At 39.4% G+C, this 105,866-nt stretch carries 96 protein-coding genes (1 of these 96 only partly in view); 53 read left to right on the top strand and 43 right to left on the bottom strand.

Annotated features, from left to right (window positions below; genetic code table 11):
• The first annotated feature begins 238 nt into the window (after positions 1-238).
• The 4 genes from ACLI1A_RS16530 to ACLI1A_RS16515 all read left to right on the top strand — a co-directional run bounded on the left by ACLI1A_RS16530 (position 239) and on the right by ACLI1A_RS16515 (position 2,959).
• Positions 239-508 (top strand): hypothetical protein, encoded by a 270-nt coding sequence (locus ACLI1A_RS16530; protein ID WP_411409790.1) that lies wholly within the window; start codon positions 239-241, stop codon positions 506-508.
• A gap of 107 nt (positions 509-615) precedes the next feature.
• Complete coding sequence (locus ACLI1A_RS16525) at positions 616-897, top strand: hypothetical protein (protein ID WP_411409789.1); 282 nt, start codon at positions 616-618, stop codon at positions 895-897.
• A gap of 50 nt (positions 898-947) precedes the next feature.
• Positions 948-1,361, top strand: a complete 414-nt coding sequence (gene ruvX, locus ACLI1A_RS16520; RefSeq protein ID WP_411409788.1) for a Holliday junction resolvase RuvX — start codon at positions 948-950, stop codon at positions 1,359-1,361.
• Positions 1,362-1,471: 110 nt separating this feature from the next.
• Positions 1,472-2,959, top strand: coding sequence for a malate:quinone oxidoreductase (locus ACLI1A_RS16515; protein WP_411409787.1), 1,488 nt, complete (start codon positions 1,472-1,474; stop codon positions 2,957-2,959).
• 63 nt (positions 2,960-3,022) lie between these two features.
• On the opposite strand, the gene ACLI1A_RS16510 is transcribed toward ACLI1A_RS16515, so the two are convergent.
• Entirely contained in the window at positions 3,023-5,269 is a 2,247-nt protein-coding gene (locus tag ACLI1A_RS16510; protein WP_411409786.1) for an FUSC family membrane protein, read from the bottom strand.
• A 143-nt stretch (positions 5,270-5,412) separates the two neighbouring features.
• Between ACLI1A_RS16510 and def the strand changes: the two genes are divergently transcribed.
• The 5 genes from def to ACLI1A_RS16485 all read left to right on the top strand — a co-directional run bounded on the left by def (position 5,413) and on the right by ACLI1A_RS16485 (position 9,019).
• Entirely contained in the window at positions 5,413-6,000 is a 588-nt protein-coding gene (gene def / locus ACLI1A_RS16505) for a peptide deformylase (protein WP_411409785.1), read from the top strand.
• 71 nt (positions 6,001-6,071) lie between these two features.
• Positions 6,072-6,512: a DUF5606 domain-containing protein gene (locus ACLI1A_RS16500; RefSeq protein WP_411409784.1), complete on the top strand. Its 441-nt coding sequence runs from the start codon at positions 6,072-6,074 to the stop codon at positions 6,510-6,512.
• A 96-nt stretch (positions 6,513-6,608) separates the two neighbouring features.
• Positions 6,609-7,055 (top strand): hypothetical protein, encoded by a 447-nt coding sequence (locus tag ACLI1A_RS16495; protein ID WP_411409783.1) that lies wholly within the window; start codon positions 6,609-6,611, stop codon positions 7,053-7,055.
• Between the two features lie 59 nt (positions 7,056-7,114).
• Positions 7,115-7,888 (top strand): nucleoside triphosphate pyrophosphohydrolase, encoded by a 774-nt coding sequence (gene mazG / locus ACLI1A_RS16490; RefSeq protein ID WP_411409782.1) that lies wholly within the window; start codon positions 7,115-7,117, stop codon positions 7,886-7,888.
• A 6-nt stretch (positions 7,889-7,894) separates the two neighbouring features.
• On the top strand, positions 7,895-9,019 hold the full coding sequence (locus ACLI1A_RS16485) for a hypothetical protein (RefSeq protein ID WP_411409781.1): 1,125 nt from the start codon (positions 7,895-7,897) through the stop codon (positions 9,017-9,019).
• Positions 9,020-9,317: 298 nt separating this feature from the next.
• On the opposite strand, the gene ACLI1A_RS16480 is transcribed toward ACLI1A_RS16485, so the two are convergent.
• Positions 9,318-11,126, bottom strand: a complete 1,809-nt coding sequence (locus tag ACLI1A_RS16480; protein WP_411409780.1) for a mechanosensitive ion channel family protein — start codon at positions 11,124-11,126, stop codon at positions 9,318-9,320.
• Between the two features lie 131 nt (positions 11,127-11,257).
• Here ACLI1A_RS16480 and ACLI1A_RS16475 point away from each other — a divergent pair, with 131 nt between their 5' ends.
• Positions 11,258-13,342, top strand: a complete 2,085-nt coding sequence (locus tag ACLI1A_RS16475; protein ID WP_411409779.1) for a M1 family metallopeptidase — start codon at positions 11,258-11,260, stop codon at positions 13,340-13,342.
• Here ACLI1A_RS16475 and ACLI1A_RS16470 read toward each other — a convergent pair whose 3' ends face one another.
• A complete protein-coding gene (locus ACLI1A_RS16470) occupies positions 13,343-14,038 on the bottom strand; it encodes a hypothetical protein (protein WP_411409778.1) in 696 nt (231 codons plus the stop codon).
• Between the two features lie 138 nt (positions 14,039-14,176).
• On the opposite strand from ACLI1A_RS16470, the gene ACLI1A_RS16465 reads away from it, so the two are divergent.
• The 3 genes from ACLI1A_RS16465 to ACLI1A_RS16455 all read left to right on the top strand — a co-directional run bounded on the left by ACLI1A_RS16465 (position 14,177) and on the right by ACLI1A_RS16455 (position 17,958).
• Positions 14,177-15,070 (top strand): aldo/keto reductase, encoded by an 894-nt coding sequence (locus ACLI1A_RS16465; protein ID WP_411409777.1) that lies wholly within the window; start codon positions 14,177-14,179, stop codon positions 15,068-15,070.
• A 206-nt stretch (positions 15,071-15,276) separates the two neighbouring features.
• Positions 15,277-16,836 (top strand): DEAD/DEAH box helicase, encoded by a 1,560-nt coding sequence (locus ACLI1A_RS16460; RefSeq protein ID WP_411409776.1) that lies wholly within the window; start codon positions 15,277-15,279, stop codon positions 16,834-16,836.
• Positions 16,837-16,938: 102 nt separating this feature from the next.
• Positions 16,939-17,958: a hypothetical protein gene (locus ACLI1A_RS16455; protein WP_411409775.1), complete on the top strand. Its 1,020-nt coding sequence runs from the start codon at positions 16,939-16,941 to the stop codon at positions 17,956-17,958.
• A 33-nt stretch (positions 17,959-17,991) separates the two neighbouring features.
• Here the strand turns inward: ACLI1A_RS16455 and purE are convergent, their stop codons facing one another.
• Together purE and ACLI1A_RS16445 are read right to left on the bottom strand one after the other, a co-directional pair.
• Positions 17,992-18,474 carry a 5-(carboxyamino)imidazole ribonucleotide mutase gene (gene purE, locus ACLI1A_RS16450; RefSeq protein ID WP_411409774.1) on the bottom strand — a complete coding sequence of 161 codons (483 nt, stop codon included), beginning with the start codon at positions 18,472-18,474 and terminating at the stop codon, positions 17,992-17,994.
• A gap of 105 nt (positions 18,475-18,579) precedes the next feature.
• The gene (locus ACLI1A_RS16445; protein ID WP_411409773.1) at positions 18,580-19,734 is read right to left on the bottom strand and encodes a 5-(carboxyamino)imidazole ribonucleotide synthase; all 1,155 of its coding nucleotides are present in this window, start codon (positions 19,732-19,734) and stop codon (positions 18,580-18,582) included.
• A 165-nt stretch (positions 19,735-19,899) separates the two neighbouring features.
• On the opposite strand from ACLI1A_RS16445, the gene ACLI1A_RS16440 reads away from it, so the two are divergent.
• Entirely contained in the window at positions 19,900-21,363 is a 1,464-nt protein-coding gene (locus ACLI1A_RS16440) for a glycoside hydrolase family 130 protein (protein ID WP_411409772.1), read from the top strand.
• 86 nt (positions 21,364-21,449) lie between these two features.
• Positions 21,450-22,742 carry an MFS transporter gene (locus ACLI1A_RS16435; RefSeq protein WP_411409771.1) on the top strand — a complete coding sequence of 431 codons (1,293 nt, stop codon included), beginning with the start codon at positions 21,450-21,452 and terminating at the stop codon, positions 22,740-22,742.
• Positions 22,743-22,760: 18 nt separating this feature from the next.
• On the opposite strand, the gene ACLI1A_RS16430 is transcribed toward ACLI1A_RS16435, so the two are convergent.
• Positions 22,761-24,395 carry a carboxylesterase/lipase family protein gene (locus ACLI1A_RS16430; RefSeq protein ID WP_411409770.1) on the bottom strand — a complete coding sequence of 545 codons (1,635 nt, stop codon included), beginning with the start codon at positions 24,393-24,395 and terminating at the stop codon, positions 22,761-22,763.
• Positions 24,396-24,456: 61 nt separating this feature from the next.
• The gene (locus ACLI1A_RS16425; RefSeq protein WP_411409769.1) at positions 24,457-24,915 is read right to left on the bottom strand and encodes an Lrp/AsnC family transcriptional regulator; all 459 of its coding nucleotides are present in this window, start codon (positions 24,913-24,915) and stop codon (positions 24,457-24,459) included.
• 161 nt (positions 24,916-25,076) lie between these two features.
• Between ACLI1A_RS16425 and ACLI1A_RS16420 the strand changes: the two genes are divergently transcribed.
• Positions 25,077-26,306 (top strand): aminotransferase class I/II-fold pyridoxal phosphate-dependent enzyme, encoded by a 1,230-nt coding sequence (locus ACLI1A_RS16420; RefSeq protein ID WP_411409768.1) that lies wholly within the window; start codon positions 25,077-25,079, stop codon positions 26,304-26,306.
• Positions 26,307-26,377: 71 nt separating this feature from the next.
• Here the strand turns inward: ACLI1A_RS16420 and ACLI1A_RS16415 are convergent, their stop codons facing one another.
• From ACLI1A_RS16415 to ACLI1A_RS16400, 4 genes are all read right to left on the bottom strand, one after another.
• Positions 26,378-27,349 (bottom strand): transglutaminase family protein, encoded by a 972-nt coding sequence (locus ACLI1A_RS16415; protein WP_411409767.1) that lies wholly within the window; start codon positions 27,347-27,349, stop codon positions 26,378-26,380.
• Between the two features lie 78 nt (positions 27,350-27,427).
• Positions 27,428-28,348, bottom strand: coding sequence for an alpha-E domain-containing protein (locus ACLI1A_RS16410; RefSeq protein WP_411409766.1), 921 nt, complete (start codon positions 28,346-28,348; stop codon positions 27,428-27,430).
• A 20-nt stretch (positions 28,349-28,368) separates the two neighbouring features.
• Positions 28,369-29,781 carry a circularly permuted type 2 ATP-grasp protein gene (locus ACLI1A_RS16405; protein WP_411409792.1) on the bottom strand — a complete coding sequence of 471 codons (1,413 nt, stop codon included), beginning with the start codon at positions 29,779-29,781 and terminating at the stop codon, positions 28,369-28,371.
• Positions 29,782-29,933: 152 nt separating this feature from the next.
• Positions 29,934-30,947, bottom strand: coding sequence for a hypothetical protein (locus tag ACLI1A_RS16400; RefSeq protein WP_411409765.1), 1,014 nt, complete (start codon positions 30,945-30,947; stop codon positions 29,934-29,936).
• A 129-nt stretch (positions 30,948-31,076) separates the two neighbouring features.
• On the opposite strand from ACLI1A_RS16400, the gene ACLI1A_RS16395 reads away from it, so the two are divergent.
• The 5 genes from ACLI1A_RS16395 (at position 31,077) to ACLI1A_RS16375 (ending at position 39,712) form a co-directional block, all read left to right on the top strand.
• On the top strand, positions 31,077-33,251 hold the full coding sequence (locus ACLI1A_RS16395; protein ID WP_411409764.1) for a DPP IV N-terminal domain-containing protein: 2,175 nt from the start codon (positions 31,077-31,079) through the stop codon (positions 33,249-33,251).
• Positions 33,252-33,475: 224 nt separating this feature from the next.
• Positions 33,476-34,882, top strand: a complete 1,407-nt coding sequence (lpdA, locus tag ACLI1A_RS16390; RefSeq protein ID WP_411409763.1) for a dihydrolipoyl dehydrogenase — start codon at positions 33,476-33,478, stop codon at positions 34,880-34,882.
• 95 nt (positions 34,883-34,977) lie between these two features.
• Entirely contained in the window at positions 34,978-36,291 is a 1,314-nt protein-coding gene (locus ACLI1A_RS16385; RefSeq protein ID WP_411409762.1) for an anthranilate synthase component I family protein, read from the top strand.
• Between the two features lie 23 nt (positions 36,292-36,314).
• Positions 36,315-37,631, top strand: coding sequence for a tRNA lysidine(34) synthetase TilS (gene tilS, locus ACLI1A_RS16380; protein WP_411409761.1), 1,317 nt, complete (start codon positions 36,315-36,317; stop codon positions 37,629-37,631).
• Entirely contained in the window at positions 37,628-39,712 is a 2,085-nt protein-coding gene (locus ACLI1A_RS16375) for a protein-disulfide reductase DsbD family protein (RefSeq protein ID WP_411409760.1), read from the top strand. Before tilS ends, ACLI1A_RS16375 begins: the two co-directional genes overlap by 4 nt.
• 50 nt (positions 39,713-39,762) lie before the next feature.
• On the opposite strand, the gene ACLI1A_RS16370 is transcribed toward ACLI1A_RS16375, so the two are convergent.
• Positions 39,763-41,049 carry a cryptochrome/photolyase family protein gene (locus ACLI1A_RS16370; protein WP_411409759.1) on the bottom strand — a complete coding sequence of 429 codons (1,287 nt, stop codon included), beginning with the start codon at positions 41,047-41,049 and terminating at the stop codon, positions 39,763-39,765.
• A gap of 3 nt (positions 41,050-41,052) precedes the next feature.
• Entirely contained in the window at positions 41,053-41,571 is a 519-nt protein-coding gene (locus tag ACLI1A_RS16365) for an SRPBCC family protein (protein ID WP_411409758.1), read from the bottom strand.
• Between the two features lie 90 nt (positions 41,572-41,661).
• Here ACLI1A_RS16365 and ACLI1A_RS16360 point away from each other — a divergent pair, with 90 nt between their 5' ends.
• Positions 41,662-42,519, top strand: a complete 858-nt coding sequence (locus ACLI1A_RS16360; RefSeq protein ID WP_411409757.1) for a DUF2911 domain-containing protein — start codon at positions 41,662-41,664, stop codon at positions 42,517-42,519.
• Between the two features lie 52 nt (positions 42,520-42,571).
• Here ACLI1A_RS16360 and ACLI1A_RS16355 read toward each other — a convergent pair whose 3' ends face one another.
• The 6 genes from ACLI1A_RS16355 to ACLI1A_RS16330 all read right to left on the bottom strand — a co-directional run bounded on the left by ACLI1A_RS16355 (position 42,572) and on the right by ACLI1A_RS16330 (position 47,111).
• Positions 42,572-43,711 carry an acyltransferase family protein gene (locus ACLI1A_RS16355; RefSeq protein ID WP_411409756.1) on the bottom strand — a complete coding sequence of 380 codons (1,140 nt, stop codon included), beginning with the start codon at positions 43,709-43,711 and terminating at the stop codon, positions 42,572-42,574.
• A 38-nt stretch (positions 43,712-43,749) separates the two neighbouring features.
• Positions 43,750-44,268 (bottom strand): mechanosensitive ion channel domain-containing protein, encoded by a 519-nt coding sequence (locus ACLI1A_RS16350; RefSeq protein ID WP_411409755.1) that lies wholly within the window; start codon positions 44,266-44,268, stop codon positions 43,750-43,752.
• A gap of 9 nt (positions 44,269-44,277) precedes the next feature.
• Positions 44,278-44,850 (bottom strand): Maf-like protein, encoded by a 573-nt coding sequence (locus tag ACLI1A_RS16345; RefSeq protein ID WP_411409754.1) that lies wholly within the window; start codon positions 44,848-44,850, stop codon positions 44,278-44,280.
• Positions 44,840-45,748 (bottom strand): hypothetical protein, encoded by a 909-nt coding sequence (locus ACLI1A_RS16340; RefSeq protein WP_411409753.1) that lies wholly within the window; start codon positions 45,746-45,748, stop codon positions 44,840-44,842. The genes ACLI1A_RS16345 and ACLI1A_RS16340 overlap by 11 nt, the downstream gene beginning before the upstream one ends.
• Before the next feature lie 87 nt (positions 45,749-45,835).
• The gene (locus tag ACLI1A_RS16335) at positions 45,836-46,363 is read right to left on the bottom strand and encodes a KdsC family phosphatase (protein ID WP_411409752.1); all 528 of its coding nucleotides are present in this window, start codon (positions 46,361-46,363) and stop codon (positions 45,836-45,838) included.
• Positions 46,347-47,111, bottom strand: a complete 765-nt coding sequence (locus ACLI1A_RS16330; protein ID WP_411409751.1) for a Rossmann-like and DUF2520 domain-containing protein — start codon at positions 47,109-47,111, stop codon at positions 46,347-46,349. Before ACLI1A_RS16330 ends, ACLI1A_RS16335 begins: the two co-directional genes overlap by 17 nt.
• Positions 47,112-47,220: 109 nt before the next feature.
• Here ACLI1A_RS16330 and ACLI1A_RS16325 point away from each other — a divergent pair, with 109 nt between their 5' ends.
• The gene (locus ACLI1A_RS16325; protein WP_411409750.1) at positions 47,221-47,454 is read left to right on the top strand and encodes a hypothetical protein; all 234 of its coding nucleotides are present in this window, start codon (positions 47,221-47,223) and stop codon (positions 47,452-47,454) included.
• Here ACLI1A_RS16325 and ACLI1A_RS16320 read toward each other — a convergent pair whose 3' ends face one another.
• Positions 47,455-48,018, bottom strand: coding sequence for a DUF1543 domain-containing protein (locus ACLI1A_RS16320; protein ID WP_411409749.1), 564 nt, complete (start codon positions 48,016-48,018; stop codon positions 47,455-47,457).
• A 118-nt stretch (positions 48,019-48,136) separates the two neighbouring features.
• On the opposite strand from ACLI1A_RS16320, the gene ACLI1A_RS16315 reads away from it, so the two are divergent.
• Positions 48,137-48,649: a hypothetical protein gene (locus tag ACLI1A_RS16315; protein ID WP_411409748.1), complete on the top strand. Its 513-nt coding sequence runs from the start codon at positions 48,137-48,139 to the stop codon at positions 48,647-48,649.
• 72 nt (positions 48,650-48,721) lie between these two features.
• Here the strand turns inward: ACLI1A_RS16315 and ACLI1A_RS16310 are convergent, their stop codons facing one another.
• Positions 48,722-51,085 (bottom strand): glycosyltransferase, encoded by a 2,364-nt coding sequence (locus tag ACLI1A_RS16310; RefSeq protein WP_411409747.1) that lies wholly within the window; start codon positions 51,083-51,085, stop codon positions 48,722-48,724.
• Positions 51,086-51,178: 93 nt separating this feature from the next.
• Entirely contained in the window at positions 51,179-51,418 is a 240-nt protein-coding gene (locus tag ACLI1A_RS16305) for a hypothetical protein (RefSeq protein WP_411409746.1), read from the bottom strand.
• Positions 51,419-51,801: 383 nt separating this feature from the next.
• On the opposite strand from ACLI1A_RS16305, the gene ACLI1A_RS16300 reads away from it, so the two are divergent.
• From ACLI1A_RS16300 to ygiD, 4 genes are all read left to right on the top strand, one after another.
• Positions 51,802-53,991 carry a glutamine synthetase III gene (locus tag ACLI1A_RS16300; RefSeq protein ID WP_411409745.1) on the top strand — a complete coding sequence of 730 codons (2,190 nt, stop codon included), beginning with the start codon at positions 51,802-51,804 and terminating at the stop codon, positions 53,989-53,991.
• 121 nt (positions 53,992-54,112) lie between these two features.
• On the top strand, positions 54,113-54,910 hold the full coding sequence (locus tag ACLI1A_RS16295; RefSeq protein ID WP_411409744.1) for an OmpA family protein: 798 nt from the start codon (positions 54,113-54,115) through the stop codon (positions 54,908-54,910).
• Between the two features lie 120 nt (positions 54,911-55,030).
• Positions 55,031-56,455: an L-serine ammonia-lyase gene (locus ACLI1A_RS16290; protein ID WP_411409743.1), complete on the top strand. Its 1,425-nt coding sequence runs from the start codon at positions 55,031-55,033 to the stop codon at positions 56,453-56,455.
• A 511-nt stretch (positions 56,456-56,966) separates the two neighbouring features.
• On the top strand, positions 56,967-57,800 hold the full coding sequence (gene ygiD, locus ACLI1A_RS16285; RefSeq protein ID WP_411409742.1) for a 4,5-DOPA dioxygenase extradiol: 834 nt from the start codon (positions 56,967-56,969) through the stop codon (positions 57,798-57,800).
• A 77-nt stretch (positions 57,801-57,877) separates the two neighbouring features.
• Here the strand turns inward: ygiD and ACLI1A_RS16280 are convergent, their stop codons facing one another.
• Positions 57,878-59,092: a sterol desaturase family protein gene (locus ACLI1A_RS16280; RefSeq protein WP_411409741.1), complete on the bottom strand. Its 1,215-nt coding sequence runs from the start codon at positions 59,090-59,092 to the stop codon at positions 57,878-57,880.
• A 164-nt stretch (positions 59,093-59,256) separates the two neighbouring features.
• Between ACLI1A_RS16280 and ACLI1A_RS16275 the strand changes: the two genes are divergently transcribed.
• The 5 genes from ACLI1A_RS16275 to ACLI1A_RS16255 all read left to right on the top strand — a co-directional run bounded on the left by ACLI1A_RS16275 (position 59,257) and on the right by ACLI1A_RS16255 (position 63,375).
• A complete protein-coding gene (locus ACLI1A_RS16275) occupies positions 59,257-59,802 on the top strand; it encodes an RNA polymerase sigma factor (protein WP_411409740.1) in 546 nt (181 codons plus the stop codon).
• Between the two features lie 20 nt (positions 59,803-59,822).
• Positions 59,823-60,089 carry a hypothetical protein gene (locus ACLI1A_RS16270; RefSeq protein ID WP_411409739.1) on the top strand — a complete coding sequence of 89 codons (267 nt, stop codon included), beginning with the start codon at positions 59,823-59,825 and terminating at the stop codon, positions 60,087-60,089.
• 12 nt (positions 60,090-60,101) lie between these two features.
• Positions 60,102-60,578, top strand: a complete 477-nt coding sequence (locus ACLI1A_RS16265; RefSeq protein ID WP_411409738.1) for a hypothetical protein — start codon at positions 60,102-60,104, stop codon at positions 60,576-60,578.
• A 277-nt stretch (positions 60,579-60,855) separates the two neighbouring features.
• The gene (locus ACLI1A_RS16260) at positions 60,856-62,775 is read left to right on the top strand and encodes a DUF294 nucleotidyltransferase-like domain-containing protein (RefSeq protein ID WP_411409737.1); all 1,920 of its coding nucleotides are present in this window, start codon (positions 60,856-60,858) and stop codon (positions 62,773-62,775) included.
• Between the two features lie 6 nt (positions 62,776-62,781).
• A complete protein-coding gene (locus tag ACLI1A_RS16255) occupies positions 62,782-63,375 on the top strand; it encodes a PolC-type DNA polymerase III (protein WP_411409736.1) in 594 nt (197 codons plus the stop codon).
• Between the two features lie 68 nt (positions 63,376-63,443).
• Here the strand turns inward: ACLI1A_RS16255 and acs are convergent, their stop codons facing one another.
• From acs to ACLI1A_RS16210, 9 genes are all read right to left on the bottom strand, one after another.
• Positions 63,444-65,354 (bottom strand): acetate--CoA ligase, encoded by a 1,911-nt coding sequence (gene acs, locus ACLI1A_RS16250; RefSeq protein ID WP_411409735.1) that lies wholly within the window; start codon positions 65,352-65,354, stop codon positions 63,444-63,446.
• Positions 65,355-65,552: 198 nt separating this feature from the next.
• The gene (locus ACLI1A_RS16245) at positions 65,553-66,179 is read right to left on the bottom strand and encodes a matrixin family metalloprotease (protein WP_411409734.1); all 627 of its coding nucleotides are present in this window, start codon (positions 66,177-66,179) and stop codon (positions 65,553-65,555) included.
• A 6-nt stretch (positions 66,180-66,185) separates the two neighbouring features.
• Positions 66,186-67,223, bottom strand: a complete 1,038-nt coding sequence (locus tag ACLI1A_RS16240; protein WP_411409733.1) for an o-succinylbenzoate synthase — start codon at positions 67,221-67,223, stop codon at positions 66,186-66,188.
• Between the two features lie 31 nt (positions 67,224-67,254).
• Positions 67,255-67,605, bottom strand: coding sequence for a four helix bundle protein (locus tag ACLI1A_RS16235; protein WP_411409732.1), 351 nt, complete (start codon positions 67,603-67,605; stop codon positions 67,255-67,257).
• Positions 67,606-67,630: 25 nt separating this feature from the next.
• Positions 67,631-68,305, bottom strand: a complete 675-nt coding sequence (locus tag ACLI1A_RS16230; RefSeq protein ID WP_411409731.1) for a metal-dependent hydrolase — start codon at positions 68,303-68,305, stop codon at positions 67,631-67,633.
• A 137-nt stretch (positions 68,306-68,442) separates the two neighbouring features.
• A complete protein-coding gene (locus tag ACLI1A_RS16225; RefSeq protein WP_411409730.1) occupies positions 68,443-69,345 on the bottom strand; it encodes a 1,4-dihydroxy-2-naphthoate polyprenyltransferase in 903 nt (300 codons plus the stop codon).
• 69 nt (positions 69,346-69,414) lie between these two features.
• A complete protein-coding gene (locus ACLI1A_RS16220; protein WP_411409729.1) occupies positions 69,415-70,917 on the bottom strand; it encodes a PH domain-containing protein in 1,503 nt (500 codons plus the stop codon).
• Positions 70,889-71,488: a PH domain-containing protein gene (locus ACLI1A_RS16215; RefSeq protein ID WP_411409728.1), complete on the bottom strand. Its 600-nt coding sequence runs from the start codon at positions 71,486-71,488 to the stop codon at positions 70,889-70,891. Before ACLI1A_RS16215 ends, ACLI1A_RS16220 begins: the two co-directional genes overlap by 29 nt.
• A 125-nt stretch (positions 71,489-71,613) precedes the next feature.
• Positions 71,614-72,456, bottom strand: a complete 843-nt coding sequence (locus ACLI1A_RS16210; protein WP_411409727.1) for a 1,4-dihydroxy-2-naphthoyl-CoA synthase — start codon at positions 72,454-72,456, stop codon at positions 71,614-71,616.
• Positions 72,457-72,663: 207 nt separating this feature from the next.
• On the opposite strand from ACLI1A_RS16210, the gene ACLI1A_RS16205 reads away from it, so the two are divergent.
• On the top strand, positions 72,664-73,857 hold the full coding sequence (locus ACLI1A_RS16205; RefSeq protein ID WP_411409726.1) for a serine hydrolase domain-containing protein: 1,194 nt from the start codon (positions 72,664-72,666) through the stop codon (positions 73,855-73,857).
• On the opposite strand, the gene ACLI1A_RS16200 is transcribed toward ACLI1A_RS16205, so the two are convergent.
• The 3 genes from ACLI1A_RS16200 to glyA form a co-directional block, all read right to left on the bottom strand.
• Positions 73,858-74,304, bottom strand: a complete 447-nt coding sequence (locus tag ACLI1A_RS16200) for a hypothetical protein (RefSeq protein ID WP_411409725.1) — start codon at positions 74,302-74,304, stop codon at positions 73,858-73,860.
• Positions 74,305-74,375: 71 nt separating this feature from the next.
• A complete protein-coding gene (locus ACLI1A_RS16195; protein WP_411409724.1) occupies positions 74,376-74,951 on the bottom strand; it encodes a Crp/Fnr family transcriptional regulator in 576 nt (191 codons plus the stop codon).
• Positions 74,952-75,015: 64 nt separating this feature from the next.
• Positions 75,016-76,290 carry a serine hydroxymethyltransferase gene (glyA, locus tag ACLI1A_RS16190; protein ID WP_411409723.1) on the bottom strand — a complete coding sequence of 425 codons (1,275 nt, stop codon included), beginning with the start codon at positions 76,288-76,290 and terminating at the stop codon, positions 75,016-75,018.
• Positions 76,291-76,411: 121 nt separating this feature from the next.
• Here glyA and fahA point away from each other — a divergent pair, with 121 nt between their 5' ends.
• The 3 genes from fahA (at position 76,412) to ACLI1A_RS16175 (ending at position 79,098) form a co-directional block, all read left to right on the top strand.
• On the top strand, positions 76,412-77,695 hold the full coding sequence (gene fahA / locus ACLI1A_RS16185; protein ID WP_411409722.1) for a fumarylacetoacetase: 1,284 nt from the start codon (positions 76,412-76,414) through the stop codon (positions 77,693-77,695).
• A gap of 217 nt (positions 77,696-77,912) precedes the next feature.
• The gene (locus ACLI1A_RS16180) at positions 77,913-78,512 is read left to right on the top strand and encodes a T6SS immunity protein Tdi1 domain-containing protein (protein ID WP_411409721.1); all 600 of its coding nucleotides are present in this window, start codon (positions 77,913-77,915) and stop codon (positions 78,510-78,512) included.
• A 61-nt stretch (positions 78,513-78,573) separates the two neighbouring features.
• Entirely contained in the window at positions 78,574-79,098 is a 525-nt protein-coding gene (locus ACLI1A_RS16175) for an ankyrin repeat domain-containing protein (RefSeq protein WP_411409720.1), read from the top strand.
• Between the two features lie 25 nt (positions 79,099-79,123).
• On the opposite strand, the gene ACLI1A_RS16170 is transcribed toward ACLI1A_RS16175, so the two are convergent.
• The gene (locus ACLI1A_RS16170; protein ID WP_411409719.1) at positions 79,124-79,933 is read right to left on the bottom strand and encodes a lysophospholipid acyltransferase family protein; all 810 of its coding nucleotides are present in this window, start codon (positions 79,931-79,933) and stop codon (positions 79,124-79,126) included.
• A gap of 572 nt (positions 79,934-80,505) precedes the next feature.
• Here ACLI1A_RS16170 and ACLI1A_RS16165 point away from each other — a divergent pair.
• From ACLI1A_RS16165 to ACLI1A_RS16115, 11 genes are read left to right on the top strand one after another with little or no spacing between them, the layout of a single operon-like run.
• Positions 80,506-81,144: an N-acetyltransferase family protein gene (locus ACLI1A_RS16165; protein ID WP_411409718.1), complete on the top strand. Its 639-nt coding sequence runs from the start codon at positions 80,506-80,508 to the stop codon at positions 81,142-81,144.
• On the top strand, positions 81,137-82,333 hold the full coding sequence (locus ACLI1A_RS16160; protein ID WP_411409717.1) for an argininosuccinate synthase: 1,197 nt from the start codon (positions 81,137-81,139) through the stop codon (positions 82,331-82,333). Before ACLI1A_RS16165 ends, ACLI1A_RS16160 begins: the two co-directional genes overlap by 8 nt.
• Positions 82,326-83,303: an N-acetyl-gamma-glutamyl-phosphate reductase gene (gene argC / locus ACLI1A_RS16155; protein ID WP_411409716.1), complete on the top strand. Its 978-nt coding sequence runs from the start codon at positions 82,326-82,328 to the stop codon at positions 83,301-83,303. Before ACLI1A_RS16160 ends, argC begins: the two co-directional genes overlap by 8 nt.
• 59 nt (positions 83,304-83,362) lie before the next feature.
• Entirely contained in the window at positions 83,363-84,493 is a 1,131-nt protein-coding gene (locus ACLI1A_RS16150; RefSeq protein ID WP_411409715.1) for an aspartate aminotransferase family protein, read from the top strand.
• A 3-nt stretch (positions 84,494-84,496) separates the two neighbouring features.
• The gene (locus tag ACLI1A_RS16145) at positions 84,497-85,012 is read left to right on the top strand and encodes a hypothetical protein (RefSeq protein WP_411409714.1); all 516 of its coding nucleotides are present in this window, start codon (positions 84,497-84,499) and stop codon (positions 85,010-85,012) included.
• Positions 85,013-85,015: 3 nt separating this feature from the next.
• Positions 85,016-85,969 carry an N-acetylornithine carbamoyltransferase gene (locus ACLI1A_RS16140; RefSeq protein WP_411409713.1) on the top strand — a complete coding sequence of 318 codons (954 nt, stop codon included), beginning with the start codon at positions 85,016-85,018 and terminating at the stop codon, positions 85,967-85,969.
• Complete coding sequence (gene argB / locus ACLI1A_RS16135) at positions 85,956-86,741, top strand: acetylglutamate kinase (protein ID WP_411409712.1); 786 nt, start codon at positions 85,956-85,958, stop codon at positions 86,739-86,741. The genes ACLI1A_RS16140 and argB overlap by 14 nt, the downstream gene beginning before the upstream one ends.
• Before the next feature lie 15 nt (positions 86,742-86,756).
• Positions 86,757-87,851, top strand: a complete 1,095-nt coding sequence (locus tag ACLI1A_RS16130; protein ID WP_411409711.1) for a M20 family metallo-hydrolase — start codon at positions 86,757-86,759, stop codon at positions 87,849-87,851.
• Positions 87,852-87,873: 22 nt separating this feature from the next.
• The gene (locus ACLI1A_RS16125) at positions 87,874-88,491 is read left to right on the top strand and encodes a hypothetical protein (protein ID WP_411409710.1); all 618 of its coding nucleotides are present in this window, start codon (positions 87,874-87,876) and stop codon (positions 88,489-88,491) included.
• Between the two features lie 29 nt (positions 88,492-88,520).
• On the top strand, positions 88,521-89,801 hold the full coding sequence (argH, locus tag ACLI1A_RS16120) for an argininosuccinate lyase (protein ID WP_411409709.1): 1,281 nt from the start codon (positions 88,521-88,523) through the stop codon (positions 89,799-89,801).
• 58 nt (positions 89,802-89,859) lie between these two features.
• Complete coding sequence (locus ACLI1A_RS16115) at positions 89,860-91,098, top strand: hypothetical protein (protein WP_411409708.1); 1,239 nt, start codon at positions 89,860-89,862, stop codon at positions 91,096-91,098.
• Between the two features lie 3 nt (positions 91,099-91,101).
• On the opposite strand, the gene ACLI1A_RS16110 is transcribed toward ACLI1A_RS16115, so the two are convergent.
• The 3 genes from ACLI1A_RS16110 to panB all read right to left on the bottom strand — a co-directional run bounded on the left by ACLI1A_RS16110 (position 91,102) and on the right by panB (position 94,105).
• Positions 91,102-92,448, bottom strand: coding sequence for a hypothetical protein (locus ACLI1A_RS16110; RefSeq protein WP_411409707.1), 1,347 nt, complete (start codon positions 92,446-92,448; stop codon positions 91,102-91,104).
• 102 nt (positions 92,449-92,550) lie between these two features.
• Positions 92,551-93,240 carry an RluA family pseudouridine synthase gene (locus ACLI1A_RS16105; RefSeq protein ID WP_411409706.1) on the bottom strand — a complete coding sequence of 230 codons (690 nt, stop codon included), beginning with the start codon at positions 93,238-93,240 and terminating at the stop codon, positions 92,551-92,553.
• A gap of 46 nt (positions 93,241-93,286) precedes the next feature.
• Positions 93,287-94,105: a 3-methyl-2-oxobutanoate hydroxymethyltransferase gene (panB, locus tag ACLI1A_RS16100; RefSeq protein ID WP_411409705.1), complete on the bottom strand. Its 819-nt coding sequence runs from the start codon at positions 94,103-94,105 to the stop codon at positions 93,287-93,289.
• A gap of 123 nt (positions 94,106-94,228) precedes the next feature.
• Here panB and ACLI1A_RS16095 point away from each other — a divergent pair, with 123 nt between their 5' ends.
• The gene (locus ACLI1A_RS16095; protein WP_411409704.1) at positions 94,229-94,660 is read left to right on the top strand and encodes a nuclear transport factor 2 family protein; all 432 of its coding nucleotides are present in this window, start codon (positions 94,229-94,231) and stop codon (positions 94,658-94,660) included.
• Between the two features lie 153 nt (positions 94,661-94,813).
• On the opposite strand, the gene ACLI1A_RS16090 is transcribed toward ACLI1A_RS16095, so the two are convergent.
• The gene (locus ACLI1A_RS16090; protein WP_411409703.1) at positions 94,814-96,790 is read right to left on the bottom strand and encodes a thiamine pyrophosphate-dependent enzyme; all 1,977 of its coding nucleotides are present in this window, start codon (positions 96,788-96,790) and stop codon (positions 94,814-94,816) included.
• 246 nt (positions 96,791-97,036) lie between these two features.
• Between ACLI1A_RS16090 and ACLI1A_RS16085 the strand changes: the two genes are divergently transcribed.
• The gene (locus ACLI1A_RS16085) at positions 97,037-98,164 is read left to right on the top strand and encodes an ankyrin repeat domain-containing protein (RefSeq protein ID WP_411409702.1); all 1,128 of its coding nucleotides are present in this window, start codon (positions 97,037-97,039) and stop codon (positions 98,162-98,164) included.
• 105 nt (positions 98,165-98,269) lie between these two features.
• On the opposite strand, the gene ACLI1A_RS16080 is transcribed toward ACLI1A_RS16085, so the two are convergent.
• A complete protein-coding gene (locus ACLI1A_RS16080; RefSeq protein ID WP_411409701.1) occupies positions 98,270-99,541 on the bottom strand; it encodes a porin in 1,272 nt (423 codons plus the stop codon).
• A gap of 265 nt (positions 99,542-99,806) precedes the next feature.
• Here ACLI1A_RS16080 and ACLI1A_RS16075 point away from each other — a divergent pair, with 265 nt between their 5' ends.
• From ACLI1A_RS16075 to ACLI1A_RS16065, 3 genes are read left to right on the top strand one after another with little or no spacing between them, the layout of a single operon-like run.
• The gene (locus ACLI1A_RS16075) at positions 99,807-100,910 is read left to right on the top strand and encodes a hypothetical protein (protein ID WP_411409700.1); all 1,104 of its coding nucleotides are present in this window, start codon (positions 99,807-99,809) and stop codon (positions 100,908-100,910) included.
• Positions 100,864-103,224: a hypothetical protein gene (locus tag ACLI1A_RS16070; protein WP_411409699.1), complete on the top strand. Its 2,361-nt coding sequence runs from the start codon at positions 100,864-100,866 to the stop codon at positions 103,222-103,224. The genes ACLI1A_RS16075 and ACLI1A_RS16070 overlap by 47 nt, the downstream gene beginning before the upstream one ends.
• Before the next feature lie 56 nt (positions 103,225-103,280).
• Positions 103,281-104,780: an aminotransferase class V-fold PLP-dependent enzyme gene (locus ACLI1A_RS16065; protein WP_411409698.1), complete on the top strand. Its 1,500-nt coding sequence runs from the start codon at positions 103,281-103,283 to the stop codon at positions 104,778-104,780.
• Positions 104,781-104,864: 84 nt separating this feature from the next.
• Here ACLI1A_RS16065 and ACLI1A_RS16060 read toward each other — a convergent pair whose 3' ends face one another.
• Together ACLI1A_RS16060 and ACLI1A_RS16055 are read right to left on the bottom strand one after the other, a co-directional pair.
• Entirely contained in the window at positions 104,865-105,740 is an 876-nt protein-coding gene (locus ACLI1A_RS16060) for a lysophospholipid acyltransferase family protein (RefSeq protein WP_411409697.1), read from the bottom strand.
• A 119-nt stretch (positions 105,741-105,859) separates the two neighbouring features.
• Positions 105,860-105,866: the 3' end of a lysophospholipid acyltransferase family protein gene (locus tag ACLI1A_RS16055; protein ID WP_411409696.1), read on the bottom strand. Its footprint extends 893 nt past the window's final position; the window shows 7 of its 900 coding nt (coding positions 894-900); the start codon falls outside the window, past its right edge; the stop codon is at positions 105,860-105,862.

Below are 105,866 nucleotides of genomic sequence, written 5' to 3'. Positions count from 1 at the left end.
CACTGCAGAGCAGCAGGTGCTTATTATAGAGGTAGATACCGTAAACGGTAAAGTAACCAAGCGTATCGTTTACTAACGGTTGCTATTAAATAACATACCCAAAATGATAGGGCTGCCAAAAAAAGGCAGTCCTATTTCTTTTTAAGAAACGTTATAACAACCTTAGTATTTCTTTATAAGATTTGCCCTAAAAAAACATATAACTTAGTGCATATATTCTTACTAAAATCTAAATGTTATGGACTATATTGCACTTGAAAAAGATTTTGATTGCACTTGTAGGGATGTAATCACACAGCTCTCGGTCGTATACAAAACCGAGTATTATAACGGTTCGGGAAGGCTTGAGACATTTTTGGATCTTATAAAGACCAATTTTGAAAAGGTGGAACAGGGCTTTATTGAAAAAAACAAATTGACAGACAATACTGAAGCAATAAAACGCATAAGAAAAATAGCCCGCGGGCATGCCAAACTATGCCTTGATGACTATGGTAAGTTGCTATAGAGGAAACGGAGCCGACAAACTTTATTGTTTTGTTGTAAAATATTGTAACAGTAAACTGGGTGAACTGTGTTTATTTTGACATCTCGAAATTAACGTAGACCTGTAATATGAGTTTTAACATTGAGATGCTTAAAGGGGAGCTCGAAAAGGCATGTGCTGAAACGAAAAGATCATTTTATAAAAAGTTTAGCAGAAGCCTTTATGTTTCTAACCGTGGAGCCAAGCTTGAATCTTTTATCAGCGAACTTCAAAACCAATTTCAATGTACGTCGCAAAAGTTTATAAAAGATAATAGCCTTGAAAAAAATACAAGCGCGAAAAGAATTGTTGCCGCTTTAGCGCGTGAATACGCAAAAAAAGCGGTGGAGGACTTCAGTAGGATTCAATAAGTATTTCAGGCAGATAAAAAAGTATCTTTGTATTCTTAAATTTAAGAAATATGCCACGCATACTTGCCATAGATTACGGAGCAAAGAGAACCGGAATAGCGGTTACAGATGAATTGCAACTAATAGCTTCTGGGCTTACTACGGTAGACACCCCCAAGTTATTTACATTTCTCACGGATTATTTTAAAAAGGAGAAAGTTATTGGGGTAGTGGTAGGTGAGCCAAAACAAATGAATGGCCTTCCATCTGAAAGTGCGGGTATGATAGAGAAGTTTGTAGCTGATTTTGCAGTACAGTTTCCTGAAATTGAAATAATAAGGATAGATGAGCGCTTTACAAGCAAATTAGCATTTAACGCCATGCTTACGGGAGGACTTAAAAAGAAACAAAGGCAAGATAAAGGCTTAATTGATGAAATTTCTGCAACGATTTTGCTTCAGGATTATTTATCTCAAAAAAAATAGTTGTAATTTTTTGAATTTTGTTAAAAATATATATTCCACAATATAAGCAGCGATTTTATAATAATTCTTTGATGTTTTCGCTGTAAATTTGTTTTTTCAAAAAATAGCTGATGTCAACTGATAAGCAACAAGAACCCGAAGTGGTTCTTATAGGCGCCGGTATTATGAGCGCCACTTTAGGTGTGTTTTTAAAGGAATTAATGCCTGAAGTAACAATCAATATTTATGAAAAACTTGATGTGGCTGCTGCCGAAAGCAGCGATGCTTGGAACAATGCAGGTACCGGTCACTCAGCTTTTTGTGAGCTTAATTATACTCCAGAACTTAAAGACGGAACAATAGAAACGTTTAAGGCAGTACGTATTGCCGAATGGTTTGAACAGTCTAAGCAATTCTGGACGTACCTTATACAAAAAGGACTGCTAAACAATCCTGAAAACTTTATCAGACCCATACCACACCTTAGTTTTGTGTGGGGTGCTGAGAATGTTACGTATCTTAAAAAAAGGTATGAGGCACTAAGCAAGTTTCCTTTGTTTAGTGCTATGGAATATACTGAAGACACCCAAACCCTGAAGCAATGGATTCCGCTTGTTATGGAAGGCCGTAAAGAAGGAGAGGCTATTGCGGCTACCAAAATGAGCATGGGTACCGATGTTAACTTTGGAGAACTAACCCGTAACCTGTTTGCTTGGTTGGGTAGCCAGAAAGGTGTAAACATTTATTACGGTAAGCAGGTAAAAGACATTAAGCGAAATGGTACCGGATGGAAAATTAAGGTTAAAGACGTTACTACCGCAGATAAGGCAGCTGTAACTACCAAGTTTGTATTTATAGGCGCAGGTGGAGGATCTTTACATCTGCTTGAAAAATCGGGCATACCGGAAGGTAAAGGCTATGGCGGTTTCCCGGTAAGTGGACAGTGGCTGAAGTGTGTTAATGAAGAACTCATAGAAAAGCATAATGCTAAAGTATACGGTAAAGCATCGGTAGGAGCACCACCTATGTCGGTTCCGCACGTGGATACCCGTATGATTAACGGTAAAAAAGAACTACTTTTTGGTCCTTATGCTGGTTTCAGTACCAAGTTCCTTAAGCAGGGGTCTTATGCTGATTTATTTACATCAATAAATTTAGGTAACATTAAACCAATGCTTGCAGCAGGGTATCATAACCTGCCGCTTACAAAGTATCTTATTCAGCAAGTAACTCAAAGTCCTCAGGATAGGCTTGAAGCCCTTAAGGAATATCTTCCGGATGCAAAGATGGAAGACTGGAAACTTGAAATTGCAGGTCAGCGTGTACAGGTTATTAAAAAAGATGAACAGGCGGGAGGTAAGCTTGAATTTGGTACAGAAGTAATAAATAGTGCAGATGGTTCGCTTGCTGTACTACTTGGGGCTTCGCCGGGTGCAAGTACCGCTGTAACTGTAATGCTTGATGTTATGGAGCGTTGTTTCCCTCAGATAAAAACTACAGATTGGCAGACTAAACTAAAGACGATGATTCCATCTTACGGGCAGTCGCTTAATGAAAATCCAGAATTGTTAGCTACGGTTCGTAAACAATCTGATGTCGCTTTAAAAATTAACCATTAACAGGTAATCATATAAAACACAAAGAGAGGCTATAAAGCCTCTCTTTGTGTTTTAAAAATATATCTATTTTACTGTTTCAAGGTTCTTAACCGCCTTTACTATTCGTTCACTGAGGCTGTTTAGCCATACAAGTTGTTCTATAACCAGTTGGGCTTCTTCCATACGCAATCTAAATTCCTGCTCATTGGTCAGTTCCAGTTCTTTTAACTCTTCAGCACGTATATTTTTAAGTTCGGTAAATCGCATTGCCAGTTCGTCGTTGTTATTTAGTAACGCTGTTTCAATCCTGTTTTCCATATCCATTAGCGATACGGCGTGCTCAAGGTTTTTTATTATAGTTTCTACCACTACATTAAAAGCTTTACTTGCCGATGTTGTTTTATGCGATTGTATATACGTACCCATAGATGCCAGAGATGAAAGCATGGTATGGTTCAGTACTGCTATTTTATAAATCTGTTGCTGCTGCTTTTGTTTGCTTTTAGGTTCCTGAGCCATGCGCTGATAGCTTTGCATCAGGTTGCCTAACGAAACAAAAGCATTTTTACGTGCCAAGCGATACCCAGTAGTTACATCACCTTTATTATTGTAAAAGCGGGAAATTTCTATTAGGTAGTCCCTGTTTGCTTCTATCGCGCTCTTAATATATTTGGGCAGGCTTATAAACTCCCAAGAAGGCCAAAAGAAGTAATTAGCTATAAACGCCAGTACTGCACCCACGGCAGTATCTATAAATCTGTACTGAATTACACCGTTAATATTAGGTGTAAGTAATGAGTAAAGTAATATAACATAAATGGTTACAAATGTGGCTCCTATGCTATAGTTAATTGCTGTAAAGGTAAAACCTAAAAGCATGCAGATGATAGAGAGTGTTCCTATTATTTCAGGCGAATGTATAAAGTATAAAAGTGCAAATGCAATAATTCCACCTGCCACAGTACCTACTATACGTTGGTATGAACGCTGCTTAGTAAGACCATATCCCGGGCGCATGATAACTACAATGGTAAGCAGTATCCAATAAATATTCTGAAAAGGGAACAGGTTCCCTATAATAAAACCGATTGCTATGGTAAGGGTTAAGCGCAATGAGTGCCTGAAGATGGTACTGCTAAAGGTAAGGTTTTCCCTTAAAGTACTCAGCATATAATTTTCTGGTGTCAGGAATTTTTCCAAGTCGCGCCTGCGTTGTTCGGGCATTTCTTTAAAAGAAAGATTTTGCGCAAATACCCGTTCTATAAATTTGATTTTTTCTATTTGCTTTTCAGCATAGTGTAACACATTAAGAAGCATCCACACACCTTCGGCGTCGTCGTTGTTGCTTGTCCCGGTTTCATATTCTGAAATCGCCAGAGACAATGCCTCAAGATTTTTCGAAAGATCGTTTTTAGGAAGATATTGTTTGTGGTTTTCCAGGTTTTTTCCAAGTCTTTTTAATGTTGCCGCCATATCGTAGGCAAGCTTTTGGTATATGGCAAGAACTTTGGAATCTTTACCAAATTTTTCATACATCTTGCTGTGGTCGAATGGAGTAGAAAGCCCCAACTCAAGAATTTCCATAAGAGAAATGAAAACCATAAGCATGCGGCGGCTTTTGTTGTTTGTACCTGCCGAGCTGTGACTGCGTATCAGTATTTCCCTAAGGTTGTCATGGGTAGTATTAATATCTACCTGAAGGTGCAGTTGTTTGCTAATGATGCTTTCCCGTTCGGCGTTAGCATCCCATAAATCGCCTCGAAGCTTCATGTACTTGGCTGTGAGTTTTAGGCAATCTGCTATCTGGAGTTCGCTATACCGATGTGGGTTCAGGTAGTTAAATGTAAGTGATAACAAGGTGTAAAAAAGTGAACCTGCCAACACTTCGCCTGCATAAATAAATACTTCAGGCCCCTGCTGAATATGGCCTGTGCCTAATGCTATAGCCAGTAAGCCCGAAAATGAGACCATAGTAGCCCTTTGCCCATATACAGAGATCATGGACAGGAAAAAAATAAGTGCTGTAATTACAGGGTAAAAAAGCCAGGGCAGAGGATGTAGTATGTTTACTAAAAGTGTACTGCCCGATATTATTGCAGCTGCAGTACAAAGCCCTTTCACCCGTTGCTGCCAGTTGCTTGGAATATCAGAAGGGTAGGTTAAGAACGCCCCTAAGGCAATTGTAAAGCCAACTTCAAAGTGGCCAAATTGTTTAAGCACAAGTACAGGCAATACAGCCGATACCGTAACAATAAGAGCACGGGTAAAGTAAGCATTTTCGGTAAATAGGCGTACGCGTTGTATCATATAAGTATAAATGCAAAGGTACATAATGCAAAATTTGGCTTTGTAATATTGCCGTGAATTCTCACAAAAATTTAGCATTTACAGTTGGTACGGTAATGTTGTAATTATTTGCTATTTTTGCGGCTTAACAAGGCTGTGCCATGGGCATGGTTTTAACACACACGATTATGGTACTACCTATTATTGCATACGGCGATCCCGTATTGCGAAAAAAAGGCGAAAATATATCGCAGGATTATCCTAACCTGAAACAGCTTATAGCTGATATGTTTGAAACCATGTACAATGCACATGGTGTTGGCCTTGCTGCGCCGCAAATCGGTTTGGCTATCAGGCTTTTTGTTATTGATACTACGCCTTTTGGTGAAGATGAAGATTTGAGTGCAGAAGAACGCCAGCAGCTTTCTACATTTAAAAAAGCACTTATAAATCCGGTAATCCTTAAGGAAGATGGTGAGGAGTGGGGCTTTAATGAAGGTTGCCTTAGTATTCCGGAAGTACGTGAGGATGTATACCGCCATGAAAGGATAACCATAGAGTATTACGACGAAGATTTTAATAAACATACCGATGTTTATGATGGCCTTATAGCCAGGGTTATACAGCATGAGTACGACCATATTGAAGGAATTTTGTTTACAGACAGACTATCTGCGTTAAAAAAGCGTTTGATAAATAAGAAGCTCCAGAATATAATGGAGGGTAAAACAAGGCCTGATTATAAAATGAAATTTATTGCCAAAAAAGGCAGATAATTTTTGTTTTTAAAGGCAAACATTAGATATTTGCCGTCCTTAATTTTTAAGACTGAGAAAAACACTGTATAATGAGTATAGAAAAAATATTAGCCATTTCGGGTAAACCGGGGCTTTATGAACTGAAACTGCAGACCCGTACCGGTTTTGTGGCTGAGTCGCTTATAGACGGAAAAAAAGTAACTGTAGGCCTAAGGAGTAACGTAAGCCTGCTTTCTGAAATATCGGTATATACGTATGATGGCGAAATACGTCTTAGTGAAGTATTCCGTAATATCGCTGAAAAAGAAGATAATGGCCCGGCAATTTCTCACAAAGAAGACAATGCCAAGCTTGAAACTTATTTCAGGGAGGCACTTCCTGAGTTTGACGAAGACAGGGTATACGCTTCTGATATTAAGAAGATACTTAACTGGTACAACATGCTTCAGGCTAAAGGCCTTGTAAGCAAAGATGCGCCTGCTGCCGAAGCTACTGAAGCACCTGCTGAAGAAGTAAGCGCAGACGAATAAGAATAATTTACAATCTTAGTTTATACAAAAGTCCTGTTGCGGTAAAATGCAGCAGGATTTTTTTATTTAGTATATATTGCACAAAAATCAACAATAATGTATTACATAACAGAAGAAGTAAGAAGGATTAATTGTGCCGAAGCTATTGTTGGAGATATAAAGCTTATTGATAATAAAATGGTTGTAGCTTTTGGAAACCTTATTATCATGGAAGGAGGAAAAGATCTATTATTAAACAGAAATTCAGGTTCATTTGTAAATCTCTGTTTTGTTGTTTTTGACGAAATTGAAACCATAACTTTCGATTTTGATTTCAGTCGTTTGATTCCACTTGAAAATCGCGAATGCCATGGCGGTACTAATTATTTGACAGGAGAACATTCAGAATTCTGGTTAGCTTACAAGAAAGGTAGAATATTGTTTACAAATCAATCCGCGTTTAAAAAAATTCCCGATTACTTTATTAGTAAAGAAATTGTAAGTCTATTGCATGAAAATACGATTACTGCTGAAGTACTTTCATTACTTGGAGTGATAAAATAAATCACAAAGGACTGTAAATCGCATCGGGATTTTTTATTTTTACAACAAATTTTTCAGCCATGAACACACGCCAGCAACAACTTGACGCTTTTAACCGCCTGCTCGACATTATGGACGATCTGCGCGAAAAATGTCCGTGGGATAAAAAGCAGACCCTGCAAAGCCTTCGCCACCTTACCATAGAGGAAACTTATGAGCTGGGTGATGCCATTCTTGATAATGATCTACAGGAGATAAAAAAAGAACTGGGCGATATACTACTACACATCGTATTTTATTCAAAAATAGGTAGTGAAACCGGTGATTTTGATATTGCCGATGTGGCTAACAGTATTTGCGATAAGCTAATACACCGTCATCCACACATTTATGGCGATGTGGTTGTGGAAGATGAAGAACAGGTGAAACAGAACTGGGAAAAGCTTAAGCTGAAAGAAGGCAAAAAATCAGTGCTCGAAGGTGTGCCTAAGAGCCTGCCTGCATTGGTTAAGGCCAGCCGCATACAGGATAAAGCCCGCGGAGTGGGTTTCGACTGGGAAGAACCGGGACAGGTTTGGGAAAAAGTGCAGGAAGAGATAGCTGAGTTCCATGAGGAAGTTGTAAATGGCGATCAGGATAAAATAGAAGACGAATTTGGAGATGTATTGTTCTCCCTGATAAATTATGCACGGTTTTTGAAAATAAATCCTGAAGATGCCTTAGAACGCACCAATAAGAAATTTATAAAGCGTTTTACCTATCTTGAGGGTAAAGCTGCTGAAATGGGTAAATCACTTGCCGATATGACCCTTGCCGAGATGGATGTATTTTGGAACGAAGCTAAAAAGCTGTAATTATAGATGAAAAAGTTATTAGCATTATGCCTTTTTATGGGCAGCCTTTGTTACGGGCAAAAGATTACAGTAGCAGAACTCCAGATAAAGCTTGAGGGAAATAAAACCGAAGAAGTAATGTACGGCTTTGCTGCCGGAGATCGCGTTATTCTTACTTTAAAAGCTGAAGGCGCTTCATTGGCGGAAGTAAGTGTGCTTCAATATCCTGATGTATTAAAATACAAAGGACAAAATATTAAGGAAGAGAAAAAGGAGTTTACCGTAATTGATAAATCAGTTTACGTATTCAGGTTTAACAATACTACACGTGGTAAGCGTACCTGCAATGTTACCATAACCCGCATACCTGCCGGTAGCGATACCCGTAACTTTAATACTGCTGTGAAATGGGCTACGGTACAAGATACGGTTTGGACATCGGTTGATAAAGATGTGCTTACCGGGTATGATTCGTTACGGGTACAGAAAACCCGTCGTGTCATAGCATCTGAAAACCGCTATGAAGAAATGATACTGGATAAAAGCCAAAGGGTAGGAGCGAAGGCAACAAATTTAGGCGATACACGTTCGTTTGTGGCTTTTACACTACCTGAAAATACAGTTACCAAAGATGAGACTAAAAAGGTAGTTGCCTGGGCATATTGGGTAGGTGTAGGCGAGGAGAGTAATGAGTTTTGGAAACAGAACCGTAAAATGATTGTAGGCGCGGTGCAAACGGCTACTACTTATTTTACATCGCCACTGGGCGGTGTGGCTGCCGGTGCGGTGACTAACCTGGTACTGCCAGTAAATGGTGAGGATGTAGAGTATGCGCTGACGAATGAAGCCAACAAAAAGCTGTTTATGGAAGGTAAAGAGTGCAAGCCTTATGATAACGGTAAGGGTATTGCGGCCTATAAACGATTTATTGATGCCAAGATGCTGCAAGGTACTTATTACATGGCACTTGCTAATGATAACCTTGTGCAGCCGATAGATGTTAATGTGAAGGTTTCGGCTATAATAGAACATATTAAATATAAAGACGAGAAATATACTGACTATACTGTAACACCACGTTATGAAAAGAAATCAGTTAAGCAACCACAAATTACTTCAGTAAAGATTCCGGTAACATTTGACCATAAATAGTCTTGACTCCACTTGTTATCATAATAGCGGAAGTACTGGTTTTACTGCTATTGTGTATTGGCTTCGATATGAAGAAAATACCTTATGGCAAGCAAATCACTTTACTGATAATAGTATTGGCAAACATATTTGTGTTTCCAAACTTTTTTTATCCTGACCAAAGCGATGTAAAAACACGATGCGGACTTCCGTTTATGGCTATAGGCTTTATATTTTATATAATGGCTAATATGGCGGCGATGATTACTTTTTTGCTCTACCGGTTGGTTAAAAACATGATTTCCTGAAGAAAAATAAATTACACGCCATCGTCGTCGTCCTGGTCTTTTTTATTAAACCCTACACTTCCTTTAGGAGGGTACTCTATAGTATCGTTTAGTTCTTCAATATGTTCGGGTTTAAAGAATGGAAGCTTAAGTGCATTTGCCTCCTTCCATTTTTTTACGGTTTCTTTGGCTATATCTCCTTTTTCATCATTTAAACCACCATCGCGGGCCATATAAAGGGTTTGGCTCGGATAAGCGAAATCAGTGCCGCTTTGTGCCACCACGTCAAGTATTCTTAATAATACATCTTCCTGTATTTCCTGAGATACATCTAAATTTGTTGCTTCAATGTAAGCGAAGATTTCTATTTCAAATCCATTGGCACTCATACCGGTAAACCTAACTTTTGCAGGATCGTTATTAACCTTTGGATGCGCATACAGTACATTCCTAATTTCTACAAGCAGAAAACGCAGCTGGTCGGGTGTTGTTTCCATCCTGAATTCCCACACCGGGTTAAACAAAAACCTGTCTCTATGAGCATAGTTTTCCACGTTTACATTGGCAAATTGCCCGTTTGGAATGGTTACAACAGTACGCCTTAGTGTACGCAGCCTTGTACTCCGCATACCTATAGACTCTACAGTGCCTTTTATTTCGCCTACCTGACAAAAATCACCTACACGTATTGTCTGGTCGGCAATAAGGCTAACGCTTCCTACAAAGTTTTCCATAGTTTTCTGGGCACCCAAAGCCAATGCCAAACCACCAATACCAAGTGCAGCTAACCAGGTGGTAACATCAAACCCTACTGCGCCTAATAACGATATTATACCAAATACAACAATGGCTATCTTAACTATACGTTGTACAAACAGAATTACCGATATAGCGGTAATGCGTTTCCGCATAGACATACGGTTTTTGGTATATTCGCCCAGGATGTCTGTTAAACGCCAAAAAAGTATTAATAAAGCTACTATGCCTATGGTTACCGTTATGGTACTGAAACGCTGACGTACTATAATAGAGATACCTACCTGCTGCGAAAAAAATACAAATAACAACACCGATATAAACAGGCGCAATGGTAACCCCAGTACCCTTACAATGACCCATTTTTCAGGATTTCGGGCTTTTTTCCAGAGGAGCCGTACCGAAAGCCCCATTAATGCAACCGTTAGCCAGGAAATGAGGTAGGCTATCATAACTATGACTACCACAGCCAGCCAATGTCCTACTGGCACACCACCCAGAGTGCGTTCTCTTAAGGTATCGGGCAATACTAAATCAAGCAGAGTGTTATCATCAACACTTGTACCTGAAATTGCAGCTACCGTTTCACTGGAAAATTGCCATAATGGAGGGTCATCTTCCGTTATTCCGCCTGTGTTTTCTACGTATAGGATAATTTCTTCACCATTAGCATCTACAGTCCCCACCTTATCAAGATCTTTAGAAAGGTAATCGTCAGTAAAGCCTTCAGGATCATTACTTATTTTAGCCGATGATACCACCTGACCGCTTCTATCCAGGAGTCTCTGAAAATTGTGTACTATTCGTTTACGCTGCTTTTGCGTACGCCACATTCGCTTCAGGTTCAGATAGCGGCTGGCCCGAATATAATTCTGGTCGGCAACAGCCTGTATAAAACCGTTTACAGTGCCGCGGGGTGTGCGCCTGTTTAACGAATCGGGCGGAAAAGAAGGGCCTTCTGTTTTAGGGTCTTCGGCTTTTGTACCCGGCAATAGCTGTGCATGCAACCGGGGAATAAAGATTAGTGTTACCAGTAAGATAAACAACAGTTTTCGGGAAATATATAAGGTGTTCTCTTTGGTCATATCGTTCAAATATAATTGGCAATTAAATTTACAAAAATTACAGAATAAAACATGTCTTATAGCGTTGCTACAGTAAAAATATTTAAGCTTTTGTTAGGTCTTATTTGTGTAGCTTTGTAAAAAACCGGATAATGAAGATTGTTTTATATACCTTTTGCTTTTTTGTACCCGCCTTCCTTTTTGCCCAAAACCCTAAGAATGTAGATTTTAAAACACTGGATGCAGATTTGCATTTCGATTTTAAAAAGAAAGAGATTTCGGGTGATGTTACGTATACGTTTAAAGTTGAAGGCAAAAAGCCTGACACTGTTTATATAGATGCACAAAATATCCATTTTGAAAATGTAAAACTGAATAATAAAAAGAAAACGGGGTGGACATCTACCTCTAAATTATTAAAGCTTTATAGCGGTATAAAAAAAGGAAACAATACCCTTGTGGTGCATTATTCAGCTACACCTAAGCAAACATTATATTTTGTAAAAGACGGTGATGATAACCAGATATGGACACAGGGGCAGGGTAAATATACAAGTCACTGGCTTCCGAGTTTTGATAATGTAAATGAAAAATTGGTTTTTAATATAAAGGCCACTTATGATAAGGACTATACAGTGCTGGCAAACGGTAAGCTTACTGATACTATGACTGTAGGAAATACCAAAACATGGCAGTACCGCATGGAAAAACCTATGAGTAGTTATCTTGCTATGGTAGCTATAGGTAAATACCACAGATGGCGTATGGATGCCGTTTCGGGAACACCGATAGAGCTCTATCTGCGTGAGGAGGATACTACAAAATTTGGCTCTACATACCGTTATATGTCTGATATTTTCGATTTCATGGAAAAGGAAACGGGCGTGCCTTATGCCTGGGGACTATATCGTCAGGTACCTGTACTAGACTTTTTATATGCAGGTATGGAAAATACTACATCTACCATATTCAGTCAGGATTTCGTGGTAGATGAAATAGGTTTTAACGACCGTACTTATATGAATGTAAATGCGCATGAGTTGGCCCACCAATGGTTTGGCGATCTTATTACAGCCGAAAGCGGTACACATCACTGGTTGCAGGAAGGATTTGCTACATACTATGCATTGTTAGCCGAGCGCGAGATTTTTGGTGATGATTATTTTAATTACGAAATGTATGAAATTGCCGAACGTATACAAAAAGCTAGTAAAAATGACACTATTCCGATACTGAATGAAAAGGCAAGTTCGCTGTCTTTTTACCAAAAAGGTGCTTGGGCGCTGCATGCCTTGCGAAGCGGAATAGGGGATGAGGCTTTTAAGAAAGCGGTAAAAACGTACCTGGAAAAGTATGCATTTAAGAACGTAAATACAGACCAGTTTCTTGCCGAAATAAAAATAGCAGCTCCGGGTTACGATACTGATTCGTTTAAAAAACGCTGGCTGGAAAGTGGTACGTTTCAGGTAGAAGAAGCGCTAAATATTTTAAGTGATAGCGGTTTTATGCAACAATACTTTGCTGTAGGCGATTTGCAGGACAAACCTTTTGCTGAAAATAAAGACACGTATCTGGAAATCATGCAGTCTGTGGCATATTATCCTGTAAAAGAGGAAATCCTATTCCAGATAGCTCAGGTTCCTTTTGCTGATAAAGCGGAGATTGTACGAGCAGCCATGCAAACTAACGATATAAAAATACGTCAGGCTGTAGCCCGTACAGTTACAGTTTTTCCTATAGAGTTTTATGAAGAATATAGAAGCCTGCTTGATGATGAATCTTATATTACGCGCGAAATTGTACTAAATGTGCTGTATAAGAAATTCCCGGATAAGCAGGCGGAATTACTCGACCTAAGCAAAAAATGGGTAGGTTTTAACGATATGAACCTGCGTATACAATGGCTTACGCTAGCGTATGCCTCTAAAACCTACCATCCTGAAAAGAAAGACGATTATTATGGTGAGCTTATTCATTACGCATCGCCTAAATTTGAGAGCAGCGTACGCCAAAATGCACTCTCCAATCTTTTATACATAGGAAAAGCTGACCCAATAGTATGGCAGGACCTTATTAATGCTACCACACACCATAAATGGCAGTTTGCAAAGTTTGGTAAAGACAACCTACGTAAGCTACTTAAAAAGAAAGGATATCGTGAACTGATAGCCGGCATTATGCCCGACCTTAGTGAAGCAGAGCAGGTAAAACTACAGCAGCTGCTGGACGAAAAATAATTATATCGGTACAAAAACGTACTTCTGGCCACCGGTATTTACCACGACAGAAAGTTCTGTAGGGGTATATGTTACCAGTGGCCAGTATTTTACTTTGCCATTGGTGTTTAGTATCAGTACTTTGCTGTCGTCTTTTTTAACCCGATAATCCCAATAACCTGTTTCCTTAATAGTACCAAGTGTAAAGGTATACGAACCGTTTCTGTCAAGTAACAGTCCACTTCCTTTTGGGACTGTTGGTGCATCAAAAACTGCATTATCATCATCGTCTGCATCATTTCCACCCATGCTTGTAAGTTTCCATTTATTCTGTAACACTGCTGTGGTGGTATCAGAGGTTATGCGCCTGAGTTTTACTAGAAATTTAGTCATATTAATTACAATGGTTTCCGTCTCAATTGATACCAGTTCATATTGATACGTTTTTGAAGTTTCTGTTACAGTAAAAAGTAGCAATTTTCCTTCCTGCTTAAACGTACCCGATTCACCTTTGCCCATTACGGTTGATTCATAATTGCCGTCCGGGTAAAAATGCATACTTAAATTGCCCAGGAACGCCTGTGCCTTTTGCATATCTTGTTCGGAATTGCCTTCTGCCAGCGAATCAAATTTCCAGTGGCCGTATACAGGAGTGATAGTTTGCGCTATGCCTTTTGGCAAAAAAAACAAAAGGGCAATACATAAAAGTTTTTTCATAAAGAATGGTTTTGTGGATTGTAAGGCTAATATAATGAAGTGTAAGAAAAGACAATCAGTGACATACTTATTTAACATTGCTATCCTTTATTTTTTTACTCAATATGGTTTAATTTTACTTTCAAGAATTTACCACGCATGCAATACAAATCACTCGAAAACGGTTTTAAGGTAAGTGTAACTAGCTTTGGCTGTATGTCGCTTAAGTCTGCCAGTACTGAAAACGATAGCCTTATAAATACTGCAATAAATAACGGTATTAACTTGTTTGATACAGCTGACTTATACGATAAAGGAGACAATGAAATACTCCTTGGTAAAGCCTTGAAAAACAAAAGAAAAGATGTGTTTATTTCAACAAAAGTAGGAAACCGATGGCGGCTCGACGGTTCCGGGTGGGACTGGTGTCCTCGTAAGGAATATATACTTACAGCCGTAGACGAAAGCTTGCGTCGTCTGGGTACTGATTATATAGATTTGTACCTGCTACACGGAGGTACCATAGATGACCCAATTGACGAAATCATTGAGGCTTTTGAACGCTTAGTAGATTCGGGGAAGATACGCAGCTACGGTCTTTCATCCATTCGTCCAAATGTGATACGTGAATATGTAAACCGTTCTAACATTACGGCGGTAATGACCCAATACAGCTTATTGGATCGAAGGCCTGAAGAAGCCACGCTAAAGCTGTTGCAGGATAATAACATAGGTGTACTGGCACGCGGCACGGTAGCTTCAGGCTTATTGGCAGGTAAAGCTGCCGCACCTTATGTCGGGTTAAGCGAAGAACAAGTTACAGCCATACAAAACGGATTGAATACAAACATACAATCCGGCAGTACCGCAGCCGAAACAGCCCTGCGTTATGTAATAGACAATCCAGCCATAACTACTGCTGTGGTAGGTATACGTACATCACAACAACTGACAGATGCACTTACTGCGGCCAATGCCGCTCCGCTTACTGATGCACAAAGGTCGATACTGGCTTCAATTTGGGAAGGCAACATATATGCTGAGCATCGATAAGATAAATTTTTTCATATAAGTAGCTATAAAAGGTAATAGTCTTACTATTGCCATTATTTTAACATTGATACTGCCAACTGACTGCTTGTAGTTGTTTTTTAACCCCAAATATGTAACGATAGTACTTTAGAGCGAGTATAAATTATGATTTTATAAACAGATAAATCTATCTAATTGCATATTTTTGCGGTTTATCCAATTATACGATGCAAGCCAACCAGGAAGAGGACAGAAAGGAGCTGTATAACTACCAGCAACGCGATATAGACACCATCTTTGAGAAGTTTGAGGGCAAGCCCGAAAGCTATCATTTGTTGTACCAATTACCCACGGGAGGGGGTAAAACGGTTATTTTCTCTGAAATAGCCCGCAGGTACCTTGAAAAATACAAACGAAAAGTACTTGTACTTACCCACCGAATAGAACTTAGTAAGCAAACATCGCAAATGCTTACCAGCTTTGGGGTGAAAAATACCATTATAGACAGTGCCGTTAAGGAGCTGCCGTATGATAATGATTTTTCGTGTTATGTAGCTATGGTGGAAACGTTGAATAACCGCCTGAAAGACAAAAAATTTCACATGGACAATGTAGGGCTTGTTATTGTCGATGAAGCCCACTACAACAGTTTCCGTAAGTTGTTTACTTACTTTGGGAATTCTTGGTTTTTGGGAGTTACAGCTACGCCACTAAGTTCTAACATAGAATTGCCTATGTACGAAACCTATAATGAATTGATTATGGGTGAACCTATACAGTCACTTATAGACAAAGGCTATCTTGCACGTGCTGCTATGTATGGGTACGATGTGGAACTTACCTCTCTTAAGCTGGGAATTAATGGTGATTATACCGTAGCTTCATCGGATGAGCTGTATTCAAGAGGAGTAATGCAGGATTTGCTTTTGCAAACTTACGTACAGCGTTCGTACGGGCAAAAGACGCTGATATTTAACAACGGTATCAATACTTCGCTGTACGTATACGAAACCTTTAAAGCGGCAGGATTACCCATAAAACACCTGGATAACCGTACGCCGGAACAAGAACGCCGCAAAATACTGGAATGGTTCCGTACTACGCCAAATGCCATACTTACATCGGTTTCCATACTTACCACCGGTTTTGACGAGCCTACGGTAGAAACGATTATCTTAAACCGCGCTACGCGTTCGCTTACATTGTATTTCCAGATGATAGGCCGTGGTAGCCGCAGGCTTCCGCACAAAGATACTTTTACGGTAATAGACCTTGGAAATAATTCACAACGATTTGGTTTGTGGAGTGACCCTGTAGATTGGCAGTACATTTTTAAAAACCCGGAACTGTTCCTGGATAATATCCGTTCGGACGAGGAAATCGAGAGCTACCACATTTATAGTATGCCCGATGATGTGAGGCAGAAATTTGCAAAATCAACAGATACCGAATTTAATGTGGAGGCAGAATTTAAACTAGCTGCCGACAATCGTGAGAAACCAAAAGCGGTAATAGATAAATCCATACGCCAACACGCATTTATGTGTGTGGAAAATGCCGAAACCATTAACGAGGCCCGTAAGCTGGCTAAGGAGCTTGATCCGGATATTGAATACCGCGTAAAGCAATATGCCAAACTATTGAGCAAAACCACCAAGAATTATCGTGAGTGGCTTATAGATGATTACAAAAGCAGATTGAGTACATTGATAACGCGTATATTCCACCGTTATAAGGATGCGGAATCGGAAGAAGAAATCATGGAACTTAGAAAATTGAATTTATAATATGGGATGCTTCGGCATCCTTTTTTTTGGCCATAAATATTTTATGTCGGGTTGTTATGGCATCAAAATAAAATGTACATTTCTGCTGCAAATCACCATCTCATGACAAAGAGGTTTTCAATTATTATCTGTCCGGTTGTACTGGGGATTATATCATTGTATCTGTACAGCTGTTCAGGCAGTAAGCTACAGATAGCACAAACTGTAAAACCTTTTACCAAAGCCGATTCATTACGTATAAAAGTCGATTCACTTTTGCGAATTTCTAAACCCGTTATGGGCTACCGCTTTGTAATAAAAGGCGATTTTGACGGCGACCGCATATCCGATACGCTTTATGAGCGTTATACTGATTCCCTCTACCAAAATGAGGCTGCCAAGTACTATACCAGTGCTGATACGCTTTTTGAATATAGTGATGTGTCGTTCATTAATAATTATCTTAACAGGAAGTCTTTCATTGAATGGAAGGAGAAAAAACTGAAGTTAAAAGGAGGTGACTTAGGATTTCATTATATAGAAAACTGCGGTGATGTTAATGACGACGGTAAAGATGAAATTTTAGTTGTGAAGCAATGGGATGATTATACTAACCTGAATACTGCTTATATATACTCTTACGTAGACGGCGAGTGGAAAGAGATTTATAAAGCATCGGTTTGGGAGTGGCAGTTTCCGCCTACGCCATCAGCAAGTATGATACCCGGGCTTTTTGGTAATTTTGAATTTGGCACTACGGATAACGAAGAAGACGATGCCCTGCTGGAACAGCAATTAAAAGCGTACCGGTTTATGAGTTATTACCCGGATCATTCGGTGGAGTTCAGTGGGCGCAATGATGTAGGTGTGTGGGATAATGATGATGCAAGTGCAGAGTTAGAAGAAATAGGACAACAGGAGTATATTAAAAAATATTTTGCAAAAGCAGTGATTAATTATTCTTTGTATGTACACAGGAAAAGCAACAATGCTGTTTATTACAAATGTTCTGAAGAAAAGATTTCAAAAAAAGAAACAGTAATCCTTTTTCCTCTTGATGATGGTGCCGATATGATAACCACCAGGATTTTTATAAAACACCCGCAATCACCTTTTAAAAATAAAACAGGACAAAAACAGTAACAAAAAAGCCAACCTTTTCAGGCTGGCTTTGTGTTATTTTTTAAGGCTGTCTGAAGCTTTAATTACCGCTTCTTTAAGTCCTTGTTTGTAAGCAATTATCTTAGCCTGTACCAGTTTGTCGTGGCTGCCAAGTATTTGTGCGGCAAGTATACCGGCGTTCTTTGCTCCGTTTAGCGCTACCGTAGCTACAGGTACACCACCAGGCATTTGCAGTATAGAAAGCACACTGTCCCAACCATCAATACTATTGCTTGATTTTACAGGTACGCCTATAACAGGTAGCGGACTCATACTGGCTACCATACCCGGAAGGTGGGCTGCACCACCTGCACCGGCTATAATTACATTTACACCACGTGTATGAGCAGTGGTGCTGTATTCAAAAAGCTTTTCGGGGGTACGGTGGGCCGATACAATATCAACCTCTGTTTCTATACCAAATTCTTTTAATATGTCTATGGCATCCTGCATTACCGGCATATCCGATATGCTGCCCATGATGATTCCTATTTTCATAATCTTTTTGGTTGTTAGTTGATGGTTGTCGGTTGTTAGGAAAACACTCAACCCCACCAGCCAATTTAAAATTTATAATTCAAAATTTAAAATAAACACTATAACCTAATTACTGATAACTCGAATCGTATTCTTTACTTCCTCGGCTATCCTGCGGGCTTCGGCTATATCACTGTTTACTATGGTTACGTGTCCCATTTTACGAAACGGGCGGGTTTCTTTTTTACCGTAAATGTGTGGGGTAACACCGTCTTTGCCCAATATCTTCTCTATATTTTCATACACCACGTTTCCGCTGTATCCTTCGGCACCTACAAGGTTTACCATAATACCTGCCACCTTGCTGTCAGTATTACCAAGTGGAAGATTTAGTATAGCGCGCAGGTGCTGCTCAAACTGGCTGGTATAGCTGGCCTCAATAGAGTAGTGCCCGCTGTTGTGTGGCCTTGGTGCTACTTCGTTTACAAGTATTTCATCGTCCTGTGTTTGAAACATTTCTACAGCAAGCAAACCTACATGATTAAATGATTCAGAAACCTTTAGCGCTATTGCACGTGCTTTTTCGGCCACGGCATCATCTATGCGGGCAGGGCAAATTACATACTCTACCTGGTTAGCCTCCGGATGGAACTCCATTTCTACTACCGGGTAGGTTTTTATTTCGCCACTTGGGTTACGGGTTACAATTACGGCAAGTTCGTTTTTAAAGGCTATCATTTCCTCGGCTATACACTGTACATCGGCAAGGCCATCAAAACTCTCAATGCTACGGATTACTTTTACACCGTTACCATCATAGCCGCCCTCGGTACTTTTCCAGATGAAAGGGAAAGAAAATTCACCTGCAACAGCAGCTTCCTTAAGAGCAGCGGTGGATTCAAAACGTTTGTATGGGGCAGTAGGTATGTTATGTTCAGTATAGAAATCTTTCTGCGCACCTTTATTTTGTATTTGTTTCAGTGTTTGTGGTGAAGGATAAACTTTAACGCCCTCAGCCTCCAGTTTTTCAAGCGCCTGAATGTTTACAAGTTCAATTTCAAAAGTAAGTACGTCTACTTGTTTACCAAAGTTGTATACCGTATCAAAATCCATAAGGCTTCCCTGTACAAAAACATTACTGCCTATTTTGCAGGGGGCTTCTGCCGATGGATCAAGCACATAAGTTTGAATATCAAATTTACGGGTTTCGGTAAGCAGCATCTTGCCCAGTTGCCCGCCACCCAGTATTCCAAGCTTAAATCCTGAAGAAAAGTAGTTCATTTATTGTGTTGTTGTTTGCAGGCAAAGATACTTATAATGTAAGGATAAAGCAATTGTAAAATCCTGTAGTATTTTTCACTTTATTTTAGCATTATTGTTTACTAATATATTCGTATTTTAGGGGTTATACTATTCTTACAATTTTGTAAACTAAAACGAAAGCCAATGAGACTTACAGTAGAACGCAAACCCGTTAAAGTTTTACCGGATACCAAGCGTGTAATAGCCCGTTTCTTTTTTAACGGTGATGAGCGCGCAATAGAACTGATAAAGAAAATATTGGTTCTGGATAAAGAAGAGATATTCTCCTTAATATCCCCTTTGCTACAGGATTTTTCTAAAAGGCACAGAAATATCACCCGTAAACTATTGCGAAATTGTGAGCGTGTAAAGCGGTATATAGTAGCAGCGGGATTTGACTATGATGCTTTAGACGAAAACGCCAAACTTCTTATTGGTTCATACTTTACACATGAATATTCTATAGAGTCGGCAGCGTTTTTTAACCCAAGTATAGTGCCTGACCCTGACCAGACCAATTTAGAGGAAGGTCAGCTACGTGTAATAATAAGTTTCCGGGCTGTAGGCGAGGGGCACGTAAGTTCGGTAGTATTCCGCCGGGCAATTATAGATAGAAACAGTAATATAACTGTAATACCGGCGGGTAATTACATAGATGAAGCTGAAAAGGTGCATAATCTTGTATACCATAAACGTCTTTTTTTAGCAAAAGCACGTGAAGCCGAAATTGATGAAAAATTCTTGCAGATTGTAACTACCCAACTTGAAGACAGGTTCGACTATGATCAGCTAAAAAATGTAGTAATCGATGCCCGTTCGGAAATAGACGATCCCGAAACACTGCGTGATCTTAACCTTATACTTGCATTAAGCGATAGCTACCGTCGTATTACCTTTAGTAAAGATACCGACATTAGCGATAGGGTAATTTTTCCTATTTCCGATTTTGAAAGCAAGGGAATTGAAGATGCCCGTTTTGTAAAGTACTTCGATGAAAACGGAAAAGCCACATATTACGCTACTTATACAGCTTATGACGGGGTGCATATCATGCCTAAGTTACTTCGTACTACAGATTTTTATGAATTTAAAACCAGTCCGCTGAATGGTGCAGGAGCAAAAAATAAAAACCTGGCCTTATTTCCGCGAAAGATTAACGGTAAATATGCCATGCTAAGCCGAATAGACGGCTGGAACAACTACCTCATGTATAGTGATAATATTAATGAATGGGATGATCCAATTAAAATACAGGCGCCTGAATATCCTTGGGAATTTGTACAAATAGGTAATTGTGGCAGCCCTATAGAAACTGATTGTGGGTGGCTTATAATTACGCACTCTGTGGGTAGTATGCGTCGTTACAGTATTGGAGCTTCATTGCTGGACCTGAATGATCCTTCAATTGAAATAGGCCGACTAAAAGATCCGCTTATCATCCCTAATCCCGATGAACGTGAAGGTTATGTACCAAATGTGGTATACAGCTGTGGTTCTATTATTCATAATGACGACCTGATTATACCATACGGACTTAGTGACCACAGTTCGGGCTTTGCTGCAGTAAAGTTACAAACATTATTGGACAGGCTTAAATCGGGAGGATGATACCTAAAATTAAGGTAAACTTTAAGCGTGTACTGAGTCTTTGATAAAGCAATGCGCCCTATCTTTGCATAAAAATTTTGTAACTAATGGAAAATGACACAACCGGGAATACCAAGCCCGGTTTTTTCGATAAAAACCCTGTATTAAAAAATAAAGAATTCTTAGCCTATATGGGGCTTCGCTTCGGGCTGTTTTTTGCCCTTAATATGCAAAGTACCACCATATTTTATTGGGTATTTCAAATTACAAACAATAAACTATCGTTAGGAATGGTGGGCCTTGCCGAGGTTATTCCTGCTATAGGATGCTCGTTGTTTGCCGGCCATTTTGTAGACCTTCTCGAAAAGCGAAGATTGGTGCTTACCTGTGTTATAGCGTATATCGCCCTCGGTATTTCACTGTTCATTCTTACAACCCCCTTTTCTTATGAAACATTAGGTCATAACCTTACACTATATCTTATATACGGATTGGTATTTGTAGGTGGTGTAATCCGTTCGTTTATTGGGCCATCGTTATTTGCTTTATTCGGACTTGTCGTTAGTGACCGTAAACTTTATGCTAACGGAACCAGTTGGGGTAGTATGGCGCTTCAACTTGGCGGGGTTATGGGCCCACTTGCAGCCGGGGTTATGATAGCTATTGATGGCGTAGTAACGGGAATGCTGGCTGTAACAATAGTTCAGTTTTTATTATTGATACCTATACTGAACATAAAAACCAAACCTATTGTAAAGAAAGAACAACGCGAACCTATACTACAAAGCCTTTCGCAAGGGCTTCGTTTTGTATTTAACACACCAGCATTACTTGGTGCGCAGTTGCTTGATATGTTTTCGGTATTGTTTGGTGGGGCTATAGCACTGCTGCCTGTATACCAAAAGGAAATTTTGCATGTAGACGAAGTAGGTTTTGGTTTATTACGTTCTGCACCGGGTATAGGTGCATTGCTCACACTGGGGCTGCTGGCTTTTATGCCGCTTAAAACACATCCGGGGCGTAAACTATTTATTGCAGTTACGGGATTTGCGTTGAGCATCATCATTTTCGGTATTTCAAAAAACTTCTACCTGTCGTTCTTTATGCTGCTACTTAGCGGTATGTTTGATGCTGTTAGTGTAGTAGTACGCGGTACTATTCTTCAACTTGTAACACCAGACCATATGCGTGGCAGGGTATCGTCTGTTAATACTATATTTATTAGTTCCAGCAATGAACTTGGTGATTTTGAAAGCGGTGTTATGGCACACTGGCTGGGTACGGTTCGTGCGGTTTATACCGGCGGCCTGCTTACCTTAGGTGTTATCGCAGTTACTTTCTTTAGTGCTCCCCAGCTTCGTAAGTTTAATTTTGAAGAAGAACCTGATTCAAAAAAATAACCTGATGAAAACATCAGGTTATTTTTTTGTAAATAGTTTATCTAAAAAGAGGTAACGATCGCGATGTGGCTCCTTGTATGCTTTAGGCTCAACATTAATTTCCATAATAGTCATTACACCGTTGCTTTCACTGGCGGGCCATTGCACTAATACTTTATTATCATTCGGATTTCCGGTTTTAATAAAATTAGCAAAATAGTCCAATCCTATATCGCTAACCTTATAATCTTCTTCAGTCCATTCATATACGGTATTGGTAGCAAGATTACCCAGCAAATACTCAATATCGCTGGCATGACTGGCGCCTTTCAGGGCATCGGGCATTTTGTTTTCTTCCTTTTTACCATCATCTTTAATTATTCCGCCCGCAAGTCCGGCTTTGGCATTACCCATTTCGGCCTTCATAGGAGGGCGTGCTTTACTAAAAATGTAAGTATATACAGGTTGCCCTGAAGTTTCTCTATGCAGGTCGAGCCACTTCCATGTGCTATATACTATAAAGTTGTCACTGGCGAGTGCTGTTGCAGAGGTTATTATTTCCTTTTCGTTTTCACCCGGATACAATTCAAAAACAATCTCGGCATTATTACCGTATTTCTTTTTTACTATTTCAGTATAGTTTTCGGGGTTAGGATATTGTCCTTGCATAAATACCATATAAGGCATTTCAGTAGAAGTCCAGCCCGCTAATAATGGTACCTGTGCCTGTTCGCCTGCAGCAAAAGTCTCAGAAGGCAGTTTGGTTAAAAAATATCCGTCTACTACTGCCTTGGTACTGAATACACCCGGTTTGGCTGCAAGGTCTAACAATTTATCGGCAGGTAGGGCACGTAGGGCAGCCAATGTTTTAATATTGTTACTGTCACCAAATTTTACTCCGTTCTCCTCCTGTTCTTTTAACGGAATGGCATCGAGTGTTGGGTTTATCATAGCACCACTTTGGCCGATTGCTCCGTTAATAAGGTTTTTTGAAAGAGGAGAGGCCATCTGTGCTGACACCGATATGGAACCCGCCGATTCACCTGCAATGGTTATCTTGTTAGGGTCACCACCAAAGGCTTCTATGTTTTTCTTTACCCATTTTAGTGCAGCGTTCTGATCCAGCAGGCCGTAATTACCGGAAGCATGGTTGGGCGATTCCTTAGTCAGTTCGGGATGTGCAAAGAACCCGAAGATGCCCAGCCTGTAATTCAGGGTTACCACTACAATTCCCTTTTTAGCAAGAGCCTCGCCATCATAGCGGTTTTCAGAGCCGTCTCCGGCAATGTAGCCGCCACCATAAAAGTATACCAGTACAGGTAGTTTTTCATCTGTTTTTTTAGCGGGAGTCCACACGTTAAGGTACAGGCAGTCCTCACTCATTTTTGGTGCCCGGAACATCATATCGCCAAACACGTTTTTCTGCATAGCGTTTGGGCCAAATTCGGTAGCTTTTCGTATACCGTTCCATTTGGCGGCTGGCTGGGGTTCGCGCCAACGGAGATTGCCCACTGGCGGTAGCGCAAAGGGTACACCCCTGTATGCCGAAATGCCGCTTTTTAGGGTAAGCCCTTCCAACTTTCCTTGTTCTACAGTAGCTTGTGGCGCTTTTTGGGCAAATGTATTCAGGCTAAACTGTAATAGTACAGCCAAAAATATGATTCGTTTTATCATTCTCTCAGAAGTTGTTTTTGTATGAGTGTTACCCAAAGATAAAGAAAAAAACGACGCTTGCTTATAAAGCAATGACGTTTGTGTTCTTTACCTCGCCTATCATAAAGGTGCTGTGTGTGCTGCCTATATGGTGCAAAGTGGTAAGCTTTGTTACCATAAACTCGCGGTATTCTTCCATATTGGTCATATAAATTTTGAGTATGTAATCATAGTCTCCGCTTACGTGGTAGCACTCCAAAACTTCGGGAAGCTTGGCTACTTCACGCTCAAAGGTGGTTACGTTTTCCTTGGTGTGTTGAACCAGTTTAAGGTGACAAAATACAACAAAACCCTTTTGTACTTTGTTACGGTTTAGCATGGCTACATACTTTTCTATAATTCCTTCACGCTGTAGTTTCTTTATACGTTCGTGTACCGCTGTGGGTGACAAACTAAGCTTTAGAGCCAGTTGTTTTGTGGTTTGTGTGCTGTCTTCCTGCAAAAAATGAAGTAGTTTTTTATCGGTTGAATCAAGTGTCATGCTGAATATTTTTCGGTTAACTCTATTTAGCATAGTATTGTTTAGATTTTAAAACAAATTATGTTTAAAAATATAGAATATAATTCTATTAAAATAAAAATGTATTGATTTTTATTTTAATAATAGCTCAATTTGTAAAACTAAACTAACACTACATAAAAATGAACAACTCAGAAAACTTTAATCCGGCTGATAACATACAGGATTTACAGTACTTCGGCGAATTTGGCGGCGTTAACCCTTCTATTTCCGATTCGTCTACGTATACGTTCCTTTCAGCAAAAACCATGTTCGATACTTTCGAAGGCAATGCCGACGGTTGTTACCTGTACAGCCGCCACTCATCGCCAAGTAATCTATACTTAGGCCAGGCACTTGCTGCTATGGAGGGGACTGAAACGGCAAACGTAGCTGCTTCGGGAATGGGGGCTATAACTTCGGTACTTATGCAGTTGTGCGGGCAGGGCGACCACATCGTATCTAGCCGTACCATATACGGTGGCACCTATGCGTTTATGAAGAACTTCCTGCCAAAATTTGGAATTACAACCTCGTTCGTGGATATTACCAAACATGATAAAGTGGAGGCAGCTATAACCCAAAATACTAAAGTGTTATATTGCGAAACCGTAAGTAACCCTTTACTTGAAATTGCTGATATTAATGCACTTGCTAGCATTGTCAAAAAACATAACCTGAAGCTGGTTGTAGACAATACTTTCTCTCCATTATCAGTTTCGCCGGTTAAGTTAGGTGCCGATGTGGTGGTGCACAGCCTTACAAAATTTATCAACGGTAGTAGTGATACAGTTGGTGGTGTGGCTTGTGGTACCCAGCAGTTTATTAACGATATGCGCAACGTTAACGATGGTGCGGCAATGCTCCTTGGCCCAACAATGGACAGCCTGCGTGCAGCAAGCATTATGAAAAACCTGCGCACGCTACACATACGTATGAAACAACATAGCCACAATGCCATGTATCTCGCTAAACGTTTTGAAAATGATGGACTTAGGGTGGTATATCCCGGACTGGAAAGCCACCCAGGTCATGAATTGTATAAAGGGATGATAAACCCGGAATATGGTTTTGGCGGGATGATGACTATTGATGCAGGTTCGCTTGACAAAGCCAATGAGCTAATGGAGCTTATGCAGCACCGTAACCTGGGTTACCTTGCCGTAAGCCTTGGGTTTTACAAAACATTATTTAGTGCGCCGGGTACATCAACTTCAAGTGAAATTCCGTTAGATGAACAAAAAGAAATGGGATTGTCTGATGGGCTAATTCGTTTCTCTATCGGTCTTGATAATGACATAGAACGCACCTATAAAATGATGCGCGAATGTATGGAAGAAACAGGGGTGCTTAAACTTAGTTACAGCATATAAGGTTCATTGTTCGTTGTTTATTGTTCAGGGTTCGAGTGGAACAAGGAACAATAAACAACGAACAAAATAACTTACTGTTGTTGCTGCTGCTGTTGCATCTCCAGGAAACGCTGGTATGAGTTCATGGCAGTATCGGCAACAGGTTTAGGAGCTTCGGCTACATAAACCGGTTCGGCAGGTTTTGCTTCGGCAGTATTTTTTTCATTACTAATGGTTACCAGTACTGTAAGCGTGTGGCTTCCGGGTCCTTTATAAGTACCTTTTACAGGGGTACAGTCGTTAAAGTTGCGTCCGTAGGCTATTTTTACATGGCGGTCGCTTACGTTACAATTATTAGTAGGGTCTATGCCAAACCATCCATAATCGGGCAGGTAAGCTTCTACCCATGCATGGGTGGCGCCTTCCCCCCTAAGTTCATGGTTTACAGGGCAGATATACCCGCTTATGTAGCGCGATGGTATACCCAGCAAACGCAGCATTTCAGATAGCAGGTGGGCAAAATCCTGGCACACGCCGGCTTTTAGCTGCCATATTTCATCGATACCGGTTTCTACATTGGTAACGCCTTGCTTGTAAGTGAAATTCTCGTAGATATATGCCGAAAGTTTTTTCACCGTTTCGAAAACCGAAACGCCTTCAGTAGCCAGTCCTTTTACAATAGCCAGTATTTCATCTTTCGCTTCAAATACTTCGGGTTTTATAAAATCGAGGTATTCAAAATTATAAGCCAGTTCTTTCAGAGCATTCCATTCTTCCTGTGGCAGCACGGTAGGCTGTGGCTCCGGTATAGGGAAGGTTTCCACTTCAAGCTCACTGGTTATTTCCAGGGTATCGTGTGGCTCTACAATAGTAAACACGCCCACCTGGTTACCCAGGTAATCGGCAAAATAATCTACTGGCGCTCCCGGTTTCAGGCTTATGGAAATATCCTTTATTTCCTGGTGCTTAGAGTCCTGTGGCTTTAGTATTATCTGGTTAGCGCTGTCGGTTACCTGCGAAGGGTAGTGGTAGCGCGTAATGTGTTTTATATGATACAGCGGCATAATGCTTGTTTCGTGTTTTTATTTGTGGAGGGCAAATATCCTAATTTTTTACGTTTGAAGTAGCAACTGTACTTATTTTTAATATACTACCTTAAAGTAGTGCCTGTCAAATGCCTGCACTATATTGTAAATGTAGGTTTCCAGTTCATTTATAAAATTAAGCTGTTGCTCAGGGGTATTATCCGGACGCATGTATTTCAGGAATGCCAGCGATCTTCCAATCTCAAATTCCAGGTTATCTTTCTGTTCCTCAAGGTTACTTTTCTTCAAACTCTTAGTAAAAGAAGCTATCTGGTTAAGCGAATGCGCTATTGAGTTTGGGAAGTTTTCCTCAAACAATATCTGGGCATAAATAGACTGCGGATCTAACGACCCTGCATTTGCCTGTAGGTAATACTCATATCCACTAAGTGAAATAAGGAGGTAGCGCCAACTTACAGCATCTACACTATCAGTATCTGTATTACAAATTAGCATTTGTCTTTTTAGCAACAACAGGCATTGCAATGCTCTTTCAATATAACCGCCTATACGCAGGAAAAAGAACCCCTCACCGCGGAACATACTGTTGTCTACCGTGCCGTAATAATGCATGCACTGCTTTATAAACTGGTCAAACACAGATATGGGGTCGTACAGCGCTATATGCGTTTTTAGCATCGGGTTGCGCATTTGGTGGTAAAAATCGTTGAGCGATTGCCATAGCTCTTTGGTAATATGATCCTGTGCGCTGCGGGCGTTTTCGCGGGCACGCATTATGTTATTACACAGTGACAGATCAAGGTTACTGTCAAACACTATTGCCTGCAGGATTTCTCCCGCTGAGCCACAAATACCGCCGTTACCGTTAGTGTATTCTTTACAAATGTTGTCCCAACTGATAACAGGCAGGCCGTCCTGGCTGGCTATGTACAGGGTTTGCAAATTACGCAGGTGGATGTTGGTGCGCTCCATGTAGCGGCTCATCCAAAATATATTTTCAGCTACTCTACTAAGCATGTAGTTGTTGTACGTATTAGTTAATCAATAATCCAGGTGTCCTTACTGCCGCCGCCCTGCGATGAGTTTACTACGATAGAACCTTCTTTAAGCGCCACACGGGTCAGTCCGCCCGGAACAATGTCTATACCGTCGGGGCCGTAAAGCGCATAAGGGCGAAGGTCTACACGGCGGGGTTGCAGCTTGCCGTCTATATAACACGGTGCGGTACTCAGCTTAATGATGGGCTGCGCAATGAACTGGCGTGGCTGTGCGTTGATTTCCTCTATAAATTTGGCAATTTCCTCATCGGTAGCACAGTCGCCTATAAGCATACCATAACCGCCACTTTCGTTGGTACGCTTTATTACCATCTTATGGATATTTTCTATGGCATACTTGCGTTCGTCCTGGTTTTCCATTTTATAGGTAGGTACGCTTTTCAGTATCGGCTCTTCGTTAAGGTAATAGCGGATCATATCCGGCACATAAGAGTACACGGCCTTATCGTCGGCAACACCATTACCCATAGCGTTTACAATAACCACATTACCTTTGCGGTAGGCGTGGTAAATGCCCGGTACGCCCAGTACGCTATCGGGTCTGAATACCAGTGGGTCTATAAACTCGTCGTCTACACGGCGGTAAATCACGTCGACTTTTTTAAGGCCCTTGGTGGTTTTCATGTACACTTTATGGTTTTGTACCACGAGGTCTCGGCCTTCAACCAACTCAATACCCATAAGGCGAGCAAGGGTAGTGTGCTCAAAGTACGCCGAGTTATAAATGCCCGGCGTAAGCAATACCACGGTAGGGCGGCTGGTTTTGTCTTTGGCAAGGGCCAAAAGGTTTTTTACCAGCAGCTCGGGGTAGTCCTTAACCTGCCTAACTTTATTTTCAGGAAGTATATTCGGGAAGATACGGTAGCTCATGTTACGGTTTTCCAGCATATAACTTACGCCCGACGGGGTGCGCAGGTTGTCTTCCAGCACGTAGTACGAGCCGTCATAATCGCGTATAAGGTCGATACCGCTGATGTGCGAATAGATGTTAAACGGCACGTCTACGTTTACCATTTCCCGCAGAAAGTTGGGGCATGAGTAAATAAGCGATGCCGGTATAATACCGTCCTTTATAATAAACTGCTCGTGGTATACGTCGCGCAGAAAGATGTTCAGCGCCTTAAGCCGCTGCTTGATGCCTTTCTCTATAAAGTCCCATTCGGCGGCTTCTATGATACGGGGGATAATATCAAACGGAAATATTTTTTCAATGCCCTCGTCGCCGCTGTATACCGTAAAGGTAATACCCTGGGTCATGAACAACTTATGCGCCAGTTCGTTTTTAGACTCTACTTCGCCGTCTTTCAGGTTAGTAAACGATGAAATGAACTTATCGTAATGCGGGCGTACCTTGCCGGGCGCCATCATTTCATCAAATACCCCCTGTATCAGTTTGTAATCCTCTTGCGTAATCCTTTTCTCCATAAAGGCATTTTTGAAGTTGTGTGTTATGAAAAACACATGGTTTTCTCCAAAAATAGGAACATTATTTATATATCAAATGAAATGTTAAAAATATTTTTAAAGTTTTAACGGAAATATTTTTATTGTGATTTGTTTTGAGATACATCTTTTAATGCGGCTTTGGCCGCCGCTCTACCAACACCTTGTGATAATACATATCCACCAATTCCTCCTAAAAGTGTCCCTAATGTGTTTTCTCCCAATAGACCGGCTAAACCTAATGACATAATTACGCTTAGAAGAATCATAACTGTAACAAATTGTATTACTTGACCTGATTCAACCCATTCTTTCATTACAGTATCAGGAAACCATCTTATGATGCCAATTGTAGCAATACTTAAAAGTCCAATTACTAAAATCATTAAATAGAGATTGGTCTGTAGAGACATTTTAGTATTTGCCTTTTGCCATGCCTCGTTTAATTTTATATTATAATTATTGATTTCTTGTTCCAATAATCCTAGTGCAGCTATTTTGTCTTCGGTCTCTTTAATTTTTTTTGCAATTTCTTTTCTTCTTGATTCAATAAAATTGTTTAAATCGTCTTTTATTTCTTTATTAGAAAAAATTGCTTTTAGTTTTGCACACTCTTGCTCATTAAATTGTGTAGTCTGCTGCCTAATTCCAAGGTTAAAATACTTGTAAGACTGGTTAAATTTATTGGATACTTTCATCCATTCTTTTGGCTCATTAAAAATATCAATTATGTTTTCATCTCTTGAGAGAACTTCAAATTCTGTTAAAACACTTTCTAACTCGTATTTGCAGTCTTGAATGTTTTGACAATTCAATTTACAAATTCTATCGATTAATGTACTCATATCAGTTTTAAACTTATCGATGTCAGTTGGTTTTTCTGAGTTTGAATAATAATTTTTTTGTCTCAATACTGATTTCTTTAATGATGAAGCCCACCTTCTTTCTTCAGAAATCTCAGATTCGTTATTTGCTATATTTTTCATCCTATTAGAGATATCATCTTTAGCATTAGTAATATCAATTATAGTTGCATTTTCTGGCAACTCTTGTGCAAAGACATAGTGACTTAGACAAAGAAAAAATACTAGTATTGTAATTTTATTTTTTTTCATTATAATATTTTTTATTCAAGTGGTTGACAAATAGGTCTTAATTTCCTTCAAACATATAAATCTCCCTCAATTTTAACAATAGGGAAAAACCCTATTTCTTCCTATCTTAGCCCTTCTAAATACAAACACATGAGAAAACTGTTATGGCTGCTTGTCCTTTCGGGTGGGGCGGCTACTGCACAACACAACCTAACCATACAGGAAGCTACTTATGGTGCGTACCAGCAATATGCACCCAAAAGCATTACGTCACCTGCCTGGAGGCCGGGTACGCATACGCTAACCTACCTTGACGAAACCTACGGCAAACTCCTTGCCCGTACCGAGCAGGGCAACTGGGCAGAAACCACACTGCTTACCAAAGAAGACCTTGCCTCAGCGCTTAAGGCAAAATTCCCGCAGGAGACTTTTACCCTGAGGATGTTCCCACCGGATTACGTTTGGAACGACACCAATACCTTATATATTAAGGCCGATGGTTCGGGTAAAAGCTACCTGGTGCTGTTTGATGTGGCTGCAAAATCCATAAAAAGCGCCGTGGCCATAGCTACCGATGCATCCCAGCAAACACTGTCGCCAAACGGCGGCGCAGCGGCTTGGCTTAAGGAAAACAATATTATCATTACCAAAGACGGTAAGGATATAAGCGTAACCAACGATACCGATAAGGGCATTGTAAACGGCAGCGACTACGTACACCGCCAGGAATTTGGCATTGACCGCGGTATGTGGTGGAGCCCAAACAGCGACAAATTACTGTACTACCGTAAGGACGAAACCACGGTGGCCAATTATCCGTTAATCCAGTGGGATGAGCGTGTGGCTGCTGCCAAGGATATAAAGTACCCAATGGCGGGCATGAAGAGCGAGGAAGTAACCCTTGTGGTATACGATGTGGCTTCGGGTAAAAGTACCACGCTTAAAACCGAAGGCCCTAAAGAGCAGTTCCTTACTACGGTAACCTGGTCGCCGGACGGTAAGCAGGTTTACGTGGGCGTACTAAACCGCGAACAAAACCACCTGAAGCTGAATAAATACGATGCGACTACGGGTAATTTCATTAAAACGCTTTTTGAGGAAAAAGCTACGACTTATGTTGAGCCGCTGCACGGGCTTACGTTTGTGCCGGGTAACGGCAACCAATTCCTGTACCGTTCTGAAAAGGACGGTTATGAGCAACTTTACCTATATACTACAGACGGTAAGCTGGTTAAAAAGCTGGGCTACAAAGATGTGGTAATTACACAATTACTGAACTTTGACAGTAATGCCAAAAATGTATTCTACATTGGTACTGCCAATAACGGCCTTGACCGCCAACTGTATAAGGTAGAACTGAAGTCGGGTAAAACCACGCAGGTTACCACGGGCTCGGGTTCGCATACCGCTATAGTGAGTGCAGATGGTGCTTTGGTTGAGGACAGCTTCAGTAATACGACCACGCCAAACGACGTGAACATCATCAGCACTAAAAACAATAAAGCGACTTCGCTGTTTAAAGCCGAAAACCCATATACCGGCCAAATTGTATTGCCAAAAATGGAGTTGGTTACCATTACTTCCGCTGACGGTAAAACCCCGCTGAACGGGCGTATTATTTACCCTGCCGATTTTGACGCGACTAAAAAATACCCGGTAATGCTGTACGTATACGGCGGACCGCATGCACAGCTGGTTAACAACGAGTGGCTGGGCGGTGCCGGTTTGTTCGATTATTATATGGCACAACGTGGTTATGTAGTATTTACGCTTGACAATCGTGGCAGCGATGCCCGTGGCCGTGATTTTGAGCACGTGGTACACCGCAACCTGGGTGTAAACGAAATGGCCGACCAGATGAAGGGTATCGACTGGCTGAAAGCTAAAGCCTTTGTGGATGCCGACAGGATAGGGGTATACGGCTGGAGTTTTGGTGGATTTATGGCATCTTCGCTAATGCTGGACCAGGCCGATACGTTTAAAGTTGGCGTGGCAGGCGGCCCTGTGGTTGACTGGAAATATTACGAGGTAATGTATGGCGAACGCTATATGGATACCCCGCAGGAAAACCCGGAAGGCTATGCTAAAACCAATACTGTAGACAAGGCTGCCAAACTGAAAGGGCATCTGCTTGTTATCCATGGGGCACAAGACCCTGTAGTGGTGCAGCAGCACAGTATGCAACTAATACAGGCGTGCATTAAAGCAGGTAAACAGGTAGATTACTTCTTGTACCCAACGCACGAGCATAATGTACGTGGTAAGGACCGCTATCACCTGAACCAGAAAATAGCGGATTATTTTGATACGTATTTGAAGAAATAGTATTTTTGAAAAGAGCCTTCGGGCTCTTTTTTTATACATTTTTACCACGAATTGTACTAATTCGTTGAATTTTCACAGAGCATCAAATCTTTTATTGAATTTGTGAAATTAGTGTAACTCGCGGCTTATATTTTTTAGGTAATTTACATCGGTTTCTTTCCCCCAATTAAATGTTATTACCTAAATTTGCCTTACAAAATTCAAAACGAAAAAACTTTATCAATATGAGTTCATTTGACGTTGTCGTTATAGGTTCAGGCCCGGGCGGTTATGTAGCTGCTATCCGCGCTGCACAACTTGGCTTTACCACTGCTATCATTGAAAAATACCCTACCCTTGGTGGTACTTGCCTTAACGTAGGTTGTATTCCAAGTAAAGCACTTCTTGATTCATCTCACCACTACCATGATGCCCATGCTACTTTTAAAGAGCACGGTATAGATATTGCAGGCGAAATCAAGGTTAACTTTGAGCAGATGATAGCCCGTAAGCAGGGGGTTGTAGATCAGAACGTAAGCGGTATTAAATACCTTATGGACAAAAACAAGATTACTGTTTTTGAAGGTGTTGGTTCATTTGAAGACGCTACTCATGTTAAAGTAACTAAAAATGACGGTTCTGAAGAAGTAATCGAAGCAAAAAACACCATTATTGCTACAGGTTCTAAACCATCGTCATTACCGTTCATTAAAATTGATAAAGAAAAAATCATCACTTCTACAGAAGCACTTAAACTTAAAGAAGTGCCTAAGCACCTTATTGTAATAGGTGGTGGTGTTATTGGTCTTGAGCTTGGCCAGGTGTACTTACGCCTTGGTGCCCAGGTATCTGTAGTAGAATACCTTGACCGTATTATTCCCGGTATGGACGGTGCGCTTAGTAAAGAACTTACAAAAGTACTTAAGAAACAAGGCATGAAGTTCTATACTTCGCACAAAGTGAAATCAGTAGAACGTAATGGAGAAGGTGTTCAGGTTCAGGCTGAGAATGCTAAAGGTGAAACTATTACACTTGACGGTGATTACTCATTGGTATCTGTAGGACGTCGTCCGTTTACAGATGGCCTTAACGCAGAGAAAGCCGGTGTAAAAATTACAGAGCGCGGACAAATAGAAGTTAACGATCACCTACAAACCAGCGTACCGAACATTTATGCTATTGGCGACGTAGTTAAAGGCGCTATGCTTGCTCACAAAGCTGAAGAAGAAGGTGTATTTGTAGCTGAAACCATAGCCGGACAAAAGCCTCATATTGATTACAACCTTATACCGGGTGTTGTATATACATGGCCGGAGGTTGCTGCTGTAGGTAAAACAGAAGAACAACTTAAAGAAGCGGGTATTGCTTATAAAGTGGGTAATTTCCCATTCAAGGCACTTGGGCGTAGCCGTGCAAGTATGGATACAGATGGTTTTGCAAAAATCATTGCCGATGCTAAAACAGATGAAGTACTGGGTGTACACATTATAGGTGCACGTGCAGCCGACCTTATTTCTGAAGGTGTTACTGCTATGGAATTCAGGGCTTCTGCTGAGGATATTTCGCGTATGAGCCATGCTCACCCTACTTACTCTGAAGCTATTAAAGAGGCTGCTCTTGCTGCTACTGATAACAGGGCATTACACATATAATATTAAGATATAAAATAGAAAACCCGCTTCATAAGGAGCGGGTTTTGTGTTTTTGAAGGCTATGTTGTAATTTTGATATCTGAAATATTACCCACTTGAGAAGTTCTGCTTTTTATACAATATCGCAACCACACATATTCAAACAACAACTACTCGCTTGGGCGCAACAGCATAGGGAGGTAGTTTGGCTTGATTCTAATAATTATAACCAAAAATACACCTCGTTTGATGCCATACTGGCCGTAGATGCGTTTACTGCAATACAAACGGATTATTATAAAGCTTTTGAAGATTTATCGAGCTACAGAAGAGCAACAGCAGATTGGATTTTTGGTTACTTGTCATATGACTTAAAAAATGATACGGAGCAACTGTCGTCTAATAACTTTGACGGACTAGGTTTTTCTGATTTGTTTTTCTTCCAGCCTAAAAAGCTTTTTGTCCTAAAAGGCAACCAGCTTGAAATGCTATACCTGCCATTGTGCGATGATGAGTTGCAGGATGATTTCAATGAAATCAGTAATCAGAATTTGGAAATAGGAAGTAAACTTCCCGCAACTATCAACCGGCAACCAATCATTATACAGCAGCGCATTCCAAAAGAAAGCTACCTGGATAAGGCTGAGCAAATGCTGGAGCACATTTTCCGTGGCGATATTTATGAAGCCAACTTTTGTATGGAATTTTATGCCGAAGATACTGTAATCAACCCGCTTGATGTATATTCAAAGCTTAACGCCATATCAGAGCCGCCTTTCGCTGTTTATCTTAAAAATTATAAAAGCTATCTTTTATCAGCTTCACCGGAGCGCTATATAAGAAAGGAGGGGAGTAAGGTTATCTCTCAGCCTATAAAAGGAACTGCCCGACGTAGTGCAGATGCCATTGAAGATGAGGCCATAAAATCTACACTTACTGTAAACGAAAAAGAACGTTCGGAAAATATTATGATTGTTGATCTGGTACGGAATGACCTCAGTCATACCGCTGCTGATAAATCGGTAAAAGTAGAGGAACTTTGCGAAGCTTATACATTTAAACAGGTGCACCACCTTATTTCTACTATAGTATCTGAAGTAAACGACGATCTACTGCCTGAAGAAGTTTTAAAAACATCATTCCCTATGGGCAGCATGACCGGCGCTCCTAAAATATCGGCGATGCAAATTATCGAAGAATTAGAAGAAACAAAACGTGGTTTATACAGTGGTGCAGTAGGCTACTTTACACCTGAAGGTGATTTTGATTTTAATGTGGTGATACGCAGCATTCTTTACAATGAACAAAATGGTTATGTTTCGTTTTCGGTAGGCAGCGCTATTACTGTAGAGGCTGCGCCGGAAAATGAGTATGAAGAATGCTTGCTAAAGGCAAAGGCAATGCACCAGGTACTTCAGGATAATCTGTAACAATATTTATTACCTTTGTAGTTATGCTTCAGCGTTTAAAACAGCACTTAGATACCGGCTTACCTTTTTTAGAAGGTAAACAACTACTCATTGCGGTAAGTGGGGGGATAGACAGCGTGGTTTTAGTGTTGCTTTTTAAAAAGCTTGGGTATAGCATTTCTATTGCGCACTGTAACTTTGGGCTTAGGGGAGAGGAGAGCAATGGCGACGAAAAATTTGTACGGAAACTGGCAAGTGATCTTAGTATTCATATTTTTGTAAAAAACTTTGAAACAAAAAGTTATACTGAATCAAATAAAGTTTCCATTCAGATAGCTGCACGTGAATTAAGGTATAGTTGGTTTAACGAACTAATAGCAGAAAACCAATTTGATTATCTACTTACTGCACACCATGCGGATGATTCGGCGGAAACTTTCCTGATAAACTTTACACGTGGTACAGGTCTCGAGGGACTGTTAGGCATACCACAGCAAAACGGTAATATTGTACGTCCGTTACTGCCATTTATACGAGATGACATAGAAGCTTTCGCCAAAGAAAACAATATTGAATGGCGGGAGGACAGCAGTAATGCTTCAGATAAATACCTGCGCAATAAACTAAGACATCATGTATTACCGTTATTGAAAGAACTGAATCCGTCATTTGCACAATCGTTTAACCAGACTATCGAAAACTTAAGACAATCTCAATCGCTTGTTGCTGATGCTTCGGCATTAGTTTTTGAAAACGTTGCTGAAATAAATGGACAAGTAGTAAAGTTCAATATAGCTAAGCTACTTAAGTACAAGAATTACAAAGCGTACTTATACCAATGGCTTAATGAATATGGATTTACTTCCTGGGAAGATATTTATAGTCTTGCAGAAGCCCAGCCGGGTAAGTATGTCCTATCTGGTACACACCGCCTGCTGAAAGACAGGGAAGTACTGATATTGGAACCAATTAAAATTGGGGCTGACGGGATTTATACCATTGGCAATATTTTTGAAAAGACTACACTTCCGATAGAGTTAAAGCTTGATTTAGTGCAGTATATGGAGCAAAAAACTGCAAAAAATGTAATATTTGTAGATAATGAATTAATAAAATTCCCGTTATTTGTGCGTCGGTGGAAAGAAGGTGACGACTTTTATCCGATGGGCATGAATGGGCTGCGAAAAAAGGTATCCAAGTTTTTTAAAGACGAAAAAATGTCTTTAACTGAAAAGGAAAATACCTGGTTGCTTAGCACTGAAAATGAAATTGTATGGATTGTTGGCCACAGGGCTGATAACCGTTTTAGAGTTACGACACAAACAACACAAATACTAAAAATAGAGGTTAAACAAGAATGAAAAGATTTGCCTGCATTTTATTAATGCTTGTAGCATTTTTCTCGGCTACTGCACAAAACGTTAAAGAACCGGTAAAGTGGACAGCCAAAGCCACAAAAAAATCGGATACAGAATATATACTTACCCTAAATGCCACCATAGAACCTTCATGGCACATGTACTCTCAGTATAGTGACGAAAACGGTGCTATACCGATGACGGTAGTTTTTAATAACAACAAAGGTAATTATGAACTTATAGGTAAGGCTAAAGAAAGCAAGACTGAACAGGCTTTTAATGATGTTTTTGGTGTTACCGAAACATTTTGGAGCGAAAAAGCACAGCTTACACAGGTTTTAAAACTACTACCTAACAGCAATAAAATAGTTCAGGTTGCACTTGATTACCAGGTTTGTAAAGACGCCTGTATTCAGGATACCAAGAACTTTCAGTTTGATCTGTCTACCCTTACATATAAAATTGTAAAGCGCTTTGAAAAAATAGCACCTGTTGCTGTTACTACGCCTACTGAAGCTCCGGCAGTTGATACTGCTACCATACATGCTCCAGTAACTGATACAGCTGTTGCGGCTGTAGCTACAACTACTGCAAGTGATACTACCAAAGTAAATGCTGCTGCTGAAAAGAATACCGCTAAGGCAGACGATAAAGAATCTAAAGATGAAGGCCTGCTTACCATTTTTATTGTAGCATTCCTTTCTGGATTTGCTGCATTACTTACCCCTTGCGTATTCCCTATGATACCTATGACGGTAAGTTTCTTTACTAAACAGAGTAAATCAAGAGCCGCAGGTATACGAAATGCAATAACGTATGGTGTTTCAATTATTGTTATATATGTAGTTTTGGGTTCGGTTGTAACAGCCATATTTGGAGCAGATTCACTTAACGCGTTATCTACAAATGTAGTATTCAACTTATTCTTCTTTGTACTTTTAGTTGTTTTTGCCTGCTCATTTCTTGGCGCATTCGAAATCATGTTACCAAACTCATGGGCTAACAAGGTAGACCAACAAGCCGATAGGGGAGGTATAATAGGTATATTGGCTATGGCACTTGCACTGGCTATAGTGTCTTTTTCTTGTACAGGCCCTATATTGGGTAACCTGCTTGTGGTTGCTGCTTCTAAAGGTGGAATAGCACCGGTAGTGGGTATGTTCGGTTTCTCGCTTGCACTTGCACTACCGTTCATGCTGTTTGCAATGTTCCCGGGCTGGATGAACAGCCTGCCAAAATCAGGTGGATGGCTTAATACCGTTAAAGTTTTCCTTGGCTTTCTTGAACTTGCCTTTGCGTTTAAATTCCTAAGCAATGCCGATCTTGTATTACAAATGCATCTACTTGAAAGGGAAACATTCCTTGCAATATGGATAGCCATATTTGGAGCACTGGCACTGTACCTATTTGGCAAATTTACACTGCCTCACGATACTCCGGGTGGCTATATATCAGTAGGAAGACTTTTATTAGGTTTAGTAACTTTGTCTTTTACTATCTATTTAATACCGGGTCTTTGGGGTGCGCCTTTAAAAATAATAAGCGGTTTTCCTCCTTCACCTACCTATAGCGAAAGTCCTGAAGGCTTGGGCGGTGGAGGCCATTCGGCAACTACAACAACAGCATTACCAGAAGGTGCCCACGCAGGTCCGCACGGTATCGTAGCATTTAAAGATTATGAAAAAGCACTTGCTTACTCTAAGTCGGTAGGTAAACCACTTTTGGTTGACTATACAGGTTATGCTTGTGTTAACTGCCGTAAAATGGAAGATAATGTATGGATAGATAAAGAGATACTAAGTGTATTGAATAATGATGTTGTATTGGTATCACTTTATGTTGACTATAAAGAAGATTTACCTGAGGATAAACAATACGTTTCTGAAACTACTGGTAAAAACATAAAGACAGTGGGTAACAAATGGAGCGATCTTCAGATTACAAAATATAAAACGAATTCACAGCCTTATTATGTAATTGAAGGCTCTGAAGGTACAAAACTTAATGAGCCGGTGGGTTATACACCTGATAAGAAAGAATACCTAAAATGGCTTAAAGAAGGAATTGGCAATTACAAAAAATAATACCTATCCCTAAGATAACAAAAACGCTGCTCATTAAGGCAGCGTTTTTGTTATCGGTTTAGTCCTTCTTTGTAAACTCTTAATGCACGTTCGCGTGCTTCCTTATGGTCTACCATAGGGGTGTAACCTAATTCCTGGAATTCCGGCACCCATTTACGGATGTACTTTAAATCACCATCAAACTTTTTGGCCTGCTCACTGGGGTTAAACACCCTAAAATAAGGCGCAGCGTCTACACCTGTACCGGCTGCCCACTGCCAGTTACCTATATTGCTGGATTGTTCGTAATCCAATAATTTTTCAGCAAAATAAGCTTCACCTTTGCGCCAATCCAACAGTAGATGTTTGCATAGAAAACTAGCTACTACCATACGCACCCTATTGTGCATATGTCCGGTGGCATTCAGTTCCCGCATGCCGGCATCTACCATAGGATAACCGGTATTTCCTTCACACCATTTTTTAAAGTCACTTTCATTATCGCGCCATTGTATGTTGTCATATTCCGGCCTGAACGCTTTGGTAACCGTATGCGGAAAATGCCACAATATCTGCATAAAAAATTCCCTCCAAATAAGCTCTTTTAAGAACGTAGGGTTATTGCTTTTATTTGCTTTTGCTACGATTTCGCGTATGCTTACAGCGCCGAAACGCAAATAAGGAGCTAATTTCGACGTGCCGTTTATAGCAGGAAAATTACGAGTATCTTCATAATGGTTTACCAATTTTTCAGACACGTTATATGGTTCCGGTTTTATATCAGATTCCTTAAAGCCTATGTCCTTTAGAGACAAGTACGGATAATCGTGCTCAGCAAGTTTTTCTCTATCAAGTAAAACTGGAAAGCTATCTGTGTTCTTTACTTTAAAATGTTCGAGCCAACGTTTACTATAGGGAGTAAACACCACATAAGGCTCACCACTGTCTTTTACAACTTCATTACGCTCAAAAATTACCTGGTCTTTGTAGGTTCTTAGTTCAGCATTATGTTTCCTTAGTAATTCTGCAATCTCGCTATCGCGTTTTTGAGCGTAAGGTTCATAGTCATGATTGGTATATACTGTTGTTACTTCATGTATTTTTATTAGTTTTTCAAAGACATTTTCCGGTGCGTCAAAAAACACTGCTAACGAACTCTGATGTGATTTAAGTTCCGCGTTTATGTTATCTAAAAGACTTGAAATAAACATTACCCTTGCATCGTCTTTAGGAAGCTCTTCCAGTATATTTTTGTCAAATATAAAAATGGGTAAAACTTTCTCACCACTTTCCAAAGCCTTGTGTAATGCGTGATTGTCGTATGTCCTTAGGTCGCGCCTGTACCAAAATATTACCATAATTTATCCTTTAAATTCCCCAAACAGTTCGGCTAACTTTTTATACCTGTAATTAAAAGTATCATCAAGTTTTGATTGTACCAAAAAAGGGTGAACAAGCTTGCCCACAATACCCATGGGTAATTTATAATGCACAATGTCTTCCATTTCTACACCACCGTCTATTTCTTTAAAGAAATGCTTGTGGTGCCAGAATGTATAAGGCCCAAACCTTTGTTCATCTACAAAAAATTCATGTTCGCGCACGTGAGTGATTTCAGTAACCCAATGCAATTTAATTCCAAACAAAGGCGTTATGGTATAAGTAATTATCTGCCCGGCAAACATTTTTCTTTCATCACCACTAAGAGTAACAAATCCCATACTTTCGGGCGTTATTACGGCAAGGTTTTTGGGGTCACTCATAAAGTCCCAAAGCTGGGACAGAGAAACAGGCAGCTTTTGTATGCGGTGTAAGGTATATACCATTTTACGACGGAATTTAGGTGTGCAAATTACAAACTGCCCTGCGTATCTTATCATTACAGGTCTATATTTTTAAGTAATTTTAACAAGTGTCAACAAGATATTAAGTAATTTAGCAACGTAATTAAAAGAAGTATTTAAAATATCATGAAGAAGATAATCCTTACAGCAGCTGTGGTACTTGGCATTGCATTCACAGCATCTGCCCAAATACAAACACCCCTTGCAAGTCCGAGGGGAACCGTAGAACAAACGGTAGGCCTTACAAATGTTAAAATTGACTACGGACGTACGAGTGCCCGTGGCAGGACAGTATATGGAGAGTTGATTCCGTTTGGGCGTATATGGCGTACAGGAGCTAATGCTAATACCACTGTAACGTTTAGTGATGATGTGGTTATTGGCGGTAAAACCCTTAAAGCCGGTAAATATGCGCTTTACACTCAACCTAAGGCAGACAGTTGGGATGTTATTTTTTATACCGACACCAACAACTGGGGTGTTCCTGAAAAATGGGACGAAGGTAAAGAGGCAGTTAGAGTAACTGTTAAACCTGAATATCTTACCCGTCCGGTGGAAACACTTACATTAGGGATTAACGGACTTGATACTGATTTTGCATTCCTTGAAATAGCTTGGGAAAAAACTATGGTTGCCGTAAAATTTGAAGTTCCTACACGCGCTACTGCACTTAAGAGTATAGAAAGCGCCATGAATGGTCCGTCAGTTACAGATTACTATTCTGCAGCGCAGTATTTTTACCAAACAAATGCTGACTATACTAAGGCGCTGGGCTGGATAAATACTGCTATTGAAAAGTCACCTAAAGATAAGGATGTGCCTTTTTACATGCTAAGACTTAAATCGCTTATTCAATACAAAATGGGAGATAAAAAAGGAGCTATTGAAACAGCTCAACTTTCACTGCAAGGTGCAGAAAAGGCCGGTAATGCCGAGTATATAAAAATGAATAAAGATACTATACAGGACTGGAGCAAAAAATAATTTGCGTCAACCCTAATTTATACAAATGCAGCCGATAACAAGGCTGCTTTTTTTATGCAGATATATTTCGCGATAAAATTCTTTTTGAAATAGCAATACCCTTTTCTGTAAATGGTTGTTCTACATAGCGGAATAGAACTTCAGCTAATAAAAACATTAATAGAGTAGAGCAGGCAAGAGAAATCCCTCCCTGCCATAAAGGGGACTCTTTTACCGTAGCCCCGGTTATCCTGAAAAAACATTCATCAGTAAAATGTATCATAGGAATATTAAGCAGGTAAATAGAATACGACCTGCCGCCAATCCAGTTCAATACCCTATTTTTGGGGATAACGCCATTTTCTGTTGCAGCTATATATACTAATATGAAGCTGAATAGCAGAATTATAGGGTAAACCAGGACAGGCCTAAAACCTAATGCTCCGCCGGCTAAAGAAACCATTAACGCAGAAATTAAAGCAAGTATACTTAATTGTAATTTGTTCAATTTTAAGGTTTCAGTATTTAACAGTGCTATAATACACCCTGCAAAAAGCAAATCCACACGCAGGTAGGTTGGGGTAGTAAACAATGGCCAAAGCCTCTCTGCTGTAACATTTGCTGCGTATATAGGTCTTACAATAAATGTAATAGCAAAAATTATTGCTACAAAAAGCATAAGTCTGCTTGTATTTTTCTTAATAAACAACAGCAGAAAAGGATAGATAAAATAAAACTGTTCTTCGATTGAAAGGCTCCAATACCAGCCCAGTACAGCATTATCAAGAAAAGGAACTGCAAGATTGTAAATATAAAATATAACATACGGTGCTTCTGTTAATACTTGGTTGCTATCAGCGAAAATTCCGGAGATGCTGAAATATTTACACAATAACCAATACCCAAACAATATAAGCAATGATACAGGCAACAAGCGGAATATTCTCCTTATGTAAAAAGCTCCCAAAAACTGTCCTGTGGTAATAACACCTTCGGTAAGCATCCGATAATTTTTAGAAAGCGAACGGGTAATTACAAAACCTGAAATAACAAAAAATAAATCTACACCACTCCAGGTGCCTTGTAATATTTTGGGATAATCATTTACAGTAAAAGGTAATGAATAATGAAGATGCCTGAATATAACCAGTAATATGGCAAGCGCTCTTAAAGTTTCAATTTCAGGATTTTTACTGTGCTTGGTTAAGGTCATTAGTTATTACTTATCAGGTAAAGATAACCCAAAAAACATTATACACCGCTGTCTTCGTCCTTTTGTGGCACTATACTCACACCTTTTTGAAGTAGAAGACTATTAGGGTAGGTTACAATTTCGCCATCGCGGGTACGCAGTATGGTATGAAATGTTTTAATATCCTCTATTTGCCCTTCAACGGGAAAGTCTTTATCATGAATTCGTATCATATGACCTATACGAAACGGGAACGTAAAGAACATAATAATACCGGAAGTTATGTTGCTGAGGATACTCCATTGTGCAAAGAAAGCTACACCAATAACCGTAAGAGTGGCACCAACAAAATTGAAAATGTCTTCAGATTTTACGCTCCATATAGCAATGGCTCCCACACTAACCAATATAAATATTATTATATCTATATATTTGGAAATAAGATTTGTACGGGCTTCTGATAAATGTGATACTTTAGCAAAACGGCGCGTTATATTTTTAATAATCAGGTTGATTACTACAAAAAACGCAAGCAGTATTATCGTGCGTAATATTTCATTTCCATATTCAAATTCCATTGTATTCCATTAAAAATTTATCAAAGCCTGATATACTTTATCTACAGGTAGCCCCACAACATTAGCATACGAACCTTCTATTCGGGCTATGGCTACAAGGCCAATCCATTCTTGTATGCCGTAAGAACCTGCTTTGTCGTATGGTTTATAATTATCAAGGTAATATTTTATTTCCTCATTTGAAAGGGTGTTAAAAGTAACCTTGGTAGTTTCGTGAAAAATTTCAGCCTTTTCGATACTTTTTAAGCATACAGATGTAATAACCTCATGTGTTTTGCCCGATAGTGTGCTTAACATTAAGAAGGCATCATTATAATCTTTTGGTTTACCCAATGCCTTATTATCGTGCCAAACTATGGTATCGCTGGTAATGATAATTTCGTCTGCTGCGGGTTCAAAAGCATCAGCTTTCAACTTGGCCAGGAAGTCGGTTATCTCTGCGCCCTTTAATGTATCAGGATAAATCTCCTCTACATCCTTCAGGCGGATTTCAAAATCCACATCAAGGTCGCGTAAAAACTGTTGCCTTCGTGGAGAACCTGAAGCCAGTACCAGCTTATATTTTAGTTTATTATTTAACATGTTGTATATTAAAACTGATTACTATAAGTGAAACCAGAGCAAACAATAGCACAAGCTTAAGAAGTCCTGCTATCTGCACAAAATCTTTCTGTGCCTTGGCCTGAAACAATCTAAGCATTACAAAAAGCAACAATCCACCAACGAATACTAAACTGTAGCCCAACGCGTAGATAAGGTTAGTCAGGTATTTGTCTGTATAGTAAACAAGCATTATAAGTGGAATTATGGTAAGTGCCATAGTAATTTTTGCGGCTCTTTCCCTGCCTATTGCTATAGGAAGTGTATTTGCACCGCTGTTATAATCGGCATCAGAATAGGCAAGGTCATTTACAAAACTTAATACAAGTCCTGTAGCAAACGCAAAAATGCTGAAATCGGTAAATATGCTGAAAATAGTACGAATCATGACATTCGTTTCCCCATCTACAATACCGATTAGCGGGTACAACTGAAAAAGACCTACAGCAACTACAGGGAAAGCCACCCACAATGCGAATAACACATTAGATAATACTATAATCTGCTTAATACCTGTTGCATAAAGGTACATTACTGCTGCCACTATCATAAAGAACCCCGTAAGTAACATGGGTTTATTTAAAGAATTTGCCAGGTAATATATAGTTCCAATGCCTATTACATTAAGTGCCGCATAAATATTGTAGCTTTTGGCCTCATTCAGATCGACATCATAGTCGCGGCCGTTACCAAAAACGTTATTAGCAAAGAACCCGCCCGCCATTACAAGAAGTATTGCCAGTGAAAACAACAGGTATTTACCTGTACCTAATGCCTGTACAAGTCCGGTTTGCCTGTCCAGATAACCAAGCTTTAGTGCCAGCAGCACAACTGCCAGTAAAATAAGGTCAGGTATATTGAAATATTTTAATAGTTTCATTGTGGTTTCAGATTGTTAGATTATTGGAAAGTTAGAATGTTAGATTATTGGACTGGTTAGATAAATTTGAAGTACAAACAAATAACCTTAATCATATTTAGCATTAAAATGTTCCATCCATTTACCCTGCACTTTCATCACCTGCTCTATAACATCGCGAACGCAGCCGGTACCGCCGTTTTTGTGCGAAATGTATTTGCTGATACCTTTAATTTCAGGTGCTGCATCCTGAGGGCAGGTAGGTAAACCAACCAATTGCATTACAAAATAATCCGGAATATCATCGCCCATATACAGTACCTGCTCCGGGTTAATGTTATAAATATCGGTAAACTCTTTAAACGTTTCTACTTTATCGGGTACACCCAAATGGATGTCGGTAATACCCAAGTTACGCAGGCGTATACGCACACCTTCGTTACTGCCTCCTGAAATGATGCATACCGCATAGCCATTCTCTACAGCAGCCTTCATGGCATAACCGTCGCGTATGTTCATGTTGCGCAGCATTTCGCCGTTTGGCGCTACGTGTATGGTGCCATCGGTTAGCACGCCATCCACATCAAAAACAAATGTGGTTATATCGTTCATTAGCTCTTTATAGCTTTTGCTCATGTGTTTGTTGTATCGATTGTGTTAATAACGTATATATTTCTTTAAGCTGCCCGTCTTTTAAAAAATCCAAATGATGTTGTAGCGTTTGTGTATCATTTCGAACGGCAGGGCCGGTTTGGGCCTCTACAGGGGTAAGGCTATTTATTTTATCGGCGGTTTCCTGTATTAGCGGTTTCAATATGTCAAACGAAATGTTGTTTTCCTCACATACCCGTGCACCCAAAGCATACAGGTGATTCACAAAATTACACGAAAGCACCGCCGCTACGTGCAATGCCTGTCTTTGTGTTGAATTTATATAATACACGCTCTGTGAAAGGGTAGAGGCAAGGTTATATAATGTTTGGTTATCTTCACTGTTTTCTGCTTCAATGCAAAGCGGCACTGTTGTAAAATCAATGGCCTTGGCGGCAGAAAAAGTCTGCAAAGGGTAAAACACACCGCGTCTGTTACGGGCGTCTATAACCTGCATTGCAGTGCTGCCCGAAGTATGCACCACAAGTTTACCACTAAATGAAAATTGTGAAGTTAACGATGCTACGGCATTATCACTTACGCTTATAATGTAAACATCGGCTGGCTGTAACGTTTGTAAATCGCTGGTAATCTTATCCTGTGGTAGCAAATGCGTCAACTTTTCGGGGTGCCGCGCAAAAGCCTGTATTAAGTTTACCTGAGGGGTGGCCTCAAATGCCTTAATAAGGTGCTGTGCTACATTTCCCGATCCTATTACTGTTACTGATAGCATGGTGCTAAATTAGAAAAATAAAACGGGCTATAAAAACGGCAGAAATATTAGGATTTGTGGTTTTAAGGGATATATGTACCTTTGCGCTTCGGTAAACCGAATATTCAAGATGAAAAAATCAACAAAAGCGCTGTTATACAATTTTTTAGGTTTCGCACCCATTTTTATGCTGACATATTTTTTGGTTCAGCATTACACAAACCTAACTGGTTTTTGGGTACCTGCTACCAGTTTTATGGTTACACTATTGCTGTCTCCAAAATTCCAGGCCGGTAAAGTATATGGCGAAGAAAAGCTGTTTATGCGCTGGCTTTTTATTAAAGGAGTAAAAGAGATAAAATAGTTATCTAGGTCCCAGCTTTACATACCCTACCTGCCATTCATCATCCGCAGCTTCTATTGCTAAAGGTATAATCTGTATACTGTATTTGTTAGTTATATGTACAGGCAGCAGGTCGGCTACGTTGTGCATATCATCTACATCCAGCATGTACTTATCGTCTATATGTGATTCAGCTCCTTTAAATCCATACTGTTTATAGAAGGCGGTTTGCTTGGCTTTTTTAATTGCATCTGCCATTGTTTCGGCCACAACCAGCATTTTAAAATGATATTCTTCAGGGTCTTTGGGTAAATACCCTCCCAGATTCAGGAAGAATAACTTCAGTTTTTGTGGTGGCAGTACACTTTTTTCCACCATTTTTATCTCGAAACCTTCAACCCTTTTAACCTCCCTGTAAGAGTCGATATGCAGTTGACCTGCGTTAGGCCAAAAATCATACATGTCCGATTTTAATTGTTTGATTTCATGACCTGTTCCAAAGAAAACATCATGCTGTTCTATGGTTCGTCCCGGTGGGGTGGCGCCCAGTATAACCATGTAAAGTATAGGATTGTTACTGCTCATAGTACAAATATAGCCCAAACATTTTTGCTAAATTTTGACTAAAAAAATTTTTTGGCGCATTTTTTGGAATACATTAGCAAACGATATAATGAATCAACACTAAAAAACCTTTTTAATTATGAAAAAGATAGTATTACTCTTTGCTGCCTTTGGCTTACTTACAATGACAAGCTGTAACAACGATGACGATAACAACTACGATCAGGATACAGTAGCCCAGGTAATTGAAACCAATGGTATTAATTTTAACAGTAGCAACAGCTTTTCACAGCTTATTACTTTTGACAGCCAGCTTTACCCTTATGATATGGTACTAGTGTACAGGCAAGGTTATGACTCAGCTGCTAACGTAGCGATATGGGAACTAACACCGCGTAACTACAACTTTGACAATGGTGACATCATTGGTTACGATTTTAATTTTACGCAAAATGATGTTGAGCTTTATATGCTGGCTAATTTTGACCTAACCTTGGCTTCAGGTACCTATACTCAAAACCAGGTATTCAGGATTGTTATTATTCCTGGAAGCTTAAATGGGCAGGGCAAAAAATCAGTTAACTATAAAGATTATAACGCTGTAATGAAAGCCTACGGCCTGACTGAAAGCAATGTAACAAAACTTAAATAATTTGTTTTAATACAAAAGATAAGGCTACCACACGGTAGCCTTTCTTGTTTATAAGTAATTTTAATTGTAGGTTTATGCCCTTATTGCAGATACTTTTGCTGCCCTGGCTTTACGACGGAAATAAACGGTATCGGCATTTCCAAAATATTTAGTAATGGTAAGCCTTGCCATAAGGTAACTTACTGTGCTTTCGGCTCCCTGGTTAAGATTTACACTATGCTCTTCAAGTCCATCAAAGCATCCGCCGGTGCATGGATTGTAAATAACATGTTGCAGGTGATTGTTACCCAAGAACCAGTTAAAAGCAGTTTCCATCTTGTTAAGGTATTCTTCACTTTTGTAAATATCGTGGAACTTGCGCAATGCAAGTATTGTATAGGCTACATCAATAGGTTGCTCTCCATAACGTTCAGAACGTTCTCCTTTAATTTGCCACCCTCTGTTAGATACTACTTTAATCATATCGTTTTCAAATGTTTGAGACAATAAGAAATCAAATGATTCTTTGGCAACCTCGCCATATATATTGTTTCCTGTTACAGCATAGCATAACAGTAGAGCTTCAGGCAAAACGCTATTGGCATAAGTAAGATAGCCTTCAAACCATTTCCAGTTTTCATCGCTTTCGTGTCTGTACATTTGTACCATACGGTCGGCAAACATTTTCATGAAAATAAGTGTATCCTCATCCTTCACAAATCTGTTGTAATAATATAATCCCTTAATCACAAATGCCATTGCGCGTGTAGAGTACATGTGCTTAGTAAGCGGTAATGTTTTATGGAAAATAGCCTTGGCTTTTTTAACCATTTCGGCAGGTAATACATTCCCCAGAGAAATCAGGTAACCTAATGACCACATGGCACGCCCGGTGCTGTCTTGTAGATTTTCGTCATGGTTTTGGGGTGTAAAGTTTCTGTTTACATCAGTGTAATTTAAAAAGCTTCCATCGGCCTGCTGACTATATTCTATATAATTAAGATAAGTATCTATATAATGCAGACTATCTGCTTCGCGATATTTTTTATAGTGCATGCACATGGTTATCATGGCACGAGCATTATCATCAAGCGTATAACCGGAAGCAAGATCGGGTACATTTAATTTTGCAAACTGTACTAACCCGAAATCGGTTGTCATGTTTTTTACATGATCCAGCTTTACTTTAGGGTTACGGTATTCTAGTTTAATAGTGCCATCAGGTGCTGTTTTCTGCAATGCTTTGGCGTGGCTTACCGCTGAGTTTTCCCACGCGGTGTGCACTATTTTGTGCAGCCCATTTAATACCATTGTCTCCCTTAATTGAGGATCAAACAGCAGCCTGTTTATTGCCTCGGTTAGTTGCTCTGAATTACCAAAATCAAAGGTAATACCGGTATCACCGGCCAGTACTTCCTTAGCATGCGGAATAGGGGTAGAGATGATAGGACAGCCACAGCTAAGTGCATATGAGAACGTACCACTTACCGCCTGGTTAGGGTCTTTACTGGTAAAAAGGTATATATCTGTAAGCTGTAAGTATTCTAAAAGTTCATCAAGAGCAACATATTTGTTTATGAACCTTACGTTAGCCTGCAAATTATTTTCTTTAATTTTTTTAATGAGTGATTCCCTATACACTTCACCTTCATTTAATACCACGGTAGGGTGGGTTTTACCAATAATAAGAAACAGCACATCGGGACGTTTGTCTACAACTTTTGGTAAAGCATCCAATGTAGTTTCAATACTCTTGCCGGAGCTTAATAATCCGAAGGTAGAAAGTATAGTACGTCCCTCAAAGCCGTGTCGGCGTTTAAGTTCTTCACTGCGTCCGTGCGATACAAGGTGGGTACCGTGCGCTATAACTGAAATCTTTTCCCGATCTACCACATAATCGCGTACCAGTATATCGGCTGCATTGTTTGTCATTACTATTAATGAATCGGCGTTATCCAATATATGTTGCACTTTGGCTTTAAATGTGTCGTCCGGATTAGGTAATACGGTATGGAAAACTACCGAAACAGGCTTCTTAATTTCCGTAAGGAAAGTATTAAAGCTATCTACGGTTTCGTGCACCAGGCCAAATTCATGTTGAAAGAGCACAATCTTTATATTTTCATCTTCATTTATAGCCTTAGTTAACTGACTATATGATTCAGGATCGCTGGTGTTAAGTGTATATTTTACAGCCGGATCTGTATATATATGTTGTTCTTTATTACTCTCTATAGCACAGACTTTAATAGAAAACGAATCCACGTAATGATCGTTCATTGCTTTTATTAAATCCTGCGAGTAAGTAGCTATACCGCATTGCCTGGGAGGAAAGGTGGTAACTACCAGTATTTCGGGTAGGGTTTCAGGTTGGTTATTTGTATGATGAACAGCAAGCTGTTCTATGATTTCATTGTAGGGCTGGAATTTTTTTCCTAAGGTTTTCCTGGTTTTCATAGCTTGCTAAAAGTGTATTTATATTAGATAAGTTTTTTACTTTTTAATTAGTTGTAATTTAGGTTTGTACGATTTGTTGGTTATAATACCGGGTTATTTACCACCCGGTATTTGGCCCGCCCATTGGCTTGCCCTTTCTATAGCAGCATTGTTGCCAAACTCTTTAAATTCTTTCTGAGCCTTTCGTTGAAGCTTTTTAAGGCGATTGGCATAATGTTCCTTTGTACCCTCAGCAACTAAATATGCTCTTCTTTTTTTAGTGGCAATAAGAGTAATACCTGCGATTACTACTGCTCCCGCTGCAATTCCTAAAATTAGCTTACTATTTTTCATAATATTTGGTTTTAGAGTGATGTCATTTTATTGACACAACCAAATTATGAATTGCTTATCAATAAGCATATGAGATTGACAAATGTTTAACTCAATTAAGAAATGTTTGTAAATCTTAAATTTATTTTAGTAGTTGTAAGAATTTTATTGAAAATTACACAACACAAAATGCCCCTGTTAAGTTTACACAAAAAAAGCTTTAGATAAGCTTATGTTGTGTGTTAAATTTTTTATAACATCAGTAATCAAGGGGTTTTTTGAGCATTCTTTAAAAAAAAGGAGAATATGCCCCTCTAAAAAACAGGGGTGAGCAGCAAAATCAATAAAAATTTGTACATTTGCGAAGGTTTTAATCTAACATTAACTTTAAATAACATAGTTTCATGTCAACATTTCGTTTTGAGGCCATCAAACAAACTGCCGGAAGAAAGCCGGTGAAGGTGGAAGAACTGGACAGAAAATCGGTAATTTTTGGAAGTAACGTATTTAACGACAAAGTAATGCGTCAATTTTTAACTCCTGAAGCTTACAAGGCAGTACAAAGCGCCGTACAGCATGGAACAAAAATAGACCGTAAACTTGCCGACTATATAGCACTTGGCATGAAAGAGTGGGCACTTAGCAAAGGTGTAACCCACTATACACACTGGTTTCAGCCACTAACAGGAACTACCGCTGAGAAACATGATGCTTTCTTTGAAACTTCATTTGACGGCAGCGATCCTATTGAAAAATTTGGTGGTAGCCAGCTTGTACAACAAGAACCGGATGCTTCAAGTTTCCCTAACGGTGGTATCCGTAATACTTTTGAGGCCCGTGGTTATACTGCATGGGATCCTACATCTCCTGCATTTATATATGGTACTACACTTTGTATCCCTACAGTATTTGTATCGTATACAGGTGAGGCACTAGACTACAAAGCACCACTTCTACGTGCACTATCTGCTGTAGACGAGGCTGCTACTTCAGTATGTCAATATTTTGATAAAAATGTTAAGAAAGTAACTGCTACCCTTGGATGGGAACAGGAGTACTTCCTTATAGATACTGCACTTGCTGCTTCAAGGCCGGATATTACCCTAACAGGTCGTACACTACTTGGACATGCATCTGCAAAAGGTCAGCAACTAGAAGACCATTATTTTGGTTCTATCCCTACAAGGGTACTTAACTACATGCGTGATCTTGAAAACGAATGTATGCTACTTGGTGTGCCGGTAAAAACCCGCCACAACGAGGTTGCTCCTAACCAGTTTGAGCTTGCTCCTATATTTGAAGAGGCTAACCTTGCGGTAGACCACAATTCACTACTTATGGATGTAATGCAAAAAGTAGGTGAGCGCCATAACTTTAAAGTATTACTTCATGAAAAACCATTTGCCGGTGTAAACGGTAGTGGTAAGCACAACAACTGGAGTCTTGCTACAGATACAGGTGTTAACCTTCTTGGTCCTGGTAAAACTCCTATGAGTAACCTACAGTTCCTTACATTCTTCATTAACACTATTAAGGCGGTGTATACTTATGAAGAGCTAATGAGGGCTTCTATTGCAACTGCGAGTAACGACCACAGGCTTGGTGCTAACGAGGCTCCTCCTGCAATTATATCAGTATTTATTGGCGATCAGCTTACAAAAGTTCTTGCTGAACTTGAAGGTGTATCTACAGGCAAACTTTCTCCTGAGGAGAAAACTGACCTTAAACTTAACGTAGTGGGTAAAATTCCGGATGTACTTCTTGACAATACTGACAGGAACCGTACTTCACCATTTGCCTTTACAGGTAACAAGTTTGAGTTCCGTGCAGTAGGTTCATCTGCTAACTGTGCTAACGCTATGACTATTCTTAACGCTATTATGGCTAAGCAGCTTAAAGACTTTAAAGTTGCTGTTGATGCTCTTATAGATGGTAAGGATATGAAGAAAGATGATGCTATCTTTAATATCCTTAGGGAATACATTAAAGAAACTAAAGCTATCCTTTTTGAAGGCGACGGTTATAGCGACGCTTGGCAGGAAGAAGCCGGTAAGCGCGGCCTAAGCAACCACAAAACAACTCCGGGTGCTCTTAAAGCTAAAGTTTCTGAAGCTGCACTAAACCTGTTTGAAGAGCTTGGTGTAATGAACCATAAAGAAGCTGAGGCTCGTTATGAAATTGAACTTGAAGAGTACACTAAAAAAATACAGATTGAAGGTCGTGTACTTGGAGATATTGCACGTAACCACGTAATACCTACAGCTATCCGTTACCAAAATGTAATCATTGAGAACGTTAAAGGTCTTAAAGAAATATTCGGTGCCGAATTTGAAACTGTTGGTAAAGAGCAAATCTCTATCATTCGCGAAATTTCAGGTCACATTGCAGCAATCAACTCTAAAGTTGAAGAAATGACTGAGGCTCGTAAGGCTGCTAACGCTCTTGGTAGTTCAGAAGAGATGGCACATGCTTACTGCGATAACGTGAAGCCATACTTTGATGTAATCAGAAGGCATTGTGATAAACTGGAACTATTGGTAGACGACGAAATTTGGCCACTAACCAAATACAGGGAACTACTATTTACACGTTAATTTATTTCCTTCCATATTTAAATTTAAAACCTGTTGCTTTAATTAGCGGCAGGTTTTTTTATTTTATTCCAAAATATACAGGCTTTACTTACGTTTATATAATATCAATAAACCACCATAAATGAACAAGCTTTTTATCCCAACATTATTTGTTGCCTGTGCTGCTTTTGCACAAAAGCAACAGAAATTTACCGTTTACTTTCCGTTTAACAAAGATGTTGCCACAGATGAATCAGTAGCAAAATTATTCGAGTGGATTTCGGAAAACCCTGAGGCTTCTATTAATCTTCTGGAAGGTGATGCCGATAAAACAGGAAACGAATATTATAATATAGACCTTTCTGAAAGACGTATTGCTTACGTGCTGGGCTTTCTGGACAGTAGTGAGAATTTTGACTTAACCGCAACAAATAGAAAAGCTTTTGGAGAAAGCAGGGCAAAAGCTGGACATTCGGCGCCAGACAGGAAAGTTACCATATATTTTACTGAAAAAGAGATAGTACCTGCAGCAATAGCGCCTCCTGAAAAAAAAGAACCTTCTGATTTTGCAAAAAAAATTACCAATTCAAACAAAGGAGACAAAATACGGATACCTGATCTTCATTTTTATAATAACTCTGATATTGTACTGCCTTCATCTGAACCTATACTCAAGGATTTACTTTCTGTAATGGTAGATAACCCCACCCTGAAAATAGACATTCAGGGGCATATTTGCTGCCAAAAAAATGAAGAGCACGAAATATCAAAAAGAAGGGCAATAACGGTATATGCCTACCTGATAAAAAATGGTATCGCAAAAGAACGCCTATCATATCAAAGTTTTGGCAGTACGCGCCCTATTTATAAACTTCCGGAGAAAAATGAAGAAGAGCGTGTGGCAAATCGTAGGGTAGAAATAGAAATCCTAAACAAGTAAAGGTTAATTATTTTTACAAAATCAATAATTTTTGTTATCCATTACCGTAGTTTCATTAAAATAATTATTTTTGGGCGTGGTATTTCCTGAATTTTCTTTAAACATTTACCGCACCTTACTATGACCGAATGTATCTCAGTTTTTGATATGCTAAAGATAGGTGTTGGCCCCTCAAGTTCCCATACACTTGGACCTTGGCGTGGTGCCGAACGCTTTTTAAACGAACTCCGTTCAGAGGGTATTTTTGATTCCGTTAACCGTGTAAAGGTAGACTTATATGGGTCTCTTTCCCTTACCGGAAAAGGACACGCTACAGATTTTGCTGTTATGCTGGGGCTTAGCGGTGCCGACCCTGAATATGTACCGGTAGAAAGTATCTCGGGGATAATAGATAATATTAGCGTAAATCATAAACTACAGCTTGGCGGAACTAAAGAAATTAGTTTTTCTATTACTGAAGATATTATTTTCAATCGCAATTTTTTACCCTTTCATGCTAATGGTTTTACGTTTACTGCATATTATGAAGGAAGAGAGTTTATTTCAACTTTTTATTCAATAGGTGGGGGTTTTGTTGTTAAGGAAGAACGTATTATAGCAAAAGAGAAAGAAGAAATACGTAAGGTATTTCCATATCCTATAGACAAAGCGGATCAGCTTTTAAAATATTGCAATACACTAGGAAAAAGCATTTCGGGAGTTGTTTATGAAAATGAAAAATCCATCCGTACAGAAGAAGAAATTCATACTGAACTGATGCGTGTATGGAATACCATGCTGGAATGCATGTACACAGGCTGCCATACCGAAGGTATACTTCCGGGCGGGCTAAATGTTCGTCGCCGTGCGTATGATATGCATTGCAACCTTATAGGTACATTGCCATATAACTCACCACAAGAGTGGCTGCAGGTTATTCGTAAAACCGAAGTAAAGTTCAGGCAGATACTAAAGTGGGTAAGCTGTTTTGCACTTTCTGTAAATGAAGTAAACGCAGCTTTAGGCCGTGTGGTTACCGCACCTACAAACGGTAGTGCAGGGGTAATACCTGCGGTGCTTATGTACTATATGGTAATTGAAAACCACCAGGCAGACGAAAACCACATTAAGCAGTTTTTAATGGTAGCAGGAGAAATAGGCAGTATCTTTAAAAAAGGTGCAACCATTAGTGCTGCTATGGGAGGCTGTCAGGCAGAAATAGGTGTGTCAAGCGCTATGGCTGCGGCTGCACTTTGTGAAGTTATGGGAGGCTCGCCGGAACAATGCCTTATAGCTGCCGAGATAGCCATGGAACATCACCTGGGTATGACTTGCGACCCTATAGGCGGACTGGTACAGGTACCTTGTATAGAGCGAAATACTATGGGAGCTATTAAAGCGATTAATGCTGCCGAACTTGCACTTGAAACAGATCCTAAGCATGCTAAGGTTCCTTTAGATAAAGTAGTGGACACTATGTGGAAAACCGCCCAGGACATGAACAACAAGTATAAAGAAACCAGCGAAGGCGGACTTGCTGTTACGGTAAACAACGCAGACTGTTAATAGTACATGCAATAATATATTAAAACTCCACGATATATCCTCGTGGAGTTTCTGTTTTTAGTAAATTATCAACTTAATATAAAATATTTAATTACTTGTTTTTCAGTAAATTATATGTTAAAATTTCCATTTGAAATAATATAACCGCAGTTCGTCGACACATTTATTGTCATTCGTCTAAAATTCAACAACATAGTCACTAAGCCATCGTACATTTGTAATGTAATCCTGAAGCAAGTAAGTGCTTTAAGATTATAAGGTTAGAAATTCCATATTGGTTTGGTTTTTGAAAATTTAATGCCCCGGGGTGAATGTTGATGATTGAAAGCTCCGGGGTTTAATTGAAATAACCTTTTTGGCACTATGTGCATTTAATACGAAGTAAAGTTTTTTTTCATAATTGGTTTTTGATTGGTTTTTAAAACGCCGTAGTACCCAAACTATGGCGTTTTATTTTTAATTTTAATTGGATAATTTTCATTACATTTGTATATACAAATATTAAAACATCATGTCACTTCATAATTTTAAAAACTGGACAGATAATCTTGTACAGGACGACATTAAAATGCCGGTATTGTTTATTGGCCATGGTTCGCCCATGAATGGTATAGAAGACAATGAGTTTAGCCAAACCTGGGCACGGTTTGGAAAAGAAATACCGCGTCCGGCAGCGGTGTTGGTAGTTTCGGCACATTGGCTTACGTATGGTACACACGTTACAGCTATGGAACAACCGAGAACAATACATGATTTTGGAGGATTTCCACAGGCATTATTTGATGTACAATATCCTGCTCCGGGAAGCCCCGAGCTTGCAAAAAAAGCATCTGAACTTATTACAACAACAAGGGTAGGGCTTGACAATCACGAATGGGGACTGGATCATGGTACATGGACGGTAGTACGCCATATGTATCCGGATGCAGACATACCTATTATTCAGCTGAGTATAGATTATGCCAAACCGCCACAATATCATTATGATTTGGGCAAACAGCTTGCCGCTTTACGTAAAAAAGGGGTGCTGATAATAGGTAGCGGTAATATGGTACACAATCTGCGTATGGTAGACTGGCACAGATTAAATGAGCCAAACTACGGCTATGACTGGGCCATAGAAATGAACAGTATTTTTAAAGAAAAAATAGGCAATCACAGCCATAATGAACTTATTAAGTATGAATCGCTTAGTAGTGCTGCAAAGCTTGCCATACCTTCGCCAGACCACTATTATCCTTTACTCTATACACTGGCTCTACAGGATAACAAAGATGATATAAGCTTCTTTAATGATAAGCTGGTGGGCGGATCGCTAAACATGACCGGTGTAAAAATAGGGTAGTAGTCCTTTATTATAAAAAAACAAGAATGCACAACTATTACAGTTGTGCATTCTTGTTTTTAAACACTATCGAAAGTCTATCTTGTTTGTAATATATATTTGTTGTAGCGTTTACCCGCAGAAAATATTTTTTCGGCAATGAAGAAAACAATAAGGGGTATAAATATGTATTGAGAATATCCCTGCACATACAGAAAATATGTAGAAATAGTAAGCAACCTACCATATTCAAGATAATATATCCAGTTTCGTTGTTCCAAAAGCGCACCACAGTTAATAAGGGTTATCAGCAGAAAACCGGTTGTAAAAAGCTTATCCTCAAAATGAAGTAGGTTAAAATAAAAAGTAAACCAGGTAAGCATGGTTACTGAAAGCAGTATCTGGAAGGCCAGATAACCTTTAAATCTGAGTTCTTTCAGTTGAAGGCTTCGATCCTGTAAAAAAAACTTTTCCAGTTCAGGCCGAATATCCTGATCCATATATGCTGGGCTACCAAAAACAGCTTTTAATTTTAGTTTAAAACATTTAGCCCTTCTAAAGCTTTCGATAATCTCAAAATAATAGTGAAAGTGTTGCCATAAAAAGCTGTAACTGTTAAGCGGATGAGTGAGGCCATATTTTGGCTGTTCCTCTTCTTTCATAAATGTACCGAACATTTTATCCCAAAAAACGAAAATATCTCCATAGTTTTTGTCAAGGTACTTTTCATCACTTGCATGATGTACACCGTGTAAAGACGGTGTTATAAATACGTATTCGAGCCATTTTACGCGGCCTATAAGCTGCGTATGTGTAAAGAAAGAATAAGCTCCGTGTATAAGTAACATACTAATAACCATAGCAGGAGGGAAGCCAAACAGTGGTAACAGGCACCAAAATGCGGTACGGACAACTGCCTGAAGTGTAGTTATTCTTGCAGCCGCGGTAAAATTAAACTCTTCGCTTTGATGATGTACAATGTGTGCTGCCCAAAAGAGATTTACTTCGTGCCCTAAACGATGGTACCAGTACCAAACAAAATCAGTGGCAAGTATCAAAGCTACCCAAATCAGCCAGTGATTCGGGATATAAAAAATGGCATAATTATCATAAACATAATAGTACCATCCGTAAAATGTTCCGGAAACAAACAGATTTAATAAACGTTCTGCTATACCGATACTAATATTACTAATTGAGCTTTCATATTTAAACAAGCCAGGTTGTTTTTTGTGTTGTGCAGCTTTATATTCCAAAAAAACAAAAAGAAAAAAAGCAGGCATAGCAAAAGCCAGGTAATTATAATGTTCCATACTTAATTTAAATAAATATAGTGCGAAAATACAAAAGTCTACTAAAATAGTAGACTAATATACCTTTAAATATTTACAAACTCCTTAAACAAAAATTTTGAAATTAATTGCCGAAAGGCCGAAGGAATAAATCTTTAAATTCGTCTAATAGTTAAAAGATTTTGATGCAGCAAAACAACTCTTTTGATAAAGTTTATTTTGAACACCGTATTATGGTGTTTAATCTTGCATTGCATTATGTTTTAAATGTTGAAGACGCCGAAGAAATAACACAAGATGTTTTTATAAAAGTCTATGAATCGATGGAAAAGTTCAACCAAAATTCATCGTTAAAGACGTGGATATACAGAATTACAGTAAATAAATCACTTGATTACATTAAACACAAAAACAGCAAAAAAAGGTTTTACATTTTTGGTAAAAAAAGTAGTTCTGAAAAGGAATACTTAAATACTGCCAGTTACGAGCATCCCGCAGCGTTACTTGAAAATAAGGAAAAGTCAGCTATACTTTTTGAAGCTATTAATACATTACCAGATAACCAAAAAACTGCGTTTCTTTTATCTAAGCTCGAAGGTTTAGGTAATGCCGAGGTAGCTCAAATCATGGAAATTAATATTGGAGCCGTAGAATCGCTACAATTCAGGGCAAAAAAAACGTTACGGAACAACCTTGGTCAAAAATTTGAAGAATATCGCAGGAAAAAATAATTAAATCCGTCTAAATTATTATGAAAAAGGAACAATGGATAGATGATATTTTGAGCAGTACAAACAGCTTGAAAAAATTACACCCGGATGAAAATCTTTTAAGACAGATAAAAGAAAAGGCAGCGACAAATGAGGTTAATTATAAAATGTTATGGTTTGTGGCTGCTTCTGTAATACTATTGGTTTCGCTCAATTTACGCGCTTTGGGCAATGTTAATACTGTGCAAAAGCCTGTAAATGAAAGCCAGGCAGATAATCCGTTTTCTGAAAGCAATCAGTTATACTAAATTTCAAAAAAAATGAAAAAAACAACATTACTAACAGTATCGCTTGTTATACTTATATTATTGAACTTGTTATTATTAGGAAGTATTTTTTTAGGCCCTAAACAAGGTCCGCCTTTAGGCGAAGGTCCGGGTATGCAGCGACCGCGGGAAATAATTATTAATGAGCTTCAGTTTGATAATAAGCAAATAAAACGGTACGATATTTTAATTCAGGAACACCGTAGCAAAATTAATGAGCTTGATAAATCCATCAGAGACAATAAGGAAAAGCTTTATGGCTTATTAGCTAAAGATTTTACTCAAAATGAAAAAGATAGTTTAATTGCTGTTATTAACAATTACCAACGTGAAATTGAAATTTCGCATTTTAAACATTTCCTTGAAATAAAAAAAATCTGTAAGCCAAATCAATTGGAAACATTTAAATCTTTGGTTGTAGAATTTCCAAAACTTTTTGGTCCCAAGCCGCCACGTGGACCACGACCATAATATTTGTATTCATTTAATTAAGTTTGAATCCTGTATATCTATACAGGATTTTCACTTATATTAAGTTTATAATGTTTGTATAGTTTAACTAAGCTATTTCTCATATCATACGATTATAGTTTGACTTATAATTTACATTATGTAAAATAAAGTAAAATTACAATAATGCAATGCCCCATGCCTCAAAGTACATTTTAACAAACTATTATGGAATTTCATCTTGTCATAATTTCAAATGGAAATTTAAATTATGTATTTTTAACCTAAAATACAGTATATGATTAATCCCGTTGTTCAGAACGTTGCCGATTTTTTAAAACAATTTCCGCCTTTCAGTTATCTGGATGCTACTGAACAATATAGCCTTGCAGAAACCTGCAGGTTAATTTATCTTCAAAAAAATCAGGCGCTTTTTAAAGGCGGAGAAACTGTACATTCGGATTTTTATATTGTTAAAGATGGTGTTGTTGGAGTTTTTCTTACGTCCGACGCTGAAGAAATGCTAATTGACAAATGTGATGAAGGTGAAATTTTAGGATTAAGGCCGTATTTTGCAAAGAATGACTATCTAATGACTGCAAAAGCGCGTGATGAAGCCTGGGTATTTGCGATTCCGATAGCCGCCTTTGAATATTACATTCCAAAAAATCAAAAAGTTTTAGAGTTTTTACTGGAAAGTTTTGCCTCACAAACACGCAATCCCCGTGAACGTGAACGTAGCGGTCGTTTACTAGCTGAAAATACTGTTTTTAGCGATCAGGATATTGATATTCAGTATTTTCAACCTATAAAATATACCCGAAACCCTATAACGGCAAACGCCGATGATGTATTAATGTACATAGCCCGTACTATGGCTAACAGCGCTGTAGGCAGTGTAATAATTCAAAAAGACCAATTACCCATAGGTATTATAACAGATAAAGATTTACGTTCTAAAATTGCGACAGGCCACTTCCCTGCCACTTCCCAAGCAAGTGAAGTGATGACAAGCCCTGTAATTACAGTACCTGAGAATATATCTGTAGCCGAAGCACAAATGATTATGCTAAAACATGAAGTTGGGCACTTGTGTGTAACCCGAGATGGCACAAGTAATACCGTTGTTACCGGCATAATATCTGAACATGATGTAGTTGAAGCACAAGCTAATACTCCCGGAATTTTGCTAAAACAAACCCGCCGTGCGTCAAACAATAAAGAATTAAGATATGTTAGGGAAAAACTTACTGATCTTATACAGAATTGCATAGATAAAAATATACCTATTTCCCATATTTCTAATATAGTAGCAGAGGTAAATATTGCATTAACACGCAGGGCTATAGAACTTGCTGTGGAAAAAATGGGTAGCCTCCCTCCTGTCCGTTTTGTATGGGTGAATATGGGTAGCCAGGGACGAAAAGAACAATTACTTAGAACAGACCAGGACAATGCTCTTGTTTTTGAGGACGTTGCCCCTGAACAGTATGATACTGTAAAACGTTATTTTATAGAACTGGCAGAAATAGTTACAGAATCACTCAGTAAAGTGGGATATGAATTTTCGCCATATAACATAATTGCACGAAACCCTAAGTGGTGCAAATCACTAACTGACTGGATAAAACAATACAACGACTGGATAAACACACCTCAGGAAAAAGATATTGAAGTAAGTACCTTATTTTTTGATTTTGATTTTATATATGGATTTCCGACTATTGAAGATATATTAAAAGAAAGCATAAGCCAGGGTATAGTACGCAACAAAAAATTCTTTGCTTTCCTTGCTTCAGATACCCTTAAAAATGCTTCAGCATTAGGTTTTTTCAGACAGTTTTTAGTAGAAACAGAAGGTGAACATAAAGACTTTTTTGACATTAAAACTCGTGCTATTAAACCACTTGTAGATGCAGCAAGGCTACTTGCACTTAGCCAGGGTCTTATAGAAATAACTAATACCTATCAGCGTTTTATGAAACTTGCCGAACTGGAGCCACAGTACGCCGATTTGTTTGAAGAATGCGCTGAAGCTTTTAATACATTGCAACGCTTCCGTACCGAAGAGGGATTAACCAACGATTCAAACGGAAGATATATAAATGTAAATGAGCTTTCTAAAACGGATAAGGCCAGGCTAAAAAACAGCTTCCAGCCTATTGCCGATGTACAAGATATGATTAAGAACCGTTTTTCGCTAACCTACCTAAGCTGATAATTTATGGCATTTGAATGGCTAACCGGTAACAGCCCACAATTCTGGAAAAATTACGTTTCGCTTTTTGATAACGAAACGCCATACAATAAGAAACGGTTTGTAGTTTTTGATGTGGAAAGCAGTGGCCTGGACTGGAAGGAAGATAACATACTATCTATAGGCGGAATAGGTATAGTAGATGGCGGAATAGCCATAGGTGACTTTATGTATGCTGCACTTATTAACCCAAAACAAAATAATACCGAAAACAGCGTTGTAAAAGCTGAAACAGAAACAGTTGTAGAAGCCGAAGCAATGATACAGTTACTAAATTTTATAGGAGATGCTATTTTGGTAGGAAATAATATCAACCTTGATATTGAATTTATTAATCAGGCATTAAAACGTTTGGATCTGGGCAGATTGAAGAATGAAGTAATGGATACCAGTGTGCTTTTTAAACGTTGGAAAGGAATTAATGATGACGATTTAAAATACACGCTTGATGAACTGTGCGACGGACTTAAAATTGATAAGGCAGAACGAAACAGTTCTTGGGGAAATGCTTACACTACAGCATTGGTATTCATAAAGTTAAAAGCCATTTTAAAACTATAAGTTTAAGTGTATATACAACAAAGCCGCCTCTGATTGAGGCGGCTTTCTATTTATAGATAAGGACTTAATTAATTAATACGTCCCTCTTTAATTTCATCAACAATTTCAGGGTTAAGCAATGTTGTAGTATCACCAAAATTAGAGAAATCACCTTCGGCAATTTTGCGAAGTATACGCCTCATAATTTTACCCGAACGCGTTTTTGGTAAGCCATTTACAAACTGTATTTTATCCAGCTTGGCTATTGGGCCAATGTGGCTCGAAATATGCTCGTTAATCTCTTTTATAAGGTTATCCTGGTTACGCCATGCACCGGCTTCTTTTAATGTTATAAAACCGTAAAGCGCATTGCCCTTAACATCGTGAGGGAAGCCTACTATAGCAGACTCAGCTACAGAAGGGTGTTCGTTAATTGCATCTTCAATAGGAGCTGTACCAAGGTTATGCCCCGAAACAATTATTACATCATCTACCCTACCTGTAATACGATAGTAACCTACTTCGTCTCGAAGGGCACCATCTCCTGTAAAATATTTACCCGGGAAAGTAGAAAAATATGTTTCTTTAAAACGTTTATGGTCTCCCCAAATGGTGCGCGCCATACCCGGCCACGGGAATTTTATACAAAGGCTACCTGCTGTTTGGTTTTCTTCTATCTCATTACGCCTTTCGTCCATTAGTACCGGCTGTATTCCTGGTAACGGAAGCGTAGCATATGTAGGTTTAGTAGGAGTAACAAACGGTATTGGCGAAATCATTATACCACCTGTTTCAGTTTGCCACCAGGTGTCTACTACAGGGCTTTTCTTTTTACCTACGTGGTCATTATACCAGTGCCATGCCTCTTCGTTAATAGGTTCGCCTACAGATCCTATAACTTTAAGTGTACTAAGGTCATGTTTGTCTACCCATTTCCAGTCTTCTTTTGCTAACGAACGTATAGCTGTTGGGGCTGTATAAAATTGTGTTACTTTATGTTTGTCTATTACCTGCCAAAAACGATCGAACTCAGGGTATGATGGCACACCTTCAAAAATCACCGTTGTAGCGCCGTTAAGTAAAGGTCCGTAAACTATATAAGAGTGTCCGGTAATCCAGCCTATATCGGCAGTACACCAGTACACATCATTTTCTTCATATGCAAAAATATTTTTAAAGGTATAAGCAGAATATACCATATAACCTGCTGTAGTATGCAGCATTCCTTTTGGTTTACCGGTAGATCCAGATGTATACAGAATAAACAAAGGATCTTCGGCATCCATAATTTCGGCTACGCTGTTAGCATCTTCAGCGTCAACTAACGGCTGTAACCATTTATCACGACCTTCAACCATTTTAACATCAGTATTGGTCCTTTTTACAACCCATACATTTTCTACAGTTGGACAGGTTTTTAACGCCTCATCTATAATACTTTTCAGTTCTATAGTTTTACTGCCACGGTAAGCACCGTCAGACGTTATTAAAAGTTTAGCTTCACAGTCGTTTACACGTGCTGCAACAGCAGAAGCAGAGAAACCGGCAAATATTACCGAGTGAACTGCGCCAATACGGGCACAAGCCAGCACGCTTACAGCAAGTTCAGGTATCATAGGAAGATAAATACATACCCTATCCCCTTTTTTAATCCCCTGTTTGCGTAGGGCATTAGCCATCTTGGCTACTCTGTCATACAATTCGTTATATGTTATATGCTGTGCCTCTTCATCCGGATTATTCGGTTCAAAAATTATTGCCGTTTTATTTCCCCTTTTGGCAAGATGACGGTCTATACAGTTTTTGGTAATATTAACTTTTGCATTTATAAACCATTTTACATCAGCCTCCTGCATATCAAATTCTACAACCTTATCCCATTTTTGGTACCATGTAAAATTTTCGTCGGCTATACGATCCCAAAATTTCCTTGGCTCGCGTACTGATTTATTGTAGTGCTTAAAATATTGTTCAAGGTTGTCTACTTTATAATAACTCATTTCTGTATGCTTAGTTTTATTTAATCTTACGTAAATATATTAAGGTTTTCTCTTACTTCCGGCATGTTTACGCAAAAAAATACCTTAATTATTATTTGTTTGTAAAAAATACCTATTCGTTTTGCCAAATATTTCCGAAGTTATGAAAATATGGCGTTTTCAGACATGTACTTGAGTTAAACAGAAGATAGTTTTACCCTATTTTAAGACCTTGGCCCTGCATTTAGAACATAGTTGGGGATTTGCGTTATCTATGGTTTTAATTTTTTCGGCAGCGCTGGTCATCACACATTTTTTGTCCTTACAATGCGCAAGTCCAAAATTATGACCAAGTTCATGTAATACTACTTTTTTTAGTCGTGTAAAATGGAGTTGTTTATCAGGTGTCTTTAGCCTGAATGTAGAAACCACGCAGCTTTTACCAGGTCGATAGGCCAATCCCATGATACCAAAATCGTTATATTTCCATACTGGTTCTTTAATTTTTCCGTTTTCATAGCGCGGAGCAGAAATATCTTTATGGGTAAGCCCCACAATATAATCAATGCTGTCCGGCTTTTGCCTCAGCTGTATCGTTATAATACTGTCAGCTCGATATCGGGGCGACTTAATATTCACAAATGCTGATTCGGGCAAAGGCTTTTCATTAAGCACACATACTGAAACGCCGTAATATTTTTCTATATCCGCCTTTACAGAATCTATCTTTTCTTTAGGGAAATCCTTATAAGGCAAAATACCTATCACTGTGATATTACTTACCGTTTCCCTGCCCGAGCAGGAAACCAGAAGAAAAACCAAAAAAGCTATGAGTATTTTCTGCATAAGAGATTAAAATATAGTTACATTCCAGGGCAATGAAGTATCGTAACATAGTTTACCGTTCTTAACAACCAATGGGCTGTCAAAATTATTAGTGTACAGCGCACCGGTACCTAAACCCTGAGGCATAGTATTGTTTTTAGTGAAGGTATATTGAGCAATGGCATTTAGCCCTATGTTACTTTCTAAAGCAGAAGTTATCCACCAGCCAATGTTTTGTTTTTCAGCCAAAGCTATCCATTCATCACACCCACGAATACCACCCACGAGACTTGGTTTTAATATGATGTATTGAGGCTTTATTTTTTGCAGCAACGCTTCCTTATCTGAATATTCAAATACACCTATCAATTCTTCATCTAACGCTATAGGCAAAGGAGTTATGCTACAAAGCTCGGCCATTGCATCAGTCTGATGCTGACGAATTGGCTGCTCTATGCTGTGTAGCACATAAGTAGCCAGTTTGTTTAGTTTGTGTAAGGCATCTGTTGCAGTAAAAGCACCATTAGCATCTACACGTATCTCTATTTGTTGTGGGGTAAAATTTGAGCGAATAAACTCTAATAAACTAAGTTCTTTTTCAAAATCAATTGCACCAATCTTCAGTTTAATGCAACTGAATCCCTGTGTCAGCTTATCTTCAATTTGCTGCTTCATATAGGCTTCATCGCCCATCCAAACAAGCCCGTTAATAGTAATGTCCTCCTCTCCTTCTGTAAAAGCAGACGGAAAAAGTACATACGGATTGTTTGATGCCAATGAGCGGAAAGCCGTTTCGAGCCCGAATTGTATTGAAGGATATTCCTTTAGCGCTTCCCAAAGCTGCGCCTCGCCAAGATGGATATTTTTACAGACCCATTGTAGCTTTTCTTCATAATCCGGCCGGTCATCAATACTCAGTCCGCGTAATATACCACACTCCCCTATTCCTTTTTTGCCGTTTTCTTCAAGCATAATGAACCAGGTTTCCTTAGTAGTCATCACACCACGTGATGTACCACTTGGGCGCTTAAAATTGAGTGTATATTTTTGATATGAAACGGTCATGAATTATTAATTAAAAATTGCGAATTACGAATTACGAATTACGAATTGTTTTCTGTATAGTGCCAATAATTCTAAGCAGCTCTTCTGCATCCTCGAGCAAGCTTTCGCTTTGCTCACCCGACAGATAATTTGTATCTCTTAAGAGTTTTATCCAATATTGACTTTCACGGGCTTCCTTATAAGAGATTGATAATTTAGCTAAAAAATCTTTTCTGCTTTGCGCACCTATAGCTTCTTCTATGTTAGCTCCTATTGAAGTTCCTGAGCGTAGTAACTGTTTTGAAAGGACGTATTCTTTATGTTGTTCACATAAAAATTTATAAGCATTTACTACTCTTATAGCAAACGCATAACTCTTATCGCGAACAACGTTCTCTTTCATCAATTCGTAATTCGTAATTTGAAATTTATAATTCTATAGAATCTCCTATTTCAAGAAGCGTAAGTTTCTTTCCTTTATCTTCAAAAAGCTTGGTAGTAGCTTCGTGGTCTATTTTAATGTAACCGAAAGTATCGTAGTGATAGCCAAGCACATTATTGCACTCTACAAAATCTGAAGCGATTACTGCATCTTCGGCATCCATAGTAAAGTTAGAGCCTAACGGCAGTATGGCAAGATCCAGCTTAGTACGCATTGGTATTAGTTTCATATCAAATGTAAGGGCTGTATCTCCGGCAATGTAAATGTTTTTGTCGGCTTCAATTACAAAACCACCTTGGTTACCACCATAAGTGCCGTCTGGAAACTGGCTTGAGTGGATAGCATTTACATACTTCACCTTACCAAAGTCAAACTGCCAGCTACCGCCGTGGTTCATTGGGTGTACATTAAAGCCTTTTTTACCGTAATATGTGGCTATTTCAGCATTCGAAACTATGGTAGCACCGGTGTTTTGGGCTATGGCTTCAACATCAAGAACGTGGTCGCCATGAGCATGAGTTAACAGTATGTAATCAGCTTTAAGTGTATTAATATCTATATGAGCTGCCAACTCGTTAGCTGTAATAAAAGGGTCGACAATAATGTGTTTTCCGTTTGTTTCAATGCCAAGTGAGGCATGTCCGTAGAAAGTAATTTTCATTGTTATGTGGATTTGTTTATTTGTCCCGGTTATGCGGTGATCCGATTATATGGTTATCCGCGCCAACCGCATTTAAAATTAACTTCGTTCAATTCGCTTTATAGGCTCTGGTCATCATTCAAAATTTAAAATAAATTTTATAGTTGCATTGCTACACACAGCAATACCGAAAGTAGGAACGTACTTAGCGCAACTTTCTTAAGTTCCGGATCCAGGTTTCGCGGTTCTGTATTGTTTACAACGGTTTTAATATGCAGTACAAGCGGAATGAACGCAACTAAAAAGATGTACTGTACAGGCTTAAAATCGTTTAACATAGCAAACAACAAAGTCAATGCTAACGCAGTTACTATAACTGTATAATGGTAAAATTTAGCGGCCTTAGGACCCATTTTTACCACAATGGTGTTTTTTCCGCTCATGGCATCGCTCACCTGGTCGCGCATATTGTTAAGGTTCAGTACCGCTACACTCAGAAGACCTACCGAAACAGCAGGTAATATTACTAACGGGTTCATAGCTTTGGTGTACAAAAAGTAACAGCCTATAACACTTACAAGCCCAAAGAATATGAAAACGAATACATCGCCAAGTCCCCTGTACCCATAAGCACCACTGCCTACAGTATACTTGATGGCCGCTGCTATTGCAGCTAATCCCAACAGGAAAAAGAACACTGAGTAACCAAAATTTTCTTTACCAAAAGATACATATATCAGTACTACAGCAGCAATCAATGTAAGCACCGATGTTATAATGATACCCTTTTTCATATCGGCTACCGTTATAGAGCCTTTTTGTATGGCGCGCTGAGGGCCTATACGGTGTTCGTTATCGGTACCTTTTACACCATCGCCATAATCGTTGGCAAAGTTTGAAAGTATTTGTAATCCAAGTGTGGTTACTAATGAAAGTGCCAATATTCCCCAATTTGTATATCCCTGAGATATGGCATAAAAACTCCCTACCAGTATTCCTGATACCGACAGAGGCAGTGTCCTTAATCGTGCGGCCTCAAACCACGCTTTAGCATTAGACATTTTTTTAATTATTTTAAATGTTGAATTATAAATTTTAAATGATGCTTCACAAATTAACACATCCACAAACTACATCCATTCCTTCTCTGTGGTTTCCACCTGATACAACCAGTAATTCGCAAGGCGGTTCAGTTGTGTAAAGTTAGCTAACCCAAAACTAATGTGTCCTCCTGCTGTATATAATTTTACGACTCCTACATCACTCCACTTTTGCCAAAAAAACTGTTGAAGCTTAATGCTCTGTATTTTATGTGGCATCAGTATATCATTATCTACATCCCAGGCTCCCCGTTTACGAACAATAAAATCAGGCGTAATAAACAGCCTGCTGTGCCTGAATGCAAAGTAAATAAGTATACCCACAAACAGCACATAAAATGGTACAAAAATTATTACATTACCAGCTTCGGGCATTATTTTGGTGTACCCATAAAATAGGCCAAGCGGAATTAATATATACTTGAATATCTCAAAAATCACCTTACGTATGTTTGGCTTTACCTCAAATCCCTTTTCCGGCATCTTTTCCAATAAAAATAATAGCAAGGCATCTTTTTCAGCGTTATTCACACCAGGTATCTCCATTTGCATTTTACTGCGGTCGTTACTCTTTTCAAGATCGGATGCCTGCTTAATTTTCAGGTCATTTATATTAAATTTCTTCTGAAAGAAGTTGCGTCCCACCGTTAATATCTGCACTTTTTCTGGTCGGATAATGGTATTTCGAGTATTAATTAGCCCATGTGAAAGCAGTAGCGCGTTGTCTTCTTTAGTAACCTTAAAATCGAAGAAACGCAATACAGTACGCCCAAGGTTTACTAAAAGCGTTAAAACCAATACTACCGTAATAATAGCTGCTATAGAGCGTATTAAAAATGCTGTATTAAAGTATTCATCAAGGAAACTTGCATCGGTATCACTCAACCTTAAAAAATCATCAAGATGTTGCCAGGTAGAAATAAAAAACGCCAGCAGTATACCAAAGCTTCGTATGTAATTACTGGTTATCCCTGTTTTTAATAAACTCGCAAAACTTATAGTAATGAATGGCTTGTGCTTTTTTTCGACTATTTCTCCCGTTTCATCTTCTTCTACAGGAGCATCAAGCAGCAGACGTTCTTTCAGTACCAAAGCATACCGTTCGGTAATTGCTTTTATGGTTACTTCGGTTTTAGAGCTCCCTGCCGTATCTACTTGTAATGCATGTACTTTAAGTATCTTTTGCAACAGGTTTTGATTAATATTTACCTGTTGTATTTTATTAAGCGGAATGGCTATGCGTGTCTTACTAAAAATACCTTTACGTACTACAAACTCTCTATTTTGTTCGTCTATAAGAAAAGTAAAGTTACGGTACTTAAAGTAGCCGGAAACCAATGCCGCAACTAATATTACTAATCCTAAGGCAACATAATAATATTTATTCTTTTCCTGAAACAGTGATACCACTACAATGGGAAACAACGCCCTGATACTACTTTGCAGCGTATCGGCCGACATAATAAGTATACCTATAAGCGACTGCCGTTGAGGCCTGCTAAAGTCATACTTCATCGGGCGGGGTGTTTTCATTGTTTATATCCTCGGTAGCTGCGGTATATAGGTCTTTCTCCACTTTTTTTTGCGTGTCTTTTTCTATTTTACCTACCAAAAGCTTCTTTACCGCAGCTGCATGTACTTTTTCAAGTCCGGGTATACGAATGTCGCTCCCCGCGCCGCCTGCCGTAAAAATTTCTATAGACGACAATCCAAGCATACGCGATACTATACCTTCGTGTTCTGCCACGTGCTGCACCCTTGTATACGGAATAATCGTTGTTGTAGTACTTATAGCACCACTGCGATAAATAACATCGTGCTCACGGAAAGCAAAACCTTTATTACGGAAATTGATTACCTGTACAATTATGTTTGTGACCAATACCAAAGCATACCCAAGCATTATATAAACCCAGTAAGGCTTTATATCTTCTATAAAATAAAAGGCCACACCCGCCCCTATGGCTATAATGCCGTATACCAATGCTATATTAAACCACACTACTTTTAAGTACTGCGGATGCACGGGTGTAAGCTCAGCATCCTGGTACTGCGGAAGCTGAAGTGTGTCTATGGTTTCGTTACTAAAATTTTGCAAGTTCATTATTTAGTTGATAGTTGCTGGTTGTCAGTTGATAGAAACTTCACTCGAAGCTATATGGCTGAATTGCTTAATCATAAAATTATCCGAGTAAAGCCAACAACCAGCAACTGATAACCAATAACCAATTACGGTATCCACTTAATATTACGGAAGTTAGGCTTCCTCTTCTCAAGAAATGCATCACGTCCTTCCTTAGCCTCTTCGGTCATATAAGTAAGGCGGGTAGCCTCACCTGCAAACACCTGCTGCCCCACCATACCGTCGTCTGTAAGGTTAAAGGCAAACTTCAGCATTTTTATAGATGTAGGCGATTTATCAAGTATTTCCTGTGCCCACTGGTAAGCAGTATCTTCAAGCTCGGCATGAGGGATAACAGCATTTACCATACCCATTTCGTAAGCTTCCTGTGCACTGTAGTTACGACCAAGGAAGAAAATTTCGCGGGCACGCTTCTGCCCCACCATTTTAGCGAGGTAAGCCGATCCGTAACCACCGTCAAAACTGGTAACATCCGCGTCAGTTTGTTTAAATATAGCATGTTCTTTACTGGCCAGGGTAAGATCGCACACTACATGCAGGCTATGGCCTCCTCCTACTGCCCAGCCCGGTACTACAGCAATAACCACTTTTGGCATAAAACGGATAAGGCGCTGCACTTCCAGTATGTTTAGCCTGTGGTAACCATCTTCTCCTACATATCCCTGGTGTCCACGGGCTTTTTGGTCACCACCACTACAAAACGAGTAAATACCGTCTTTGCTTGAAGGACCTTCTGCCGAAAGCAGAATTACGCCTATAGAAGTATCTTCCTGTGCATCATAAAATGCATCGTATAGTTCTGAAGTAGTTTTAGGTCGGAAAGCGTTACGTACATCAGGCCTGTTAAAGGCGATACGTGCCACGCCGTTAAATTTTTTATAGGTAATGTCTTCGTATTCCCTTACTGTCTGCCAGTTAATTTTATCCATTGGTCTTAAAAATTTACCTGTAAAATTAGGCATTTTTTATTTTGCCGGAGCAATAAAAAAATATCATAAAGTAAAGCAACTGCATTTCAAAAAGTTATAGTATTTGGTAGAATAAATTAACAGTTTTAAATGTTAAAGGCTTCTTTAGAAATTGTAAAAAAATGTATTGATTATATATATTTGCGGTTTGACTCCTGGCACGAAAACATGAAGATTCTAAAATACACACCCTATATATTACTTGGCTTACTGGTGTCCTGCAAACAGGAAGGCAAGTCAATCGCAGAAAATCAGGAAGATAACAAGCCCGATACTGTACTGCATATAACACCACCTAAAATAAAGTTTGGCAAAGTAAGCGATGCATACAAAAACGACAAACACTTCGCAGCGCAGCAATACTATAATAAGATTTGGCCAAAGGATGACTTAAGCGGAGGTATATTGATAGCCAAAAACGGACAAATACTGTTTGAAAAATATGGAGGTTACGCTAACATACGCGAAAAACGCTCAATAAACGAAGATACTCCCCTACACCTTGCTTCTGTAAGCAAAGTGCTTACGGCAGCTGTAGTGCTTAAACTAATTGACCTTGGTAAGCTCGACCTTGATGCAAAAGTAAACAGTATATTGCCGGAATTTCCGTATGAGGAAATCAGTATAAAAATGCTGCTTAACCACCGAAGCGGATTGCCTAACTATGCTTATTTTGCAGATGACCGTGCCATTTGGGATCGTCATATGATGAATAACCAGGATGTATTAAATCTTCTGGCTGAACACAAATTTGACCTGTATTTTAAACCCGATAAAAAGTTTGGCTACTGTAATACCAATTATGTAATACTGGCACTGGTTATAGAAAAAATAACCCACAAAAATTACCGTGATGTAATGCGCGAGGTGATCTTTGAACCGCTGGGCATGAAACACAGCTATGTTTTCGATTATGAGCGTGATAAGGATACAGCCTCATTCTCATACAAAGGAAATGGAGTACTGTATGGATATGATTTTCTAGATAATGTATACGGGGATAAGAACATATACTCTACCCCACGTGATATGCTAAAGTTTGACTTAGCTACCTATTCTAAAAAATTCCTGAATCCTAAATTGCTTAAACAGGTTTTTCAAGGATACAGTTATGAGCACAAAGGCGAACGCAATTATGGCCTGGGCATACGAATGCACGAATGGGAAAGCGGTGAAAAACTCTTTTACCACAACGGCTGGTGGCATGGTAATACTACAAGTTACGTTACTTTAAAGAAAGATACTGTAACGATGATAGCCCTTAGCAACCGTTTTTCGTACAAGCCTTATAAAATATGGAAGCTGTCTACCCAGTTTGGCGATTATCCTATAAAGCCGGATAAAGAAGATACCGCCGAATAATTACAAACAAAAGATATATACCCAAAACAGCAGCACGAATTGTAAAGGTATCCTAAAAAACAGATATGCAGGCCCTGGCCCTTCGAAGTTAGCCTGTTCATAGTTTACAGCTTTAAACGCGGCGTTTATATTAGCAGGGAATATTACTATCAAAAAAGCCAGTAATACCAGTGCCGCATAATAGCGTGTAGCTGCTATCATTATTAACATAGCAAAGGCTATTTCAAATATGCCGGTAAGGAGTACCAGGAGTTTTTTCTGGGGAACAAAGTCAGGTACCATCAGCACCATACCGGCAGTAAACTTGAAATGGCCTATAGCTGTAAAAATTAGCATAACACTTAGTGCCAGCCTTCCGCTGAAGGTTGTATTAAAATCGCCTGTAGCAATATAAAAAGCCAAGATACTTACGATATAAACTGTAAGAAGTAGGATAAAAGGTTTCATTTTCCGGGTCGTTGGGGTCAATGCAAAGATGCATTAATATTTTTCCCTTTGAAATGATGTTTGTTAGCTTTTTAAATATAACTTTTTCGGATACGACTCAGGCTTTCAGGCTGTATGCCCAAATAAGATGACAAATGTTTTACAGAGATTTTCTTTACAAGTTCCGGGCGTTGCTGCAATAGTTTTGAATAACGTTCCTCTGCAGTTAAAGACAATAAATCCATTTCTTTTTTAAGCCTTTTAGTATACTGCACTTCGGCTATTATCCTGCCAAAATTTGCTGCTTTTACATTTTCAAGATAATTAGAACGGATAATGTCGAACGGAAAAAGCACCACCTCAGTATCTGTAAGTGTTTCTACTGTAATTATACTGGGCTCTCCGGTAATAATAGAATAATAACCGGTAACAAACTCTCCTTGAAAGTGGAACTCTATGGTATATTCCTTATCATTCCGTATAAAAAAGTTACGGGTTATCCCTGAAACCAAAAAGTAAATACTATCCTCGGTTTCACCTTCTTTAACCAGCTGGCTACCTTTTTTAATTTTTGTGATTTCCAGCGTAGGTTCAAGTAGGCTCCACGCTTCTTCATCAATTGGGAAATAATTCTCAATTGCTTTTCTAAGTTCTTGTAATTGTTGCATTATGGTTGGTGGTAAAAAAGGCCCTCAATTTTTATGATTGAGGGCCGGCATTATATTTTATTTTTTAGAATACGAAGATAGGCCTTTCGCTCATCATTTCGTTTACAGAATCAGCTACTTCTTCAAGCACTTCCTCGTTAGTATGGTTAGTAATAACCTTATCTATAAGGGCTACTATAGTTTCCATATCGGCTTCTACAAGGCCACGTGTCGTTATGGCTGCAGTACCTACACGGATACCTGAAGTAATGAATGGCGATTTATCGTCAAACGGAACCATGTTCTTGTTTACAGTGATTTCTGCTTTTACAAGTGCATTTTCAGCCTCTTTACCGGTAATATTCTTATTACGTAGGTCAATAAGCATCATGTGGTTATCAGTACCACCACTAATAATGTCATAACCAAGTTTTACAAAGGCATCAGCCATAACTTTGGCATTCTTTTGCACCTGCATTGCATAACGGAAGAACTCATCTGAAAGTGCCTCGCCAAAAGCTACAGCTTTAGCAGCAATAATATGCTCCAGTGGCCCGCCCTGGTTACCAGGGAATACAGCAAGATCAAGAAGTGCCGACATCATACGCACCTCCCCTTTTGGAGTTTTATGGCCCCATGGGTTCTCAAAATCCTTGCCCATAAGTATCATACCGCCACGTGGCCCGCGAAGGGTTTTGTGCGTTGTAGTAGTTACAATGTGGCAATGAGGAATTGGGTCGTTCATAAGCCCTTTGGCAATAAGGCCGGCAGGGTGAGATATATCAGCAAGAAGGATAGCACCTACGCTATCAGCTATTTCGCGGAAACGTGCAAAATCCATATCGCGGCTGTATGCAGAAGCACCGGCGATAATTATCTGTGGCTTTTCGGCAGTAGCTATTTCCTGGATTTTATCGTAGTTTAGGCGACCTGTTTCTTTTTCTACACCGTAAAAAGCAGTTTGGTAAAGTCTTCCCGAAAAGTTTACAGGCGAACCATGAGTAAGGTGACCACCATGAGAAAGATCAAAACCAAGAATTTTATCACCCGGCTTAAGGCACGCATGAAATACAGAAGCATTAGCCTGAGATCCGCTGTGTGGCTGTACGTTTGCATACTCGGCACCAAATAGCGCTTTTGCCCTGTCTATAGCTATCTGCTCTATAACGTCTACTACCTCACAACCGCCATAATAGCGCTTGCCCGGATAGCCTTCAGCATATTTATTTGTAAGTACAGAACCTGCTGCTTCCATTACCTGTTCGCTTACAAAGTTCTCAGAAGCAATAAGTTCTAAACCGTGTATTTGCCTGTCCTGTTCCTCAAGGATTAAATCGAAAATTTGTTCGTCGCGTTGCATTGTATAATTTTTCGTTAATTTGTTGTCAAAAGTACAAAAAACGTTTGGTTTAAAATCAGACAAAAGTATATTTGGTAAAAAGATAAAACATTAACACATACAAATAACACAATACAACGATATGCCAATATCTGCAAACGATCCGACAAGAAAATCATGGCTTAACGTACCTAAAGACAGCGATTTCCCAATACAAAACATTCCCTTTGGTGTGTTTATCACTAAAGATGATGTGGTGACCATAGGTACCCGTATAGGCGACTATGCTATAGACCTGGGCGCCCTGCAACAGCTTAATTACTTTGAAGGTATAGAACTTACCGACGATATGTTTATGCAGGATACGCTAAACGATTTTATTAGCGACGGTAAAAAAACATGGAGACTGGTGCGTAATCGCATAGCTGAGATATTTGACGAGAATAACGCTACACTGCGTGATAATAAAAAACACAGGGATGTTGTGGTTTTCCATGTTGCCGATGTAGAAATGCAATTACCGGTACTTATAGGCGACTATACCGATTTTTACAGCAGCAAGGAACACGCCACCAATGTAGGCAAAATGTTCCGCGACCCTGATAATGCACTGTTGCCAAACTGGCTGCACCTGCCTGTGGGCTACCATGGGCGTTCATCTACTATAGTTCCATCTGGTATTCCTGTACACAGGCCACTGGGGCAAACCCTGCCAAATGGTGAAACCCAGCCGGTGTTCGGACCGAGTAAGTTGGTAGATTTTGAGCTTGAAATGGCGTTTATTACCACCGATGCTAACATTATGGGCGAATGCGTACCAGTAGAAGAAGCTGAAGACCACATATTTGGTATGGTATTATTTAACGACTGGAGCGCACGCGATATACAGAAATGGGAATATGTGCCACTGGGGCCATTCCTTGCCAAAAACTTTGCATCATCAATCTCGCCGTGGATTGTAACACTTGATGCGCTTGAGCCGTTCCGTACCGAAGGCCCTACGCAAGACCCTAAACCACTGGAATACCTGCAACAAGAAGGCGCTCACGCCTTCGATATTAACCTACAGGTAGCCATACAACCGGAAGAAACTGAAGAAACCGTAATAAGCAACAGTAACTTTAAATATATGTACTGGAGCATGGCGCAGCAACTGGCACACCACACCATAAACGGCTGCCGTGTAAACAGTGGCGACCTTATGGGTAGCGGTACCATCTCTGGCCCTACTGAGGACAGTTTTGGCTCAATGCTGGAACTTACCTGGGGCGGTAAAAACCCACTTATCCTAAAAGACGGCACCGAACGTAAGTTTATAAACGATGGCGATACCGTAATTATGAGAGGATATTGTCAAAATGATACGGTTAGGATAGGCTTTGGTGAAGTAAGTAGCAAATTATTACCACCGGTTTATAAGAAGTAAAAGATATTAACGCTCCTAAATGGAGCGTTTTTTACCTAAAAAAATTACTAAAGAAATAGCTACAGTACTTTGTGTAATATTGTGTTGTAATTTTGCATCGGTAACCACAACCCTGCCCTATTTTAATTTTGCCAAAGCATCGTAAGGAATTTTCCTGCAAAAAAATATCGGGCTTTCAGAAAGTATTGTAGTTTTGGAGAAACCAAACCATCAACTTATGAGTGAGACTAATGAAGTTGAAATTATTGCCCAACAGTTTTTTAAGCGTTCAGGGGAAGGGGAAAAATACAGTAATATTCCTCAGGAAATTATAGAGAAATACAAAGGTGTATTTGTGATTAATAGAGGTAAAGATGACATAATCAATTACTTATGGGTAAACTATGGATTGTGTAAATACAGGCAGGGATTATTTTGGTTAATAAACCCTGAAGAATACAACAATGTAGCAAGAAAATTTCCAGGTGTTTCCCGGGATGCAATAGCTTTTGCGAGGAAAAATCTGGGCAATTTATTTTTATTTGAAAAATTAGACATTGGCGATACTATAACCTACTTAAACACCCATACCTCTAAAATATCTGTAGCCAGTACCAATTTTGAAATTTTTATTGAGTTTAATATCGCATCAGACAGTTTCTGGAAAGAAGACTGCTATGGCAAGATAGAACTCAAAGCGCTTAAAAAAGCCCCACTGGCACCCGATGAGTGCTACACATTTGTACCCGCGCTGGCGCTGGGCGGTGATGAAAAGCTTGCCAACTTGCAAAAGGTAAAAATTAAGGAAAACCTGGAGTTTTTGTCTCAGTTATTATAGAACCCCAAACAAATCAATATTTACTTTTAGAGTTTTTATGCAATCAAACCAACCATAATATATGAATGTACCGGAACAAAAAGAAAAAGCCATTGATTTAAGATTTGCAATCAAAAAAAACCTGAATGATGAAGCCAAATCACTAATTGATTTGCTGGGTGTTGATTATTATATAGAACGGACGGGAACGGCTTTATTAGTGGCTACTCTGCACAATAATACCGAAATAGCAACCTACTGCATAGAAAAAGGCGCTGATGTTAATGTAACTGACCCCGGAAAGTTTACACCCTTAATCTATGCCAGCATCGCAGGTAATACAGGGCTTGCAAAACTGCTGCTCGAAAAAGACGCTGATATACACCACCAAAATAAATTTGAAAAGTCGGCCATCTCTAAAGCCGTAGAAGATCATCCTGAAAATTTAGAATTAATAGAGCTTCTTTTAAAGCATGGCGGCGACCCTTTCGTCGAAGAAAATTATAAAAGAGAACGGAGAACCACATTTACAGCCTATGACTATGCGTTAAAAGATATTAAAAACATGGATGTGGTAAATCTGATAGATAGGTATTTTAAAAGATAGAATCATAAATTACACACCGCCAGGCTTACTCCTGATTTTTAAGCGCATACAAATTATCCCTAAGCTGCTGTAATACTGAAGGGTTAAAGTTTTTGGTATCTTCAGCGGGTAATAGTATTGGTTTCCCAATGGTCATTTTTAAAACATGTCCCCTTTTATTAAAAAGTTCAGAGATTAGTTTAGACGTTTGCAGCATGGGATGAATGGATTTCAGTAAACTGAAAAACAAACCGTTATTACCATGAAAATATATTGGCAGGATAGGAACCCCGGCTTTACAGATTATTTTTCCAACGGCAGGATGCCACTCCCTGTCGGTAATCTTTTTCGTTTTAAAATCATATGATGATACCTCGCCGGCAGGGAATATTGCTACAGGCGTCCCCTCTTTAAGCGTTTGGAATGTAGACTTTAAACCACTGATGCTTGAAGCATTCTTTATATTTTCGAACGGGTTTACCGCTATAATACTCTTTTCAAGGTTTGGAATTTGTTTCAAAAGGAAGTTGCCCATGTATAGCGTATCGGGACGCATTTCAGCAATTGTAGACAATATTGCCAAAGACTCTATTCCGCCATACGGATGGTTTGCGATAGCTATAAAAGCACCATCAAGCGGAATATTCTGTAATCCGGTATCCTCTACATGTACTTTAACACCAATTTTCTGCAATATATGACTTGAAAAAGCAGCACCTTCAAGATCACCTGCTTCTTTTACAACCGAATTTAATTCGTTTATTTTCAAAACTTTCATGAGATAAGACGGTAACCATGGTAGTGGAATTTTACAAAGTCCGGTAGCTTCAGAGAATTGTTCTTTGGTAATCAGCATAATCCTGAGGTGTATAAAAGTTTTCTAATGTGGCAAATATACTTTTACTGTACACCAGCGTGTTATGCCAACATTACATTATCAACACCAATACGTACAGGAGTGTTTTTGCAAATTTAATTTCGGTTTGTTTTCGCTTAACTTTAAAATAAATACCAATAAAATTTACACGCACTATATTTTTGGAGCGCTTTTTGTATAGAATATGCTACGGATAAGTAAGGCGGGGGGCTTTTTTATGGGGTATTTGCAAAACGTATAAATTTTGAAGAAAAATTAACCTTATATGTTTTTAAATGAATTACATTTGCAACCGTAAATAAAGCTGAAACGCCCTTACACAATTAGTGTTCATTTTTATTTTAATAAAGAATTGAAAACAACAACTGTTTTTACATCGTCTGTAATTGGGGAACTTGCTTATATAAGCAACCTTAATTCTTTCCTGAGCCCGAGGCGCTTCAGGCCGTAACGGTCTGCTTTATTTTTGGGTGGGTCCGTCCTGCCTGTATCCTACGAAACTATCCTATTTATTTTATTGATTTTTTATATACTTTATTTCTTAAGTTGAAATGAATATATCTATTATAATAGCCGGCGAAGAGCATTTTAAGTTCGCACAGGAAATTGTTGATACCATGTACGAATCGGCAATACAACGCGGTACGGGTATAGCCAAGCGTACGCCTGAGTACATCATTGAAAAAATGAAACACAGGGACGCCGTTATAGCTATAGGCGACGGTAAGTTTGCTGGGTTCTGCTATATAGAAAGCTGGAGTCACGGTAAGTTTGTAGCCAACTCCGGACTTATAGTACACCCTGATTTCCGTCAGCACGGCCTTGCAAAAAAAATCAAGGAACGTGTATTTAACTATTCCCAGGAAAAATATCCGGGTGCTAAGATATTTGGCATCACCACCGGTCTTGCTGTTATGAAAATTAACTCAGACCTGGGGTATAAACCTGTACCTTTTAGTGAGCTGACCGATGATCCTTCTTTCTGGAAAGGGTGCAGCGGCTGTAATAACTACGACATACTACAGCGTAAAGAGTACAAAATGTGCCTTTGTACCGGGATGCTATACGATCCTGCCGCAAAAAAGAATAAACAAGAAGATTCCAAATACGATTTTAATCAGAAAGTGTTAGCCCGACTGAAAAGTATAAAGCAGGCACTTTTCCTTAAAAAAGAGAAAGACAATGAGTAAAAAAGTGGTTTTGGCATACAGCGGAGGTTTAGATACTTCGTACTGCCTTAAGTACCTAAAGAACGAACTGGGGTATGAAGTTCATACCATACTTATTAATACCGGTGGCTTTGGCGAAGAAGAGTTGCAGGCCATAGAAAAGCGCGCTTACGAACTGGGCAGCGCTAACCACCTTAACCTTGATATTATAGACAAGTACTACGAAAAAGCCATTAAATACCTTGTATATGGCAATGTACTTAAAAACAACACCTATCCGCTTTCGGTAAGTGCAGAGCGTGTGTTCCAGGCATTGGAAACGGTGCGTTATGCCAAGAAAGCCGGTGCAGAAGCTATTGCTCATGGTAGTACCGGTGCCGGTAACGACCAAATCCGTTTTGACTTGGTATTTCAAACAATAGCTCCTGAAATGACCATCATTACTCCTATCCGCGACCTGAAATTAACACGTCAGGAAGAAGTGGAATACCTTCAAAAGAACGGTGTAGAGTACAGTTGGGAAAAAGCACAATATTCTATAAATAAAGGTATCTGGGGAACCAGCGTAGGCGGTAAAGAAACGCTTACCTCAGGGCAACCCCTACCCGATTCGGCTTACCCATCGCAACTACAAAAGACAGAGGCTGAAAAAGTTGTCCTTCATTTTGAAAAAGGAGAACTTGTAGGGATAAATGGTGAATTTGAAAAACCTGCCACAAACATACAAAAGCTTGAAGCGCTTGCATCGGCATTTGCCATTGGTCGTGATATTCACGTGGGCGATACCATCATCGGCATTAAAGGCCGTGTGGGTTTTGAAGCTGCTGCTCCGCTTATCATCATCAAAGCACACCACCTGCTTGAAAAACACACGTTGGGCAAATGGCAGCAGTACTGGAAAGAGCAATTGGGCAACTGGTACGGTATGCTGTTCCATGAAGGGCAATACCTTGACCCGGTAATGCGTAACATAGAGACCTTCCTTGAAGATACTCAGAAAACAGTAACAGGAACTGTAACCGTAAGCCTGAAACCGTACCACTTCTCATTAGATGGAATTGAGTCGGAACACGACTTAATGAACTCAGGTTTTGGTCAGTATGGCGAAGTTAATAACGCCTGGACAGCAGACGATGCCAAAGGCTTTATAAAAATTGTGGGTAATGCGCAAAACATTTACGCACACGTAAACAAAGAGCAATATGATTAATATAGGCATCATAGGAGGATCAGGATATACAGCAGGCGAACTTTTACGGTTGCTTGCTAATCATCCGGAGGCTTCTATAAACTTTGTGTACAGCACTACTAATGCCGGAAGTCCGGTAGCATCGGTACACGAAGATCTTTACGGTACGCTGGATATTAACTTTACTGATACGGTAAACCCTGATGTTGATGTGGTGTTCTTATGCCTTGGGCATGGTAAGTCACTCGCGTTCCTGCAAGCCAATGCCTTTTCTGCCGATACCAAGATTATCGATTTAGGTAATGATTTCCGTTTGACTAAAGACGCTGCATTTAATGGCAAGACCTTTGTTTATGGCCTTCCGGAACTAAACCGTGATGCTATAAAATCAGCACAATACATAGCCAATCCGGGTTGTTTTGCTACCGCGATACAGTTGGCACTGCTACCATTGGCTAAAAATGGATTGCTAAACGATACTGTTCACGTTAACGCTACAACAGGCAGTACGGGCGCAGGTGTTATGCCGTCAGCTACGTCGCACCACCCGTGGAGGATGGGCAACATGAGCCACTATAAGGCATTTAACCACCAGCACCTGGGTGAAATAGTACAAAGTTTGCAACAGCTACAAAACAGCTTTGACGATGAAGTACTTTTCATTCCTAACCGTGGCGATTTTGCACGTGGTATTTTTGCTACGTTGTATACTAAATTAACTACTGATTTTGAATCGGTTGTAAAAATATTTAGCGAGTATTATGCAAGCGAACCGTTTGTAAAAGTTACTACGAGTAGTATTAATATGAAATTGGTTTTACAAACAAACAACTGCTTTATCAGCCTTGAGCAGCACGGCAAAAACATACTGATAACATCGGTAATAGATAACCTTGTAAAAGGTGCTAGCGGACAGGCCATTGAAAATATGAACCTGATGTTCGGCTTGGAAGAAACCACAGGATTAAAGCTGAAGGCGGCAGGGTTTTAAGCCCCCCAGCCCCCGAAGGGGGGACAACTTTAAACATTAAACTTTGAACAAAAAAGAAAATGAGTTTATTCAACGTATACCCTATATATAACATTACCCCGGTAAAAGCGCTGGGCGCTAAAGTTTGGGACGACAAAGGCCAGGAATACCTGGATTTTTACGGAGGCCATGGTGTAATTTCTGCCGGGCACTCACACCCTGAGTATGTAAAGGCAGTAAGCGAGCAGGTAGCCAAAATAGGATTTTATTCTAACTCCATAGAAAACCCTATACAGGAAGCCCTTGGTAAAAAACTACCGGAGTTTTCGGGTTATGCTGATTTTACACTTTTCCTGTGTAATTCGGGTGCCGAAGCAAACGAAAATGCGCTGAAACTTGCTTCTTTCCACAACGGGAAAAAGAAAATCATAGCGTTTAAAAAAGCATTCCACGGACGTACATCGGCTGCGGTTGCCGCTACCGATAATCCATCGATAGTCGCTCCGGTAAATGCAGGGCATGAAGTAGTATTCCTACCGTTAAATGACGAAGCTGCCTTTAATGCAGAAATTGCCAAAGGCGATGTGAGCTGTGTTATCATAGAAGGTATACAAGGTGTAGGTGGTCTTGACCAGGCTACTACTGAGTTCTTTAAAACCATAGAAAAAGCCTGTAATGACAATAACGTAGTGCTTATCCTGGATGAGATACAAAGCGGTTACGGCCGTTCCGGTAAGTTCTTTGCACACCAGTGGCACGGCATTACTCCGGATGTAATCAGTCTTGCGAAAGGTATGGGTAACGGCTTCCCTATTGGCGGCATACTGATTTCGCCTAAGTTCGAAGCAAAGTATGGTCTACTGGGTACTACTTTTGGTGGTAACCATCTGGCTTGTGCGGCAGCGTTATCTGTTCTTGATGTAATCGAGAAAGAAAACCTGATAGATAACGTAAACGAAATCAGTGCTTATTTTAAAGAAAAAGCAACTGAAATAGCTGAAGTTAAAAACATTAAAGGACGTGGACTGATGCTGGGCCTTGAGTTTGATTTTGACGTTACCGAGCTTCGCAAAAAGCTGATATACAACGAGCATATCTTTACCGGAAATGCCTCGCAGAAGAACCTCTTGCGCATACTTCCTCCGCTTTCTATTACAAAAGCCGATGTGGATGTATTCTTCGCAGGACTTAAAAATGCGTTAAAAAATTAAACCATGAAATTAAGTCAATACCATAATTCACTCATAACTATTGAGTTTACAGATAAGAAAGAACCTGTTTCGGGTTTTCTTCTTAATTATTCTGAAGATTGGATTTTACTGAAAAGCAATCCTTCGGACTTTATTGTTGACGGTTATGTTATTGTTGCAAACAAAAATATTGAAGGCGTTTACCGGGACGAAAATGAAATATTTACCGAACAGGTAATAAGACTTAAAAGCCTTCTACCGTCTATCAGTAAAAAAATACCTTTAGAAAATACTAAAGCAATGTTTGAATTTTTAAATAACGAATATGGCTTGTTCTCGTTTTCAAAAAAATCTAACAGCGCGATATACCCGGGCAAACTTATCGCTATTGACGAATCGCAGATAACTTTGCTATGGATTGACTTAAAAGGAAAATGGGGAGAAAACAGAGTATTTAAACTTGATAAAATCAGACAGATCGAGTTTGATAACGACTACTTAACATCATTGAAACTGGCTTCAGAAAATCTTTATAATTAAAAAATGAAAAACTTCACATCGGTAGATGACATACAAGACCTTAACGGGCTTGTAGCTTTGGCAAAAGCCGTAAAGGCTGCCCCCTTTGCCAACCAGAAACTTGGTAAAAACAAAACCTTAGGGTTACTGTTCTTTAACCCAAGTTTAAGGACAAGGCTCAGTACGCAAAAAGCCGCGCTGAACCTGGGCATGCACCCTATCGTAATGAATCTTAATACCGAAGGCTGGACGCTGGAATTTGAAGACGGCGTAGTAATGGACGGTGCCAGCAGCGAACACATTAAGGAAGCCGCACAGGTGGTATCGCAGTACTGTGATATTATAGCCATTAGGAGTTTCCCTACCCTTAAGGATAAGGAAAAAGATGAAGAAGAGTATGTAATCAGTGCGTTTAAAAAATATGCTTCGGTTCCGGTGATTAGCCTTGAAGGTTCTACAGAACACCCGCTTCAGGCAGTTGCCGATGCGCTTACTATTGAAGAACATAAAACCAAAGATCGTCCCAAGGTAGTTCTTACATGGGCACCACACCCTAAGGCGCTTCCGCACGCGGTACCGAATTCATTTGTAAAAGTGATGAAGAAAGCCGATGTGGATTTTATAATCACCCATCCTGAAGGTTATGAACTAAACCCTGAGTTTACTGAGGGTGTAACCATTACCCACAATCAGGATGAAGCATTTAAGGATGCAGATTTTATCTACGCCAAAAACTGGAGCAGCTATATAGACTACGGTAAAATAACCAGCAAAGACCCGTCGTGGACCATTACTCCCGAAAAAATGGCACTCACTAATAACGGTAAGTTTATGCACTGCCTACCGGTACGCCGTAACATGATAGTATCTGATGCCGTGCTGGATAGCGATAGTTCTATTGTAATTCAACAGGCAAACAACCGTACATGGGCAGCACAGGCAATTATAACCAAAATCCTTGAAGATGGCGGAAAATAAACCAGAGCTTACCGTGGTAAAAATTGGCGGTAACGTAATAGACAACCCTGTTGCGCTTAAAGCATTTCTTGCTGATTTTGCAGTGCTTGAAGGCTATAAAATACTGGTGCATGGCGGCGGTAAAATAGCAACCAAAACCGCTGAAGGACTTGGTATAACTGCGGTATTCCATGAAGGCAGGCGTATTACCGACAAACCTATGCTTGATGTGGCGGTAATGACTTATGCCGGACTTATAAACAAAGATGTTACTGCACAATTACAAGCATCAGGCAATAACGCTATGGGCTTTACCGGAACCGACGGGAACCTTATTCTATCCGAAAAGCGTAAAAATGCGGTAGTAGACTTTGGTTTTGTAGGCGATGTACTTGCTGTTAATGCTGATTTGCTAAAAGTATTAGTAGAACAAAATGTTGTTCCTGTATTTTGTGCCATTACGCACGATGGCAAAGGTCAATTGCTAAACACCAATGCCGATACTATAGCAAGTACTGTTGCAGTGGCTTGCTCTAAGTATTTTGACGTCAGATTAATGTATTGTTTTGAGAAAAAAGGTGTGCTTATGGACAGTGAAAATGAGGATACCGTGATAAAAAACCTTACTTTTGACGCCTACAAGACACTACGCGAACAAGGCATTATACATTCGGGTATGCTACCAAAACTGGAAAATTGTTTTAACGCTATTAACCAAGGCGTTACACAAATAGGTATTGGCAGCCCTGAGATGCTGAAAGGAGAAAGCGTTTATACGCTGGTTACTGCGTAACGAAAACACGATTTCATGAGTGAAACAACCATACAAACACTAACACAGGAAGCCATTGCTTTATTAAAGCAACTTATAAGCACACAATCTTTTTCATCTGAAGAAGAAGGCACTGCATTGCTTATAGAAGCGTGGTTTAAAAGACATAACATTCCTTTCCTTAGGGAAAATAATAATATTTGGGCGTTTAATAAGGACTTCACTGAAGGTAAACCTTTATTGTTGCTTAACTCGCACCACGATACCGTAAAGCCAAACCAAGGCTATACCCGTAACCCGCTTGAACCGAGTGTGGAAGATGGAAAGCTATTTGGTCTTGGCAGTAACGATGCGGGAGGTTGTTTGGTGTCGTTAATTGCTGCGTTTACATATCTTTACGAAGCAGAAAGCCTGCCTTATAACCTGGTTATTGTTGCTTCTGCCGAAGAAGAAAGCAGTGGTCCTAAAGGACTGAACAGTGTACTGAAACACTTACCTAACCTTGAGCTTGCTATTGTAGGCGAACCTACCGAAATGCAGCTTGCCATAGCCGAAAAAGGGCTTTTGGTACTCGATGTGGTAGTTACAGGAACTCCGGGACACGCCGCGCACCCTAACGACGATGTGTCTATTTACAACGCCATCCCTGTTATAGAATGGTTCCGTGATTATCGTTTTGAAAAAGTAAGCGAAGTTCTTGGACCTATGAAAATGACGGTTACCGGTACCGCAGCAGGAAAACAACACAACGTAATACCGGCAGAATGCAGCCTTGTTGTTGATGTTCGTGTAAACGATTGTTATACAAATATTGAAGTACTGGAAATAATCCGTGCAGAATTGTCTGATAAATTTGGAGATAAGGTAAAAGTTAACCCGCGTTCGCTACATCTTAATTCATCGCGCATAGATAAAGATCATGCGCTAGTAAAGGCAGGCGTAGCACTGGGCAGGACCACTTATGGCTCGCCTACGCTTAGTGACCAGTCGGTATTAAGCTGCCAGTCGCTAAAGCTTGGGCCCGGATATTCGCCACGTTCGCATAGCGCCGACGAATTTATATTTTTACATGAAATAGAAGAAGGTATTGATTTGTATATCAAAATATTGAACACATTTTTAAAAACATAGAAATTTATATTGCTATCTATAAATGAAATCTTTCAACATAATATCATACGTAACTATTTTTATTATCTTCTCGCTTTTCGCTTGTGAAAGTAAACACAAAGAACAAAAAGGAGAAAGCTTAATTGGGTATATGATAATATTAAAAAATAATAAGGATTACTGTAATCTTGTTGAGAGAGATATAGAGCTGAATATTAAATCCAACAAAGAAAAAAATATCGTTGTATATGATTCTTTGACAAAGATTTATTTGAATTATTTGAGAAATCTCGAATCTGAGTTAAAACAGCATGGAAGTAAAATCTTCTATTCTCAGAATGGAAAAATATCCTTTAAAGGCAAAGAATTCGAGAATAGAACAAAAGAATATTTAGAGTCAATAACAAGACTTTCCGATAATGTCAGCTTTAGACGAAAAGCTCTGGTTTTAATAAACATGAACGACTTAAAAATGTCGGATAAAAAGGGAGAAGTCGCAGAGAACAATCCTGATAATTTAATAGTTCCTGATAAGATTTATTTTAAGTATATTGATTATTACTTCAAAAATTTACCTAATATTCAGGCTCTTACACACATAAGTAACAGAGAAAAAAGCATATTAGAATTAGAGAATGAATTTATTTTGATAAATAAATAGATTTTCCTCGTTTTAAATAAAATATCAAAATGAAACTTTGGGATAAAGGCATACCGACCGATAAGAAAACCGATATATTTACCGTAGGCAACGACCGTGAACTCGATCTTGTATTGGCGCCTTATGATGTTATAGGCAACATTGCCCAGGCAAAAATGCTGGCTAAAGTTGGCTTGCTTACCGAAGCTGAGGCAACAGATTTAGTACTGGCTCTTGAGGAGATATTGGCTGATATTAAAAAAGGAGACTTCACTATAGAAGACTCCTTTGAAGATGTACACAGTAAAGTGGAATACCTCCTTATAGAAAAACTGGGAGATACCGGAAAGAAAATCCATACGGCACGTTCTCGTAACGACCAGGTTCTTACAGATATACATCTTTATCTTAAAGCAGAACTTCAAACTATAAAAGAACAAATTAAGAATCTTTTTGATCTGCTTATTGCACAGAGTAAAGCGTATCAAAATATATTATTACCGGGTTACACCCACTTTCAGGTGGCTATGCCATCATCGTTCGGGATGTGGTTTTCAGCTTATGCCGAAACGCTTATTGACGACGTTACCCTTCTTAATGCAGCACTTACGGTAGCCGACCAGAACCCACTGGGTTCTGCTGCAGGTTATGGCAGCTCCTTCCCTATCGATCGGTCATTTACAACTGAGGAAATGGGCTTTGCAACGCTGAAATACAATTCGGTTGCTGCACAAATGAGTCGTGGAAAAGTAGAGAAAACAACTGCTTTTGCATTAGCATCGGTTGCAGGAACACTTTCTAAATTGGCCATGGATATTACATTATACCTGAGTCAGAATTTCAACTTTATCAGCCTACCACAACACCTTACTACGGGTAGCAGCATAATGCCGCACAAAAAAAACCCTGATATTTTTGAGTTAATTCGTGGCAAGTGTAATAAGATTCAGGCACTACCGTACGAAATAACCCTGATTACAAATAACCTCCCAAGCGGTTACCACAGAGAATTTCAATTACTTAAAGAAGGATTGTTCCCGGCGTTACAAACACTTAAATCGTGCCTTGAAATGGCTGTTTACTCAATCAAAGAAATTAAGGTAAACGAAAACATACTCGACGATAAAAAATATGATTATCTGTTTACCGTAGATGCACTAAATGAGTTGGTAACACAAGGCGTTCCGTTTCGTGATGCATACAAAATTGTGGGCGGACAAGTAGACGAAGGAACTTTTTTATCGCCAAAAGCGACAAACCACACGCACGAAGGCAGTATAAACAATCTGTGCCTGGATGAGATTGTAGCAAAGATGTACAGCACCTTTTAGTGCCAACACACTTTATTTAAAATATTTTAGTTATAATAGCAGATAAAACCAATTAACCATGAGGTATTTATTTGCTATTTTCTTTTTTACACTGTTTACATATTCGCAAAACCAAAATTTAAGTACTGTTTCATTTGATAACAGGCATATTGCCTACAGAGGTATTAATACTCCTGTAAAAATTTCTGTAAAAGATGCAAAAGCCTTCACAGCAGCTGCTCCCGGGCTAAAAAAGATAGATGACAATGGTAATTATTGGCTAAGTGTAACAAATATACCGGGAGATAGTGTTGATATTAAAATAGATATAACACTTAATAATGGTAAGCATAAAACTGAAATACAACACTGTATAATCAAGGATTTGGCAAGACCAAGTATCGATTATGGACTTGGAATTTGTACTATAGGTTCTTTTATTTCACTAAGCGAAGAAGAGTATGAAAAGGTAGAATTTTCAATGTTTCTCAACTTAGATATTGAACAAATAGACATACCTCAAGTAACTAGCTTTGACATTTCATTTCCGGATAAAACATTTCATAGAATTGAAGGAAAAAAATTTACACCAGATGTCATTGAGAAAATAAAAGCTTTACCTGATGGCAGTATTTTTAAGATTAACCTGAATTACTATTTCCCAGGGATAGAAGGATACCATTTGCGTGCTATATATATGTACATAGTAAAGAACAGCTATATTGTACACGGGAACACCCTGAAACAAGGAATAAAAATTTATCCTGAAAATACAAATATATACAAGAACAGCATCAACAAAATCACTATAGAAGTTCCGGACGTAAAATCATATACTGCAACTGCACCGGGGTTGACAAAAATAGATTCAATTCATTACAATTTAGATACGCGACAAACAAACAAAGACAGTTTAGATGTGGTACTAAACATTGTGGATGAAAATGATTCCACTTATAACTATACGCGAAAATTATTTTTAGCAGAAAAAGTTAATCTTAAATCTACCCTGAACGGAGAAGGCTGTAATAAATGTATTATTGAAATGAAAAGGAACGAACTAATCAATGCTCGTGTAGAGGTTTGGCAACAAGAACCTAAACGGAAAGATGAGTTACTAACTGTTTCATCTTATACAATATTAGCCGGTAAGAAAAAATACACCATAACCGGAAATATAATCCCTCATGATTTATTTATTGAACTTCCTGTTAAAAAGGGTGAAATCATTACTGTTACGAAAATAAAATATCGCGGGAACAGCAAAATAAAATCAATGCCTGAAGCGCCGGATATACGGATATTGATTCAGGATTAGAAATTACAAACTAAACCTGAATCCTGCATAAGCATCGGCTTGGTGGGTATCAGTGTTGTTAAATACAGCGGTTATCACCGAACCCGAACCAATATAAAACCCCCTGTACCTTAGGCCTAAACCCATAGCAAATCCGGAAATTTCACTGCTGCTAACGGGCATAAAAGCCTCAAAGTTTTGGGTAGCATAGCGGGGCGTAACCGTGAATACATTTTGCACGGATATTTGATTTTGCTTATAATCCTGGTTTAATTTGCGTTGAATATAAGCTCCTAAATACAGGTTACCGTACACCTGGGCATCGGCATATACAGCCAGAGTAGCCGGTGTTTTTACTTTAAAATCAGTATTTTGCTTAACAATTTGGGCAAAACCACTGTTTACTAATTTTTGCTCTATGCTTTCTAAATCATCGTCTCCTGCAAACTGCTGTAAATCGAGGTATTGTCCTTCCGGTACGTTAATAATATAGCTATTGCTTTGGTTATTAGGATCACTATACGTCATACTACCCATATTTCGTAGAGCTATGCCGGCATTAACCTTGTAAAGTTTATCCTCATCGGGTTTCCAGTTGTAGTTTATACCCACATCGGCAGATACCCCTCCCGGTTTCCCAAAATAGTCAACAAAATTAGTATCATTATTAAAATCGTCCTTCAATGCACCCGAATAAGCAAAACTTACATTAGAATAGGCATCAGTAAGCGCAACAGAGTTGTTATGATACGCGAGTGTACCGCTAAAATTACTCGCATTCATACGGGCATTGGTACCGGGCATAAGCAGCTTAACTGTAACTCCACCATTAAGTGTATGGCCGTTTTCGGAATACAATTGCCGTGCTACAGAAAAACCTATTTCCCCCCACGTAATAGCAGACGCTTTTTGGTTATAGTCTACCAACACTGTTGCAGCCGTTTCTACAGATTCAGGCAGAGCACCATTTACTATTGCATTTCCAAGGTCATTATTGATGTTAATAATATTGGCTTTTGTTTTCCCGGAAGTGGTAAGGGCAAACACCCATTTGTCTACCTTCCAGGCCACTGAAGGTCCCAATACTTCGAAATCTGCGCGTACGCTGGCTGGTTTGTTTCCCGAGAAAATGGAATGTTCAAAATCATTACTCGTAATAAGTTCACTAAATCCCATTTTATTATTGGACATATAAGCACTTGCCGAAAGTACATTAAATGAAAATGTTTCTGTAAGATTAGCCAGAGCAGCTGGGTTAACTGTACCGTTTAGTATTCCTGTACGCAGTGATGTACTTATCCCTGCAAAATGTTCCTGAGCGGTCACTGAAAGTGTGCCCAGTAATGCTGATATTACAATAATCTTTTTCATACCGCCAACTTTTACTACTAATTTACGCAGCAAAAAAAACGGAAGATGCTAATGAAAAGTTATTGTTATGCCAATTTAAACAGTGATTTTTAAGAAGATATGCTACACACTTTTCCACAATGCATCATCGGGAACGGGGGCTGTAATTTCCAGCGGAGTTTTGGCTACGGGGTGTATAAGTACCAGCTTACGGGCGTGCAGGCAAATACCTCCATCGGGATTACTACGGTCGGCCCCATATTTTAGGTCTCCTTTTATTGGTGAACCAATAGCTGAAAGTTGTGCCCTAATTTGATGATGACGCCCTGTATGAAGATCGATTTCAAGCGCGGTATAGTTTGTAAGGACTTTTATAATGCGGTAATCCAACGAAGCAAGCTTGCTTCCGGTTACTTCTTTATTATGAGTCTTACTGGTGTTACTCTTTTCGCTTCGGGTAAGATAATGTTTTAAATTAGCCGAATCCTTTTCGGGACGATTCTTTACAAGAGCCCAATATGTTTTCTGGGTTTCCCTGTTTTTAAAAATATCATTAAGCCGGGTAAGCGCCTTACTGGTACGGGCAAAGACCACAATACCTGTAGTAGGCCTGTCTAACCTGTGTACAACACCAAGAAATACCTCACCCGGCTTATTGTATTTTTCCTTAATATATTCCTTTACAACATGGCTAAGCGGTTTATCTCCGGTTTTATCGCCCTGCACAATATCACCTACACGTTTATTAACCACAATAATGTGGTTGTCTTCGTAGAGAACATCGAGATTGTCTTTGGTAGAGAGTATTTTCAAACCGGTAGTTTCAAATAAACAGATTAACAAATAACCGAATTAACAATTAGTATTGTTCTTTCTCGCTTGGAAAATCCTTAGACTTAACATCGGCAGCATACTGGCCAATGGCTTTGGTCATGTCTTCAAAAAGGTTAAGGTACCTACGAAGGAAACGTGGACTGAATTCGTTATTCATACCCAGCATGTCGTGTATTACAAGTACCTGGCCGTCTACTCCCCCACCGGCACCAATGCCTATTACAGGTATGGTAAGGCTTTCGGCAACCCTCTGTGCCAATGCAGCAGGAATTTTTTCCAATACTACCGCAAAACACCCAAGGCGCTCTAAAAGTTGAGCATCTTCAATAAGTTTTTCAGCTTCGGCATCTTCTTTGGCACGTACAGTGTATGAGCCAAATTTATATATAGACTGCGGCGTAAGGCCCAGGTGCCCCATAACAGGAATACCTGCGTGCAGTAGTTTTTTAATCGAGTCTTTAATTTCAGAGCCACCTTCCAGCTTTACGGCATGAGCACCGCTTTCCTTCATAATACGAATAGCCGAACGTAGGGCTTCTTTAGGATCGCTTTGGTATGTACCAAAAGGAAGGTCTACCACTACAAGTGCACGTTCTACTCCACGCACTACAGATGAGGCGTGATATATCATCTGGTCAAGGGTAATAGGCAAGGTAGTTTCATGTCCAGCCATAACATTACTGGCCGAATCACCCACAAGTATAACGTCTACCCCGGCGGTATCCACTATCTTAGCCATAGTATAGTCATAGGCAGTAAGCATGGAAATCTTTTCGCCATTGGCTTTCATTTCTATAAGAGACTTGGTGGTTATCCTTTTATAATCTTTTTTAGCGACTGACATTTTTCTTTAAATTTGGAGTGTAAAAGTAGTAAATTGCGCTAAGAATAAGGCCTTTGTTGCATTTTTATTAATAGCAGTCAGGTCAATTATCCCTATAACGATAACTTATTTAATAAAATTGAAATGAAAAAAGTACTGATACTATTGGCCATGATGAGCCTTCAACTCGTTTCTGCTCAGGAAGCTGAAGCTAAAAAAGCTGTAGAAACCTTTTTTACTGCATTTAATAAAGCTGACGTAACTACTGTAAAATCGGTTTGTGCCGAAAAGATGATCTTACAATCTGTTGAAGTACACACTATTGGCAATAAGTTTACTGAAGAAACAGATACCAAATTTTATGCCTGGCTACAAAGTATGACAGGAAAGGTAAACTTTGAAGAGCGTACTAAAGATTATAAAGTAGTTACCGACGGACACATAGCACACGTTTGGGTTAACTACGAATTTTACGTTGGCGGAGTATTTAGCCACAAGGGTGTAGATTCATTTGAGCTGGTAAAGTTTAAAGACGGTTGGAAGATTGTCTACCTGATTGATACACGCATGCCGTAGGTTTCCTTCCATTTCGAGTGAAGCAAAGCGAAATTGAGACACCGAAGGTTCAACGAAGTTAAATCTCTTAATTGTTTAATTTTGAGATTTCTCGACTCCACTACGTTTCGCTCGAAATGGAAAAACTCTTATATTCAATCACTTATGAAATTACTAGTACGCCACCAATTCCTTTAGAGCAGTTTCAAATCTGGCTTTAGGAAGGTATTGGTCTTCAAGGGCTTTTGTAAAAGGAATAGCACTCTCAAGGCTACCTACACGTTTTACGGGGCCATCAAGGTACTCAAAACAGTTTTCCATGATAAGTGCCGAAATATCTCCGGCTATTCCTCCAAAAAGCGTATCTTCCTGAAGTATAATAGCTTTACCCGTTTTTCTTACTGATGCAAATATAGCCTCAGTATCAAGCGGCTGTAAAGTTCTCAGGTCGATAAGATCGGCTTTTATATCCGGATATTTATCCAGGGCTTCTATAGCCCAATGTACCCCCGCACCAAACGATATCACTGTAACATCATTCCCTTCCCGAAGCAGTGCCACTTTACCAAATGGCAGTGTATAATATTCTTTTGGGACTTCCTGATAAGCACTGCGATACAAGGCTTTATGCTCAAAGAACATTACAGGGTTAGGGTCGTTTATAGCAGTAGCTAACAAGCCTTTGGCATCATAAGGAAATGCCGGATAAACCACCTTAAGTCCTGGTGTTTTTGTAAACCATGCCTCATTCGTCTGGCTGTGAAATGGTCCCGCCTGTACACCTGCCCCGCAAGGCATACGCACCACTACATCGGCGTTTTCCTGCCAACGGTAATGGACTTTTGCCAGATAATTCACAATTGGGTTAAAACCAGTCGAAACAAAATCGGCAAATTGCATTTCCACAACCGATTTATAACCGTTAATAGACAGTCCCATTCCCGCCGACACTACAGCCGATTCGCATATAGGTGTATTTCGTACCCGATCTTTACCAAAACGCTTTACAAAACCCTCAGTTATTTTAAAGGCACCGCCATATTCAGCAATATCCTGCCCCATAATAACCAGGTTGTTGTGGCGCTCCATACTTTGTGCAAGCCCCTGCTGTATGGCATCAATCATACGAATATTTTCCGTATTACCTTGTGGAATTATATCCTCAAAATCATAGGATTTATACACATCTCCCAACTCTTCCTCAATACTGGCTTCTATCGCAGGCTCAGCCGAAGCGCGCTGGTAGTGTTCGTCTATTTCCTGCTTCAGTGCTGCGCGGATAGCATCATCTTCTTCATCGGTTAGTACACCATTATCTTTAAGGTACTTACGGTAATTTTCTACGGGATCTTTAACCGCCCAGGCATCCATAAGTTCCTGTGGCACATATTTAGTACCGCTGGCTTCTTCATGGCCACGCATACGGAACGTTTTGAATTCGAGCAGTACAGGCCTCGGATTTTCGCGTAATGAAGCTACAATATCTGTCAGTTTGGTATATACCTCAAGTATGTTATTCCCATCTATAATATGCGCCTCCATTCCGTAGCCAATACCCTTATCTGCAATGTGTTCGCAACGATATTGCTCATTTGTAGGTGTACTTAGTCCGTAACCGTTGTTCTCTACTATAAACAGTACAGGGAGTTCCCACACCGCGGCTATGTTTAACGCTTCGTGAAAATCGCCCTCGCTGGTAGCGCCTTCACCTGTAAATACAGCAGTTACCTTGCCTCCTCCACGAAGCTTATGTGCCAGGGCTATACCATCGGCAACACCAAGCTGTGGCCCAAGGTGCGATATCATGCCTATTATTTTAAACTCCTGTGTACCAAAGTGAAACGAGCGGTCGCGTCCCTTAGTAAAACCGTTTGCCTTACCCTGCCACTGGCTAAAAAGCCTGTACAGCGGAATATCTCGCCCTGTAAATACTCCAAGGTTACGGTGCATGGGCAGTATGTACTCATCCGGTTGTAATACGGCAGTAACGCCTACTGAAATAGCTTCCTGGCCTATACCACTAAACCATTTTGATACTTTGCCCTGACGGATGAGGATGAGCATTTTCTCCTCAATAAGGCGAGGTTTTAATAATTTCTTATATAAATCAAGTAATTGTTCGTTACCCAACTGTTTTCTGTCGAAATTCATGAGGTTTTTTGAATTATCTTTATTTATTCAAATGTAGTAAAATAACAATATTAGAAATACGTGTTAGGAAAATTTATTTATAAACTATTAAAAAAAGAAGTAGAAGAAAATAAATTACGATTAGCTAATTTTAATCATTAGGCAGTTTTCATTTCAAGATACCTTATCACAAAAAATAATCTTGTAAGGCAAAACTTATTTTATTAATTTTATAACTTCAAACCATCAAAATTCAATCAACCAGTTATGTCATTTTTTAAAAAACTTTTCGGGAGTAAAGAAGAAAAAAATCAAGATCAAGATACTACTCCTTCACTAAGCTTTATAGAGGCTTCAGAAAATCCATGGGGTGTTCGTCTATTAGATATAAGTGCTATAACACAGCACATGGTGTCAACTTCAAATGATAAAAAAATGGCTGAAAATGCTATTTCTTATGGAAGTGAAGATGGATCATCATTCTTTGGGGAACCGACACTTTATGATACAACAATAGAAGTAGATCTTAGTTATCGAACTGATAGGCACCTCTATCCAGGCGTATTGTTTATCCCTAACACCATGGAACATAAATGGGCTATCTATTTTGATGGTATCTATCTTTTTTTGATAAGAAGCTGGACCCGGGAAATATGGATTAAAGCAAAAACAAGACAGGAGCCAAACAGACTTATTGTTGAAACAATAATCGGGGACTTTGGTGGTGACTATTCACCTGAATTCACTAAAGCTATTCTTAACTTTATAATAATAAGCCATGTAACAAACGAAGTAACACCTGCTCCTCTACCTTTAGAAATGGAAACAAGTACAAAAGCCGCAGCTTATTGGGCTTTCTCTATTTATGGAAATATGGCAAACTACGGAGTTTTCAATCATTCTTTTATTCCAGTTAACGAAAAAGCATTACGTAGCCATTCGTTATTTCATATTGACATTGCACGAGAAAATCTTGAAAAAGCCAGGTTACATTTGGCGCATGGTATGGATATAAATGCTCTTGCTGGAGACGGCCTTTCTCCAATTCATTGGTCCTTGGCTTCTATAACGACAGATTCACTTGTGTTTTTACTTGAAAATAATGCCGACCCAAACGTCCGTTCTTCTGAAGGTGCAACACCATTGATGAATGCTGTACAATCCAACAAAACAGAAAAAGTGCGAATTCTTTTAAATGCTGGAGCAAATGTTAATGCCACTGACAATAGAGGATTTACAGCTTTGCATAGAGCTTCTGAAATGAACCTTATAGAAATAGTAGAATTACTTCTGAGTTATGGTGCCGACAAGAATATTGTAGCTATGGGACATACAGCTTTATCTTTAGCTGAAAGCAGAAAATGTAAAGAAATCATTGCACTACTCAATCAATAAAAAAATCTATTTTTATTATTCAGTACATTTTAAGTAGTTTGAAAATCTACATAAACAAAAAACGGCGGGAACACATTCCGCCGTTTTTCTTTTTTAACTATTAATTTAGAAATTCACCTGCGCTTGTAAGCGTAGGGAACTTCCTTTTTGCTTATTATCCTGTTTGGCAAAATCTATATATTCCCTGTTGGATACGCAATATTCTGTAGTAAGTTTAAAATATTTATTTACAATACACTCTATCCCGAAATCTGCCTGGTGCACTGCATAATAACGGGCATCGAGCTCAAATTTCCTGCCTCCGTTATAATACTGGTAACGGGTATAAGGAAAAAACAATAAACTTTTATACGCATACCTGTAGTTAGCCATAACGTAACCACCCTCAAGGCCTTTTGTTACAACCGCCTGTGAGGCTTTATCAAACTGGGGGCCACGGCCTATATTGTATTCCGCCTGTAAACCAAAAGGTTTTGGGTATAGTATAAAGCTGGCTGCCGCACGCTGGTCGGTATAATTTTTATCCGGGGAGCGCTCTACCCCCGAACTAAGCTGGTTATCATACATTACGTACCTGCCCGTATATGCCTGTATACTTGTTTCTATAACCTGGCTCTTTATACTGAAAGGATAGGTAGCCCTTGCAACAACGTGATGGCTGCGGTTCATTTCGGGGCGGTTTGTAGTTTGCCCGTTGTATATACCCAGTGCCAGTATACCGAAATCACCGGAACCTTTATAGTTTTGGTTTAGCAGGTCGGCATACAGTTGTTTGATGCGTGTAGGGGTATAATAGAGGAAAGCCCCCAGGTCACGTTCGCCATTAAGACCGCTATTTATTGCATCACTACGATCGAGGTTAAGGCGTGTACCGCTTGACTGCATGTTTTCAAAACCATAAGGCACTTTACTTTGCCCGAGCCTTACCTTCAATTCGTTTTTAGGATCAAACCCCACATCTACATAAGCATCGCGCACCTGCGTAAAGTTTTGGTTGGCACTTGCAGCGCTACTACTTATAGAAGTGGCAAAATCAGCCTCGAGTTTAAAAAAGATATTGGTATATACCTGTCCCTGAAGTGCTACACGAGCCCTCCTAATAAATACACCACCATTGCCACCCCATGATGCGTCGCACTGTGCACAGGTAAGGTTTTCATTGGTATTTACAAGGTTGTTTTGCCTGAACTGCATATACCCTCGTATCATAAAACGGTCATACCATTTTTTTTCTTCAGTAGCTTTTTTTTCAGGGGTTGCCACGGGAGTGGTTGCGGCTACAGGTTGCTGCTGTGTAGTTGTGTTGTTGTTTTCCTGCGCATAGCTGCTCAGCGCACAGGTAATTAACCCTATGCACAGGTAGTTTTGTAGTTTCATTTCGTTAAGTCGTGTTTCGTGTTTCGGCGGCAAAAGTATTAGGATAAATATTCTTATTGGTTAACTTAATGTTAACAACTTGTGTTCTTAACATTAAATAAACCATATGGAGAATATTTAATAACTATTTAGTAACAGATGAAAATTCACACACGAAATATCAAAATAAATTTTGAATACATAAAAAGTTATCAACAAGCGTGTTAAGGTTGTTGATTAATGAGAATATTATCGTATAATTTCGTGGAAAAATAGCAAACCTTAATTGAAAAAACTAACCTTCATGGCTATAATGGCGCTTTTGCTATATGGCTGTAAAAAAGAGAACCACATAACCCGCTCGTTCTGCTATTGGAAAACCATTGAATATGGCGGAATTAATTATGGTAGTGATGCCGACTCGATAAAGTTACAGCATCTATATATGCGCCTGTTTGACGTAGATTGGAATCCCTATGCCGAAGCTCCACTTCCTGTAGCAACTTCCTGGAGCTTTGCCGACGATAATAACCGAATGGAAATAACCCCAAGTATTTATATAACAAACAAGGTGGTGCTAAACAGCAGCAGGCAACAGCTAATACAGCTTGCGCATAATATTGCAAAACGGGTTGATACCATAGTAACACATACCCGAAAAAAAGCGGCGGAAAAAGTTGTATACAGTTATGATTTGGGTTCATGGGAAGCACGGGATTCCTGCATTGTGGAAGAGGAAAAAATTTTTGACACTCGCATACATGAAATACTAATCGATTGCGACTGGACTCAGAAAAGCCAGGGCAACTATTTCTTTTTGCTGCGGGAAATTAAAAAGGCAATTCCAAAGTACAATATAGCTGCTACCATACGCTTATGGCAGTACCGCGATTATGAGTTGGCCGGGATACCTCCGGTAGACAGGGGATTGCTTATGTGCTACAATATGGGTGATATTAAAAAGCGGGAGACTGAAAACTCCATAGCTACATCAGAAGAGCTGAAGAAATATATAACACACAATGATTATCCGTTAAAGCTGGATGTAGCGTTACCACTGTTCCAATGGGCTGTAGCCTTTAGAGGAAACGAAATCCTGGGAATAATACCCGAAGATGTAGACCTTAACAGTAGCTACCTTAAAAAAACAGATGGAACCCACTATCGTTTTGTTGCCGATGAAGTTATAGGTGAAACCTATTACCGCGAAGGCGATGAAATGCGGGTAGAACAAATTAGTGATGTTGAAGTTAAAAAAATGATAGGCATTGTAAAAGACAATGTTGATTTAGAAAATTCAAGGGTAACGTTTTTTTCGTGGGATGATAAAATTATAGAAAGCTATGGCACTAAAACAATTTCCGGTTATTACGCGCTTTTTGTCCGTTAGCCTTGCGCTCCTTATTACTTTAGAATCCGTTGCTTGTCCTTGGGGCGATGATGAGGAAACGCTTAGGCTTGCTGTATTTAAATCGGTTACGCCTGCTATGGAAAAATTCAGCCCGTTCTTCTATTCTGAGCATTATTTAAATGAATACGAAATTAAAGACATCCAAGACCGCAAACGCAACTGCTCCGAATGGAATGAGCGCCTCGGAGGTACAGTAAATGAAGATGATATTTACGAAATACAATACCGTACCAAGCCCGAAAATTTCCAAGCGGCGTATGTAGAAGGTACATTAAAACAAACCTTTACCGGTAATAGCTTTATTAAAGCCCTGTTAAAGCCCCGAAACAAACCGTTGCTGGAGTATTTTGCCTTTGCCAAAGAAATGGAGTACGAGGGTAATCCGCAGGATTCCAGATGGGAAAGCTGGGATGATACAGAACCGACAAGTTATTGGGAAAGACCACAAGATACAACAGGTATGGACCTTAAAAAGTTATTACCCATAGAAAAACGCCTGAGTGAGTGCAAAGATTCTTTCTTGCAGCAGCGCTATGCCTTTATGCTCATCCGTTACGGCAACAGTGAAAATGTGAAAAAGCTATATGAGAGGTATTTTGCCGACGAGCACGTAAAAAGTGTTGCTAAGGGCTGGGCTTTACTTTTTTATGCCTACATGACCGAAGATAAAGCGGAACAAAACTACTGGCTGAGCAAATGTTTTGATTTGTGCAACGAAAAAGTTATTGCTGTAGCCCAATATTACAACCGCGATGTACAACAACAAACCCTGAAGCTTGCAAAAAACGACCACGAACGGTCGGTAATAACCACCCTGTATGCTATGCGTAATCCGGGGCCTGTTTTTGAACAGATTAAGGAAGTAAACCGTTTAGATCCCGGTAGTGGTTATGTAAACCTCTTAATATCAAGGGAAGTAAATAAGTTTGAAGATTGGCTCTTCGCGGTACAAATGGAAGGAAACTCGCCTGATGTATATACTGATATGTGGGATGAGCAGGATACGTATACCGAAATCCGTAAAAAAAATTACCGTAAAGACATGGCATATCTGCACCGTTTTAGGGAATATCTTATTAATGTGTATGGTAAAACCCCTACGGGTGGAAACCACGACTATTTAGCGTCGGCTATAGCCCATTTAAGCTTTATGGCCGATTTTACAACCGATGGCTACAAGTACGCCTCGGCCATATCAGTAAATGCCCCTGAAGCGGTTTTGGCACAAAAATATATAGAGCTGGCACTCATTGCTCTCAAGCAAAAAGATATTACTAAAGACGCTACAAAACAAGAGTTGTATGTTGCTCTTAATGCGTTGGATAAGCTATCCGCTAATGATGAAAAATACTTAAAAAGCCTGTACACTTTACTACGCCTTATGGCGGCGGCATATAACAAAAAAGGCGATATGGCTACCGCTTCATTGTTGTTTAACTCCGGTCAAGCGTATAAAGGTTCATCAGACTGGTATGAATATCCTTCAAAAGACCGGTATGGATACAGCCATGTAGCCTATTTAGACCAATACGCCACCTTAAAGGATGTAAATAATCTTATTAGCCTTATAGATAAAAAGGATAAATCCCCTTTTGAAAATTTTATTTGCAGGGGCAATATTGCAGATAGGGCGTGCTACCTGAACTTTAAGGGTACATTAGCCTACAGGGAAGGCAAGCTTGAGGAATCTTATGAAGCTTTTGCGCAGGTGCCCGATTCGGCGGCATACAAAATGTTGCCGTATGGCTATGAACCCGGTGCCGATTCTATAAACCCTTTCTATCCACGCGTGTTGAATTACGCCATAAATACTGAAGATTTAGGGCATGGATTTACAAAAAAAGGCTTTGTAAAGGAAATGCTGCGCCTTAAAGCAAAAACCGATGCCGATAGTTACCTCAAACTTGGGCATGCCTATTATAATACAGGTTACCTGGGTAGTGCCTGGTTTATGTGCGCATATTATCAGGGTAATGAGTACTGGCAGGTAGACTACGGCAGCCTTGCAAAGGATAAACTAAAGTACGGTAACGGCAATTATGCAAACCTTACTACTGCAAGTAACTATTACCTTAAAGCCTATAAAGCTGCCAAAAATAACGAACAGCGTGCGCTGGCAGCCCTGATGCTGCACGTGTGTGAGCGTAGTTTTGACTATACCAGTGACTTTAGCTGGTTGGATAAGAAAATATATAAATCTAACAATTGGGTGCAGCAGTTTTATGGCGAATATTCTAAAACCAAAGTGTTTAATCGTTACAACTGCCCGGAACTGGAATTGTATTTAAAGTAAACTTGACATACACTTTATATTTTTAATACATTTGCCGTAACAACACAAAGCTGACTATGTTTACAGAGGCACAAACACTACAAGGCATTACCTTAGAGCAATATTTCTCTAAATTCAGGGAGAATATTATTGGCGTAGGCCAAAAATTTACCTCTCCTTATGGGGAGCAGCATATGGTATATACCGACTGGACTGCCAGCGGACGCCTATACCGCCCTATTGAGGAAAAGATGATGAACGATTTTGGTCCGTTTGTTGCCAATACGCATACCGAAACTACTGTGAGTGGTACTGCCATGACCAATGCCTACCATGAAGCACGCCATATTATTAAGCACCATGTAAACGCGGGCTCCGATGATGTACTGATTACCGATGGTACCGGTATGACGGGTGTGGTAAATAAATTCCAACGTATCTTGGGGCTTAAAGTTCCTGAAAACCTAAGGCCTCACACCACTATTCCTGATGAAAAAAGGCCGGTGGTATTTGTTACCCACATGGAGCACCATAGCAATCAAACTTCGTGGCTGGAAACCATTGCAAAAGTGGTAGTAATTCCGGCTTGTTCTGAGGGATTGGTATGCCTGGATAGCTTTAAACAATTACTTGAAGAACACAAGGGTTATACCCTTAAAATAGTGTCTGTTACGGGATGTAGTAACGTTACGGGAATTAAAACCCCGTACTACGAAATTGCAAAACTGGTACATGCATACAATGGTGTGTGTTTTGTCGACTTTGCCTGTAGCGCTCCGTATGTAAATATAGACATGCATCCGGAAAAAGATCCTGAGGCGTACCTTGACGCGATATTCTTTTCTCCTCATAAATTTTTAGGAGGTCCCGGTACGGCAGGTGTGTTGGTATTCAACAAAAAATTATACAAAAATATGGTACCCGATCATCCCGGAGGTGGTACTGTAAGTTGGACAAACCCTTGGGGCGAACACAAATACCTGGATAACATTGAAGAGCGCGAAGACGGTGGTACACCGGGCTTCCTTCAGGTAATAAAAACGGCGCTAGCTGTAAAGCTTAAAGAGCAGATGGGTGTAGAAAACATCCTGAAGCGTGAGAAGGAAATCACTGATTATATTTTTGCTTCTTTAGGCGAAGTTAATAATCTTAATATACTGGCGCCCCAACACCAAAACAGGCTGGGTGTAATATCGTTCTATATAAACGACTTACATTATAACCTTGGCGTAAAACTACTGAACGACCGTTTCGGGATACAAACCCGCGGCGGATGCAGTTGTGCCGGTACCTACGGGCATTTTCTGCTGCACGTGGACCAGGAGCAAAGTAATTATCTTACCGATAAGATTACAGCCGGAGACCTTATACAAAAACCGGGATGGATTCGTATGTCCATACACCCTACAACTACTGATTCTGAAATACAATATGTCTGCGAAAGCATTAAGTCAATGGCAGAAAACTTTGAAGAGTGGGCTACAGACTATAACTACATAAAAGGCACAAACGAATTCGTTCACAAAAACGAACCCCACACTACAGATGCACTTTTAAAAGAGTGGTTTACACTTTAATAATGTAATAATTTCTCAATGTATCAATGTAGCAATTTCAGGATAGGCGAATTGTTACATTGTTACATTAAAGCAATTGATAAATTAATTCCTTCTGTGTTTAAAGCGTTTGTGTGTCCAGAGGTAGTAAGCAGGTTCTTTTAGTATCTGTTCTTCCAGCATTCGCATAAAACCATCGGTAATATCGTAGTTTGGTATCTTTTTCAGATCGCCTTCTATTTTAACAAAAGTACACTGGTAATAGCCACGCTTTATTTTTTCTACTTTGGCATATGCCATATTAAGCCCCAGTTTTTTAGAAAGCATTTCGCCTCCTATTTGTATCGGTACTTCCATACCAAAAAAATTACCCCAGTGAACTGCAGACTTTTTTAAGGGAGACTGATCGGTAATAAAACCGTAAAAACCTTTTTGCCCCTCACGGTTGTTTTGACGCATATTCGGAATAACCTCCTTCACACTTAAAAGCTCGGCATTAAAGCGGCTACGCATCTTTTTTACAAGGTGGTCAAAATATTTGTTTTTTATAGGCTTATAGATACCGTATCCTTTGTACCCCTCAAGGCGGGTATGCATTACCAGTAACCATTCGTAACTGGCATAATGCCCTATAAGTAATGAAACACTTTTACCCTCCCTCTCTAGTTCTTCAATTACATCAAAGTTAGTAAACACAAAACGTTCGTTTATTTCCTTATCGGTAATACTCAGGGTTTTAATCATTTCCAGGAAATTATCGCAAAAGTGATGATAAAAACGTTTTTCTAAAACGTGCATTTCCTGGGGTGTAAGGTGTGGCAGAGCCAACCTGAAATTTTTACGTACCGTTTTTTTTCGGTAACCAATAACGTAGTAAACAAGCACATACACCATATCTGAAAGTAGGTACAGTACCGGGAAAGGCAGTATAGAAATAAACCAGATAACGGGATATGCCAGTATATAGGCAAGTCGTTGCATTAGGGTAATAAATATTTAATGCAAAGATAATACTTTATGTAATCCTCAAATAAAAAGGCAGGATTTCCACTTTTACGTTATAGTTGTAAAATCTTAATGATTATCTATATATCATTACATTAACAT

It is taken from the genome of Flavobacterium sp. RHBU_3, from assembly GCF_046613565.1.
Taxonomy (GTDB): domain Bacteria; phylum Bacteroidota; class Bacteroidia; order Flavobacteriales; family Flavobacteriaceae; genus Flavobacterium.
Note: the sequence above shows the minus strand (reverse complement) of the source record. Positions and strands in the feature narration are given on the sequence as shown.

Excerpts from the sequence above, each read along its gene's own strand:
- ACLI1A_RS16530 (WP_411409790.1), top strand. The coding sequence starts at position 239 with ATGGACTATATTGCACTTGAAAAAGATTTTGATTGCACTTGTAGGGAT.
- ACLI1A_RS16525 (WP_411409789.1), top strand. The coding sequence starts at position 616 with ATGAGTTTTAACATTGAGATGCTTAAAGGGGAGCTCGAAAAGGCATGT.
- ruvX (WP_411409788.1), top strand. The coding sequence starts at position 948 with ATGCCACGCATACTTGCCATAGATTACGGAGCAAAGAGAACCGGAATA.
- ACLI1A_RS16515 (WP_411409787.1), top strand. The coding sequence starts at position 1,472 with ATGTCAACTGATAAGCAACAAGAACCCGAAGTGGTTCTTATAGGCGCC.
- ACLI1A_RS16510 (WP_411409786.1), bottom strand. The coding sequence starts at position 5,269 with ATGTACCTTTGCATTTATACTTATATGATACAACGCGTACGCCTATTT.
- def (WP_411409785.1), top strand. The coding sequence starts at position 5,413 with ATGGTACTACCTATTATTGCATACGGCGATCCCGTATTGCGAAAAAAA.
- ACLI1A_RS16500 (WP_411409784.1), top strand. The coding sequence starts at position 6,072 with ATGAGTATAGAAAAAATATTAGCCATTTCGGGTAAACCGGGGCTTTAT.
- ACLI1A_RS16495 (WP_411409783.1), top strand. The coding sequence starts at position 6,609 with ATGTATTACATAACAGAAGAAGTAAGAAGGATTAATTGTGCCGAAGCT.
- mazG (WP_411409782.1), top strand. The coding sequence starts at position 7,115 with ATGAACACACGCCAGCAACAACTTGACGCTTTTAACCGCCTGCTCGAC.
- ACLI1A_RS16485 (WP_411409781.1), top strand. The coding sequence starts at position 7,895 with ATGAAAAAGTTATTAGCATTATGCCTTTTTATGGGCAGCCTTTGTTAC.
- ACLI1A_RS16480 (WP_411409780.1), bottom strand. The coding sequence starts at position 11,126 with ATGACCAAAGAGAACACCTTATATATTTCCCGAAAACTGTTGTTTATC.
- ACLI1A_RS16475 (WP_411409779.1), top strand. The coding sequence starts at position 11,258 with ATGAAGATTGTTTTATATACCTTTTGCTTTTTTGTACCCGCCTTCCTT.
- ACLI1A_RS16470 (WP_411409778.1), bottom strand. The coding sequence starts at position 14,038 with ATGAAAAAACTTTTATGTATTGCCCTTTTGTTTTTTTTGCCAAAAGGC.
- ACLI1A_RS16465 (WP_411409777.1), top strand. The coding sequence starts at position 14,177 with ATGCAATACAAATCACTCGAAAACGGTTTTAAGGTAAGTGTAACTAGC.
- ACLI1A_RS16460 (WP_411409776.1), top strand. The coding sequence starts at position 15,277 with ATGCAAGCCAACCAGGAAGAGGACAGAAAGGAGCTGTATAACTACCAG.
- ACLI1A_RS16455 (WP_411409775.1), top strand. The coding sequence starts at position 16,939 with ATGACAAAGAGGTTTTCAATTATTATCTGTCCGGTTGTACTGGGGATT.
- purE (WP_411409774.1), bottom strand. The coding sequence starts at position 18,474 with ATGAAAATAGGAATCATCATGGGCAGCATATCGGATATGCCGGTAATG.
- ACLI1A_RS16445 (WP_411409773.1), bottom strand. The coding sequence starts at position 19,734 with ATGAACTACTTTTCTTCAGGATTTAAGCTTGGAATACTGGGTGGCGGG.
- ACLI1A_RS16440 (WP_411409772.1), top strand. The coding sequence starts at position 19,900 with ATGAGACTTACAGTAGAACGCAAACCCGTTAAAGTTTTACCGGATACC.
- ACLI1A_RS16435 (WP_411409771.1), top strand. The coding sequence starts at position 21,450 with ATGGAAAATGACACAACCGGGAATACCAAGCCCGGTTTTTTCGATAAA.
- ACLI1A_RS16430 (WP_411409770.1), bottom strand. The coding sequence starts at position 24,395 with ATGATAAAACGAATCATATTTTTGGCTGTACTATTACAGTTTAGCCTG.
- ACLI1A_RS16425 (WP_411409769.1), bottom strand. The coding sequence starts at position 24,915 with ATGACACTTGATTCAACCGATAAAAAACTACTTCATTTTTTGCAGGAA.
- ACLI1A_RS16420 (WP_411409768.1), top strand. The coding sequence starts at position 25,077 with ATGAACAACTCAGAAAACTTTAATCCGGCTGATAACATACAGGATTTA.
- ACLI1A_RS16415 (WP_411409767.1), bottom strand. The coding sequence starts at position 27,349 with ATGCCGCTGTATCATATAAAACACATTACGCGCTACCACTACCCTTCG.
- ACLI1A_RS16410 (WP_411409766.1), bottom strand. The coding sequence starts at position 28,348 with ATGCTTAGTAGAGTAGCTGAAAATATATTTTGGATGAGCCGCTACATG.
- ACLI1A_RS16400 (WP_411409765.1), bottom strand. The coding sequence starts at position 30,947 with ATGAAAAAAAATAAAATTACAATACTAGTATTTTTTCTTTGTCTAAGT.
- ACLI1A_RS16395 (WP_411409764.1), top strand. The coding sequence starts at position 31,077 with ATGAGAAAACTGTTATGGCTGCTTGTCCTTTCGGGTGGGGCGGCTACT.
- lpdA (WP_411409763.1), top strand. The coding sequence starts at position 33,476 with ATGAGTTCATTTGACGTTGTCGTTATAGGTTCAGGCCCGGGCGGTTAT.
- tilS (WP_411409761.1), top strand. The coding sequence starts at position 36,315 with ATGCTTCAGCGTTTAAAACAGCACTTAGATACCGGCTTACCTTTTTTA.
- ACLI1A_RS16375 (WP_411409760.1), top strand. The coding sequence starts at position 37,628 with ATGAAAAGATTTGCCTGCATTTTATTAATGCTTGTAGCATTTTTCTCG.
- ACLI1A_RS16370 (WP_411409759.1), bottom strand. The coding sequence starts at position 41,049 with ATGGTAATATTTTGGTACAGGCGCGACCTAAGGACATACGACAATCAC.
- ACLI1A_RS16365 (WP_411409758.1), bottom strand. The coding sequence starts at position 41,571 with ATGATAAGATACGCAGGGCAGTTTGTAATTTGCACACCTAAATTCCGT.
- ACLI1A_RS16360 (WP_411409757.1), top strand. The coding sequence starts at position 41,662 with ATGAAGAAGATAATCCTTACAGCAGCTGTGGTACTTGGCATTGCATTC.
- ACLI1A_RS16355 (WP_411409756.1), bottom strand. The coding sequence starts at position 43,711 with ATGACCTTAACCAAGCACAGTAAAAATCCTGAAATTGAAACTTTAAGA.
- ACLI1A_RS16350 (WP_411409755.1), bottom strand. The coding sequence starts at position 44,268 with ATGGAATTTGAATATGGAAATGAAATATTACGCACGATAATACTGCTT.
- ACLI1A_RS16345 (WP_411409754.1), bottom strand. The coding sequence starts at position 44,850 with ATGTTAAATAATAAACTAAAATATAAGCTGGTACTGGCTTCAGGTTCT.
- ACLI1A_RS16340 (WP_411409753.1), bottom strand. The coding sequence starts at position 45,748 with ATGAAACTATTAAAATATTTCAATATACCTGACCTTATTTTACTGGCA.
- ACLI1A_RS16335 (WP_411409752.1), bottom strand. The coding sequence starts at position 46,363 with ATGAGCAAAAGCTATAAAGAGCTAATGAACGATATAACCACATTTGTT.
- ACLI1A_RS16330 (WP_411409751.1), bottom strand. The coding sequence starts at position 47,111 with ATGCTATCAGTAACAGTAATAGGATCGGGAAATGTAGCACAGCACCTT.
- ACLI1A_RS16325 (WP_411409750.1), top strand. The coding sequence starts at position 47,221 with ATGAAAAAATCAACAAAAGCGCTGTTATACAATTTTTTAGGTTTCGCA.
- ACLI1A_RS16320 (WP_411409749.1), bottom strand. The coding sequence starts at position 48,018 with ATGAGCAGTAACAATCCTATACTTTACATGGTTATACTGGGCGCCACC.
- ACLI1A_RS16315 (WP_411409748.1), top strand. The coding sequence starts at position 48,137 with ATGAAAAAGATAGTATTACTCTTTGCTGCCTTTGGCTTACTTACAATG.
- ACLI1A_RS16310 (WP_411409747.1), bottom strand. The coding sequence starts at position 51,085 with ATGAAAACCAGGAAAACCTTAGGAAAAAAATTCCAGCCCTACAATGAA.
- ACLI1A_RS16305 (WP_411409746.1), bottom strand. The coding sequence starts at position 51,418 with ATGAAAAATAGTAAGCTAATTTTAGGAATTGCAGCGGGAGCAGTAGTA.
- ACLI1A_RS16300 (WP_411409745.1), top strand. The coding sequence starts at position 51,802 with ATGTCAACATTTCGTTTTGAGGCCATCAAACAAACTGCCGGAAGAAAG.
- ACLI1A_RS16295 (WP_411409744.1), top strand. The coding sequence starts at position 54,113 with ATGAACAAGCTTTTTATCCCAACATTATTTGTTGCCTGTGCTGCTTTT.
- ACLI1A_RS16290 (WP_411409743.1), top strand. The coding sequence starts at position 55,031 with ATGACCGAATGTATCTCAGTTTTTGATATGCTAAAGATAGGTGTTGGC.
- ygiD (WP_411409742.1), top strand. The coding sequence starts at position 56,967 with ATGTCACTTCATAATTTTAAAAACTGGACAGATAATCTTGTACAGGAC.
- ACLI1A_RS16280 (WP_411409741.1), bottom strand. The coding sequence starts at position 59,092 with ATGGAACATTATAATTACCTGGCTTTTGCTATGCCTGCTTTTTTTCTT.
- ACLI1A_RS16275 (WP_411409740.1), top strand. The coding sequence starts at position 59,257 with ATGCAGCAAAACAACTCTTTTGATAAAGTTTATTTTGAACACCGTATT.
- ACLI1A_RS16270 (WP_411409739.1), top strand. The coding sequence starts at position 59,823 with ATGAAAAAGGAACAATGGATAGATGATATTTTGAGCAGTACAAACAGC.
- ACLI1A_RS16265 (WP_411409738.1), top strand. The coding sequence starts at position 60,102 with ATGAAAAAAACAACATTACTAACAGTATCGCTTGTTATACTTATATTA.
- ACLI1A_RS16260 (WP_411409737.1), top strand. The coding sequence starts at position 60,856 with ATGATTAATCCCGTTGTTCAGAACGTTGCCGATTTTTTAAAACAATTT.
- ACLI1A_RS16255 (WP_411409736.1), top strand. The coding sequence starts at position 62,782 with ATGGCATTTGAATGGCTAACCGGTAACAGCCCACAATTCTGGAAAAAT.
- acs (WP_411409735.1), bottom strand. The coding sequence starts at position 65,354 with ATGAGTTATTATAAAGTAGACAACCTTGAACAATATTTTAAGCACTAC.
- ACLI1A_RS16245 (WP_411409734.1), bottom strand. The coding sequence starts at position 66,179 with ATGCAGAAAATACTCATAGCTTTTTTGGTTTTTCTTCTGGTTTCCTGC.
- ACLI1A_RS16240 (WP_411409733.1), bottom strand. The coding sequence starts at position 67,223 with ATGACCGTTTCATATCAAAAATATACACTCAATTTTAAGCGCCCAAGT.
- ACLI1A_RS16235 (WP_411409732.1), bottom strand. The coding sequence starts at position 67,605 with ATGAAAGAGAACGTTGTTCGCGATAAGAGTTATGCGTTTGCTATAAGA.
- ACLI1A_RS16230 (WP_411409731.1), bottom strand. The coding sequence starts at position 68,305 with ATGAAAATTACTTTCTACGGACATGCCTCACTTGGCATTGAAACAAAC.
- ACLI1A_RS16225 (WP_411409730.1), bottom strand. The coding sequence starts at position 69,345 with ATGTCTAATGCTAAAGCGTGGTTTGAGGCCGCACGATTAAGGACACTG.
- ACLI1A_RS16220 (WP_411409729.1), bottom strand. The coding sequence starts at position 70,917 with ATGAAAACACCCCGCCCGATGAAGTATGACTTTAGCAGGCCTCAACGG.
- ACLI1A_RS16215 (WP_411409728.1), bottom strand. The coding sequence starts at position 71,488 with ATGAACTTGCAAAATTTTAGTAACGAAACCATAGACACACTTCAGCTT.
- ACLI1A_RS16210 (WP_411409727.1), bottom strand. The coding sequence starts at position 72,456 with ATGGATAAAATTAACTGGCAGACAGTAAGGGAATACGAAGACATTACC.
- ACLI1A_RS16205 (WP_411409726.1), top strand. The coding sequence starts at position 72,664 with ATGAAGATTCTAAAATACACACCCTATATATTACTTGGCTTACTGGTG.
- ACLI1A_RS16200 (WP_411409725.1), bottom strand. The coding sequence starts at position 74,304 with ATGAAACCTTTTATCCTACTTCTTACAGTTTATATCGTAAGTATCTTG.
- ACLI1A_RS16195 (WP_411409724.1), bottom strand. The coding sequence starts at position 74,951 with ATGCAACAATTACAAGAACTTAGAAAAGCAATTGAGAATTATTTCCCA.
- glyA (WP_411409723.1), bottom strand. The coding sequence starts at position 76,290 with ATGCAACGCGACGAACAAATTTTCGATTTAATCCTTGAGGAACAGGAC.
- fahA (WP_411409722.1), top strand. The coding sequence starts at position 76,412 with ATGCCAATATCTGCAAACGATCCGACAAGAAAATCATGGCTTAACGTA.
- ACLI1A_RS16180 (WP_411409721.1), top strand. The coding sequence starts at position 77,913 with ATGAGTGAGACTAATGAAGTTGAAATTATTGCCCAACAGTTTTTTAAG.
- ACLI1A_RS16175 (WP_411409720.1), top strand. The coding sequence starts at position 78,574 with ATGAATGTACCGGAACAAAAAGAAAAAGCCATTGATTTAAGATTTGCA.
- ACLI1A_RS16170 (WP_411409719.1), bottom strand. The coding sequence starts at position 79,933 with ATGCTGATTACCAAAGAACAATTCTCTGAAGCTACCGGACTTTGTAAA.
- ACLI1A_RS16165 (WP_411409718.1), top strand. The coding sequence starts at position 80,506 with ATGAATATATCTATTATAATAGCCGGCGAAGAGCATTTTAAGTTCGCA.
- ACLI1A_RS16160 (WP_411409717.1), top strand. The coding sequence starts at position 81,137 with ATGAGTAAAAAAGTGGTTTTGGCATACAGCGGAGGTTTAGATACTTCG.
- argC (WP_411409716.1), top strand. The coding sequence starts at position 82,326 with ATGATTAATATAGGCATCATAGGAGGATCAGGATATACAGCAGGCGAA.
- ACLI1A_RS16150 (WP_411409715.1), top strand. The coding sequence starts at position 83,363 with ATGAGTTTATTCAACGTATACCCTATATATAACATTACCCCGGTAAAA.
- ACLI1A_RS16145 (WP_411409714.1), top strand. The coding sequence starts at position 84,497 with ATGAAATTAAGTCAATACCATAATTCACTCATAACTATTGAGTTTACA.
- ACLI1A_RS16140 (WP_411409713.1), top strand. The coding sequence starts at position 85,016 with ATGAAAAACTTCACATCGGTAGATGACATACAAGACCTTAACGGGCTT.
- argB (WP_411409712.1), top strand. The coding sequence starts at position 85,956 with ATGGCGGAAAATAAACCAGAGCTTACCGTGGTAAAAATTGGCGGTAAC.
- ACLI1A_RS16130 (WP_411409711.1), top strand. The coding sequence starts at position 86,757 with ATGAGTGAAACAACCATACAAACACTAACACAGGAAGCCATTGCTTTA.
- ACLI1A_RS16125 (WP_411409710.1), top strand. The coding sequence starts at position 87,874 with ATGAAATCTTTCAACATAATATCATACGTAACTATTTTTATTATCTTC.
- argH (WP_411409709.1), top strand. The coding sequence starts at position 88,521 with ATGAAACTTTGGGATAAAGGCATACCGACCGATAAGAAAACCGATATA.
- ACLI1A_RS16115 (WP_411409708.1), top strand. The coding sequence starts at position 89,860 with ATGAGGTATTTATTTGCTATTTTCTTTTTTACACTGTTTACATATTCG.
- ACLI1A_RS16110 (WP_411409707.1), bottom strand. The coding sequence starts at position 92,448 with ATGAAAAAGATTATTGTAATATCAGCATTACTGGGCACACTTTCAGTG.
- panB (WP_411409705.1), bottom strand. The coding sequence starts at position 94,105 with ATGTCAGTCGCTAAAAAAGATTATAAAAGGATAACCACCAAGTCTCTT.
- ACLI1A_RS16095 (WP_411409704.1), top strand. The coding sequence starts at position 94,229 with ATGAAAAAAGTACTGATACTATTGGCCATGATGAGCCTTCAACTCGTT.
- ACLI1A_RS16090 (WP_411409703.1), bottom strand. The coding sequence starts at position 96,790 with ATGAATTTCGACAGAAAACAGTTGGGTAACGAACAATTACTTGATTTA.
- ACLI1A_RS16085 (WP_411409702.1), top strand. The coding sequence starts at position 97,037 with ATGTCATTTTTTAAAAAACTTTTCGGGAGTAAAGAAGAAAAAAATCAA.
- ACLI1A_RS16080 (WP_411409701.1), bottom strand. The coding sequence starts at position 99,541 with ATGAAACTACAAAACTACCTGTGCATAGGGTTAATTACCTGTGCGCTG.
- ACLI1A_RS16070 (WP_411409699.1), top strand. The coding sequence starts at position 100,864 with ATGGCACTAAAACAATTTCCGGTTATTACGCGCTTTTTGTCCGTTAGC.
- ACLI1A_RS16065 (WP_411409698.1), top strand. The coding sequence starts at position 103,281 with ATGTTTACAGAGGCACAAACACTACAAGGCATTACCTTAGAGCAATAT.
- ACLI1A_RS16060 (WP_411409697.1), bottom strand. The coding sequence starts at position 105,740 with ATGCAACGACTTGCCTATATACTGGCATATCCCGTTATCTGGTTTATT.